Consider the following 115,343-nt stretch of genomic DNA (forward strand, 5'->3'; position numbering starts at 1 on the left):
CGGTCGGGCGGGGACGAGGGCACCGTTGACGACGCCATGGCCGGGTCCTCTCTGCGAACCGTCGAACCATGCCGGATTCAGGGGGATTTGTCCGTGTGCTGACCTGTTTCCGGCGGGCAAGAACGTACCTGCTGTGACGGAGTCACCACGCGCAGTTTGACCACAAAGCGGATATGTCATCCGCGATCTGCCATGAACTGCCATCCTTTGTGGCGGACTTCCGCCGTAGCCGTTGACGCCCCGGCTCGTTGAATCCTGTGGACCGGGAGCCCCCCGACTCCCGACCCGCTCGTCGAACCAGGGATGTGTGTGGTGGAGGCCGGGATGACCTGCTGGAGCAACGATTCTTCACAGCGGCCGGGTACGGACTGCGACGTGGTGACGGTCCCGGCCCGGCAGGGCCTGGAGGCGGTCGACATCCTGCGTCGCGGAGCCGGTGACGCGGTCGGCCCGGTGCTGCACGACGGCGGCGGCACCCTCGGCTTCCTGGTGCCACCGGGCACGGCCGCCGCCTGGGACGTACCCGGCAGCACCTGCACCCGGACCGACGGCCGCGGACTGCGACTGGCCCCCGAGCCGCCGGTGGAGGGCGCCAACTGGCTGCTGCCGCCCGGCGACGCCGACCGGGCGACGGACCCCGCGGTGCTGCGCGAGGCGCTGGGCGAGGCGCAGCGCCTGATCGAGGCCGCGGACAGCTGCAGCTGACGGCGGCCCGCGCCCGCCGGTGACCGCCCGGACCCTTGCGACAATGGGGCCATGGGAAGGTCCAGGAACAGTGCGCGCGGGCAGGGCGGCGGCGCCGAGGCCGTGGTCGAGCAGGTCGACGGCGGGCTCGCCCGGCTGGTCCCGGACCGGGACCGGGCGCGGGCCTGGACCCTGCTGATCGACGAAGCCCCGCAGTCCCACGTCGACCTCGACGACCCGGCTCACCTCTCCTTCGAGTACCAGCGCCGGTTCGGCCACGTCGTCGATCTCGCCGCGCCGCCCGGCAAACCACTGAACGCCGTGCACCTCGGCGGCGGCGCCTGCACCCTCGCCCGCTATGTCGCCGCGACCCGTCCCCGCTCCACCCAGCAGGTCGTGGAACGGGACGCGAAGCTGGTGCAACTGGTGCGGCGGGAACTGCCGTGGGACGCCAGGGCCCGGATCAGGGTGCGTTCGACGGACGCCAGGGAAGGGCTCGCCAAGGTGCCGGACGGCTGGGCCGGCCTCGTCGTCGCCGACGTCTTCAGCGGCGCCCGCACCCCCGCCCACCTGACCTCGACCGAGTTCCTGGACGACGTCCGACGGGCCCTCGCCCCGGGCGGGATCTACGCCGCCAACCTCGCCGACGGGCCCCCGCTCGCCCACCTGCGCGGCCAGATCGCCACCGCCGCCGCCCGGTTCGCCGAACTCGCGCTGATCGCCGACCCCGCGGTCCTGCGCGGCAAGCGCTTCGGCAACGCCGTCCTGGTCGCCTCGGACGCGCCGCTGCCGATCGCCGAACTGACCCGCAGGGCCGCCTCCGACCCGCACCCGGGCCGCGTCCAGCACGGCAGGGAGCTGGTCGACTTCACCGGCGGAGCGACGCCGGTGACGGACCTGGCGGCGGTCGCGTCACCGGCACCGCCCGCCTCCGTCTTCCGGTAGTCACCGGCTCCGGGGCGGGAGACGGCCGGATCCGGCGGCCCGCGTCCGTCTTCCGGCGGGCGTCCGCACGGTCCGTTCTCGATGCGTGCTTTCCGGGTCCGGTCAGTACGTTCCGACGTCCACCCGTGGTGGCCCGTCGTGCCAGGTGCAGAACACCGACACCCGGTCCGCGCCGGAGGCGAACTCCACCCGGATCCACGTCTCCGTCTTCCACACCTGCATCGACCAGCCGGCGCCGGGCGTCGCCGACACCAGGGACGCGGACGTCTCGCCCAGGTCGAACACCGCCCGGCCGCCCCTGGTGTCGTACCCCTTCACCCGGCCGGTCGTGGCCGGTGCGGGGGAAGGCGGGGGAGTGGCGGTCCGGGACGGCTGCGGGGCCGGCTCGCGGGACGTCTCCTCCGGTCCGGGCGACGGCTCCCGCGGCTCCGCCGCATCCTCGGAACGCCCCTCGCCGGGCGGCCGCCGCGTCGAGGACGACACCGGGTACGACCGCTCCCCGGCCGACTCGTCCGCACCGGCCGCGGCGATCGGCAGGGCGCGCGGCGGATCGTAGGCGGTGCCCGTCAGCACCGTGCTGACACCCCACCAGGACAGCGTGACCGCCGCGCCCGTGGCGAGCAGCCAGGCCAGTACGTGTACGAGTCCTCTGCGCATCGTCGGCCCATACTGCCCCACGCGCCCCACGAGTGTCGCGCCCCGGGGAGGCACCCGGAGTTGTCCACAGGCCCGTACCGGGCCCGCCCGCCATGGCGTACGGTGCGGCGCATGGCAAGTGTTCTCGTGGTCGAGGACGACCAGTTCGTACGCTCGGCGCTCATCCGGCAGTTGACCGACGCCTCGCACACCGTGCGCAGTGTGGGCACCGCACTGGAGGCGCTGCGCGAGGTCGCCCACTTCCGCTTCGACGTCGTCGTCCTGGACCTCGGACTGCCCGACCTGGACGGCTCCGAGGCCCTGAAGATGCTGCGCGGGATCACGGACGTCCCGGTCATCGTCGCCACCGCCCGGGACGACGAGACGGAGATCGTGCGGCTGCTCAACGCGGGCGCGGACGACTACCTGACCAAGCCCTTCTCCGTGGAGCACCTCTCCGCCCGGATGGCGGCCGTGCTGCGCCGGGCCCGCGCGGGCGGCGGCGGGGCGGCACCCTCACCGGTGATCCGGGTCGGCGGGCTGACCGTCGACCCGCTGCGCCGCCAGGCCGAACTGGACGGCGCACGCCTGGACCTGACCCGGCGCGAGTTCGACCTGCTCGCCTTCCTCGCCGGCCGGCCCGGCGTGGTCGTCCCCCGCAAGGAACTGCTCGCCGAGGTGTGGCAGCAGTCCTACGGCGACGACCAGACCATCGACGTCCATCTGTCCTGGCTGCGCCGGAAGCTGGGGGAGACCGCCGCGCGGCCCCGCTATCTGCACACCCTGCGCGGCGTCGGCGTGAAGCTGGAGCCGCCCGCCCAGCACCCCGGCACCGCGGTGGAGCCACCGCGATGAGGTGGGCCCTGGTGAAGGTGTCGCTGGCGGTGACCGCGATGGTCGTCGTCGCCTTCGCGGTGCCGCTCGGACTCGTCGTCCGCGAACTGGCCGGCGACCGCGCCTTCTCCAACGCCGAGCGGGTGGCGGCGGCCGTCGCCCCCGCCCTTTCCATCACCACCGACCGCGACCAGCTCGAACGCGTCGTCGCCTCCGTCGGTTCCGACGCCTCGTTGGCCGTGCACCTCCCGGCCGGCGACGGCGGCGAAGCCCTCGACATAGGCCGGCGCCGGGCCACCGCCGAGGACATCGCGGCCGTGCGGAAACTGGGCCGCGTCTCCACGTCTGCCGTCTCCGGCGGTTCGGCGCTGCTCCAGCCGGTCGCGCTCAGCACCGGCGAGATCGCCGTGGTCGAGGTGTTCGTTCCCGAGTCCGAGGTCACCAACGGCGTCGGCACGGCCTGGGCGGTGCTCGCCGCCGTCGGCGTCGCGCTGATCCTCGGCTCCGTCGCGGTCGCCGACCGGCTGGGCGTACGGATGGTGCGGCCCGCGCGGCGGCTGGTGGAGGGGGCGCACGAACTGGGGGAGGGCAAGCTGGGGGCCCGGGTGCCGGAGGAGGGGCCGACCGAACTGCGGCTGGCGGCGGTGGCGTTCAACTCCATGGCCGACCAGGTCGTCCAACTCCTCGCCAACGAGCGCGAGCTGGCCGCCGACCTGTCCCACCGGCTGCGCACCCCGCTGACCGTGCTGCGGCTCAACGCCGCCTCCCTCGGCGACGGCCCGGCCGCCGAGCAGACCCGGGCGGCGGTCGAGCAGTTGGAGCGCGAGGTGGACACCATCATCCGCACCGCGCGGGACGCCAAGCCGCAGACGGCCGCGGCGGGCCCCGGCGCCGGATGCGACGCGGCCGAGGTGGTCCGCGAGCGAATGGCGTTCTGGTCGGCGCTCGCCGAGGACGAGGGCCGCAAGTGGCGGGTGGCCGGCGCCGACCGGCCGGTGCGCATCCCCGTGGCCCGCGCCGACCTGGCCGCCGCCCTGGACGCGCTGCTCGGCAACGTCTTCCGGCACACCGCCGAGGGCACCGCCTTCGCCGTCGATGTGCACAACGGCGACGACGCGGTGATCGTGCTGGTCTCCGACGCCGGCCCCGGCATACCCGACCCCGAGGCGGCGATGGCCCGCGGCCGGGGCTCCGGCAGCGACGGCTCGACCGGGCTCGGCCTGGACATCGTGCGCCGGCTCGCGGAGTCCACCGGCGGGGACGTGCGCATCGGCTCCTCGGTGCTCGGCGGGACCGAGGTGCGGATCTGGATCCAGCTCGACGGCCGCGAGCGCGCACCCCGCCGGCACGGCCACCGGGGCACCGTGCGCCGGCGCGGACCGGCGCGGCTGACGGCCTCCTTTAACCGCCTCCGATCCCTTCCTTAAGCGCACCCTAAGATCCCGAACGCCCTCCCGCATCAAGGCATTTGCCCGTTTACGTCTCGCTAGCGTGCTGCCGCACACCCCCCGCAACCGATGAAGGCAGGCACGCGATGAGTACGCACCGGCGCAGGGTCCGCGGCAGGAACAAGCTGATCGGCGGCGTGGTCGCGGCGGCCGTGGCGGGCGGCGGCGCCTTCCTGTTCACCGGCACCGCCCAGGCGGCCGGTGTCGCCGCCGCGTACACCAGGACCAGTGCGTGGTCGACCGGCTACGCCGCCCAGTACGTGGTGACCAACAACAGCGGCGAGCGCGACGCGGACTGGACACTGGAGTTCGACCTGCCCGAGGGCACCGAACTCGCCTCGCTGTGGAACGCCGAGTCCGGCGTGAGCGGCCGGCACGTCACCGTCCGGCCGGCCGCGTGGGACACCGACGGCCTGGCCGCCGGCGAGTCCGTCACCGTCGGCTTCGTCGTCAAGGGCACGGCCGCCCCGACCGGTTGCGTGGTCGACGGCGCCGCATGCGCCACGGACGGCGGACCCGCCCCCGAACCCAGCGGCCGGCCCACCGACGCCCCCACCCCCACCGCAGCCCCGACCGACCGGCCCACGCCCACCGAGGAGCCCACGGCCACCGCCGAACCCACACCGGGCACCGGCACCGGCACCACGGACGACGCCCGCTTCGCCCCGTACGTCGACACCTCGCTCAGCCCGGCCTTCGACCTGCTCGCGAGCGCCGAGGCGACCGGAGTGAAGCACTACAACCTCGCCTTCGTCACCGACGGCGGCGGCTGCACTCCCACCTGGGGCGGCACCGGCGACCTCGCGTCCAACCCGGTGGCCGGACAGATCGGCGCGCTGCGTGCCGCGGGCGGCGACGTCCGCGTCTCCTTCGGCGGCGCGGCCGGCTCCGAACTCGGCACGACCTGCACCTCCGTGGACGCGCTGGCAGCGGCGTACGAGAAGGTGGTGAACGCCTTCGACCTCACCGAGGTCGACTTCGACGTCGAGGGCGGCGCCCTGCCGAACGCCGCCGCCAACACCCGCCGGGCCCAGGCCATCGCCCAGCTCCAGAAGGCCCACCCGGACCTGGACGTCTCCTTCACCCTCCCGGTGATGCCCGAGGGACTGACCCAGGACGGCGTGAACCTGCTCGCCGACGCCAAGGACAACGGCGTGCGGATCGACGCGGTCAACATCATGGCGATGGACTACGGCCCCGCCTACAGCGACGACATGGGCACCTACGCCGAGCAGGCCGCCACCGCCACCCAGGCGCAGATCAAGGGCGTCCTCGGGCTGAGCGACAGCGAGGCGTGGAAGACCGTCGCCGTCACCCCCATGATCGGCGTCAACGACGTCGTCACCGAGATCTTCACGGTCGACGACGCGACCCAGCTGGTGGACTTCGCCCGGTCCAAGGGCCTCGGCGAGCTGTCGATGTGGTCCGGCACCCGGGACCAGCAGTGCCCCGGCGGCACCAAGCCGTCCGCCGACGCCACCTGCAGCTCGATCCTCCAGGAGAAGTTCGCCTTCTCCAAGGCGTTCGCCGCCTACAACTGACCCGCCCGGCCCCCGGAGAACCGGGCCGGGCACACGAACGGGGCGCGGCGCCTCCCCCCAGGGCGCCGCGCCCCGCCTCCGTGCTCCGTGCCTCCGGGCCCCGCGACCGCGAGCCCCAGGTTCCGCGACCGCGAGCTTCCGGTTCGGTGACCGGCGGCTCCGGTAACCGTGACCGCGAGCCTCCGGTTCGGTGACCGGCGGCTCCGGTTCCGCGACCGGAAGCGTCCGGCCCGCGACCGCGAGCCTCCCGGCCCCGCGACCGGCTGCGACCGTCCGCCTCCGGCCCCGCGACCGGCAGCGACCGTCCGCCTCCGGCTCCGCGACGGGCAGCCGTCGCCTGCGACCGTCCGCCTCCGGCTCCCGGTCCCGGTCCCGGAGCAAGGCCGGTCCCGGTCCCGGTCCCGGTCCCGGTCCCGAAGCCAAAGCCGGTTCCGGAGCCGGTTCCGAAGCCGGAGCCGGTTCCGAAGCCGGAGCCGGTTCCGAAGCCGGAGCCGGTCCCGGAGCCGGACGGATGGTGACCCCGGTCGTCGGTCAGATCCGGTCGTCCAGGGCCGGAAGGGCGCCCGAGCGGGCGGCACGGGCGTACCACAGGGCGCTGGACTTCGGGGTGCGCTGCTGGGTGACGTAGTCGACGTACACCGCGCCGAAGCGCTTCTCGTACCCGTACGCCCACTCGAAGTTGTCCAGCAGCGACCACAGGAAGTAGCCGCGCACGTCGGCGCCGTCGGTGATGGCCCGGCGCACCGCCGAGAGGTGGCCGTGCAGGTAGGCGACGCGCTCCGGGTCGTGCACCGTGCCGTCGGCGTCCGGCTTGTCGTCGTAGGCGGCGCCGTTCTCGGTGATGTAGAGCGGCAGTCCGGGCGCCTCCCGGGTGTAGCGCATGATCAGCTCGTGCAGGCCCGTCGGGTCCACCGACCAGCCCATCTCGGTCTGCTCGCCGGGCGACTGGTGGAAGGCGACGTCGTCCGCGGCGGGCCACGGCGAGTGGTCGCTCGCCCCGTGCCCGTCGGCCCGCGGCCCCTTCGTGGCCGGGTCGGCCGCCGACACCAGGGTGGGCGTGTAGTAGTTGAGGCCGAGCGCGTCCAGCGGCTGGTGGATCAGGTCCAGGTCGCCGTCGAGGACGTAGGACCAGTCGGTGAGCGACGAGGTCGCCTCCAGCAGCGTCTCCGGGTAGGCGCCGTGCAGGATCGGGCCGTGGAAGATGCCGCTGGACAGGTCGTCGATCTTGCGCGCCGCCGCCACGTCCGCCGGATCGCCCGGCGACAGCGGCCGCACGACCGACGAGTTGAGGCTGAGCGCGACCGAGTTGCGGGCCGGCATCACCGAGCGCAGCGCCTTGGCGCCCAGGCCGTGCGCCAGGTTGAGGTGGTGGGCGGCCTTCAGGGAGGCCGCCGGCTCGGTGCGGCCGGGCGCGTGCACGCCGGAGGCGTAGCCCAGGAAGGCGCTGCACCACGGCTCGTTGAGGGTGATCCACTGCTCCACCCGGTCGCCGAGCGCCTCACCGACGATCGCCGCGTACTCCGCGAAGCGGTAGGCGGTGTCGCGCTCCGGCCAGCCGCCCGCGTCCTCCAGCTCCTGCGGCAGGTCCCAGTGGTAGAGGGTGACGGCCGGCTTGATGCCGTGCGCCAGCAGCTCGTCCACCAGCCGGCGGTAGAAGTCCAGGCCGCGCTGCACCGCGGGGCCCCGCCCGGTCGGCTGGACCCGCGACCAGGAGATGGAGAAGCGGTAGGCGCTCAGGCCCAGCTCCGCCATCAGCGCCACGTCCTCGCGGTAGCGGTGGTAGTGGTCGACGGCGATGTCACCGGTGTCGCCGCCGGCCGTCTTGCCGGGCGTGTGGCTGAAGGTGTCCCAGATGGACGGGGTCCGCCCGTCCTCCCGTACCGCCCCCTCGATCTGGTACGCGGAGGTCGCGGCGCCCCAGAGGAAGGCGGGAGGAAAGGTCACCGGGTTCGCCGGCGTTGCGGAGTCAGACATGGAAGCGCTCCCATAGGTGGTCGTGGAGGACCGACGAGTGAAGGAAGTAAAGGGGGAAGAGGGGCCGGGGCGGCGGTGACCCGGCCCCCGGGTGGTGCGGAGGCCGGGCGTCAGCCCTTGACCGCGCCCTGCATGATGCCGCCCACGATCTGCTTGCCGAAGATCGCGAAGACCAGGAGCAGGGGCAGCGTACCCAGCAGGGCGCCCGCCATGATCAGGGACTGGTCCGGGGTGTACCCGCGGCCGAGGCCCGCGACGGCGACCTGCACCGTCGGGTTGCCGGTCTGGGTCAGCACCAGGAACGGCCACAGGAAGTCGTTCCAGGTCTGCACGAACATCAGCATGCCGAGCACGGCCATGGCCGGCCGCGCGGCCGGGAACACCACGTGCCACACCACGCGCCAACTGCTCGCGCCGTCGACCCGGGCGGCCTCGATGATCTCGTCCGGCAGCGCCTGGATCAGGTACTGCCGCATGAAGAACACGCCGAACGCGCTGACCAGCGAGGGGAAGATGACCGCCTGCAGCTGGTCGGTCCAGTCCAGCTTGGCGACCATCATGTACAGCGGGATCACGCTGAGCTGCGGCGGCACCATCATCGTGCCGATCACGATCAGCATCAGCGCGTTGCGGCCCTTGAAGCGCAGCTTGGCGAAGGCGAACCCGGCGATCGTCGAGAGCGTGACGATGGTCACCGCCGAAATGCCCGCCACGATCGTGGTGTTGAGGAACGCCTCACCGAGGTTGGCGTCCTTCCAGGCGATCTCCAGGTTCTTGAACAGGTTGGAGCCGAACCAGAACGGCGGCGGGGTCTGCGCCAGCCGCTGGTTGTCCCGGGATGCGGCGATCGCGGTCCACACCAGCGGGAACAGCGACCCGATGGTGAACAGGACCAGGATCGTGTACGCGATCGGACCGCCGTGCAGCGTGCCGCCGGCCCGGGCGGACTTCGGCAGACGCGAGCGCTTCTGCGCCTTGGCGGGCGGGGTCTCGGGGGGCGTCACAGTCGTCGTCACGGCCACAACTCCTTAACTGCTGGCGCGCAGCCGGCGCGAGATGACGTAGTTGATGATGCCGATGACGATCAGGATCAGGAACATCGTCCAGGCGATCGCCGAGGCGCGGCCCAGGTGCTGGTTCACCCAGCCCTGCTCGTACAGGTACAGGCCGAGCGTCTGGAACTGGTGCTCCGCGCCGCCCGAGGCGCCCTTGTTCGCGTCGAACAGCAGCGGCTCACCGAAGACCTGGCTGGCGCCGATCGTCGAGACCACCGCGGTGAACAGGATCGTCGGACGCAGCGACGGCAGCGTGACGTGGAGGAACTGCTGCCAGCGGCTGGCGCCGTCCAGCGCCGCCGACTCGTACAGGTCCTGCGGGATGGCCTGCATCGCGGCGAGGTAGATCAGCGCGTTGTAGCCGGTCCAGCGCCAGATGATGATCGTCGACACGGCGATCTGCGAGGGCCACTTCTCGCCCTGCCAGTCGACCGGGTCGATCCCGACGAAGTCCAGCGCCCAGTTGATCATGCCGTAGTCGCGGCCGAAGAGCAGCACGAACACCAGGGACGCGGCGGCGATCGAGGTGGCGTACGGCGCGAGCATCGCGACCCGGTAGAAGGTCGAGGCGCGCAGCTTGTAGTTGAGGATGTGGGCGATGCCCATCGCCATCAGCAGCTGCGGGACGGTCGAGATGATGCCGATGGTCAGCGTGTTCTTCGCGGCGTTCCAGAAGAAGTCGTCGTCGAAGATCCGGGTGTAGTTGCGCAGCCCCACCCAGTTCATGTCGGTCGGGGCGGTCAGCTCCACCTGGTGCAGCGAGGCCCAGCCCGTGTAGATCAGCGGGAACAGACCGAAGGCGAGGAACAGCAGGAAGAACGGAGCGACGAACGCGTACGGGCTCCAGCGCATGTCCCGTTGCCAGCGGCGGGACAACCTGGCCCGGCGCCGCTCGTCCTGGTCCTTGGCGGAGCCCCCGGGCGGACGGCCCGGGGCCGCGCCCCCCTTGGAGGGGAGCGCGGCGGTGTCGTGACGGGTGGCCATGCGGGTCACTTGTCCAGGTTGTTGTCGATGGTCTTGGTGGCCGTCTCCCAGGCCTCTGCCGCGGACTTGCCCTTGGTCACCAGGATGACGCCGTTGTCCGTCAGGCCCTGCTGGATGATCTGGTCCTTCGGGCCGATCACCTGGACCGGGATCTGCTTGGCGGCCTCGGAGAAGATCTCACCGATGGGGGCGTCGCCGGTCATCTCGTTCTTGGCGCCGGTCACTTCGGGGCTGTCGTACGCGGCCTGGGAGCTGGGGAAGCTGCCCTGCACCTTGAACAGCTTGGCCTGCTGCTCGGGCGCGGTCAGCCAGGCGACCAGCTTCTGCGCCTCCTCGACGTTCTTGCCGCTCTTCGGCACGCCGAGGAAGCTGCCGCCCCAGTTGCCGGACTTGGGCGCCACGGCCACGTCCCACTTGCCGGCGGCGTCCGGCTGCGACTTGCCCTTGAGGTAGCCGAGCATCCACGGCGGGCAGGCGACGGTGGCGAACTTGTTGTTGGCGATGGTCTGGTCCCAGGCCGGCTGGAACTGGGTCTGCGACTGGACGAGCCCGTCCTTCGCGGCACCGGCGGTCAGGTCGAAGGCGTCCTTGACGGCCGGGTTCGACTTGTAGATCACCTCGCCGGAGGCGTCGTAGAACTTCTGCTTCTCGCTGCTCAGGACGGCGTTGAGCAGACCGCCGGGGGAGTCCATGAAGAAGGTGTCCTTGCCGGCCGCCTTCTTGTACTTCCGGCCGGTCTCGATGAACTTGTTCCAGTCGCCCGCCCACAGCTTGCCGACCTCCTCGCGGTCGGTCGGCAGGCCGGCCTTCTCGAAGAGGTCCTTGCGGTAGCAGATGGCCATCGGGCCGACGTCGGTGCCCAGCCCGATCGTCTGGCCGTCCTTGGTGGTGGCCTGCTGCCACTTCCAGTCCAGCCAGTCGGCCTTGTTCACGCCCTCGACCTTGGACATGTCCGTGAACTTGTCCGCCTGGGTGCCGACGACCTCGGCGATGTTGGCGACCTCGATCGCCTGGACGTCCATCAGGCCGCTGTTGGTGGTGAGGTGGTTGACGAGAGCCGGGTAGTAGTTCTCGTTCCGCTCGACAACGTTCTCGGCGATCTTGATGTCGGGGTTGAGCTTCTCGTACTCGGCGTAGAGGCCGGCTTCCTTGAAGCCCATGGTGCCGAACAGCCCCAGGGTGATCGTGGTCTTGCCCTCGCCCGACGAGGAACCGGACTCGTCGTCGCCGCCGTCGTCGGCACAGCCGGCCAGCAGCCCGGTGCCCAGCGACACCACGGCCGCGATGGCCAGTGCCTTGCGGGCGATGGGCGTCCCCCCGCCCGACCGCTGCCGAGAGAGGGGGAGGGTACGTGCTCGCATTGCGTCCTCCTGTTGCCCTGACGTGCCGACCCCCCGGCCAACGGCGTTGTTGGGCCCGTATCGTGCTCGTTGCGGCTCGGGCGGGGAACGTGCGGGTTGTGTATGTGTCAGGTACTGTGGGAGCGCTCCCACAAGTGATGTGTTGAAGAGTCGCGGGTCCGGGCGAGGGTGTCAAGGGAACAGACGCGGCAAAGTGCGTTCAGTTATCTGCCCGTTAACTGGACGCCGCGGACACCTCTGCGGAAGCCCTCGGTCCACGAGCCGCGCTCCCGGCGGTGGTCACCGCAGCTCGCGAGGCTGTTACATTCCAGGCCAGCGTGACATACGAAGGAAGGCGGGGCCGATGGCAAGCCACGGAGCGCGAGGCCGGAGCGGCGGTCGGCCCACCCTCGAAGAGGTGGCGGCGCGCGCCGGGGTGGGCCGTGGCACGGTCTCCCGGGTGATCAACGGCTCGCCCCGGGTGAGTGACGCGACCCGCGCCGCCGTGGAGGCGGCGGTCGCCGAGCTGGGTTACGTGCCGAACACGGCCGCCCGCGCCCTGGCCGCCAACCGCACGGACGCGATCGCCCTGGTGGTGCCGGAGCCGGAGACACGTTTCTTCGCCGAGCCGTACTTCTCCGACATGCTGCGGGGTGTCGGTGCCGCGCTGTCCGACACGGAGATGCAGCTGCTGCTGATCTTCGCGGGCAGTGACCGGGAGCGGCAGCGGCTGGCCCAGTACCTGGCCGCGCACCGGGTGGACGGGGTGCTGCTGGTCTCGGTGCACGCCGACGATCCGCTGCCGGACATGCTGGCCCAGCTGGAGATCCCCGCGGTGATCAGCGGTCCCCGCTCGGCGGCGGAGACGCTCACCTCGGTGGACTCGGACAACTACGGCGGCGCCCGTCAGGCCGTGGAGCACCTGCTCGGCCGGGGCCGGCGCACGATCGCCCACATCACCGGCCGTCTCGACGTGTACGGCGCCCAGCGGCGCATCGACGGCTACCGGGACGCCCTGCGCGAGGCGGGGCACGCGGTGGACGAACTGCTGGTGGAACCGGGCGACTTCTCCGAGGACGGCGGCCGGCGGGCGATGGAGGCGCTGCTGGCGCGCCGCCCGGACCTGGACGCGGTCTTCGCGGCGTCGGACGTCACGGCGGCCGGTGCCCGGCACGTCCTGCGCGAGGCGGGCCGCCGCATCCCGGACGACGTGGCGCTGGTCGGTTACGACGACTCGGCGATCGCCCGGCACCTGGATCCGCCGTTGACGAGTGTGCGCCAGCCGATCGAGGAGATGGGCCGGGCGATGATCGACCTGCTGCTGGCCGAGGTCGCGGACCGGCGTCCGGCGGTGTCCCGCGAGCTGGAGCCGCCGCGCCGGATGGTGCTGGCGACGGAGCTGGTGGAGCGCGCCTCGTCGTGACGGCGGGCGCGCCGCCCCGGCGGTGCGCGGGCCCACGGGCCTCGGCGGGCGGACCGCTCGGCCGTGCGTGGGCTTCCTCGGTCGGGCGCGGGCGCCCGGAGGTTTCCTCGGCCGGGTGTGAGGCCGTACGTGGATGTGCCCGGGAACGAGTTCAGCCGGTGACCTTGATGCAAGGTCACCGGCTGACTACTGAGGGTGAGTGACGGGACTCGAACCCGCGGCATCCTGGACCACAACCAGGTGCTCTACCAGCTGAGCTACACCCACCATGACCCTGTCGGTTGAGATCAGTGACTTCCCCGACCGGCCGAGAAAAAGTGTACAGGGTCCGCAGGGGTGCTCGCGCACGGCTTTTCGCGGCGCCCCCCGGCGACCCCTTCGCGCCCCTACTGACCGGGCAGGACGTGCTTGGCGGCGATCTTCTTCGCGGTGTCCGAGTCGGGGCCCGGCTGCGGTACGAAGACGGCCTCGCGGTAGTAGCGCAGTTCCGCGATGGACTCGCGGATGTCGGCGAGCGCGCGGTGGTTGCCGTTCTTCTCGGGGCTGTTGAAGTACGCCCTCGGGTACCAGCGGCGGGCCAGCTCCTTGATGCTGGACACGTCGACGATGCGGTAGTGCAGGAAGTTCTCCAGGGCCGGCATGTCCCGCAGCAGGAAGCCGCGGTCGGTGCCGACGGAGTTGCCGCACAGCGGCGCCTTCCCGGGCTCCTTGACGTGCTCACGTACGTACGCGAGGACGCGTTCCTCGGCGTCCCGGAGCGTCGTGCCGTTCTCCAGTTCGGCGAGCAGCCCGGACGCGGTGTGCATCTCGCGCACCACCTCCGGCATCGTCTCCAGCGCCTGCTCCGGCGGGCGGATGACGATGTCCACGCCGTCCCCGAGCACGTTCAGTTCGGAGTCGGTGACGAGGGCGGCCACTTCGATGAGCGCGTCGTCCGACAGCGAGAGGCCGGTCATCTCGCAGTCGATCCACACCATGCGATCGTTCATGTGCCTAACCTTACGGCGCGGGGCGCCGCGCCGGGCCCGGTGGCTTGTTGTGGCACGGGGTGCCCGGTGCGGGCGTACCCGGGAGCCGCCGCCGTGCGGGCTCCCGCTGCGGACCCGGAATGCGCGAGAGGGCCGGAGACGGTGGTCTCCGGCCCTCTCGGCCGTCACGTCACGTCACGTCACGGCGCGCTGCGCTGGCCCGGGACGCCCGAGGCCGTCAGGGACGGGCCCAGGGCGCTGGCCGCCGGGGTGCGGCGGGCCTGGTGCGGCAGCGGGCTGTCCGGGTGCAGGGACGCCGGGACCGGGTGTCCCGCGTGGCCCGTCGGCGGGCCGGGCGGAAGGGTCCCGGGTGTGCTCGGGGCGGCCTCGGTGTCCTGGCTCCGGTCGGACTGCGGGCGCCGTGCGCGGTACGCGGCCCGGTAGGCGGCCGGGGACGATCCCAGCTGGCGCCGGAAGTGGCCGCGCAGCGCGACCGGCGAGCGGAACCCGCAGCGGCCGGCGACCTCGTCCACCGAGTAGTCCGACGTCTCCAGCAGGCGCTGCGCCTGCAGCACCCGCTGTGTGATCAGCCACTGCAGCGGTGCGCTGCCGGTGAGCGAGCGGAAGCGGCGGTCGAACGTACGACGGCTCATGTACGCGCGGGCCGCCAGCGTCTCCACGTCGAACTGTTCGTGGAGGTGCTCCAGCGCCCAGGCGACGACCTCGGCGAGCGGGTCGGCGCCGATCTCCTCCGGTAAAGACCTGTCGAGGTAGCGTTCCTGACCGCCGGACCGGCGCGGCGGGACGACCAGCCGCCGGGCCAGCGCGCCCGCCGCCTCGTTGCCGTGATCGGTGCGCACGATGTGCAGGCACAGATCGATTCCGGCCGCCGTACCCGCCGACGTCAGCACGTCCCCGTCGTCCACGAAGAGTTCGCGCGGGTCGACGTGCACCGACGGATAGCGCTTGGCGAGCGTCGGCGCGTACATCCAGTGGGTGGTCGCCGGCCGGCCGTCCAGCAGCCCGGCCGCCGCGAGGACGAAGGCGCCGGTGCACAGCCCGACGATGCGGGCGCCCTCCTCGTGGGCCCGGCGCAGCGCCTCCAGCGCCTCCTCGGGCGGCGGCGAGGTGATCGACCGCCAGGCCGGCACCACGACGGTGCCCGCCCGGGATATCGCCTCCAGGCCATGTGGCGCGGTGAGTTCCAGGCCGCCTGTGGTCCGCAGCGGACCCTCCTCGCCACCGCACACCAGCAGGCGGTAGCGCGGGACGCCGGCGTCCTGGCGGTCAACCCCGAACACCGACAGCGGAATGGAACTCTCGAAGATGGGACCGCCGCTGAACAGCAGCACCGCGACGATCTCCTTGCGGCGTCGCCCGGAGAGTTTCCGGGCCGCGGTTTCCGGCGCGGCAGTGGAGTCGTGGCTCATACTGCTAAGCCCCCCTCGGTGGTCGCGGCTCCTCGGTTGTGTCGCTCCTGCACGTTTCCCCTCGGTCCTGCACGAGTCCCCCGCCGTAAGACAGTCAAGATCGAATCTACTGTGTCCCGTCGAGCACCGGTGGCCAGTTCGGCACCCGGCACATTGTCGACTTGGCAACTTGGCGTGAAGCATTCGATCACGAAGGGTTGCACTCGTGGGGCGTGCAGGGAAGTGCGCCTTGTCGCAGTGGCCAATCCCCGTAGGGTGCGCAGGGCGCCCCAGGCCCTTTCCGTGCAGGTCGAACGGGGGTTGAGGGGTGGGTGGAACCCCGAATGCACGGGAACCGGAAGTTGGCTGAAAAGATTCGGCCGCGGGCATGGAAACCGGTCAACCGACCGGTGTATCCCCGCCATCGTGCCGCAAGTCCGTCACCACCGTGCCAGGAGTCCCTCCGCCGGCGTGCCGGGAAGCCCGTCGGCGCCGTGCCGGGAGTCGCGTCGCCGTCGCGCCGGGAGTCGCGTCGCGCCTGGGTGTCCGGCGTGCCGGCGCCGGCCCCGCAAGGGCTCCGCGCCCGCCCGGCGGACCGGGTCGCACGCCGGGCCCGGGCGCGCCCCGGCCGTGCGCTCCCGCCGGTGCGGCACCGGGTCCGGCTGTCGGGCGCCGCCTGTGGCGTGGCTCACGGAACTCGACGCGCGACCGGGCCGCCGGTACCGCGGGTGCAGGGCGGACGCCCCGGTGGGGGTCACTCTCCCGGCGACGTGAATCCCGGGCAAACCGCCTGTACAAGGCAGCAACCATTGCGTGACGGGCAGACCCTCGTGCATGCTCCGGGGAACCCGCCAGCCGACAGGTGCGGGATCTGGGCAGAGGAGGCGTGCCGCCGTACCCTTGGGGGTATGGGGTTGGGAAGACCATTCCCGGACACAGCTCCGCCGCACACTGTCGTCCACCGTTCAAAGGATCACCACCCCGAGACAGCCATGGCCGGTCACGAATTCTTCGAACCCGCGGACCGCAAGCGGTCGGTCGCCGATCCCACGGCAGCCGAACCCCTGGCGGCGGAGGAGCCACGCCACGCCTGCGACCCCGCCTTCCGGCATGGTGTCGTCGTCGGCTTCGACGGCTCCACCTCCAGTGAACGGGCCCTCGCGTACGCCATCGGCATGGCGCGCCGCCTCGGCTCGGGCCTGATCATCGTCCATGTCGCCAACCGGCTGCCCACCACCGTGTGGGCGGGCTGCGAGCCACCGGTCTTCGTGGACGTCCCGGACCACCGCACCGAGGTGCTCGGCCTCGAACTGGCCTGTGCGGACTATCTGGCCGAGGTGCCGTGGATCCTCGTCGAGCGCGGCGGTGACATCTGCCACGAACTCGAAGAGGTGGGGCGGGAGTACGAGGCCGATGCGATCGTCGTGGGTTCCACCCACGGTCTCGTGGGGCGGATCTTCGGTTCTGTTGCCGGGCGGCTGGCCAAGCGGGCGCAGCGGCCGGTCGTTGTCATTCCGTAAGTCGAGGACGGGCCCCGTGCGTTGCGTGGCAACGCACGGGGCCCGTTCTGTTTCCGTCGGCCTGTGCGGGGGTTCTGCGGTCTCTCGCGCAGTTCCCCGCGCCCCTGGGCGGTCTACTCGACCGTCACCGACTTGGCGAGGTTGCGGGGCTTGTCGATGTCCCGGCCCAGGGCCAACGCCGTGTGGTAGGCGAGGAGTTGCAGTGGGATGCCCATGAGGATCGGGTCCAGCTCGTCCTCGTTCTTCGGGACGACCACGGTGTGGTCGGCCTTCTCCTGCTCCTGGTGGGCGACGGCCACGATCCGGCCGCTGCGGGCCTTGATCTCCTCCATGGCCGCGCGGTTCTTCTCCAGCAGGTCGTCGTCCGGGACGATGGCGACCGTGGGCATGGCCGGCTCGATCAGGGCCAGCGGGCCGTGCTTGAGCTCGGACGCCGGGTAGGCCTCCGCGTGGATGTAGGAGACCTCCTTCAGCTTCAGGGAGGCCTCGCGGGCCACCGGGTAGCCCCGTACACGGCCGATGAAGAGCATCGAGCGGGCCTCGGCGTACTCCAGGGCCAGCTTCCGGATCTCCTCCTCCTGCTCCATGATCTCGGCGATCTGGTCCGGGAGCCGGCGCAGGCCCTCGATGATCCGCTTGCCGTCGCGCACCGACAGGTCACGCGTGCGGCCCAGGTGCAGGGCGAGCAGGGCGAAGGCGACGCAGGTGTTGGTGAAGCACTTGGTGGACACCACGCACACCTCGGGCCCGGCGTGCACGTAGACGCCGCCGTCCGCCTCGCGGGCGATCGCGGAGCCGACGACGTTCACCACGCCGAGGACGCGAGCGCCCTTGCGCTTCAGCTCCTGCACGGCCGCCAGCACGTCGTACGTCTCACCGGACTGGGAGACGGCGATGTACAGGGTGTCGGGGTCCACGACCGCGTTGCGGTAGCGGAACTCGGAGGCCGGCTCGGCGTCGGCGGGGATGCGGGCCAGCTCCTCGATCATCTGCGCGCCGATCATGCCGGCGTGGTACGAGGTGCCGCAGCCGAGGATCTTCACACGGCGGATCCGGCGCGCCTCGCGGGCGTCCAGGTTGAGGCCGCCCAGGTGCACGGTGGAGAAGCGGTCGTCGATCCGGCCGCGCAGCACGCGGTCCACGGCCTCCGCCTGCTCGTGGATCTCCTTGTGCATGTAGGTGTCGTGGCCGCCCATGTCGTAGGAGGCCGCCTCCCACTCCACGGTGGTCGGCTCGGCGGTCGTCCGGGTGCCCTCGGTGGTGTAGGTGCGGAAGTCGTCGGCCTTGAGGGTGGCCATCTCGCCGTCGTCGAGGGTGACGATCTGCCGCGTGTGGGCGACCAGCGCCGCTATGTCGGAGGCGACGAACATCTCCTTCTCGCCGATGCCGAGGACGACCGGCGAGCCGTTGCGGGCCACCACGATGCGGTCCGGGAAGTCGGCGTGCAGGACGGCGATGCCGTAGGTGCCCTCGATGAGGCGCACGGTCTCGCGGACCTTGTCCTCCAGCTTCTCGGCCCGGGAGCGGGCGATGAGGTGGGTGAGGACCTCGGTGTCCGTCTCGGAGAGGAACACCACCCCGTCCGCCTCCAGCTTGCGGCGCAGGTCGGAGGCGTTGTCGATGATGCCGTTGTGGACGACGGCGACCTTGCCCTCGGCGTCCAGGTGCGGGTGGGCGTTCACGTCGGACGGGGCGCCGTGGGTGGCCCAGCGGGTGTGGGCGATGCCGGTGGTGCCCTTGAAGCGCGCCGGGACCTTGGCCTCCAGGTCACGCACCCGGCCCTTGGCCTTGACCATCTTCAGGCCGGAGGTCTTCGGCGACGTGACGGCGATGCCCGCCGAGTCGTAGCCGCGGTACTCCAGGCGCTGCAGGCCCTCGAGCAGCAGGGGAGCGACCTCGCGCCTGCCGATGTATCCGACGATTCCGCACATATGGGTTGGTTCCTAGCCGTAGGTGATTATCCGTAGACGATGCGCCGCAGTTGCCGGAGCGAGAGCTCGGGCGGGGCGACCGCGCGGTATCTCAGGTCCGCCGCGATCCGTTCGAAGATCGTCGCGTTCACCAGGCCCTGGGCCTGGAGTTCGCGGTGGCGGCGACGGACGTACTCCTCGGTCGTCTCGTCGAAGTAGGCGAGCACGTCCTGGATCACGCGCAGCGCCTCGCCCCGGCTGAGGGGCGTGGACCGCGTCAGATGATCAACAAGTTCGTCGTGCACCCGATGATCCTGGGGTACCGGCGACGGTTTCGCAAGAAACGTGCCCGATTTCGGGCAGAGGACCGAGGGTGGGGGTGGTTTCGTTCCTGTTCGGGCGCCGGGCACGGAAGCCTCACCATCGGCGGTCCATGTGCCGTCCTTCTGGATGATTCGTTCCGCGGGGTGATTGATTCACCGGATCTGCGGGAGAGTGGTCCATACCCATCCGGCTTCCCCCGCGGAGCCAAGGAGTTGAGAAAGGGAGCGCGTGTGAGACGGCAACGACGGCACCACCGAACGACTCCCCGCACCGCCCGGCTGCTCGGGTCCCTGCTGCTGGTGACGGCGGCCGGGGCCTTCACCCTGGGAGCGAGCGCCGCCCCGGGCGCGGCCGCCGCCCCCGTCCCGCTGGACCGGGTGATCCCGGCCCCCGCCTCGGTCGACCCGGGCGGATCCCCGTACCGCATCACCGAGGACACCCGGATCCGGGTCGACGGCTCGCGCGAGGCCCGTCGCGTCGGCGAGTACCTCGCCGAGGTGCTGCGGCCCTCCACCGGCCACCCCCTGCCGGTCACCGAGGACGGCCGCGGCGGCATCCGCCTCCGCCTCGCCGACGGCCCCTACGGAGCGGAGGGCTACCGCCTCGACAGCGGCCGCTCGGGCGTCACCCTCACCGCCGCGAAGCCCGCCGGGCTCTTCCACGGTGTGCAGACCCTGCGCCAACTGCTCCCGGCGGCCGTCGAGAAGGACACCGTGCAGCCCGGCCCCTGGCTGGTGGCCGGCGGCACCATCGAGGACTCCCCGCGCTACGGCTGGCGCGGCGCCATGCTCGACGTGTCCCGGCACTTCTTCTCCGTCGACGAGGTCAAGCGCTACATCGACCAGATCGCCCTGTACAAGCTCAACAAGCTCCACCTGCACCTCAGCGACGACCAGGGCTGGCGCATCGCCGTCGACTCCTGGCCCCGGCTGGCCGCGTACGGCGGCTCCACCGAGGTCGGCGGCGGTCCCGGCGGCCACTACACCAAGGCCGACTACAAGGAGATCGTCCGCTACGCCGCCTCCCGCCACCTGGAGGTCGTCCCGGAGATCGACATGCCGGGCCACACCAACGCGGCCCTCGCCTCCTACGCCGACCTCAACTGCGACGGCGTCGCGCCGCCGCTCTACACCGGCACCGAGGTCGGCTTCAGCTCGCTGTGCGTCGGCAAGGAGATCACGTACGACTTCGTCGACGACGTGGTGCGCGAGCTGGCGGAGATCACTCCCGGCCGCTGGTTCCACATCGGCGGCGACGAGGCGCACTCCACCTCGCACGAGGACTACGTGAAGTTCATGGAGCGGGTGCAGCCGATCGTCGCCGAGTACGGCAAGACGGTCATCGGCTGGCACCAGCTGACCGGCGCCACCCCGGCCAAGGGGGCCCTCGCCCAGTACTGGGGCCTGGACCGCACCAGCGACGCGGAGAAGGAGCAGGTCGCCGAGGCCGCCCGCAACGGCACCGGGCTCGTCCTGTCCCCGGCCGACCGCATCTACCTCGACATGAAGTACGACAAGAACACCCCGCTGGGCCTGGCGTGGGCCGGCCATGTCGAGGTGCAGCGGTCCTACGACTGGGACCCGGGCGCCTATCTGCCGGGCGTGCCCGAGTCCGCGGTGCGCGGCATCGAGGCGCCGCTGTGGACGGAGACCCTGGAGAACTCCGGCCACCTGGAGTACATGGCCTTCCCGAGGCTGCCCGGGGCCGCCGAGCTCGGCTGGTCGCCCGCGGCCACGCACGACTGGGAGGACTACCGGCAGCGGCTCGCCGCGCAGGCACCGCGCTGGGACGCGCTCGGCATCGGCTACTACAGGTCGCCGCAGGTGCCCTGGCCGGCACAGGAGTAGCAGGAGCACACAGGAACGCAGGAACGGAAAACGCCGGCGGGCACCCCGGAGGACCGTACTCCGGGGTGCCCGCCCGTTCTCGGGTCAGAACGCCGCGAGGGGGTTCTTCAGCGTGCCGACCAGCTGGAGCGCGCCGGACGGGTCGGCGAGGTCGACCATCTGCCGGTTGTCGCGCAGCTGGAGCCGGTTGAGGCAGGACAGCGCGAACTCCGGCGCGAACATGTCGTACCGGTCGAACCGGTCGGCGAGTTCGGGCACCGACGCCTGGTACTCGCGGGTGACCTCCGCGACCGTGCGCCAGAAGCCGTCCTCGTCGAGGACGCCCTCCTCGGCCAGGTTGGCGGCGAGGAAGCGGAAGAAGCAGTCGAAGACGTCCGTGAAGATCGACAGCAGCTTCTTGTCCTCGGGGACCTCCACGCGGATGCGGGCCACCTCCGGCGGCAGCACCGCGTCCGGGTCCATCACCGCGATCTCCTCGGCGATGTCCTTGTAGACCGCCCGCCGCACCACGCCGTCCTCCAGCACGAGGATCACGTTCTCGCCGTGCGGCATGTACACCAGGTCGTAGGCGTAGAAGCTGTGCAGCAGCGGGACGTAGTAGGCGCGCAGGTAGTGCCGCAGCCAGTCGGCCGGGGCGAGGCCCGAACGCTCGATCAGCGCGCCCGCGAAGGACCTGCCCTCGTGGTCGACGTGGACCAGGGACGCCATGGTGGCCAGGGACTCGCCGTCCTCCAGGGACGGCACCGGGCTCTCCCGCCACAGCGCGGCCAGCATCTTGCGGTACGGCGAGTAGCGGTCCGTGGCCTGCTCGTACTCCAGGTGCCGGTAGCCGACCGCCGCCCGCTCCCGGATGATCGACAGCCCCGTGGACCGCAGCACCGGGTCGCCGGCGACGAGCTGCGCCAGCCAGTCGTTGATCGCCGGGGTGGCCTCCATGTAGGCGGCCGACAGGCCCCGCATGAAGCCCATGTTGAGGACGGACAGGGCCGTCTTCACGTAGTGCTTCTCCGGGTGGGACCGGTTGAAGAAGGTGCGGATGGACTGCTGCGCCAGGTACTCGTCGTCGCCCTCGCCGAGGCAGACCAGGTGCCGGCGGGCGACCTCGGCGGCGAAGGTGACGGACAGCTTGTTCCACCACTGCCAGGGGTGGACGGGGATCAGCAAGTAGTCGGCGGGGTCGAGGTCCTGCTCGCGCAGGACGCCGTGGAACCGCTCGACGGTCTCCGCGCCCAGCTCCTGCCGGACGAACGACTCGTACTCGATGCCCGCGCCCGCCGTGAACGCGGCCCGCGAGCGGTGCGCGGCCAGCCACACCAGCTTCACCGGGTTCGCCGTCTCCGGCGCGTAGGCGAGGTACTCGTGGACGCCGAAGCCGAGACGGCCGTTGTTGGCGACGAAGCAGGGGTGGCCCTCGGTCATCCCGGTCTCGATCGCCTGGAAACCGGCGTCGACCAGCTCGGCGGCCGTGACCTGCGGTTTGGTGAGCTTGTAGCAGGTGCCGGACAGGGTGGAGGAGATCTCCTCCAGGTACACCGGCAGGATCTCCTCGCTCAGCCCCAGCGACTTCTGCAGCTCGATGAAGAAGTCCAGTGCGGCGAGCGGCAGTTCGGCGTCGTCGCGGTGGCGGGTGATCGAGTCGGCGTCGACCTGCCAGTGGTCGAGCGCGCGGCGTGCCGCGGTGAACGTGTACCGGGTCCGGCCGTCGTCGCTGCGGACGACGTAGCGGCCGTCGCCGGTGGCCTCCGGTGCGACGAGCCGCTCGTGGGCGAACTCGGCGAGTGCCTTGCGGATCAGCAGGCGGTTGGCCCGCGCCCAGCGGTGGGGGGACAGGTGCGCCACGGCGTCGGACAGGGTCATACGGCAACTCCTCGTGCGGCCAGGAACTGTGCGCGGGTGCAGAAGCTGAGCAGCGCGCGCTTCTCCGGCTTGTCGATCTCGCGGACGGCTTCGAAGCCCACGGCCTCGTTGAGCGCGTGCACGGCCTTGTTGGACACGTCGGGCTCGACCACGACCCGCCGGGTGCCCGGGTCGGCGAACAGCTCCTCCATCACGGCGGTGATGACGGCCCGGGTGAAGCCGTGGATCGGCCGGTCGGTGGGGGCGACCAGGAAGTGCATGCCGACGTCGCCGGGCTCGGGCTCGTACAGGCCGACCAGTTCGACGTACCGGGGGTCGTACTTCTCCATCAGGAACGCCGGTTCGCCGTCGTGCAGGCCCAGGTAGGCGTGGTGGTGCTCGTGGGCGGCGATGCGCATGTACTCGCGCTCGACGTCCTGCAGTCTCGCGTCCTGCATCATCCAGAAGGCCGCCTTGGGGTCGGTGACCCAGCGGTGCAGCAGCTCGGCGTCGTGCAGCGGGTCGACGGGGCGGACGGTGAAGGTACCGATGCTCATACGGCGAACTCCTGGAACGCGATGGTCTTCTCGACCGGGTAGTACTCGGTGCCGAGCAGCTCGCGGATGATGGACGCGTTCCGGTACGGCCCCATGCCCAGGTCCGGGCTGGTGATGCTGTGCGTGTGGACACCGGCGTTCTGCAGGAAGACGCCGCGGCCGGTGACGTCGATGGCGTAGTTGCGGCCCACGTCGAAGCGGCCGTGCCCGTCGAAACGGAGCCGTTCGCGGACCGGGTCGAGGAAGGCCGGCGGCTCGTAGTGGTAGCCGGTGGCCAGCACCAGGCCCTCGGTGCGGATCTCGAAGTCCTTGTCCTGCTCGTCCTGGTGGAAGCCGAGCGTGTAGCCGCCGTCCTCGTAGCGCGCGCTGGTCAGGGAGGAGTTGGTGAGCAGCCGGGTCGGCAGCGGGCGGTCGCCGCTTTCGACGTTCTTCTGGTACAGCAGGTCGAAGATCGCGTCGATCAGCTCCGAGTTGATGCCCTTGAACAGGCCCTTCTGCTGCTTCTCCAGCCGGTAGCGGGTCTCCTCGGGCAGCGCGCGGAAGTAGTCGATGTAGTCCGGGGAGGTCATCTCCAGGGTCAGCTTGGTGTACTCCAGCGGGAAGAACCGCGGGGAGCGGGTGACCCAGTTCAGCCGGTAGCCGTGGACGTCGATCTCCGAGAGCAGTTCGTAGTAGATTTCGGCGGCGCTCTGCCCGCTGCCGACGATCGTGATCGACTCCTTCTCCAGCAGCTCCGCCTTGCGGTGCATGTACTGCGCGTTGTGGAACAGGCCGCCGTCCAGCCCGCGGCACGGCTCGGGCACGAACGGGACGGTTCCGGTGCCGAGCACGAGGTGCCGGGCCCGGTACGTCTCACCGGCCGCCGTCGCCACCGCGTACAGCCCCTCGCGCTCGTCGTACGTCACCGCGGTGACCGTCGTGCCGAAGCGGATGCTGCTCAGCTGCTCGGCGGCCCAGCGGCAGTAGTCGTCGTACTCGACGCGCAGCGGGTAGAAGTTCTCGCGTATGTAGAACGAGTACAGCCGGCCCTTCTGCTTCAGGTAGTTCAGGAAGGAGTACGGCGACGTCGGGTCGGCGAGGGTGACCAGGTCCGACATGAACGGCGTCTGGAGGTGGGCGCCGTCGAGGAACATCCCGGCGTGCCACTCGAAGTGCGGCTTCGACTCCAGGAACACGCCGCTGAGTTCGTCGATGGGCTCGGTGAGGCAGGCGAGGCCGAGGTTGAACGGGCCGAGCCCGATGCCCACGAAGTCGTAGGTCTCTTCCGTGGTGTCAGCAAGCGCGGTCAAGGGACTCTCCCAGGTACTGCTCGGCGTGGCCGGCGATCAGATCGAGGACGGCGGAGATGTCGGCCGTCGTGGTCTCGGGGTTCAGCAGGGTGAACTTCAGGTAGTGGCGCCCGGCGACCTTGGTGCCCGCGACGACCGCGTCACCGGAGGCGAACAGCGCCTTGCGGGCGTAGAGGTTGGCCCGGTCGATCTCGGCCGGGTCGGTGACGGAGGCCGGAACGTAGCGGAAGACCAGGGTGGACAGGCTCGGCTCGACCACCACGTCGTAGCGCGGGTCGGCGGCCAGCAGCTTCCAGCCCTCGGCGGCCAGGTCGCACACCTCGTCGAAGAGCTGACCGATGCCGTCGGCGCCCATCACGCGCAGCGTCATCCACAGCTTCAGCGCGTCGAAGCGGCGGGTGGTCTGCAGGGACTTGTCGACCTGGTTGGGGATGCGCTCCTCGACCATGCGGCGCGGGTTGAGGTACTCCGCGTGGTAGGTGGCGTGCCGCAGCGTGGCCGCGTCGCGGACCAGCACGGCGGAGGAACTGACGGGCTGGAAGAAGGACTTGTGGTAGTCGACGGTGACGGAGTCGGCGCGCTCGATGCCGTCGATGCGGTCGCGGTACTTCAGCGAGGCGAGCAGTCCGCAGCCGTAGGCGGCGTCCACGTGCATCCACGCGCCGTAGCGCTGGCACAGTTCGGCGATCTCGGGCAGCGGGTCGATGGAGCCGAAGTCGGTGGTGCCGGCGGTGGCGACGACGGCCATCGGGACCAGGCCCGCCTCGGTGCAGCGTGCCAGCTCGTGGGCGAGGGCGACGGTCTGCAGCCGCTTGTCGTGGTCGACGGGTATCGACACGACGGCGTCCGGTCCGAGACCGAGGAGTTTCGCGGACTTCTTCACGCTGAAGTGGCTGACCTCGGAGGCGAAGACGCGCAGTTTCGTCAGGTCCGCCCGTCCGTCCCGCCCGGGCTTGGCCTCCTCGCGGGCGAGCAGCAGCGCCTGGAGGTTGGACTGGGTGCCGCCGGAGGTGAACACGCCGTCGGCGGCCGGGCCGAGTCCGATGCGCCGGGTCGTCCAGTCGATCAGTTTCCGCTCGATGAGGGTGCCGCCGGCCGACTGGTCCCAGGTGTCCAGGGAGGAGTTGACGGCGGAGAGCACCGCCTCGCCGAGCACCGCCGGGATGACGACGGGGCAGTTGAGGTGGGCGAGGTAGCGGGGGTGGTGGAAGTAGATCGCGTCCCGGAGGTAGACGTCCTCCAGCTCGTCCAGCGCGGCGGTGGTGTCGCCGAGCGGCCGGTCGAGGTCGACGGCGTCGATGAGCGGGGCGAGGGCGTCGACCGTGACGCCGGTGAACGGCCGGTCGGTGGTGGCGAGTTTGGCGGCCACCCGCTCGACTCCTTGGGTCACGGAGCGGCGGTACTGCTCCGCGGTGGTGTCGTTGAGCAGGTGCGAGCGCATGTGGGGGTCCTCCGGTGGGGACGGTCCGGTGCGGGACGCGGGCCCGCGGTGCGTTACTTAGGTTAGCCTAACCTAAGTAACTCTGGTCCCGTCCTGTCCCGGTCGTGACTGTGATCACTCCGGTGCCGGGAGTGAGCGGCGGAAAGCGAACGGCCGTCGGCCTCACGCCTGTTCGCGCAGCTGCTCCTCGGTCATCCCGCGGCGCCAGTAGCCGACGAAGGTGACGCGCCGGCGGTCGATGCCGCGCTCGCCCACGAAGTGCCGCCGCAGCTGCTTCACACAGCCGGACTCGCCCGCGATCCAGACGTACGGCCGCTCGTGCGGCGGGAGTTCGGCGGCGCGGACACTATCCAGGGCCATGGGGGAGCCCTGGACGTGCCCGTCGCCGTCGTCCTCGCCGCCGCGGACGAACCAGGTGACCTCCGCGTCGGCCGCGGTGGCCGGGTCGTGGACGTCCCCGGCCTGCGGCACCTCCAGCCACACCCGGGCGCGGGTGCCGGGCGGCAGGGACTCCAGGACCGCCTCCGCCGCGGGCAGGGCGGTCTCGTCCGCCCACAGCAGGAGCAGATCGGTGTCCTCGGGCGGGCGGAAGCGGATCGCGCGGTTGTCGGCGACCGCGGGACCGAGCAGCAGCACCCGGTCACCCGCGGCGGCCCCGGCGGCCCAGCGGGACGCCGGGCCCGCCTCCGGCGAGGTGCCGGGCCCGATGCCGTGCAGCACGAAGTCGATGTCGACCTCGGTGGTGTCCCCCTCCGCGTCCCTGCGCAGCGACCGCAGCGTGTACGAGCGCATCACCGCCCGCACGTCGTCGGGCAGTTCGCGCCAGCCCTGCCACCAGCTGTCGCCGAGGTGGACCGGCACGGCCGGCTCGCTCTGGCCCGGATGCGGCAGGAACAGCGTCAGCGACTGGTCCAGCCCGTCGGAGCGGAAGGCCTGCAGGTCCGGGCCCGTGAAGGTGACCCGGACCAGCGACGGGCCGAGCCGCCTCGTCGCCTTGACCTGGAGGGAGAAGAAGCGGAACGGGGCGGCTACGGCGGTGGTCACGGCTGCGGCTCCGGAGCGGGGGGCGGGGTCAGCTGACCTTCTTGGCCTTCTCGATGGCCTCGGCGAGGTTCTCCACCAGCGGCACGCACTTGTCGTACGACAGGATCGGCTCGGCGGAACGCGCGATGACCTGGCCGGCCTTGACCGCGGGGAGCTTCTTCCAGGTCGCCTCGGTGATGTCGGCGGGCTGGATGGCCGAGGAGCGGTCGTCCATCATGATGACGTCGGCCCGGTACTTGTCGACGTTCTCCCAGCTGAGGCTCTCGAACCAGCCGCCGCCCTCGGCCTTGGCCTTCTCCGGCGGCTCGACGAAGTTCACGCCGAGGGCCTTGAAGTACTCCAGGTCGATGGAGAGGTTGGTGCCGGAGACGTAGAAGAGCTCCGGGCTCGCCGAGCCGACCATCACCTTGATGTCGGGGTGGGCCTTGGCGGCCTTGCGCAGCCGCTCGGAGGCCTCCTCGAAGCGCTTCTTGGCGTCGGTGGCCCTGGCCGCCTTCATGTCGCCGCCGAGGGACTCGGCCAGCTCCCACATCCGCTGCAGCGGGGCGGTCAGCTGACGGTCGAACACGGAGATGCCGACGCTCGGGGCCAGCTTGGCGATCTTGTCCTTGGACGCCTCGGGGACGTACCAGAGGGTGCCGGCGTCGTCGAACATCGTGGAGATCAGGACGTCGGGCGCGAGGGCCGCGTACTTCTCGACGTTGAACTGGTCCCAGACGTTGCCCAGGACGGTCACCTTGCTGATGTCCATGTCGCCGGCCTGGACGTCGGGCTTGCCGTCCTTGGTCTCGGTCGGCCCGAAGACGCCCTTGACCTGCACGCCGTAGTCGTACAGCGCGGCGGCCACGCCGGTGAACGCGACGATGTTCGCGGGGGTCCTGTCCAGCTTCACGGTGGTGCCGCGGTCGTCCTTGAAGGACCACGGGCCGGACGCGCCGGCCCCCGCCGCGTCCGAGCCGCCGCCGTTCGCGTCCTCGTCCCCGCAGGCGGCGAGAACGGCGCCGAGTCCGAGGGCGCCGCCGGCGGCGAGCAGTCCCCGGCGGGAGAAGCGGGCGGAGTGGGCGTTCGACATGGCTGGGTCTGCTTTCGTGCGTACGGAGCGTGCCTTGGCTGAAACCAGGCTTAGGTTAGCCTAACCTCATGATCTGTCCAGGGGGTGTTCGGTATCCATCTCCTCACGGCCGCCCGGAATGCCCGCCCCGGGCCGTGATGATCGTCACGCGCGCAGACGGACGGCCCGCGTCGCGGTCGACGCGGGCCGTCACGCGGAGGGTCGGACGACGTCAGCCCGCCAGCCCCAACTCCCGTGCGATCAGCATGCGCTGGACCTCGCTCGTGCCCTCGCCGATCTCCAGGATCTTCGAGTCGCGCCACATCCGGGCCACCGGGTACTCGTTCATGAAGCCGTAGCCGCCGTGGATCTGCGTGGCCTCGCGCGCGTTGTCCACCGCGACCGTGGAGGAGTACAGCTTCGCCAGCGCCGCCTCCTTCTTGAACGGCTCACCGGCCACCAGACGGCTCGCCGCGTCCCGCCAGGCCAGCCGGGCCGTGTGCGCCTTCATCTCCATGTCGGCGATCTTGAACTGGATGGCCTGGTTGGCGCCGATCGGACGGCCGAACGCGTGGCGTTCCTTCGCGTACTTCACCGACTCGTCCACACAGCCCTGCGCCAGACCCGTGGCCAGCGCCGCGATGGCGATGCGGCCCTCGTCCAGGATCCGCAGGAACTGCGCGTACCCGCGGCCCTGCTCGCCCAGCAGGTTCGCCGCAGGCACCCGGACGTCCTGGAAGGACAACTCCCGTGTGTCCGAGGCGTTCCAGCCGACCTTCGAGTACGGCGCCGCCACCGTGAAGCCCGGCGTGCCCGACGGCACGATGATCGCCGAGATCAGCGGCCTGCCGTCCGGCTTGCGCCCGGTGACCGCCGTGACCGTCACCAGACCCGTGATGTCGGTGCCCGAGTTGGTGATGAAGCACTTGGTGCCGTTGATCACCCACTCGTTCGTCGACTCGTCCAGCCGGGCCGTCGTACGGGTCGCGCCCGCGTCGCTGCCGCCGTCCGGCTCCGTCAGGCCGAACGCGCCCAGCATCTCGCCCGAGCACAGCCGCGGCAGCCACTGCCGCTTCTGCTCCTCGGTGCCGAACAGGTGCAGCGGCATCGCGCCGAGCGAGACACCGGCCTCCAGGGTGATGGCCACCGACGAGTCCACCCGGGCCAGTTCCTCCAGGGCCACGCCCAGCGCGAAGTAGTCGCCGCCCATGCCGCCGTACTCCTCCGGGAACGGCAGGCCGAACAGCCCCATGCGGCCCATCTCCCGCACGATCTCGTACGGGAACTCGTGCCGCTCGTAGAAGTCGCCGATCTTCGGCGCCACCACGTCGTGTGCGAACTCCTCCACCGTGCGGCGGAGTTCTTCCAGTTCGGGGGAGAGCTTGTGGTCCATGGCGTTCACTGCTCCTGGTGGGAGAGGGCTCGTACGGTGCGGGACGGGCTGGGTCGGCCCAGGTGCGCGGCCATCCAGACGCTCGTGGCGACCAGACGGCCGAGATCGATCCCGGTGTCGATGCCGAGGCCCCGCAGCATCCACACGAGGTCCTCGGTGGCGAGATTGCCGGTGGCGGACTTCGCGTACGGGCAGCCGCCCAGCCCGCCCGCGGAGGCGTCGACGGTGGTGACGCCCTGCTGGAGCGCGGCCAGCGTGTTGGACAGGGCCTGGCCGTAGGTGTCGTGGAAGTGCACGCCCAGCGCGGACACCGGCACGCCTGCCCCGGCGAGCGCGGCCAGCAGCGCGGTCACATGGCCCGGGGTGGCCACGCCGATGGTGTCGCCCAGGCTCAGCTCGTCGCAGCCCATGTCCAGCAGCGCCCGGCACACCCTCACCACCTGCGGGACGGCGACCGCGCCCTCCCACGGGTCGCCGAAGCACATCGACAGATAGCCGCGGACGTGGACGTCCTGCGCCTTCGCCCGCCGTACCACCGGCTCGAACATCGCCAGCGCCTCGTCCACCGTGCGGTTGAGGTTGGCCCTGGCGAAGGACTCCGTGGCACTGGCGAACACCGCCACCCGCCGGGCGCCGAGCGCCAGCGCCCGGTCCAGGCCCCGCTCGTTCGGCACCAGGACCGGCAGCGCCACCGGCAGGTCGGCGACCGCCTGGTACAGGTCCTCGGCGTCCGCCAGCTGCGGCACCCACTTCGGGTGGACGAAGCTCGTCGCCTCGATCGTGGTCAGGCCGGTGCCGGCCAGACGGCGGACGAACTCCGCCTTGACGGCCGTGGGCACGGTCGCCTTCTCGTTCTGCAGCCCGTCCCGCGCCCCGACCTCGTGGATGCGCACCCGCGCGGGCAGCCCGTCGGCCGGTACGGTCATGGGCAGGCCCAGGTCCGTGGTGTTCACGCCGTCTCCTCCTCCACGGGCGCGATGACCGCGAGCACCTGGTCCATGGCGACCGTGGTGCCCGGGGCCACGTCCAGTTCGGTGACCGTGCCGGCGTGCGGGGCGGAGATGACGTGCTCCATCTTCATCGCCTCCACCACGAGCAGGCTCTGACCGGCGCTCACCTCGTCGCCGACGGCGACCTTCACCACCGTCACCGTGCCGGGCATCGGCGCGGTCAGCGAGTCGGCGCCCGCCTGCCCGGCCCGGGTGAGGGACGCGGCGACCGGGTCGTGGTCGCGCACGTGCCAGGCGTCGCCGTCCCGGCCGAGCCAGTCGGCGGCGCGGTGGAAGGTGTGCCGGACACCGTCCAGCGTCACCGACACGCTGTCGTCGGTGACGGTGTGGGTGCCGCGCGGCGTGTGCTCCACCGGGTCGGTGACCCGCAGGTGGAAGACGGCCGGCTTCGGCGTGCCGCCCAGGCGCCAGCCGTCCGGCACCGAGAACGGGTCCGTCCAGCCGTCACCGCGCGGACGCAGCGCGTCCAGGCGTACGGCCGCGGCGGCCTCGTACACCTCCTCGGGCACCTCGGTGGAGACCAGCGAGTCCGCCTCCCGCTCCACCAGCCCGGTGTCCATGTCGCCGCTCACCACCGCCGGATGCGCCAGCAGCCGCCGCAGGAACCCGGCGTTGGTCTGCACGCCCAGCGTCACCGTCTGCGCGAGCGCCGCCCGCAGCTTGCGCAGCGCACTCGCGCGGTCGGGACCGTACGCGATCACCTTGGACAGCATCGGGTCGTACAGGCTGCCGACCTCGGTGCCCTCGCTCAGCCCGGAGTCCGTGCGGATGCCGTCGCCCTCGGGCTCGCGCAGCCTCAGCACCGTGCCGCCGGACGGCAGGAAGCCGCGCGCCGGGTCCTCGGCGCACAGGCGCGCCTCCACCGCGTGACCGGTGAGCGTGATGTCGTCCTGCGCGAACGCCAGCGGCTCGCCCGCCGCCCCCCGCAGCTGCCACTCCACCAGGTCCAGCCCCGTCACCAGTTCGGTGACCGGGTGCTCCACCTGGAGCCGCGTGTTCATCTCCATGAAGTAGTACGACGACGGGTCGGTGCCCGGGACGATGAACTCCACCGTGCCCGCGCCCCGGTAGCCGCAGGAGCGGGCCGCCTGCACCGCCGCCTCGCCCATCGCCGCCCGGGTCGCCTCGTCCAGCAGGACGCTGGGCGCCTCCTCGATGATCTTCTGGTGGCGGCGCTGCAGCGAGCACTCGCGCTCGCCGAGGTGCACCACGTTGCCGTGGCCGTCCGCCAGGACCTGGATCTCGATGTGCCGGGGCCGGTCGATCCACCGCTCCACCAGCAGCGTGTCGTCGCCGAAGGAGGCGCGGGCCTCGCGCCGCGCGGCGGCGATCTCGTCGGCCAGCTTCCCGGCGTCCCGCACCAGGCGCATGCCCTTGCCGCCGCCGCCCGCGGACGGCTTCAGCAGCACCGGCATGCCGATCCCGCGGGCCGCCTCGGCCAGTTGCGCGTCCGTCAGACCGCTGCCGCTGGAACCGGGCACGACCGGGACGCCGGCCGCCTGCACCGTCTCCTTCGCCCGGATCTTGTCGCCCATCAGGGCGATCGCGTCCGCCGGCGGACCGATGAACACCAGCCCCGCCTCGGCGCACGCCCGCGCGAAACCGGCGTTCTCGGCGAGGAAGCCGTACCCGGGGTGGACCGCCTGCGCGCCGGTGCGGGCGGCGGCCCGGAGCAGCCGCTCCACCGACAGGTAACTCTCCGCCGCCGGCGCCGGACCGATCCGTACGGCCGTGTCGGCCTCGCGGACGTGCCGGGCGTCGGCGTCCGCGTCGGAGTACACGGCCACCGAGCGCACGCCCATCGACCGCAGCGTGCGGATGACGCGCACGGCGATCTCGCCCCGGTTGGCCACCAGCACTGTCTCGAACATCTGAGCTGCCATCGTCGTCGGTCCCCTCACATCCGGAAGACGCCGAACTGGGGGTCGCCCAGTGGCGCGTTGGCGCACGCGGTCAGGGCCAGGCCCAGGACCTGCCGGGTCTCCAGCGGGTCGATCACGCCGTCGTCCCACAGGCGGGCCGTCGCGTAGTAGGCGTTCCCCTGGCGCTCGTACTGGGCGCGGACCGGGGCCTTGAAGGCCTCCTCGTCCTCCGCCGGCCACTCCTCGCCGCGCGCCTCCAACTGGTCCCGCTTGACCGTCGCGAGGACCGAGGCGGCCTGCTCGCCGCCCATCACCGAGATCTTGGCGTTGGGCCACATCCACAGGAAGCGCGGTGAGTAGGCCCGCCCGCACATCGAGTAGTTGCCCGCGCCGTACGAACCGCCGACCACCACCGTCAGCTTCGGCACGCGCGTGCAGGCGACCGCCGTGACCATCTTCGCGCCGTGCTTGGCGATGCCGCCCGCCTCGTAGTCCCGGCCCACCATGAAGCCCGAGATGTTCTGCAGGAACACCAGCGGGATGCCGCGCTGGTCGCACAGCTCGATGAAGTGCGCGCCCTTCTGCGCCGACTCGGAGAACAGGATGCCGTTGTTGGCGACGATCCCCACCGGGTGGCCGTGGATCCGCGCGAAGCCGGTCACCAGGGTCTGCCCGAACTCCGCCTTGAACTCGGCGAAGCGGGAGCCGTCCACGACCCGCGCGATGATCTCCCGCACGTCGTAGGGCGTGCGGGAGTCCACCGGCACCGCGCCGTACAGCCCGGCCGGGTCGACCTTCGGCTCCACGGCCGGCTCCACCCGCCACGGCAGGGCGCCGCGCGCGGGCAGCGTGGAGACGATGGTGCGCACGATCCGCAGGGCGTGCGCGTCGTCCTCCGCGAGGTGGTCGGTCACGCCCGACACCCGCGAGTGGACCTCGCCGCCGCCCAGCTCCTCCGCCGTGACCACCTCACCGGTGGCCGCCTTCACCAGCGGCGGACCGCCCAGGAAGATCGTGCCCTGGCCCCGGACGATCACCGCCTCGTCGCTCATCGCCGGGACGTACGCCCCGCCGGCCGTGCACGAGCCGAGCACCGCCGCGATCTGCGGGATGCCCGCGCCGGACATCCGGGCCTGGTTGTAGAAGATCCGCCCGAAGTGGTCCCGGTCCGGGAACACCTCGTCCTGCATCGGCAGGAAGGCACCGCCGGAGTCCACCAGGTAGACGCAGGGCAGGCGGTTGTCGAGGGCCACCTCCTGCGCGCGCAGGTGCTTCTTCACGGTCATCGGGTAGTACGTGCCGCCCTTGACCGTGGCGTCGTTGGCGACGACCACGCACTCCCGGCCGCTCACCCGGCCGATCCCGGCGAGCACGCCGGCCGCCGGCGCCTGCCCCTCGTACATCCCGTCGGCCGCCAGCGGAGCCAGCTCCAGGAAGGGCGAGCCGGGGTCGAGGAGGGCGTCCACCCTCTCGCGCGGGAGCAGCTTCCCGCGCGCGGTGTGCCGCGCCCGCGCCTTCTCGCCGCCGCCGAGGGCGGCCGCGGCCAGCTTGCCGCGCAGCTCCTCCACGAGCGCGCGGTGCGCCTCCTCGTTGGCCCGAAAGGCCTCCGACGCGGGATCTGCCGCGCTGTGAAGCTCCGGTGCCTCATGCATCCTGCGGGTCCCCTCACCTTGTTAATGAGCGTTAACGCATTTCCTCCAGGTTAACGACCGCTAACCTCGCTGTCTAGAATCGTCTCCATGGCCACCAGAACCGACGCCCCCACCCGCCGCGAGCAGATCCTCAAGGAGGCCGCCCGGCTCTTCGCCGAGCGCGGCTTCCACGGCGTCGGGGTCGACGAGATAGGCGCCGCCGTCGGCATCAGCGGCCCCGGGCTCTACCGGCACTTCGCGGGCAAGGACGCGATGCTCGCGGAGCTGCTGGTCGGGATCAGCGACTCGCTGCTGACCGGCGCGAAACGACGCCTGGAGGAGGCCGACGGAGGCGCCCCCGAGGCGGTCCTCGACTCGCTGATCGAGGGGCACATCGACTTCGCGCTCGACGACCGCCCCCTCATCACCCTGCACGACCGGGAGCTGGACCGCCTCCGGGACAGCGACCGCAAGCTGGTCCGCCAGTTGCAGCGGCAGTACGTCGAGCTGTGGGTCGGCGTGGTGCGCGAGCTGTACCCGGAGCTGGCCGAGCCGGCCGCCCGCTCGGCCGTGCACTCGGTGTTCGGGCTGCTCAACTCCACCCCGCACCTGACCCGCCCCGGCTCCCTGCCCGGCCGCGCGGGCACCGCCGAGCTGCTGCACCGGATGGCGCGTGGGGCGTTCGCGGCGGCGGGCACGTCCTGACCGGGCCGTGACCCCGGCGGAGTGACGAGCGTTACGGGCCACCGGCTCTGGACGGCTGTGGATACTCGCCGGTACCTTTGTCTGAGCAAGCGCTTAGACATGCCCATGGTTCCTGGAGGTGGCGGAGTGCGCCGGACGGTTTTCAACGAGGATCACGAGGCGTTCCGGGAGACGATCCGCGCCTTCATCGAGGCCGAGGTCGTCCCCGTCTACGACGAGTGGTTCGCGGCGGGCCAGGCGCCCCGCGACTTCTACTACAAGCTCGGTGAACTGGGCGTCTTCGGCATCAGCGTGCCGGAGGAGTACGGCGGCGCCGGCATGGACACCCACAAGTTCGAGGCCGTCCTCTACGAGGAGACCGCCCGCGCCGGCGTGCAGTTCGGCGGCTCCGGCGTGCACGTGCTGCTCGCGCTGCCCTACATCAAGATGCTCGCCACCGACGAGCAGAAGAAGCGGTACCTGCCGAAGTTCGTCACCGGCGAGGAGATGTGGGCCATCGCGATGACCGAGCCGGGCACCGGCTCCGACCTCGCGGGCATGAAGACCACCGCGAAGCTCAGCGAGGACGGCACGCACTACGTCCTCAACGGCGCCAAGACCTTCATCACCGGCGGCGTCCACGCCGACAAGGTGATCGTCTGCGCCCGCACCGCCGCACCCACGGCCGAGGACCGCCGCCACGGCATATCCCTGTTCGCCGTCGACACCAAGTCCGAGGGCTACTCCGTCGGCCGCAAGCTGGACAAGCTGGGCCTGAAGACCTCCGACACCGCCGAGCTGGCGTTCGTCGACGTCAAGGTCCCCGTCGAGGACCTGCTCGGCGAGGAGAACAAGGGCTTCTACTACCTCGGCCACAACCTGGCCTCCGAGCGCTGGGGCATCGCCTTCGGCGCCTACGCCCAGGCCAAGGCCGCCGTCCGGTTCGCCAAGCAGTACGTGCAGGAGCGCACCGTCTTCGGCAAGCCGGTCGCCCACTTCCAGAACACCAAGTTCGAACTGGCCGCCTGCCAGGCCGAGGTGGACGCCGCCGAGGCAGTCGCCGACCGCGCCACCGAGGCCCTGGACGCCGGCGAGCTCACCCCCGCCGAGGCCGCCTCCGCCAAGCTGTTCTGCACCGAGGTCGCGCACCGCGTCATCGACCGCTGCCTCCAGCTGCACGGCGGCTACGGCTACATGAACGAGTACCCGATCGCCCGCCTGTACGCGGACAACCGGGTCAACCGCATCTACGGCGGCACCAGCGAGATCATGAAGACGATCATCGCGAAGGACATGGGCCTGTAAGCCCCGCGACATCCCTGCCGTATACAACCGACCTCATGAGTCAGGCACTACAGGACCTCCTCGATCTGCTCGACCTGGAGCAGATCGAGGAGGACATCTTCCGCGGCCGGTCCCGTTCCGCCGTCGTCCCGCGCGTCTTCGGCGGGCAGGTCGCGGCGCAGGCGCTGGTCGCCGCCGGGCGCACCGTCCCCGAGGACCGGCCCGCCCACTCCCTGCACGCGTACTTCCTGCGCCCCGGCGACCCGGGCGCGCCGATCGTCTACACCGTCGACCGGATCCGCGACGGACGGTCCTTCACCACCCGCCGCGTGGTCGCCGTCCAGCACGGGAAGCCGATCTTCCACCTCTCGGCGTCCTTCCAGACGTACGAGGAGGGCCTGGACCACCAGGAGCCGATGCCGCCCGCACCGGACCCGGCGGCGCTGCCCACCTCCGAGGAGCGGCTGCGCGGCTACACCCACCTCGACCCCGAGGTCGTGGACCGCTTCCTGGAGGCCCGCGCGGCGGTCGACCTGCGGTACGCCGACGAGCCGCCCTACGGCCGCTTCGGCGAGCCCCGCGAACCCCACTCCCAGGTGTGGTTCCGCACCAACGGCAAGCTCGCCGACGACCCGCTGCTGCACGTCGTCCTCGCCACCTACGTCTCCGACATGACGCTGCTGGACTCGGTCCTCCTCGCGCACGGCCGCGGCGGCTGGGCGGTCGGCGACGTGGTGGGCGCCTCCCTGGACCACGCGATGTGGTTCCACCGCCCGTTCCGCGCCGACGAGTGGCTGCTGTACGACCAGCAGTCCCCGTCGGCCCACGGCGGCCGGGGCCTGGGCCAGGCCCGCATCTACACCCAGGACGGCCGCCTCGCCGTCTCCGTCATCCAGGAGGGCGTGGTCCGCGTCCCGCGCGCCCCGTAGTGAGGCGAGCCTCCCGGAATCGGGAGAAGTGATCTGCGGTGCTCCTGGGCAGTGATCCACCGATGTCCCGTCATCGACAAGGGGGAAACGTGCCCACCACCGCGAAGGACCTGGTCGACGAACTCGTAAAACAGCGCGACGCCCAGCGGAAGAACAAGAGGGCACCGGCGCCCCACCCCGACACCATCGCGTTGCTCCACGCCGATGCCCAGATCGCCCTGGCACGGAGCAACGTGGAGCTTGCCGAGGCCGTACGGGCCTGCACCGAGGCCGCCGACAAGAACAACGGGGCGCTCAAGGATGCCGTAGCCGCCCTGACGGCCAAGGTCGCCGAACTCGCCAAACGCTGACGAGGACGGTTGCGCCCCGGTCGGATCCGGCCGGGGCACAGCCCGGTGCCGACCGGGCGCGAGCATCGATGGTGATCCGGCGGTCTAGCCGAGCCCGGCCTCCGTCAGCAGGTAGGCCGTCATCGGGTCGTAGTGGCGGGGGCTGGTGACGTGGTCGTCGAGGGGCACGGTCACCTGGACGGTGCCCTCGGCCTCGGCGAGGAAGAGGGCCGGGTCGTTGCAGTCGGCGTAGCCGACGGAGTCGACGCCGTGCTGTCCGGCGTAACCGGCCCAGCCGTGGTCGGCGACGACCAGGTCGGGCAGCGGGCGGCCCTCGCGTTCCAGCGCGGTCAGGATCGCCTTCATCGGCTCACCGGAGTGCGTGTGCCACAGCGTCGCGCCGTGCTCCAGCACCGCCACGTCCGCGAACTGCATCACATAGCCCTCGTCCGTGGCGAGCCCGTCCGGGATGACCACGATCTCGCAGCCGGCGGCGCGCAGCGCGGCGGCCGTCGCCCGGTGCACGTCCAGCAGGCCACCGGGGTGGCCGGTGGCGAACAGCACCCGCTGCTGCCCGTCCGCCGCCTTGCGCAGCCGTCCCGCCATGCGTTCCAGACCGGCGACCGTGAGTTCCGGGTCGATGGTGTCCTGCCCGTACCGGTGCTCGGGGTCGTCGTTGACACCGACCCGCTCCGCCATCACCGCGAGCACGTCCTGCTCGTCGGTCCAGCGGTCGCCGAGTTCCAGGCCGAGCCAGTAGTGGCGGTCGCCGTTCGCCAGTTTGCGGTAGTGGGAGAGGTTGTTCTCGCGCGGCGTGGCGACGTCGCCCGCGATGCGCGTGGCGACGAGGTGTTCGACGAGTTCGGCTCGGCTGGGTGTCCCGGATATCGGCATGCCCCCCATTGTGGAGCAGCACCCGGTGCGCGTCCCCGGCGTATCGCCCCCTGGGACGTGCGTCACGTACTCAGCCGGCTCCGTACGGATACTCAGTCGCGGAGCCCCGGTCCTCAGGGGTGGAGGTCCGGTCCTCGGGTGCGGAGGGTCGGTCCTCGTCGGTCCTCGGGTGCGGAGCCGGCTCCTCGGGGGCGGCGCGGGCCTCAGGTGCGGCGCAGCGCGAACCACAGCTCCATCCGCACGTCCGGATCGTCCAGGTCCGCCTCCAGCAGCGCCGCGCACCGCGCGATCCGCTGCCGCACGGTGTTGCGGTGCACCGACAGCGCCACCGCCGTACGGTCCCAGCTGCCGTGCAGGGACAGCCAGGTGCGCAGCGTCTCGGTGAGCGCGGGACCGTCCGCCAACGGCGCGAGGAGCGCCCGCGCGTGGGCGTCCGCGTCGTGCGGCGGAACCAGGTCGGTGAGGGCGGGCCGGGAGCCGTGCCGGACCAGCGGGGTGCGGGTGGCGCGGGCCCGGGCCAGGGCGCGGGCGGCCTGCGTGTCGGCGTCCGGCCACTCGTGCGCCGCGACGGCCGCGCTCACGCCGAGCGTCCAGCCCGGCAGCGCCTCCACCTCCCGACCGCCCGGCACCAGCACCCGTACCGCCTCACCGAACGGGTCCACCAGCGCCGACCCGAGCGCCGCGCCCAGCGCCGACGCGGCCACCGGGTCCGGGGCCGGCCCGTCCGGACGGGCGTGCACCACCCGCCACCGCTCGGCGCCGAGCAGCGGCGCCACCTCCTCGGGCGGCGTCCCCAGCAGCAGCCGTACGAGCGCCGAGGAGCGGGCCGCGCCGGTGCCGCTCTGCTGCTCACCGGTGAGCAGGGACAGCAGGACGGCCGCCACCGAGGTGATGGTGTGGTCTCCCGCCTCCCGCTGCGGCGCGGCGACGGCGAGCACGAAGCCCCGCCCGTGGCCGAGCGCGTGCGCGACCAGCCGGGTGCCGGCGACGGTGTCGCTCGCGGAGGCGGGCCGTCCGGCGCCGGGGCGCACCACGTCCCCCAGGTCGGCCAGCGCCTCCCGGACCTCCGCGCCCGGGTCCGGCCCCGCACCGGCGAGTTCCGTGCCCTCCGGCCCGTACAGCACGGCCCGGCCGCCCAGCCGGCGCGCCAGCTGGCCCAGGACGGAGGGGACCGGGTCGGGGCGGGCGGCGGCGGTGGCCAGGCCCTGCTGGGCCTCCGTGACGCGGCGCAGCTCCGCCAGGCGGGCCTGCGCCATCAGCTGCCACACGGCGCGCGCCACCTTCGAGAACGTGGTCCGCGGCGGCACCTCCAGCAGCGGCAGCCCGTGCATCTCGCACGCCTCGACGAGCGCCGCGGGCACCGTGTCGTGCACCGGTGCCACACCGAAGCCGAGGGCCGCGCCGCCCGCCGCGACGATCCGTGAGACGTACGCGTCGAAGTACCCGGCGCCCGCCCCCTGCGGGATGTGCACGCCCGCCGTCAGCAGCAGCTCACCGCCAAGGAGGTACGGGTACGGGTCCGCCATCTCGGAGGTGTGCGCCCAGTGCACGGCGATGCCCGGGTCGTCGGGTCCCGCGATCCGGCGCAGGCCGAGGTCCGCGCGGGCCAGCAGGGCGTCCAGGGGCACCGGCGGTGTCGGCGGGACCGTGGGGTCCGGCATGGATGTTTCCTCCATCCCGTTCGGCCGGCATGGATGAAACGTACACTTCGCAGTCGCTTTTCGGCCACCTAGTGTCGGGTCGACCGGCGGCCACGGGTACGGGCGGATGTCCCCGTGAGGCGCTGCCGGACGGCACGTTCCCCTGCACGACACGCCACCGACCGTGCGCGAAGGAGGCCCCGCATGGCCGTCGACTACCTGGTCATCGTCGTCTATCTGGCCGGCATGCTGGCCATGGGCTGGTGGGGCATGCGCCGCGCCAAGTCCAAGAGCGAGTTCCTGGTGGCGGGCCGCCGCCTGGGCCCCGCCATGTACTCCGGCACCATGGCCGCCATCGTCCTCGGCGGCGCGTCCACCATCGGCGGCGTCGGTCTCGGCTACCAGTACGGGCTCTCCGGCGCCTGGATGGTGTTCACCATCGGCCTCGGCCTGCTCGCCCTGAGCGTCTTCTTCTCCGCGCGCATCGCCCGCCTGAAGGTGTACACCGTCTCCGAGATGCTCGACCTGCGCTACGGCGGCCGGGCGGGCGTCATCTCCGGTGTCGTCATGTGGGCGTACACGCTGATGCTCGCGGTCACCTCGACCATCGCCTACGCCACGATCTTCGACGTCCTGTTCGACATCAACCGCACCCTGGCGATCGTCCTCGGCGGCTCCATCGTGGTCGCCTACTCCACGCTCGGCGGCATGTGGTCGATCACGCTGACCGACATGGTGCAGTTCGTCGTCAAGACGATCGGTGTGCTGCTCCTGCTGCTGCCCATCGCCGTCGTCAAGGCGGGCGGCTTCGGCGAGATGCGGGCCCAGCTGCCCACCGCCTACTTCGACCCGCTGGGCATCGGCGGCGAGACCATCTTCACCTACGTGCTGATCTACACCTTCGGCATGCTGATCGGGCAGGACATCTGGCAGCGGGTGTTCACCGCGCGCAGCGACCGCACGGCCCGCTGGGGCGGCACCGTCGCCGGTACCTACTGCCTCGCCTACGCCCTGGCCGGCGCCGTCATCGGCACCGCCGCCAAGGTCCTGTACCCGAAGCTCGCGAGTCCCGACGACGCGTTCGCCACCATCGTCAAGGACGAACTGCCCGTCGGGGTCCGCGGACTGGTATTGGCCGCCGCCCTCGCCGCCGTGATGTCGACGTCCTCGGGCGCGCTGATCGCCTGCGCCACCGTCGCCAACAACGACATCTGGTCGCGGCTGCGCGGCATCGTGCGCCCGTCCGGCGGGGAGCACGACGAGGTGAAGGGCAACCGTGCCTTCATCCTGCTCATGGGCCTGGCCGTGATCGGCACCGCCATCGCGCTGAACGACGTCGTGCAGGCGCTGACCGTCGCCTACAACCTGCTGGTCGGCGGTCTGCTCGTGCCGATCCTCGGCGGGCTGCTGTGGCGGCGGGGCACCGCGCAGGGCGCGCTCGCCGCCGTGGCCGTCGGCGGGCTGGCCGTCGTCGGCCTGATGGCGGCCCACGGCATCCTCGCCAACGAGCCCGTCTACTACGGCCTGTCGGCGTCCTTCGCCGCCTACGTCGTGGTGTCCCTGGCGACCCGGCCCACCGACGCGGCCGTCCTGGCCGCCTGGCGCGAACGCCTCGCCGGACGCGCCCCCGCGATCGAATCCCCGTCCGAACAGATTCCCGCTGCCCAGTAGAGTCATCCGGGCAAGCAGTGCATACGCGATGAAGCGTAGGAAAGAAGGCAGTTCCCCATGAGCAGCAACGAGTCGCCCCGCGGCCCCGTCGACTCCTCCCGCGTCCCGCGGTACGCCGGCCCCGCGACCTTCGCCCGGCTGCCCCGCCTGGACGAGGTCGGCCGCGCCGATGTCGCCGTGGTGGGCGTGCCGTTCGACTCGGGTGTCTCCTACCGGCCGGGCGCCCGCTTCGGCGGCAACGCCATCCGGGAGGCGTCCCGGCTGCTGCGCCCCTACAACCCGGCGCAGGACGCCTCGCCGTTCGCCCTGGCGCAGGTCGCGGACGGCGGCGACATCGCCGTCAACCCGTTCAACATCAACGAGGCGGTGGAGACGATCGAGGCGGCCGCCGACGACCTGCTCGGCACCGGCGCCCGCCTGATGACGCTCGGCGGCGACCACACGATCGCGCTGCCGCTGCTGCGGTCGGTCGCCAGGAAGCACGGCCCGGTCGCCCTGCTCCACTTCGACGCCCACCTCGACACGTGGGACACCTACTTCGGCGCCGAGTACACCCATGGCACTCCGTTCCGCCGGGCCGTGGAGGAGGGCATCCTCGACACCTCCGCGCTCTCCCACGTCGGCACCCGCGGCCCGCTGTACGGCAAGCAGGACCTCACCGACGACGAGAAGATGGGCTTCGGCATCGTGACGTCGGCGGACGTGTACCGCCGGGGCGCCGACGAGGTCGCCGACCAGCTGCGGCAGCGCATCGGCGACCGCCCGCTGTACATCTCCATCGACATCGACTGCCTGGACCCGGCCCACGCGCCCGGCACCGGCACGCCCGAGGCCGGCGGCATGACGTCCCGCGAACTGCTGGAGATCCTGCGCGGTCTGGCCTCCTGCAACCTGGTCTCGGCGGACGTCGTGGAGGTGGCTCCCGCGTACGATCACGCCGAGATCACCTCGGTGGCCGCCTCCCACACGGCGTACGAGCTGACCACGATCATGTCCCGTCAGATTGCCGAGGCCCGCGCGAAGTGACCCACGACCACGACCTGGTGCTCCGTCCGACGCCCGCCCAGACGGAGGCCGCGCTGCATCCTCCTCCCGGCCGCAACGGCGGTGACCTGGTCGTGGAGACCCTGGCCGGGCTCGGCGCGACGACCGTCTTCGGCCTGCCCGGCCAGCACGCCCTCGGCATGTTCGACGCGCTGCGCCGCTCGGACCTGCGGTATGTCGGCCTGCGGGTGGAGAACAACGCCGCCTTCGCGGCGGACGCGTACGGCCGGATCACCGGCGAGGCGGCCCCGCTGCTGCTGTCGACGGGGCCCGGCGCGCTGACCTCGCTGGCCGCGTTGCAGGAGGCGGCGGCCGCCTCCGCCCCGGTGCTGGCGATCGGCAGTCAGGTCCCGACGGCCGGCCTGGGCGGCGGCCGCCACGGCTATCTGCACGAACTGCCCGACCAGGCGGCCTCGTTCCGCGGCGTGGTGAAGTCGGTGCACACGGTCCGTACCGCGTCGCAGATCCCGTCGGCGATCGCGGCGGCCTGGAAGTCGGCGCTGACCGTCCCGCACGGCCCCGTGTGGGTGGAGATCCCGCAGGACGTCCTCCTCGCGGAAACGGTGCTTCCGGTGGTGACGGCCATGGACGCCACCCCCGACGAGCTGCCCCCGCGCCCCGAACTCACCGCGCTCGCCGCCCACGTGCTCGCCCACGCCGAACGTCCCGCGATCATCGCGGGCGGCGGCGTGGTCCGCTCGGACGCGTCGGGGAAGCTGAGGCAGCTCGCGGAGCGCGTGCAGGCGCCCGTCGTCACCACGCCGGGCGGCAAGGGCGCCTTCCCGTGGACCCATCCGCTGTCGTTGCAGTCCTGGCTGGAGGACCGCCACACCACCGACTTCCTGGAGGACGCCGACGTCCTGCTGGTCGTCGGCTCCGGCCTCGGCGAACTCTCCTCGAACTACCACACGTTCAAGCCGCGCGGCCGGGTGATCCAGATCGAGGCCGACCTCGGCAAGCTGGAGTCCAACCATCCCGGCATCGGCATTCACGCCGACGCGCGCCTCGCCCTCCAGGCGCTGCTGGAGACGGTCGGGCCCCGCGCGGACGAGTCGGCTCCGCAGCGGGTCCGCGCGCTGCTGGCGAAGGTCGCCGACCGCATCGCCGCCCAGGAACTCACCCTGGAGCAGCAGGTCCTGACGGCCGTCCGGCGTGCTCTGCCGGACGACTCCCCGTCCTTCTGGGACATGACGATCCTGGCCTACTGGGCCTGGTCCGCCTTCGACGCCAAGGGCCCCAACCGCCTGCACTCCGCGCAGGGCGCGGGCGGTCTCGGCTACGGCTTCCCGGCGGCCCTCGGCGCCGCGGCCGCCGACCCGACCCGCCCGGTCCTCGCGGTCTCCGGTGACGGCGGCGCCCTGTACTCCGTCGCGGAGCTGGCCACGGCCCGCCAGTACGGCCTGGACGTCACCTGGCTGATCGTCGACGACGGCGGTTACGGCATCCTCCGCGAGTACATGACCGACGCCTTCGGCGAGCCCACGGCGACGGAGCTGACGCGCCCCGACTACGTGGCGCTGGCCGAGTCGTTCGGGGTCCCGGGCGTCCGTACGACTCCCGAGACCCTGGAGGCCGATCTCGCCCGGGCCCTGTCGGCGCCCGGGCCCCGGGTGGTCGTGCTCCCCGCCGTACTGCGGATGTTCGCGCCGACCCACCTGGGCTGAGGACCACGGGCCCGGTACGTGGCCGGGCCGCCGTCCGCGGTGCGTGACGGAGCCGCCGTCCTCGGTGCGTGGCCGAGTACGGCGGGCCGGGTGGGGCGGGTCAGCAGCCGCCCGGGCCCACTCCGTCGATCCGGCCGCCGAAGTCGCCGAGGTAGCGGGAGCGCCAGTCGCCGTTGAAGACGTTCCGCTTCTCGGTGGGCTGCCAGTTCACGAAGCAGGCCCGGGTGCTCGCGACGAACGAGCCGACGTGGTCGTGCAGGCGGGGCGGCATGTCGCGGTAGCCGCTGCGCGCGGTCCACTCCCAGTAGTCGCCGTCGAAGCCCTCGCCGCTCCAGAAGCACACCGACCCGTCGGGGCAGGACGGGGGCGCGGCCGGCGCGGCGGAGGCGGTGTGGGCCGGCAGCAGGAGCGCGGTCAGGGCGAGGGCGGCGGCGAGGGACCAGGAACGAGTCTTCACGGCACTCTCCATCAAGGCGTCGTGGAGCAATGGGATCGCCCCGGCGGACGTGCCGGGGCGATTCCCATGGTTGTGGCGGTCCGGGGCCGCCCGGACCGGCCCGCCGTCCACACCACCTGATGGAGCGAACCGGAGGCTCGGCGCGGTGTTCGCCGCCGAGGTGCGGGCGCCGCACGCGCGGGGCGTGCGGGCCGTGCCGCCGGTGCGGTGCCCCGGCCGACCGGTTGCCGACGGGGGCCGGCGGGCGCCGTGGATACGGTGGTACGACGCTGCCGGAAGTGACGGAGGAGTCCCGTGTCAGATCTGTCCGTACGCCTCGCCGGCCCTGCCGACCGTCCCGTGGTGGAGCGGCTGTGGCTGATGTTCCGCCATGACATGTCGGAGTTCCAGGGCCTGCTGCCCGACGCCGACGGGACCTTCCGCAGCGATCGGCTCCACTCGGCGTTCACCGAGCCGGGCTGGGCGCCGTACCTCGCCGTGGCGGGTGACAGGCCCGCCGGTTTCGCGTTCGTCCGTGGCCTGGACGGTCCCACCCGCGTGATGAACAGCTTCTTCGTGGCGCGGGGCGCGCGGCGGTCGGGGACCGGGCTGCGTATGGCTCGGGAGGTCGTGGCCAGGCATCCGGGTGCGTGGGACATCGCCTTCCAGGACGCCAACTCCGCCGCGGTGCGCTTCTGGCGTCGCGTCGCCACGACGGTCGCCGGCGAGGCCTGGACCGAGGAACACAGGGCGGTACCGAACCGCCCGGACCTGCCACCCGACGTCTGGATCTCCTTCAACTCCCCTGCCGCTGCACGGGATTGAGCAGATCGCGGAGCGGTTCGGCGAAGGCGCCGTCCAGTGCGTTCGCCCGGACGTCGTCACCCACGGCTTCCGGGCAGCAAGCGGTGGGCCTGGGCGATCCACAGGATCTTCCAGGGCGGTGTCGACGGTTTCCGGAGGACTCAGCGCCAGTCGTCGATCACGTAGGCGTCCGGGTGGCTGTAGCCGGGTTCGTTGGGCCGGTGCATGGTCACGCCTTGCAGCCAGGTACGGAAACCGCGGTCGACCATGCGCCGGTAGGCATCCTGGCGGGCCAGGTTCATACCGGCGTCCAGTTGCCCCAGTCCCTTCTCGGTGGCCAGCTGCTCGCACGCGTCCAGCAGCCGTTCGAACCGGTCCGCGGCGTCCGGGCCGGGGCGTACGGCGCCGAATTTCACGAAGCACACGTCCTCACCGGCCTCCGATCCCGCTCCGCAGTGGCAGACGGCCAGACCGTCGAGGTCGGAGCCGGCGCCCTCGAGGAGGACGGTGTCACCGAGCCCCTGCGCCTGCGCGGCCGTGATCTCGCGCTCCAGGCTCAGGCCCTCGTACACGGCCCCCGTCAGTGCGCGGCACAGGCTCAGCGCGGCGGGCCGCTCGGCGGCGGTCAGCTCGCCGTACAGCACTCGGCCGGGGACCGCGGTACCGACGGCGACCTGCTTCTTCATGATGGCTGTCAGGAATCGGGGCCAGAAACCGTACCGGCGGTAGAGCTCGATGTGCTTGGGACTGTGCGAGAAGGTGAACAGGCCGAGGTGGCGGTTCCCCCAGGTGTCGAAGCAGGCCATGACCGGTTCCATGAGGCGCCTGCCGATGCCCTGGTCCCACAGATCCGGACGTACGGTCAGCGGGCCGAAGAACCCGACGCTGCCCCAGTCGGCGGCGAAGTTCGATCCGACGACCTCGTCCTCGACGGTCGCTGCGAAGGCCGCGCGCGGATCCGCCGCCCAGCGGGTGCGGACGTAGTCTGCGGTCCCGAAGAACGTCCCCGGCTCGGGGGCCCCGAGGAAGGTCCCGAACGCGACCCTGAAGATCTCGTCGGCCCGATCCAGGTCCGGCTCGACCAGCGGGCGGACCGACACCGGGGCGGCGACACTCGTGCGCTTGGCTGCGGACATGATCGCTCTCCTTCCGCCCCCGCTTCCATCGCACCACGAACGCGCGCCACGAGCGAAACGACAGCCCCGGCGGCACCCCGAGGACCGAGCGACCGCCCACCCCGACGACGTGAACCGCTCGGGCACGCGGCGGACGCGTTCGGCGGCCGCCGCGTGGCCGAGGATCGGCTCCGGTTGTCGTTCGCGCGGATGCGTGAGGTGCTGACCGGCGTGTGCCGGATCGCCGGGAGCCGGGGTGTGCGGCCGGCTACCAGATGGACTCGACCCACTCCGGGTGGTCGATGAACGGGTTGCGGTTGTGCTGGTAGGAGTCGTAGATGACCTCGTTGCGGCGCTGCTCGAACGCGCTCGGCGGGTCCTCCTGGTGCCACTGCTTCAGCACCGACAGGCGGCCGTGGTACGGGGAAGTGCCGTTGGTGACGGAGTCGTTGGGCTCCAGGTCCGGCCAGCCGTCGGTGCCCTCGTAGCGGACGGCCATGTACAGGATCATGCGGGCCACGTCACCCTTGACGGCGTCGCGGGGCTCGAAGGAGTCGGAGTCGGTGAGGCTGCCACCGCTGTTGCCGAACGAGCTGCCGCCGTTGTCGAAGTCCTTGTTGCCGCGGATGGAGTTGACCTGGACGTCCTCGGGACGCAGGTGGTGCAGGTCCGTGCCGGGACCGGTGGACGTGCCGAAGTCGCCGTGGGACTTGGCCCACACGTGCTCGCGGTTCCAGTCGCCCGAGTCGCCGCCGTTGAGGGACTTGCTGCGGGAGATGCCCGAGTACAGCAGGATCACGTTGCCGCTGTTGTTCGGATCCTGGTCGGTGACCTTCAGGGCGTCCCAGACGGCCGAGTACGACAGCTTCGTCTGGTCACTGATGATCGTGTGCAGGGAATCCTTCAGCGCCGGGCCGGACTTGCCGAGGGCGTCGGCGTAGTACGTGTCGTCGTACGCGGCGGTCGAGCCGGCGGTGGCCGCCGTGCCGGTGGTGGTCGCGGCACCGGCGGACGACGCGGTCAGCGCGGGAACGGAGAGGCCGACCAGAACGGCCGAGGTCGCCAGGGCGAGGCTCTTCCAGCGGCGGCGTATGGGTGTCACGGGCATGTGGGGACGTCCGATCTACGCGAGTTGATTGAGCAGCCGTTGGCAGAGTGACATGGACATGTATGCACGGGGGTGAAGGAGAGGTGTCGGTCATGTGTCGGTACGTGGTGACGCGCCGTCACCCCTTCGTTCTACGGTGGCGACATGCGTCTGAAGACCCTCCTCGCCGCCACCACCGCGGCCCTCGCCGCCGCCGGCTGCCTCACCGCCGCGGGCCCCGCCACCGCCCAGCCGTACGGGCACGGCACGGACCACGCCTGCTCCGCGTCCGTCTCCATCGACGGCTTCTCCGACGCCCTCGACAAGACGCGGTACGAGGACACCTACGTCGGCAACCTCTCCGCCCTCGCCCGCGACCGGGACGGCGACATCGCCGCCCTCTCCGACCGCTCCGCCCTCTTCCGCCTCGACGCGCGCACCCTGCGCCCCGAGAGCGTCGTCCCGCTCGCCGACGAGAACGGCACCGCACTCGACGCCGAGGGACTCGTCGCCGACCGCGACGGCAGCCACCTCGTCTCCTCCGAGACCGAACCCACCGTGCGCCGCTACTCCCCGGCCGGAAAGATCCTCGACCGCCTCCCGGTACCGGAGGAACTGCGCACCCGAGCCCGGCCCAACGGCACCTTCGAGGGCCTGACCCTGCTGCCCGGCGGCCGCACCCTGCTCGCGTCGATGGAATACCCCCTCACCGGCGACCCCGCCGACCGGATCCGGATGCAGACCTGGCAGCGCACCGCGCACGGCTCCTTCCGGCTCGGCGCCCAGTACACCTACCGCGTCGACCAGGGCCTCGGCGTCAGCGAGGTCACCGCGATCCCCGACGGCCGCCTGCTGGTCCTGGAGCGCGGCTACACCTCCGGCGTCGGCAACACCGTCCGGCTCTACCTCGCCGACCGGCACGGCGACACCTACGGCAAGAAGCTCCTCACCGACCTCGCCGACTGCCCCTCCCTCGGCGCCACCGCCAAGCAGCCCCAGCCCAACCCGCTCCTCGACAACATCGAGGGCATGACGGTCACCGGACGCGACCGCGGCCGGCTGACGGTGCTCCTGGTCAGCGACGACAACGAGAACGCCAACCAGACGACCCGCCTCTACGCCCTGCGCGTACGCCCCTGAGACCCACGCGTACGGCTCCGAATGTTGCGGCGGGATGAAATCCGCCGCCGCCCGCGTTGGTGCCTTCCGGTAGATCAGGACGATCGGAGGGCACCGCGTGACACCGCAACGGGGATGGGCACGGCGACTGGCCGCGTACGCGTGGCGACACCCCAAGGACGTCGTCCTCGCGCTGGGCTCCTCCCTCGGCGGCATGGCCGTCATGGCGCTGGTCCCGCTGATCACCAAGGTGATCATCGACGACGTGATCGGCGACGGGACCAGGGACATGGCCACCTGGGCCGGCCTGCTCATCGCCGCCGCGCTCGCCGTCTACGTCCTCACCTACATCCGCCGCTACTACGGCGGCCGGCTCGCCCTCGACGTCCAGCACGACCTGCGGACCGAGATGTACGCGACGATCACCCGGCTGGACGGCAGACGCCAGGACGAGCTGTCCACCGGGCAGGTCGTCGGCCGCGCCACCAGCGACCTCCAGCTGATCCAGAGCCTGCTCTTCATGCTGCCGATGACCGTCGGCAACCTGCTGCTGTTCCTGATCTCCCTGGTGATCATGGCGTCGCTGTCGCTGCCGCTCACCGTCGTCGCCCTCGCCGTCGCCCCCGCCCTGTGGTGGATCGCCAAACACAGCCGCACCCGGCTGCACCCCTCCACCTGGTACGCGCAGGCGCAGGCCGGCGCCGTCGCCGGAGTGGTCGACGGCGCGATCAGCGGCGTACGCGTGGTGAAGGGCTTCGGACAGGAGGAGCAGGAGACGGCCAAGCTGCGCGAGGTCGGCCGGCGGCTGTTCGCGGGCCGGCTGCGCACGGTGCGGCTGAACTCCCGCTACACCCCGGCGCTCCAGGCCGTGCCCGCCCTCGGGCAGGTGGCGATGCTGGCCCTCGGCGGCTGGCTCGCGGTGCGCGGACACATCACGCTGGGCACGTTCGTCGCGTTCTCCACCTACCTCGCCCAGCTCGTCGGGCCCGTCCGCATGCTCGCGATGGTCCTCACCGTCGGCCAGCAGGCCCGCGCCGGCACCGAACGCGTCCTGGAGCTGATCGACACCGAGCCGTCACTGACCGACGGCACCAAGGAGCTGCCCGCCGACGCCCCGGCGACCGTCGAGTTCGACGACGTCTCCTTCGGCTACGACCCCGACCACCCGGTCCTCGACGGCCTCAGCTTCGAGATCCGGCCCGGTGAGACCCTCGCCGTCGTCGGCGCCTCCGGCTCCGGCAAGTCCACCGTCTCCCTGCTCCTGCCGCGCTTCTACGACGCCACCCGCGGCGCCGTCCTCGTCGGCGGCCACGACGTGCGCGAGCTGACCACCGAGTCCCTGCGGGCCGCGATCGGCCTGGTCCCGGAGGACTCCTTCCTCTTCTCCGACACCGTGCGCAACAACATCGCGTACGGCCGCCCGGACGCCACCGACGAGCAGATCACCGCCGCCGCCCGCGCCGCCCAGGCCGACCGGTTCATCACCGAGCTGCCCGACGGCTACGACACCACCGTCGGCGAGCACGGCCTGACCCTCTCCGGCGGCCAGCGCCAGCGCATCGCCCTGGCCCGCGCGCTCCTCACCGACCCGCGGCTGCTGGTCCTCGACGACGCCACCTCCGCCGTGGACGCCCGCGTCGAGCACGAGATCCACGAGGCGCTGAAGGAGGTCATGCGGGGCCGCACCACCCTGCTGATCGCCCACCGCCGCTCCACCCTGAACCTCGCCGACCGGATCGCCGTCCTCGACGGCGGCCGGCTCGCCGACATCGGCACCCACGACGAACTCCAGCGGCGCTCCGCCCTGTACCGCAGGCTGCTCACCGACCCCGACGAGCTGGGTGCCGTCTCCCCGGGCCACACCCCGCCCGCCGGGCCGCAGGAGGAGGACACCTCCGTCCGCGCGGAACTGGACGCCGAGTTCGACGCCGAACGCGGCGTCACGCCCCGGCTGTGGACCGGCGACCGCGAACCCCGGGACGCCGCCCTGGCCGGCACCCCCGCCACCCCCGAACTCCTCGCCCAGGTCGAGGCGCTGCCCCCGGCCGACGACGTCCCCGACGTCGACGAGGAAGCCGCCGTGCGGCCCGAGGAGTCCTACGGTCTGCGCCGCCTGCTGCGCGGCTTCGGACTGCCCCTCCTCGTCAGCCTCGGCCTCGTCGCCGTCGACGCCGGCATGGGCCTGCTGCTGCCCGTGCTGATCCGGCACGGCATCGACCGGGGCGTCACCGAGGCGGCCATCGGCGCGGTGTGGGCGGCCTCACTGCTGGCCCTGCTCTCCGTGGGCGTCCAGTGGACGGCGCAGATCGGCGAGACCCGGATGACGGGACGCACCGGCGAACGCGTGCTGTACGCGCTGCGGCTGAAGATCTTCGCCCAGCTCCAGCGGCTCGGCCTCGACTACTACGAGCGCGAGCTGACCGGCCGGATCATGACCCGGATGACGACGGACGTCGACGCGCTGTCCACGTTCCTGCAGACGGGCCTGGTCACGGCGTTCGTGTCGGTGGTCACCTTCTTCGGCATCATGGTCGCCCTGCTGGTCATCGACGTGGAGCTGGCCCTGGTCGTCTTCGCGACCCTGCCGCCGCTGATCGTCGCCACGTACTTCTTCCGCCGGGCGAGCGTGAAGGCGTACGAACTGGCCCGCGAACGCGTGTCGGTGGTCAACGCCGACCTGCAGGAGTCGGTGTCCGGGCTGCGGATCGTGCAGGCGTTCCGGCGCGAGCGGGACGGCGGGCGGCGGTTCGCCGGGCGCAGCGCCGACTACCGCAGCGCCCGCATCCGCGGCCAGTGGCTGATCTCGGTGTACTTCCCGTTCGTGCAGTTCCTGTCCTCGGCCGCGGCCGCGGCGGTGCTGATCGTCGGCGGCGCACGGATCGACGACGGCACCCTGACCACCGGCGCGCTGGTGGCGTACCTGCTCTACATCGACCTGTTCTTCGCGCCGGTGCAGCAGCTCTCGCAGGTTTTCGACGGCTACCAGCAGGCGACCGTGTCGCTGGGCCGCATCCAGGAACTGCTGCGCGAACCGGCCTCCACCCGCGCCGCCGCGAAGCCGCTCCCCGTCACCTCCCTGCGCGGCGAGATCGCCTTCCAGGACGTGCACTTCGCGTATGGCCAGGGCCATGGCTCCGCAGACGGCGACGGCGAGGAGGCGCTCGTCGGCATCGACCTCACCGTGCCCGCCGGGCAGACCGTCGCGTTCGTCGGTGAGACCGGCGCCGGGAAGTCCACCCTGGTCAAGCTGGTGGCCCGGTTCTACGACCCCACGGGCGGCAGGGTCACCGTCGACGGCACCGACGTGAAGGACCTCGACCTCACCGCCTACCGGCACCGGCTGGGCGTCGTCCCGCAGGAGGCGTACCTCTTCCCCGGCACCGTCCGCGACGCCATCGCCTACGGCCGGCCCGACGCCACCGACGCCGAGGTCGAGGCGGCGGCCCGCGCCGTCGGCGCGCACGAGATGATCGCCACGCTGGAGGGCGGCTACCTGCACGAGGTCGCCGAGAAGGGCCGCAACCTGTCCGCCGGTCAGCGCCAGCTGATCGCACTGGCCCGCGCCGAACTCGTCGACCCGGACATCCTGCTGCTCGACGAGGCCACGGCCGCACTGGACCTGGCCACCGAGGCCCAGGTCAACCAGGCCACCGACCGGCTCGCCGGCCGCCGTACGACGCTGGTCGTCGCCCACCGGCTGACCACCGCCGCCCGCGCCGACCGGGTCGTCGTCATGGACCACGGCAGGGTCGTGGAGGACGGCACCCACGAGCAACTCCTGCGGCGCGGCGGCGCGTACGCCGCACTGTGGCGCACCTTCGTCGGCGAGGACGTCCCGGCACCCGCCTGAACGGACGCCCGTCGTGCGACGACGGGCGCCCGTTGTGCGCCCCGCGCGCAACCATCCGACATACGTCAGGCGTCCGTACACGCGTACGCCGTTGGGCGCGGCAGGCGCGGTACGGGAGGACGACTGTGGACAGTGGAGCGATACGCCGAAGACTCGCGCTGGGACTCGCGGTGCTGACCGCCTCGGGGCTGCTGGCCGTCGCCGCGCCCGGTGACGCGCACGCGGCCGCCTCCTGCCCCGGACGCAAGGTGCGCACCCTGCCGTTCTCCACCGGGTCGGTGGTCGTCTACAAGCGGGGCGGCTACGTGTGTGCCGTCACCCACGCCAAGCACCCCGGCACCCGGCGGAAGATGTCGGTGAGCGTGCGGGCGCGCGGCGGCCGGCCCGTCGTCGACGAGGGCAACTACCAGCGCTACGCCGGGCCCGTCACCGTGCACGCCGGCCGGCGCTGCGTGTGGGTGAAGGGCAGGGTCGGCGGCGGGTCCGTCAGCTCCGGCTGGATCCTGTGCTGAGCCTCGACCCACCGAGGGTTTTCCCTGTGTCCCCTGGTGCTGCGGGGAGTTGGTCCGCTAGCTTCCGGCGCACATCTGTCTCACAGGGGAGTGCGCATGCGCAAGGCGCTCAGATGGCTGCTGGCGCTCACGGTGCTCATAGGCACACTGAGCACGGCCGGGGCGGCCACCGCCGCCGAGCCGGAGGCCACCGGCACCACTGACATCAAGGAGAGGCTGCTCTCCGTTCCGGGCATGAGCCTGGTCGAGGAGAAGCCGTACACCGGGTACCGCTTCTTCGTCCTGAACTACACCCAGCCGGTCGACCACCGCAGGCCCTCCAAGGGCACGTTCCAGCAGCGGATCACCGTGCTGCACAAGGACACCGCGCGGCCGACCGTCTTCTACACCAGCGGCTACAGCGTCTCCACGACGCCCCGCCGCAGCGAGCCGACGCAGATCGTGGACGGCAACCAGGTCTCCATGGAGTACCGCTTCTTCACGCCGTCGCGTCCCGACCCGGCCGACTGGTCCAAGCTGGACATCTGGCAGGCCGCCAGCGACCAGCACCGCATCTTCACGGCGCTGAAGGACATCTACTCCGAGAACTGGATCTCCACCGGCGGCTCCAAGGGCGGCATGACCGCCACCTACTACGAGCGCTTCTACCCGCGCGACATGGACGGCGTCGTCGCCTACGTCGCTCCCAACGACGTGGTGAACAAGGAGGACTCCGCCTACGACCGCTTCTTCGCGGGTGTCGGCACGAAGGAGTGCCGCGACCGGCTGAACGGGGTGCAGCGCGAGGCGCTGGTGCGCCGCGAGCCGCTGGAGAAGAAGTACCAGGCGTACGCCGCCGAGAACGGCTACACCTTCGACACGATCGGCAGCCTGGACCGGGCGTACGAGGCCGTCGTCCTGGACTACGTGTGGGGCTTCTGGCAGTACAGCACCCTCGCGGACTGCGAGCAGATCCCCGCGGACGCGAAGAACGCCACCGACGAGGAGATCTGGGAGTCCGTCGACACCGTCTCCGGGTTCTCGTTCTACACGGACCAGGGCCTGAGCCCGTACACGCCGTACTACTACCAGGCCGGTACGCAGCTGGGCGCGCCGACCATCCACTTCCCGCACATCGAGAAGCAGTACGTCCGCTACGGCTACCAGCCGCCGCGCAACTTCGTGCCCCGCTCCATCGACATGGAGTTCCAGCCGCGGGCCATGCGGGACGTCGACACCTGGGTGCGCGGCAACGCTCGCCACATGCTGTTCGTGTACGGCGAGAACGACCCGTGGGGCTCCGAGCCGTTCCGGCTCGGCAAGGGCGCGCGTGACTCCTACGTCTTCACCGCGCCCGGCATGAACCACGGCGCGAACGTGGCCGGTCTGGTCGCGCAGGAGAAGGCGTTCGCCACCGCCCGCATCCTCGACTGGGCGGGCGTCGCCCCGAGCGCGGTGCGGGAGAACCCGGCGGCGGCCAAGCCGCTGGCGACGTTCGACGCCAAGCTCGACAAGCGGGGCGTGGAGCGGCAGCGCACGCTGCGCCCGTAAGGCACCGGCGGGGCTACACCGGGCGGGCGCAGCCCACCGGTGCGGTCCCGCCGAGCCGCACGTACAGGGCCGTGGACGCCGGACAGTCGGACCGGTCGTCCACGGCCTTCGTCACCTCGAACTCCGGTGCGTGCCGGCCCGAGCCGTCGCACGCGGTCTCGCGGACCTTGCCGTCGCCCAGGTCGTAGACGCAGTCGCCGACGATGGTGCGCGGCCCGCCCCCGCCGCCCGGGTCACCGGGGTGCGGCGGCTGGAGGTGGCGCATGCAGGCGTAGCCGCGCGGCACCGCCCCGTCGCCGTCCTCGTCGAAGGACGGGCGCTGTTCGCTGATGTGCAGCACGAAGTCCGTGGTCGCCGGGCAGCGCGGCCCGTCGCGGACCGTTCCGTCGTGGCGGGCGACGACCCGGGCCGCCGCCCGTTCACTGGTGCAGGACACCTCGGTGAAGCTGGTGCGGCCGAAGGAACTGCACTCGTCCACCGCGAGGAACACCGCCCCGTACCCGGACGGCCGGGCCGTCGCGGACGACACCGCCGCCCGCCCGCCCACGAGACCGTCCTCCTGCGGCCCGCCCCGGCAGCCGGTGAGCAGCACCGCGCCCGCCGCCGCGAACGCGGCCAGCGCCCCCCACCCACTTCTCCCGTGCATCGTCATCCCCCCGGACACCCCCGTCCAGCGTGACCCGGCGGGCCGGGCCGCGCCAGGCGTACGGGGTGCTTTGCGCACCTTGGCGTGATGCGCAGGGATGGGTGGCGTACGGGCGCTACGCCCGACCGGGGAGCGCGCGCCCGTCCGCGTGCGCGGTGACTAGTAGGTCAGGCCGTGTCCGACGGGGTACAGCACCGCCGTCGGGTCGTCCGCCCGCTGCACCGGCACCGGCAGCGTCCCGCGCGGCTCCGCCCGGCCCGCGATCACCCGGGCCGCCGCGCGCAGTTCGACGTCGGTCCAGGAGTACGCGGCCACGTACGCCGGGACGCCGGGCAGGTGGGCCACGTCGTACGGGTTGCGGATCGCCACCGCCACCACTGGCGTGCCGGTCGCCAGCAGCTGCTCCACGAGCTTCTTCTGCCGGCTGGCCGCCGTGACGTTGTACGTGCCGACGACCACGGCGTCCGCGTCCCGGGCCGCCGCCACCGCCTGCGCGATGACCGTGTCGGACGGCGAGGTGCCGGTGGACAGGGCGGTGGCGGTGAAGCCCAGTTCGGTGAGCGCGCCCGCGAGGACCCCGGTCGGCGGGCCCGTCGTACCGGACGGGGAGGCCGGGTCGGCGCCGACCACGAGCAGCTTGGGCCGGCTGCGGCGGGACAGCGGCAGCAGTCCGCCCTCGTTGACCAGCAGGGTGGTGGTCCGCTCGGCGATCCGGTCGGCCGCGGCCAGGTGCGAGCGGGTGCCGACCGTGCGGTCCACGCCGGCGCGGGAGACGTACGGGTCCTGGAACAGGCCCAGTTTCGCCTTCAGCCGCAGCACCCGCAGGATCGACTCGTCGAGCCGGGACTCGGTCAGCTCGCCGTCGCGCACGGCGTCGAGGACCGCGTTCCAGGCCACGTCCAGGGACGGCGGGTTGAGCAGCTGGTCCACGCCCGCCTTGAGCGCCAGCACCGGCACCCGCTCGTCGCCGTACTTGGTCCGTACGCCCTCCATGCCGAGGGAGTCGGTGACCACGACCCCGTCGTAGCCCAGTTCCTCGCGCAGGATGCCGGTGAGGATCGGGTGGGAGAGGGTCGCCGGGTCCTCGGAGCCGTCGAGGGCGGGCACCATCAGATGGGCCGTCATGATGGAGTCGATGCCGGCCGCCACCGCGGCGCGGAACGGCGGCGCGTCCAGTTCCTCCCACTGCTCACGGCTGTGCGTGATGACGGGGAAACCGGTGTGGCTGTCGACGGCGGTGTCGCCGTGCCCGGGGAAGTGCTTGGCGGTCGCCGCGACGCCCGCGTGCTGGTAGCCGGCGACCTCGGCGGCCACCATCCGCGCCACCGCGTCCGGTTGCGAGCCGAAGGAGCGGACGCCGATGACGGGGTTGGCCGGGTTGACGTTGACGTCGGCGACCGGCGAGTAGTTCTGGCGGATGCCGAGGGCGCGCAGTTCGCTGCCCGCGATCCGGCCGAGGGTGCGGGCGTCGGAGCGGGAGCCGCCCGCGCCGACGGCCATCGCGGCCGGGAACAGCGTCGCGGGCTCGCCGACGCGGGCCACGATGCCGTGCTCCTGGTCGGTGGAGATGAGCACGGGCAGTCCGCGCTCCAGCCCGAGGGACGCCTTCTGGATGCCGTTGGACAGGTCCGCGATCTGGTGCGGGTCGCGGGTGTTGTGCGCCCAGGTGAAGTAGATGATGCCGCCGACCCGGTACTTGGCGAGCAGTTCGGCGGCCGTGCGGACGCCGATCTCCTTGAGGTTGGCGTCGATGTCGGCCTGGTCGGGGTCGGTGGCGGAGTGGCCGTAGACCCGCATCACGAACAGCTGGCCGACCTTCTCCTCCAGCGTCATACGGGAGATGAGGGCGCGGAGCTTTCGGTCGTCGGGGGCGGACGGGCCGGTGGCCGCGTGGACGGCGGGGCCGGCCGCGAGGGCGGTGGTGACGCCCGCTGTCGCGGCGAGGACGGCGCGTCTGGACGGACGTGCGGACTTTCCCGTGCTGCCGGTGCTGCTGTCGGGCACGTGCGCTCCTTTGGAAGGTGATCCGCGGGGACCGGGGATCCGCTGAAGGAAACTGCCAGGACGCCACCAATATCCGGGAAGTTTCTGCCAGTCAAGGGTGCGCGCAGAGGGTGAGGGGCCGTCATCGGCGCAGTTGGAGGGGGCGCGCCGATGACGGCGTGCTGCCGGCCACGGCACGGCGGAGAGGTGGGTCAGCAATCGCAGCCAGCAGCGAGGGCCGACACCGTGCCACGGGGACTCATCCGGCAGCTCGCGGATGGGACGGGCGGAGGCGGGCGCGGGTTCCCCGCCCGGGCCCGGTTTCCCGAAGTCGGGGCCCGGGGGCCGGACGGGGTCAGCGGGGTGCGTGCGCCGACACGGCCGGCCAGTGCTCGCGCAGGGTGCGGACCGTCTCCGCGATCGCCGGGCGGCGGGCCGCGCCGGTCCGCCACAGCGCGTACAGCCGCCGGACGGGAATCGGATCGAGCGGCACCTCCACCACTCCCGCAGGCAGCGGGCCGCGACCCAGCCGGGGGATCAGCGCGATGCCGAGCCCGGCCGCGACCAGGGCGACCAGCGTCGGGTTCTCGTCGGCCTGGTGCACGATCTCCGGCTCGTGCCCGGCCGCGCGCAGGGTGCGCACCAGCCACTCGTGGCAGACCCGGCCCGGCGGCTGGCAGATCCACCGCTCACCGCCCAGCTCCTCCCGCCGCACCGCCGTACGCCCCGCGAACGGATGGCCCTCGGGCACCAGCAGATCGCACAGGTCGTCCCCGACGACCGCCTGATCCACGCCCGCCGGGGCGGGCAGCGGCGCGATGTCCCAGTCGTGCGCCACCACCAGGTCGACCGCGCCCTTGGCCACCAGGTCCACGGACAGGTGCGGGTCGATCTCGGTGAGCCGCGTGTCGAGCGCCGGGTGCCGGCGGGCCAGGTCGGCCAGCACGGGCGGCATCAGCCCGCGCGCCGCCGAGGCGAACGCGGCGATGGTCAGCCGGCCGGCCGGCACGCCGCGCCGCTCCTCCAGCTCGGTCTCCGCCCGCTCCACGATGGCGAGCAGCTCCCGTGCCGCACGCACCAGTTGGTGCGCCTCGTCGGTCAGCCGCACACCCCGCCCCTCCCGCTCCAGCAGCACGGTCCGCGTCTCCCGCTCCAGCTTGGCGATCTGCTGGGAGACGGCGGAGGACGTGTAGCCGAGCGCCACGGCGGCGGCGCCGACGGTGCCGTGGACGGAGACGGCGTGCAGGGCGCGCAGGCGCTGGAGGTCGAGCATGGCGGACGGCTCCCGATCGGTAAGCGGTGCTTCATCCAACCATGCAGGAATCATCGCTGGTGCTGAAGTGTGGTGGGCGGTGATCCTCGACCCATGCGACCTTCCCACCTGTTCCTCGCCGTCCTCGTCGCCGCCGTGTGGGGCGTGAACTTCACCGTCATCGAGATCGGGCTCGGCCACTTCCCGCCGCTGCTCTTCTCCGCCCTGCGGTTCCTGGTGGCGGCGCTGCCCGCGGTGTTCCTCGTGGGGCGGCCCAAGGTGGCGTGGAAGTGGATCCTCGGAGTGGGACTGGCGCTGGGGGTGGCCAAGTTCGGGCTGCTGTTCGTCGGCATGGACGCGGGCATGCCGGGCGGACTGTCCTCCCTGGTGCTGCAGGTCCAGGCCGTGTTCACCGCCCTGTTCGCCTTCGCGCTGCTCGGCGAACGACCCTCCGGCATCCGGCTGGTGGGCATGGCGGTGGCGCTGGCCGGGATCGGCGTGGCGGCGGTCGACGAGGGCACCTCGGGCCCGCTGCTCGGCTTCGCCCTGGTCGTCGCGGCGGCGGCCTGCTGGGGCGTCTCCAACATCCTCACCCGCAAGGCGGCGCCGCCGGACGCCCTGAACTTCATGATCTGGGTGAGCACGGTGCCGGTGCTGCCCCTGCTGGCCCTGTCCCTGCTGCTGGAGGGCCCCTCCCGGGACCTCGACGCGCTGCGCGGCCTCGACTGGCAGGGCGCCGGCGCCCTCCTGTACGTCGCCTGGGTGGCCACCGTGTTCGGCTTCGGCGCCTGGGGGTGGCTGCTGCGCCGCCACCCGGCCTCCACGGTCGCGCCGTTCTCCCTGCTCGTCCCCGTCTTCGGCATGTCGTCGGCCGCACTGTTCCTGGGCGAGTCGGTCACCCCTCTGCGCTGGTGCGCGGCGGCCCTGCTGGTCGGCGGGGTGGCCCTGACCTCGGTCACCTTCCGCCGCCCGGCACCGACCGCCGCGCAGCCGGAGCCCGCCGTCAGCCGGCCGTGACGCGCCTCGACCGGGGCGGGCGGACCTCGGACCGAGGACGGAGGCCCTGACCGCGGGCCCCGGACCGTGGGCCGAGGACCGAGGCGCGGACTGCGGACTGCGGACTGAGGACCGAGGCGCGGACTGCGGACTGAGGGCCGAGGCGCGGACCGAGGACCGAGGACCGGACCGCAGACCGCAGACCGCAGACCGTGGACCGGACACCGGACCTCAGACCGCGGACTACGGACCGCGGACTACGGACCGCGGACTGCGGACTGCGGACCGCAGACCGTGGACCACGGGCCGTCCGAGGGCCGGTCCGAGGGTGTGCCGGGCGGCCGGTTGCGCTGTCGGCCGCTGGGTGCCGCTACTCGGCCGGGCCGGACCGGACGGTCAGACCGTCGCTGTCCGTGAGCCCTGTCGCACCGGTCGTGTCGGGGGTGTCGTCGGCAGTGCTGGCGGCGGTGTTGGCGGCGGTGGCGTCGGCGGTGTCGTCGGCAGTGTTGGCGGTGTCGGCGGCGGTGTCGGCGGAGTGGGCGGTGTCGGTGTGGCCGGGCTGCTGGGCGCGGAGCAGGCGCCGGTAGTGCTCGCTGCCGGCGGCCAGTTGCTCGTGGGTGCCGGTGGCGACGACCCGGCCGCCGTCGAGCACGACGATCAGGTCCGCGGCGCGCACCGTCGACATGCGGTGCGCGATGACCAGCAGCGTGCACTGCGCCGACACCTCGCGGATCGACCGGCGCAGCGCCGCCTCGCCGACCGCGTCCAGATGGGCCGTCGGCTCGTCCAGCAGGAGCAGCCGGGGCCGGGCCAGCAGTGCCCGCGCGATGGCGATGCGCTGACGCTCGCCGCCGGACAGCGCCATGCCGCGCTCCCCGGCGTCGGTGTCCAGGCCGTGGGGCAGCCGGGCCACGAGATCCGTCAGGTGGACCCGTTCCACGACCCGGTCCACCTCCTCGGGCGTCGCGTCCGGCACCGCGTACGTCAGGTTCTCCCGCAGCGTGCCGTACAGCACGGGCGCCTGCTGCTCCACGAGGCCGATCCGGGACCGGTGCGCGGAGCGGCCGGCCGTGCGGATGTCCCGGCCGCCGAACTCGATCCGGCCGCGGTCGGGGTCGTAGAACCGCTCGATGAGCGCGAACACGGTGGACTTCCCGACGCCGGAACTGCCGATCAGGGCGACATGGGCGTGCTCGGGCACCTCGAAGGTCACGCCCCGCAGGACGGGCCGGCCCGCCTCGTAGGCGAACCACACGTCCCGGAACGCCAGCAGCGGCGGCGTCCGCCCGGGCCCGGACCGCGGTGCGGGGCCCGGACCGGTCTCCCGCTCCGCCGGCAGGGCCATGACCTCGGTGACCCTGCGGTACGCGCCGACGCCCTGCTCCATGGTGCTCAGCGACTGGAACACCGAACCGATCGGCCCGACCAGATAGACCATGTACAGCAGGAAGGCGGCCAGGTCCGCCACCGATCCGTCCCGTCCGGCGACCCGCATGCCCCCGATGAGCAGCACCACGACGAACGAGCCCTTGACGGCGAGTTCTACGGCCGGTGCGACCACCGCGTCCAGCCGCGCCATCCGCACGCTCCCCGCGTACGCCGACCGGGCCCGCCCGCCGATGCGTTCCGACTCGCGCTGCTCGGCCCGGTTGGCGCGGACGGTGCGGATGGCGCCCAGCGCGCGCTCCAGATCGGCGGTCATCGCCCCCGTCGCCTGCTGGGTGGCCAGCGAGGCGGCGGAGATGCCTCGCAGCACCGAGCCGACCAGCACCGTGGCGAGGGCCACGACGGCCAGCACGATCAGGAACAGCAGCCAGTCCAGCCAGATCATCAGCGCCACCACGCCGATCAGTCCGATGCCGCCGGTCACCGCGTCCGTGAAGCCCTCGGCGACGAGCAGCCGCAGCGTGGTGCTGTCGCTGCTGACCCGGGAGATGAGGTCACCGACGCGGTGCCGGTCGTACTGGCGCATGGGCAGCCGCAGCAGATGGCGGATCAGACCGAGCCGGATGCCCAGCACGATGCCCTCGCCGGTCCGGGCGAGCGTGTACTGGGCGAAGCCCTGCACCACCGCCTGGGCCAGGAAGAACACGACGAGCAGGGCGACGTCCGGGCCGATCGCCCGCTCGGCCGTGGCCGCCTCGATCACCCGTTTCACCAGCAGCGGCTGGGCCAGACCGAGGGCCGAGGCGCCCAGCATCAGCAGCACCGCGAGGACGATCCGCCGCCGGTGCCCGCGCAGCAGACGCAGCGCGTCGCCGACGCCGACCCGGCCGTCCGCCACGGCCCGGCTGTCCCGGCCGTCCGAGGCGGCCCGGCTGTCCGTGGCGGCCCGGCTGTCCGTGGCGGCCCGGCTGTCGGTGCCGGACCGGCTATCCGAGGCGGCCCGCTGCCCGTTCACGGCCCAGGCCTCGGTCGGCGCGGTCGGCGCTCCCGCCGCACGGCACGGTGAACAGCGGCCGGAAGTAGTCCGGCGGGTACTCCTCGCCCACCGCCACTCCCTCGGCCTCCACCCAGGCGTGGGCCCCGAACGGCGGCAGGCGCCGTGCGCCCACGCACCAGGTGGGCCACTGGCCGTGCAGGCGGCACAGCAGGGCGGTGGCCAGGGACCGCGGCAGGCAGCCCTCCCGGCCCGCGCAGGACAGGCTGACCGCGACCACCGCGTTCCGTGCGGCCCGGGTGCGTGCGACGGTGGCCGGTCGGGCGCCGCGGCTCACCCGGGCCAGCAGGGTACGGATGAGCCGCGGACGCCGGCCGGCCAGTACGCGCGCGACGGCCACCACGAACCGCACCAGGATCCGGTACGGCAGCGGCACCGCACGGGGATCGTGGGCCACGACCTCCGGCGAGCTCATGTCCGCCGCCCGTGCGGGCGGGGCCCGTCGTCGTCCTCCACCAGGCCCGCGGCGCGCAGTTCCCCGACCAGGCTCCGCACGTCGTCCTCCGCGGTCGCGGCGTCCACCGCGTACCGGGTGGTCAGGGCCCGTGCCGCCGCGGGCACCTCCGCGCCGTCCAGCAGGGTCCGGATGACGGCGGCGGCGGTGGGGTTGAGGGTGAAGTACTGGTCGTGGTCCTCGTCCAGCAGGGCGATGCCGTAGTCGGTCTCGGCCGTGAACACACCCGCACGCAGTCTCAGCGTCATGGTCTCTCCCTGGTCCGTCAGGACGGCACGGCGGAGGTCTCGAGCGTCCGCAGCCACACCTCGCAGGCCACGGTCTGGTAGAGCGCGTCGAACTGCAGGGACGGCGGCAGCGGACGTTCGCACACCTCGCGCAGGGTGTGCGCGTCGATCAGGCCCAGCCGGGCCAGCCGGGAGTCCTCGCACAGGGCGAGCAGTCCGGCCCGGTGGTCGCGCAGTCCCGTCTCCACGTCGTAGGAGCCCTCGTCCTTGGTGTGCCGGGCCAGGCTCGCCTCCGGTACGACACCGTGCATCGCCTCGGCGATCAGCGGCTTGTACGCCCAGGGCGTCACCCGGTCCTGTGCCCGCACGGCCATCCCCGCCTCGATCACCCGGTCGTCGTAGTAGGGGGCGGCGATGCCCAGGCCGAACCGTCCGGCCATCTGGGCGAGTTGCCGGACCATGCTGGAGGTGCACCGCATCGCCTCCAGCTCGACGTGCTGTCCGCGGGTCGCCGCCAGCGGCTGTGCGGTGGCGGCGGCGTCCAGGATCACCTCCCGCGCGGCCGTCACCGCGTCCGGGGTGGCCCACGGGGGCATGCGGGGCGGCATGCCCCAGTCCAGGGTGGGGGTGTTCTCCGCGGGCGGTGCGTCGGTGAGCCGGTCCGCGACCCGGGCCAGCCACGTGTCGTAGGTGCTGTTGTCCCGCAGTTGCCGCACCGTCTCCCGGTACGACCACGGCCGCTGCGCGGCGAAGCCGCGCACGCGCTGCCAGGCGACGCCCGGGTGCAGGCGCAGCAGTGTGTGCAGGTGGGCCGGGGAGCCGGCGAGGAGTTCGTCCCCGCCGAAGCCGGTCAGGTGCAGGTGCGAGCCGCGTTCCGCCGCGGCCCGGGGGACGACCAGCCAGCCGGTGCGGTGCACGACGGCCGGGCAGGGTTCGTCGAAGAGGTCGTCCGCGTCCGCCAGCCCGTCGTACACGAGCGGCACGTCGTCGCCCGCGATGACGTGGTGCTCGACGGTGCCCAGCGCGGCCACGGTGCGGCGGGCCCAGTCGGCGTCCGTGCCCATGGGGTCGCGGGCGTCGGCGGTGTAGGCGATCACTCGCGCGGGGCCGTCGGCCGCCAGGCAGCACACGGAGGTGGAGTCCAGTCCGCCCAGGTCGCAGCTGACCAGGTCGCGGCCGTGGACCCGTGCCGCGACGGCGTCCCGCAGCGCGTCCCGCAGGGCCGCGGCGCCCTCGGCCATCGGCAGCACCGGCTCGGGCGGCGTCCACCGGGTCAAGGTCCGGCCGTGTCCCTGCGCGTCGATCACGAGGCAGTGCCCGCCGGGCACGGCATCGACGCCGCGCCACACCGGAAGTGCCGTCACCGGATGCAGTGCGGAGGAATTCAGCAGTCGGAGCGCGAGACGCCGTTCGTCGATTCCGGCGCCGAGCAGGTCGGCCAGGACGTCCGCCCGGTCACCTGCCAGATGCGTGCCGTGGGCGCGGGCGTGGAAAACCGGGCGCAGACCGGTGACACTTCCCTGCACACGGACCTGCCCGCCGGCCGATGCCACGAGGTGGAAACTGCCCGGGAGACGCGTGGCCCAGTGGTCGATGTCGTTGACCGTCCGTGTACGGGCCGCCTCGGCGGTAAGCCGACGCGCCGTCAGGGCGTGGTCGCCGAGGACCGCGATGCGGGTCGTGCCCGCCGCCCCCACGGTCGGCTCCGCCCCGTCCCAGTGGCCGAGCAGCCACGGCCGCCCGGAGGAATGGCTGATCTCCTGTACGGAGCGAGCCCGCAACGCCTCGCCGACGGGGGCCGCCGACGCGTCGTCGGGCAGTACGACGAACCAGCCCACAAGGGCCTCCAGGGGGCCGTGGGATGTCAGTCGTCAGGTCCGGGAGGCGGTGGGAAGGGGACGCGAACCGCCGCCGCCCGGGCACGTTTCCCCGAGGGGAAACAACCGATGGGTCACAGGCTGAACCTCAGCCGGATGAGGCGTTCCGGACCCCTGAACAGGCCGAGGCCGGTGATGCGGAAGGAGCCGACCCGGGTAAGCGTCGGACGCTCGTAAGCGAGCATGTCATTCACCTCCCTTTCTTTTTCTTATCGTGTCAACCTCTCCTCACAGACTAGAACTTGACCCGACGGAATGACAGCTCCGTTATCAATTCAAATATTGACACGCGGACGAGTGGTGTTTGTTCCGGAGCGTGCCTTTCCCGGTTCTCGGATTTCCCGTCCGCTGGTTTCCCGGTTCGAAGCCTCTCCCGGTCCGCAGGCTCTCCCGGTCCGCAGGCTCTCCGGGGTTCTCAGGCTCTCCGGGACCTCAGGGTTCTCCGAATTCTCCGGTTCTCCGGTTCTCCGGTTCTCCGGTGCGGTGCCGTCAGGCCGAATCGTTGAGGAGCCGGGACAGGTGCTCGCGGCCCGGGGCGAGGAGGTCGGGAAGCGGCGCGGCGTCGGCGTACCAGCGCTTCTCGTACTCCCAGCAGAGCCAGCCGTCCCAGCCGTGCCGGGAGAGGATCTCCACGCAGTCGCTCAGCGGCAGCACTCCGGCGCCGAGCGGGAGCGGGGTGGTGTCGTCGGCGGAGGCGATGTCCTTGACCTGGACGTAGCCGAGGTGCGGGGAGAGGGCGGCGAAGCTCTCCGCGGGCTGTTCGCCGCCGAGCCAGGTGTGCATGACGTCCCACAGCGCGCCGACCTGACGGTGGCCGACCAGCCCGAGGACACGCATCGCGTCCGCGCCGGTGCGGTGCGAGTCATGGGTCTCCAGCAGGATGCGCACGCCCAGGTCGGCCGCGTACTCGGCGGCGGTGCCCAGCCGGCGGGCGGCCGTCGCGTCCGCCTCCTCGGGGCTCTGCCCGGTGCCGCCGCCGGGGAAGACCCGCACGAACGGGGCGCCGAGGTCACGGGCCAGGTCGAGCAGGGCGCGGATCTCGGCGATGACCGGCTCGTCCGCGCCGGGGGCGGCGACTCTGGCATATCCGGCGAGGCCCAGGACGTCGACACCGGCCGAGGCGAACGAGGCGGCGGCGTCGGCGCGCTGCGCGGCGGTGAGGCCCGGGTGGACGGGGTCCTCCGGGTGGGCGCGCAGTTCGACGCCGTGATAGCCGTGCGTGCGAGCGAGGGCCAGGACGTCGGTGAGGGGCAGGCCGGGGACACCGAGGGTGGAGAACGCCAGCTTCATGCCAAGGGACCATACCCCCGCACCCCCGGCTCAAGACCCAGGCGCCGGTCCCGGCCGGCCGGGTCGTGACCCAGGAGAAGGCGCGGCCGCCCGGCGGCCGGCGCGGAGCCGTGCCGCCGGGACGCGGTCAGGCCTCGCGGGCGGCCGGACGGTAGACGCACACCTGGGCGCCGGTCTTCGCGGTGGTCGTGGAGACCAGCTCGAACGGCCGCTTCGCACCGTCCGTGGGAAAGACCGACTTGCCGCCGCCGAGCAGCACCGGCATGACGATCAGCTGCAACTCGTCCACCAAGTCCTCGGCCAGCAGGGTCCGTACGAGCGTGGGGCTGCCCATCATCGCCAGGTCGCCGCCCTCGGCCGCGCGCAGCTCACGGATCCGGGCGAGGGCCTCGCCGGCCGGGATCAGGCGGGAGTTGTGCCACGTCAGGTCGGCCTCGCCGAGCGTGCCGGACACGACGTACTTCGGCAGGCTGTTCAACCGGTCCGCGAACGGGTCCCCGGCGCGCTCGGGCCAGGCCCCGGCCATCGACTGCCAGGTCCGCCGCCCGAACAGCAGCGCCTCCGCACCGGCCATCCCCGCGTCGAAGGCGCCGCCGAGGACCTCCGGGTCGAAGTACGGGTGCGACCACCCGCCGTGCGCGAAACCGCCGTCGGTGTCCTCCTCGGGCCCACCCGGCGCCTGGGAAACGCCGTCGAGGCTGATGAACTCGGTGACCACGATCCGCATGACCGCTGCTCCTGACCAACTCGCCGAAAACCTGAACGCCCTGACAGACCGAAACGACCACCGGAACTCATCGGTGCCCCGGGAGGACGCTTCGGATACGCTCTGTACCTACTGGTATGTACAGAGCGGGTGTCGTGAGGCGCCGCGAGCGAAACGGGCGTCCGTGAGGCGCCGCGAGAGACGCAGGCGTCCGTGAGGCGCCGTGAGAGGTACAGGCGTCCGTGAGGCGCCGTGAGAGGTACAGGCGTCCGTGAGGCGCCGTGAGAGGCACAGGCGTCCGTGAGGCGCCGTGAGAGAAGGGACGCGCTATGCCCCTCGTCCGCATCGACGTGCTCGCCCCCGACCCCGCCCGCCTCGACGCGCTCGGGCGCGCGGTGCGCGACGCCCTGGTGGAGGCGCTGGGCGTGCCTCCGGACGACTGCTTCCAGATCCTCACCGGCCACGACGGCACGACCGGCACGCTGCGCTACGGCGACTACCTCGGCGTGCACCGCGACGCCGGCATCGTGTACGTGGCCGTCACCCTGCGGGCCGGCCGTACGACGGAGCAGAAACGGACGCTGTACCGGCGCATCGCGGACCTCGCCCGGGACTACGCCGGGACCGAGCCGCGCAACGTGTTCGTGACGCTCACCGAGAACGGCCCCGCCGACTGGTCACTGGGCAACGGCGAGGCCCAGTACGTCCCTTGAGCCGACACAAGAACCGGACCTCCATCCCGCCAGAGGGAACTGCGCGACCAACCCCCACCCAGCACCCCCGGAGGCGCGGGAGCGGCGCGACCAGCCCCCACTCCCGCACCGAACTGCGCGACCAACCCCGCGCCCCCGCACGGCCCCCACTCCCGCACCCGCACTGCCACCCCACCAGTCCCGCGAGGAACCGCGCGACCGGCCCTCACCGACCCGCACCGGCGAACCCGTGACTACCGCCGCCCCGTTCAGTCCCGTGGCGCCGCCGCGGACCCCCGCACCATCAACTCGCCCCGCACCGACGCGATCCCGCCCGGCGGCGGCTCCTCCCGCCCCATCGCGATGCGCCCGGCCCGCGCCCCCGCCTCCGTCAACGGCAACCGCACCGTCGTCAGCGCGGGCACCGCGTCGATGCTGAACGGCAGGTCGTCGAAGCCGGCCACCGACACGTCCTGCGGGATCCGCAGCCCGGAGTCCCGCAGCGCCGCGCACGCGCCCAGCGCGACGGAGTCGTTCGCGGCGACGACGGCCGTCAACGACGCGTCCCTGCGCAGCAGTTCGAGCGTTGCCTCGTAGCCCGACCGGCGGTCGTAGCGGCCGTGCACGGTCCAGCGCGGGTCCTCCTCGATGCCGTGCGCGGCCAGCGCGGCCCGGTGGCCCTCCAGGCGGTGCCGGGTCGTGGTGCGCTCCTGCGGGCCCGCGATGTAGCCGAGGCGCCGGTGGCCGAGGCCGATGAGGTGCTCGGTGAGTTCCTGGCCGCCGCCGCGGTTGTCGAAGGTCAGCGCGATCGCGCCGGTCTCCGGCGCGGGCGGCCGCCCGCACAGCACCACCCGGGTCCCGGCGTCCGCCAGCTTCCGCAGTTTCGCGTCCATCGCCGCCTTGTGCGGCGCGTCCTCGATCGCCCCGCCGGTCAGCACCACCGCCGCGGCCCGCTGCCGCTGGAGCAGCGTGAGGTAGGTCAGTTCGCGCTCGGGCGAGCCGCCCGTGTTGCACACGACCGCGAGTCTCTCCCCGCCCGCGCGCCCGCCCGGCCCTCCGATCTCCGCCTGGATCGCGCTCGCCATGATCCCGAAGAACGGGTCGGCGATGTCGTTCACCAGGATGCCCACCAGGTCGGAGGTGGCGGCGGCCAGGGCGCTCGCGGGGCCGTTGAGGACGTAGTCCAGCTCGTCGACGGCCTTCAGCACCCGTTCGCGGGTGGACGCGGCCACCGGATAGTTGCCGTTGAGCACGCGCGACACCGTCGCGGGGGAGACCTGCGCGCGCGCCGCCACGTCCGCCAGGGTCACCGTCATCTCTCGTCCTCCGCCTCGCGCGTCCCGCCGTACGCCGCTGTACGCCGTCGTACACACCCACGCCCACACCCGTGGTTCCGAGCAGACCCTACGGCCATCCGCGCGGTTGTTCGCCCCCTCGAACAACTCGGACTCGCCGTGGTCTTGTCCGCACCGCTGTTCAGAGGCTAGCTTCTCTCTACATAGAAAGCGCTTGCTGTCACGCTCACCAGTGGGGCGTATGCGGCGCGCGAACCGCGTACGAAGGGAATGACGTGACACGCAAGACGGTGCGTATCGCCATGAACGGTGTGACCGGGCGCATGGGCTACCGCCAGCACCTCGTCCGCTCCATCCTGGCCCTGCGCGAACAGGGCGGCCTCGACCTCGGTGACGGCACCGTGCTGTGGCCGGAGCCGATCCTGGTCGGCCGCCGCGAGCACGCGCTGAACGCGCTTGCCGAGCGGCACGGCCTGGAGCACGTCTCGACGGACCTGGACGCCGTCCTCGCCGACGACAGCGTCGACATCTACTTCGACGCCCAGGTCACCTCGGCCCGCGAGGAGGCCCTGAAGAAGGCGATCGCGGCGGGCAAGCACATCTACACCGAGAAGCCGACCGCCACCGGCCTCGACGGCGCCCTGGAACTCGCCCGCCTGGCGAACGAGGCCGGCATCAAGCACGGCGTCGTCCAGGACAAGCTGTTCCTGCCCGGACTGCTCAAGCTGAAGCGGCTCATCGACGGCGGCTTCTTCGGCCGAATCCTGTCGGTGCGCGGCGAGTTCGGCTACTGGGTCTTCGAGGGCGACTGGCAGGAGGCCCAGCGTCCCTCCTGGAACTACCGCGCGGAGGACGGCGGCGGCATCGTCGTCGACATGTTCCCGCACTGGGAGTACGTGCTGCACGAGCTGTTCGGCCGGGTGACGTCCGTGCAGGCCCTCATCGCCACCCACATCCCGCAGCGCTGGGACGAGAACGGCAAGCCCTACGACGCCACCGCCGACGACGCCGCCTACGGCATCTTCGAACTCGACGGCGGCGCCGTCGCCCAGATCAACTCCTCCTGGGCCGTGCGCGTCAACCGCGACGAACTGGTGGAGTTCCAGGTGGACGGCACCGAGGGCTCCGCGGTCGCGGGCCTGCGCAACTGCCGCGTCCAGCACCGCTGCGCCACCCCCAAGCCGGTCTGGAACCCGGACATCCCGGCCACCGAGGTCTTCCGCGACCAGTGGCAGGAGGTCCCGGACAACGGCGAGTTCGACAACGGCTTCAAGGCCCAGTGGGAGCTGTTCCTGCGCCACGTCTACGCCGACGCCCCCTACCACTGGGACCTGCTGGCCGGCGCCCGCGGCGTCCAACTCGCCGAACTGGGCCTGAAGTCCTCGGCCGAGGGCCGCCGCCTCGACGTCCCGGAGATCGCGCTGTGACCCTGCACCTGCCCGACGCCAACGGCACGCTGCGGGCCTACGAGCCCCGCACCGAGCCCCTCGCCGTCACCGCCGGAGCCCCCTTCACCTCCCGTACGGTCTTCTCCGCCGCGCACGTCGTCGCCGACCCGTACGCCGACACCACCCCCGACTCGCCCGCCGCCGTCGACTGGGACGCCACCCTCGCCTTCCGCCGCCACCTGTGGTCCCACGGGCTCGGCGTCGCCGAGGCCATGGACACCGCCCAGCGCGGCATGGGCCTGGACTGGGCGGGCGCGGCCGAGCTGATCCGCCGCTCCGCCGCCGAGGCGAAGGCCGTCGGCGGCCGCATCGCCTGCGGCGTCGGCACCGACCAGCTCACCGCCGGCAGCCTCGCCGAGGTGCGCGCCGCCTACGAGGAACAGCTCGCGGTCGTCGAGGAGTCCGGCGCGCAGGCCATCCTGATGGCCTCCCGCGCCCTCGCCGCGACGGCGCAGGGCCCCGAGGACTACCTGGAGGTCTACGGCCACCTGCTGCGCCAGGCCGCCGAGCCGGTGATCCTGCACTGGCTGGGCCCGATGTTCGACCCGGCGCTGGAGGGCTACTGGGGCTCCTCCGACCTCGACGCGGCCACCGACACCTTCCTGGAGGTCATCGCCGCCCACCCCGACAAGGTCGACGGCATCAAGGTCTCCCTGCTGGACGCCCAGCGCGAGATCGACCTGCGCCGCCGCCTCCCGCACGGCGTGCGCTGCTACACCGGCGACGACTTCAACTACCCCGAGCTGATCGCCGGCGACGACCAGGGCTTCAGCCACGCCCTGCTCGGCATCTTCGACCCGCTCGGCCCGCTGGCCGCACAGGCGGTCCGCGTCCTCGACACCGGGAACACGGACGGCTTCCGCGCCCTCCTCGACCCGACCGTCGAACTCTCCCGCCACCTCTTCCGCGCACCGACCCGCTTCTACAAGACGGGCGTGGTGTTCCTCGCCTGGCTGGCCGGCCACCAGAGCCACTTCACCATGGTCGGCGGCCTGCAGTCGGCCCGCTCGCTGCCGCACTTCGCCCGCGCCTACGAACTCGCCGACGGCCTCGGCCTGTTCCCCGACCCCAAGCTGGCCGAGGAACGCATGAGGACGCTGCTGCACCTGTACGGAGTGACCCCGTGACCGACCTCGCGCGCTTCAGCATCAACCAGATGACGGTCAAGCAGCTCGCGCTGCCGGAACTCGTCGACGCCTGCCGGGAACTGGGCGTGCCGGGCGTGGGCCTGTGGCGCGAGCCGGTGCAGGCGTACGGCGTGGAGGCCGCGGCGAAGCTCGTGCGCGACGCGGGCCTGACGGTCACCACGCTGTGCCGGGGCGGCTTCCTCACCGCGATCGACGCCGGTGAGCGGGCCGCCGCCCTGGCCGACAACCGGCGTGCCGTGGACGAGGCGGCCACGCTCGGCACCGACACGCTGGTCCTGGTCTCCGGCGGCCTGCCGGCCGGGTCCAAGGACCTGCGCGGCGCCCGGGAACGCATCGCGGACGCCCTCGCCGAACTCGGCCCCTACGCCGAGGACCACGGGGTGAAACTGGCCATCGAGCCGCTCCACCCGATGTTCGCCTCCGACCGGTGCGTGGTCTCCACCCTCGCCCAGGCCCTCGACATCGCCGAACGCTTCCCCGCCCACCAGGTCGGCGTCACCGTCGACACGTACCACATCTGGTGGGACGACACCGCGCCGGTGCAGATCGCCCGCGCCGGCGCCCAGGGCCGCATCCACACCTTCCAGCTCGCCGACTGGATCACCCCGCTGCCCGAGGGCGTGCTCAACGGCCGCGGCCAGATCGGCGACGGCGCGGTCGACATGCGGGAGTGGAAGCGTTACGTGGAGGCGGCCGGCTACACCGGCGCCATCGAGGTCGAACTGTTCAACGACGCACTGTGGGCCCGCGACGGACGCGAGGTGCTCGCCGAGACGGCCGCGCGGTTCGTGGAGCACGCCGGGTGAGGTCCGCCGCGCGCTGAGGCCCTGGGTACGGGCATCCGGACACGGTGCGGCCGGGCGCACGTACCCGGGGCGCGGAGCGTGCCGTCAGGCTCCCGCACCCGGCGCACCGGCCCGCAGATGTGCCGCCAGACGGCGCAGCTCGACGAGGGCACCGGCGTCCGACCCGTCGCCCAGCGGGTAGTGCAGGGCCGGCTCGGAGGCGGGTCCCAGGGCGACCGGCCGTACCGCGACGGGCGGGCGACGGGCGTGGGTGAGGCCGATGCCCCGCACGTCCCGCGCACCGAGCGTGAAGGCGACCGGGACGGGCGGCGCCTGGAGCACGGGAGCCGTGGTGAGGTCGCGGGCGGCCCGCCGCACCGACGCCAGCATCGTCGTCAGGCCGTGCTCCGCGACGAGACGCTCGGCGAGGGGTTCGATCGCCTCCAGGGGCGGTTCCTCACCCTCCCCGTACCCGAGGGTGAGCGTCACGTCCTGCTCGACGCCGGCGGTGGTCCGCGTGACCCGGATCCACGCCAGCCCGGGCCGGTCGGGGTGTCCTGTCACGATCACATGGGTCGGCTCGGGGGCCCGGTTGCGGGCCAGGCCGGTCAGCCGACGGGGCGACCAGGGCAGGTTGACCGGTTCCGCGGTGCCCCAGCCGGCCGGCGCCGAGCCGGTGAGCGCACGCCAGGCCGTCTCGAGCGCTTCCCCCAGGACGGTGTCCTCGTGCGCGGGGAGCGTCGTACGGAACGCCACGACGAGCTGCCGGTCGCTCGACGGGGACGTCCGGCCGAACGCCTCGGCGACCGAGGCCGTGCCGTCCGCCCCGAGCGCGGGCGTGAACGTCCCGTCCTGCCAGCGCAGCACCGCCCCGGACAGGCCGTCGTAGTAGCCCTGTGCCGGGTCCTGGACGACCCAGCGGTTGGGCACCTGGAGGAGGGTGGCGCGGGCCGGGGCACTGAGCCGGACGTGCGGTGGGGTGACGATCTGCAGGGCACGGCCCGACTCGGAGGTGTCGCGCAGCACCTCGGAGAGCCAGGTGGTCAACGCCAGCACGGGCCGATCGGACAGGACGACGGCCGTGCTGTCGGTGAGGACGTCCACGACCGGCTGCCCGTCGTCCGGCGCGACCGCCGCACGAACGTCCACGACCCCGGTACCCGCCGCCGACTCGGGCCAGGTGCTGCCGCCCAGCAGCAGGGCGAGCCGCCCGCACACCGATCCCGCCAGCCGTTCGGCCTCGGGCACGGCACCGGAGGCCCGGGCCTCGGTCCACCAGAACGGCGCGGGCACCTCCTGCCCGAGCAGCCGTTCGGCCTCCCCGTGGACCTGGACCAGAAGCGGGGCCTCCACGGACACGAGGGGCCTGCCGTCCGGGGCGCACAGCCGCAGCACCGCGCCCGCGGAGTCGGCGGTCACGGCCGCCTCGGGCCCGCCCGCGTACAGGCCGGCCAGCAGGGCCCAGGTGTCCGGCATCTTCGGGGTGAGGGCGATGACGTCCTTGGTCACGACTGTTCCTCCTCGGCTCCGATCAGGGCGGTCTGGACGAGCCGGTGCTGCCGGCCGCGGCGGACCAGGGTGCCGCGGCCGGGTGGCTGCGGGGAGGCGTACAGGCCGGGGAAGAGCTGTCCCTCGGTGCGGTCGCCGGTCATCACCAGGGCGGTGGAGCCCGTCTCGCGCAGGGTGGTCAGCAGCGGCTCGTACAGCGCGCGGGAGGCTCCCGCGGTGCGGCGTGCCAGGACGAAGTGCAGGCCGATGTCCTGCGCGGAGGAGACGTACGGCAGGAAGGGCGCGAGGGGCTGCTGTCCGGCGGTGGTGAGGATGTCGTAGTCGTCGACGAGGATGACGATCCGCGGGCCCCGGAAAGCGGGCTCGCCGGTCTCGGGCGCGTCCGGGTCGGCGGTCTCCGGCATCCTCTTCTGCAGTTCGGCGGCGATGCCCGTGGACAGGGCGGCGGCGAGCGCGGCGTTGTGGGCGTAGCCGCCCCGGTACGGCTCCGGGACGACGCCGCGCAGGCCGCGGCGCGGGTCGAAGACGCCGAAGACCAGCTCGTCGTCGGAGTACCGCTCGACGAGCCCGGCGACGATCAGCTTCAGCAGGTTCGTCTTGCCGCACTCGTTGTCGCCGAGGACCAGCAGGTGCTGGTCGCCGCCGAAGAGGTCGAGCAGCACGGGCGCCAGGGCGTCCTGGTCGAGGCCGAGGGGTATCCGCCGCGGTTCGGCGGCCGGCGAGGGCAGCCGGGTCGCCGGCAGCCGGGCCGGCAGTACCCGCACCGGGGCGGCGGGTTCGCCGTGCCAGGTGGCGCTGACGGTCCGGGCCGCCTCGTCCAGCGCCGGGCCCAGGTCGCCGGTCGTGGGCGAGCCGTCGATACGGGGCAGGGCGGCCTGCGCGAACAGCTTGCCGTCGGTGAGCACCCGGCCGGGCACGTCCGGCGAGAGGGTCTCGGAGAGCTTGCGGTCGACGGAGGAGTCGGCGGGGTCGTTCAGGCGCAGCTCGACGCGGGTGCCGAAGAGCGACTGGGTGGCGATGCGGACGTCGTTCCAGCGCAGCATGCCCGCCACCACGTGGATGCCGTAGCCGCCGCCCCGCTTCAGCAGGTCGGCGACCGGCTCGTCCAGGTCGGCGAAGTCGTCGCGCAGCGCGCCGAAGCCGTCGATCACGAGGACGACGTCGGTGGAGCCGAGCTGCGGCAGCCGACCCTGGGCGCGGAGACCGCGGAGCTGGTCGACGGAGTCGATGCCGTGCTCGCGGAAGACCGTCTCGCGTTCGTCGAGCATGGCGCGCACCTCGGCCACCGTACGGGCCGCGCGCTCACGGTCGGCCCGTCCGGCGATCCCGCCGACGTGCGGCAGGGCGGCCGTCGCCGACAGGCCGCCACCGACCAGGTCCAGGCCGTACACGGCGACGTCGCGGGGCGTGTGGGTGACCGCCAGGGACAGCACGAGGGTCCGCAGCAGGGTGGTCTTGCCGGACTGGGGGCCGCCGATCACGGCCACGTGACCGCCGGCCGTGGTCAGGTCCAGCACCCACTGGCCCTGCCACTGACGGGCCGGGTCGTCGAGCACGCCGAGCGGCACCCGCATCCCGCCGGTGGCGCGCGCCAGGTGCAGTCCGCGCTCGGAGACCCGGACCGGTCCGGCGGCGGCGTCCAGGGTGACGGCGTCGGGCAGCGGGGGCAGCCATATACGGCGCACGGCGGGGGCGGCGCCGGCGAGCCGGTCGACCATGAGGGACAGGACGCTGGGGCCGGTCTCCCGCCGGGTGGCGGCGGGTTCCTCCGCCGGCTCCTCGGTCCGCCCCGCGGTGTTGTACGCCGGGTAGGGCAGGGCGAGCGGCTCCTCGCCCCGCTGCTCGCGAGCCACCGGGCCGCGGTGTGCGCCGGAGACGTACCCGGCCTTGAACCGTTCGTAGGTGGAGGTGTCGACCTTGAGGTAGCCGAATCCGGGCAGGGGCGGCAGATGGAAGGCGTCGGTGGTGTCGAGGACGGTGCGGGACTCGTCGGCCGAGAAGGTCCGCAGGCCCAGCCGGTACGACAGGTAGGTGTCCAGGCCCTTGAGCTTGCCGCCCTCGATGCGCTGGCTGGACAGCAGCAGGTGGACGCCGATGGAGCGGCCGATGCGGCCGATGGACAGGAACAGGTCGATGAAGTCCGGCTTCGCGGTGAGGAGTTCACCGAACTCGTCGATGACGACGAACAGGTGCGGAAGCGGTTCGAGGTCCGGCCTCCGCGTCGCGCGCAGCACGGCGTAGTGACCGATGTCGGCGACGTTGCCGGCGTCCTTCAGGACCTGCTGGCGGCGCTTGACCTCGCCGGCGAGGCTGGTGTGGACGCGTTCGACGAGCCCGGCCCGGTTCTCCAGGTTGGTGATCATCCCGGCGGTGTGGGGGAGTTCGGTGAAGGGGGCGAACGTGGCGCCGCCCTTGTAGTCGACCAGGACGAGCGCCAGGTCCTCGGGGGAGTGGGTGGTGACCAGGGCGAGGACGAGGGTGCGCAGCAGTTCGCTCTTGCCCGATCCGGTCGCGCCCACGCACAGTCCGTGCGGGCCCATGCCGAGCTGCGAGGACTCCTTCAGGTCCAGCAGGACCGGATCGTGGCGGTCCGTCAGCCCGATGGGTACGCGGAGGAAGTCGCGTTCGCCGCGCGGTTTCCACAGGGCGGTCAGGTCCAGGTCGGCGGGGTCGGTGATGCCGAGGAGCGCGGGGAAGTCGACCGGCCCGGTGACGGGGCTGCCCTCGGCGGCGGCGGACTCCGGCGACAGTCGCAGCGGGGCCAGCAGCCGGGCCATGCCCTCCGCCCCGGCCGCGGTGACCGGGTCGACGGTGCCCTCGGCGGCGGTGACCGGTGCGGTGGCGTCCTCGGTGGCGGAGCCGCGAAGGTCCTCGACGACCACCCGCTCGCCGTGGACGGTGATGCGCACGCCCACCTCGTCCGGCTCGTGGACCTGCTCCTCGAGGAGGTGCAGCACGGTGACGCCCATGTCCGGCAGGCCGACCGCCGAGTCCGGGCGCGGGAGTTCCGCGGCCGGCTCGCCGTGGGCGTCGACGACCACCAGCAGCCGGCCCGCCAGCCGCAGTGCGTTCCGGTCGGCGAGCCCGCGCCGTACCTCCGCCGCGTACGCGGACTGCCGGCCCAGCTCGTGCCGGAGCAGCCCGGCCAGCTGTACGAGATCGGGCGCGATGCGACGGGCGGCCACCGGACCGTCGTGCGCCTGCGGATCCAGCACGTGCGGCAGCCACTTCGCCCACTCCCACTCGGCCAGCCGTTCGCCGGGCACGGCCAGGGCGAGCGCGACGTCGTCGGGAGCGTGCGTCACCGCCGTCTGCACCAGCAGGGCCCGGGCGACCCGCAGGACGTCCTCCCGGTCGCCGACGACGCTGACGTTCCCGGCGCGGTCCAACGGCACGGTCAAGGGCATGTCGGCGGCCGTGGCGAACCGGCGCTGCAGGGCGCGGGCCTCGTTGAGCATGAACGGGTCCGGCGGCGTCAGCACCCCGCCGGCGCCGCTCTGCTGGATCACCGGCTCCTGCACCGGTACGTCACCGAGACCGACCCGCACCCGCAGGAAGTCGGCGTCCCGGCGCCGCCGCTCCCACAGCCGGGCCGGGTCCCGCACCAGGTCGTACAACGCCTCCGGCGCCGGGTTCAGCTCACGCTCGGCGTCCCGGCGCCGCCGCTCCGCGGCGCCGAGTTCCTCCCGCAGTTCCTCCAGGTACTCCAGGTAGCGCTCACGTTGGGTGCGCCGGGTGCGCTGCGCCTTGCCGCGCTGCGACAGGAACAGCGCCACCGCGCCCAGCAGCGCGAAGACCAGCACGATCGCGCCCACCACCGCGAACCGGCTGTTGCGGATCACGGTCATCATGACCACGGAGCCCATGACACCGGCCATCGGCAGCAGGGCGGTGGCCGCGTTGCCGGCCTTCCCCTCGGGCAGGTTGGGCGGCGCTTCGACCGTACGGGGCCGGGCGGGTTCCGGGGGGCGGGTGCTGCGGGCGGGCCGGTGGACGATTCTCAGGGTCACGGGCGGGCTACTCCGGAGCGGGTCGTGACGGAGGAGGGGCGGGACGGGCAGTGGCGGAGGGGCGGGGGATGGCGGAGGGACTGGCGGTGGCGGAGGGGCGGGCACGGGCCGGTGCGCACCGGCCGGATGCTCATCGCACCCTCACCGCGCGCCCCATCACCTCGGCGGCCAGCCGCAGGACGGCCTGCTGGGTGGCGTGCGACAGGAGGTCGGTGCGGATGGGGCCGCCGCCGGCCAGATGACGGTCGTACGGCACGGCGACGACGGTGACGCCGGCCTCCTTGAGATGCCCCGCGGCCGTCTTGCCGTCGAGGAGCGTGTCGGGGGTGTTCGACACCAGTGCCACGACCGTCGTGGCCAGCGCGGAATGCGGCAACCGCGCCAGCCAGTCCAGCACCTGACGGGTCGCGCCGACTCCTTCCGCGGTGGTCGGCGCGACCACCACCCGGGCGTGCGCGGTGTCCATGGCCGTACGGGCCACCTCGCCGGGCAGCGTCTCGCAGTCGGCCACGGTCACGGCGAAGTAGCGGCGCAACGCCAGCGTCACCTTGCGGTACGACGTCATGTCGAGCGGCGGACCGACCTGTCCCCGGCCGGCGGGCAGCAGCCAGCCGCCGTCCGACACCGGGACCAGGTAGCCGGTGACGTCCGTCAGTTGCATGGAGGGGTGGAGGATCGGCGCGAGATCGGCGCACGTCCAGCGCACGGCCTCCGCGCCCATGCGCACCGGCAGGGTGCCCAGAGCGGTGTCCGCCTCCAGGGTCAGCACCGGGTCGTGCCGGTAGTGGTTGAGGGTGCGCCCGAGCAACGCGGAGACGGTGGACTTGCCGACGCCGCCACGGATGGAGGTGACGGCCACCACCCGGCCCGTGGTGACGGGCTGCTGCAACTCGCGGGCGATCCGGGTCTGTTCGGCGACGTCCTGGTTGACGGACGAGGTGAGCTTACGCAGGGCCCTCCCCGTGCGCCGGGTCACGGAGTCGCCGTGCAGCGGACGGCCCAGGGCGAGGAGGAGACGGGGATCGAGGGTGGGGGAGGACTCGGGGGCGGGGGAGGCGGGGAGGCGGGGGTCGCGGACGGGGACGGAGGGCGTCGCGGGCCGCTCCGGCTCCGGCCCGGCGGCGGCCGGGGTGCCGGACAGGCGGGCCGGGGACGCGGGGCCGTCCGGAGCGCGGGGCGCGGACGAAGGCACCGGACCGGGGACCTGCGGGCCGGGCACGTCGTCGGCGCCCGCCTCCGGCGCCGTGGCCTCTTCCGGCGCCGTGGCCTCTTCCGGCGCCGTGGCCTCTTCCGGCGCCGTGGCCGGGGGCCGTGCGGGCGCGGGGTGAACGAGCCGCAGCGTGGGCTCGCCGGGCCGGGCCGAGGCCGGCCCTCTGCCGTCACCGGCACCGGTCTCCGAAGGGCTGCTTCCCCCGGCGCCGCCCAGCTCCCGCAGCACGTTCCGCTGCCAGTCGCCGCCTGCCGACGGCTGCTCGCGCCTCTGCTCCCCCTGCGTCATGCGGCCGTGCCTCCTAGGCGAAGGTGTCGAGCAGTCGTCCGTACACACCGAACACGCCGACGAGCAGCGGGAGCAGCGCGATGACCCCCACCGATTCGAGCAGGTCACCGACTCGCCGCAACCGGACCCGCACATGCTCGGCCGGCTGCACGGCGAGCACGACGAGCGGCAGGACCGCGAGCACGACCAGGACGGCCAGCGGGGCCGCGGCCGAGGACCGCTCCGCCCACACCGTCAACAACCGTACGACGACGCCCGCCGCAGCGGCGAGCAGCACCACCACTTCGGCGACCAGCGGAAACGCCCGGGCCCGCAGGCCCAGCACCACCGCGACGAGCGCGGCCAGCGGCACCGTCCACACGGAGGGGTCCCGCAGCGCCAGTACGGCGGCCGCGGCGGCCGATCCGGCCAGGGTGATCGTGGCGAGCACCAGCCCGCGGTGCGCGGCGGTCAGGGCCGTGGACACCCGGTGACGGCTGACGGAAACCCCGCCGGCCCGGCGGTCGTCGAGCCCCGAGAGCCCGGACGCCATCAGCGCGAGCCGCGGCAGCACCCCGAGCACCACCACACAGACGACGCCGAGAACCGCCCCGACCCGCGCCTGCTGCTCCACCGTCCCGGCGCCGGACTGCAGGGCGACGACGGCCTCCCAGCCGACGGCGGTCGCGGCCACGGCACCGGCGCCCACGACCCCGCCCCGCCCCAGCGGCGTGAACAGCCCGAGCAGTGCGAGGACCAGCACGCCCACGGCGGCCACCCCGGCGAGCCGCAGGGCACCCGCCGACGACCCGCCGACGACATCGACGAGGCTCCACACGCCCAGCACTCCGAGCGCGCCACCGGCACACAGGAGGGTGGCGGCGAGCCCGTACCTGCGCACCCGCCCCAGGACCGCACCGGCGACCACTGCCGCACCGGCGGCGACGAGAAGCGCGGCGGCGACCACCGAGTCGTCGTACCGCGCACGCGCGAACAGAGCGGCGACGACCACCCAGGCCACGCTCGCGGCACCCGACGTGACGCGCCGCGCGGCCGGCCCCCACACCCATGCCCGATGACCGAGGTCCTCCGCCACCTCGTCGGTGACGTCGTGCACGACGGGAGCGGGCGGGGCGTCCTCGGCACGGACGAGACGCAGCACAGCGCCGTCGCGGACGCCAGCCGTCTCCAGTGTGCTGTCGTGATCGAGCGCGGAGCCGTCCACCGTGACGAGCTGACGCGAGGCGGGCCGCCCCTCCGCACGGTCGTCCAGCAACCGCATGATCTCGGGCAGCAGCAGCCCGACCGGCTCCCGCGCCGGGAGCACGAGGTCGACGCGGCGCCGCTCACCGACGAGCGTGACCCGGCTCAACACCACCGGCCCACTGGCCGTGTTCCTGCTCAAGGCCCCCGTAGACATCACGTTCGCGAACCTATCACCGGCTTGTAGGACTATTTGAGGGAGTGGAAACGCCGGGAGAGTACGGGCTGTCCTGCCCGATCAGCCGGTGGGACACGAACGACCACCCGACACACCCCGCGCACAGCACGGCCGCGATCACCATGCCGGCGAGCACCTTCCCCATCCGCTCGTCCGCGGCCCGCCGTTGCCGCCGTGCCCCGAACAACAGGGCGTCCCGCAACCGCCGTCGCCGCACGGAAACGGACTCCAGGAGCTGGCTGTCGTAGTCCTGGGCGGTCATGCCGCTCGCTCACCTCGTGTCACGTAGGGAACTCTCCCAGCCAGCTGCGCTTGAGCAGGTGCTCGGGCAGATACTCCGACTCGACCTCGATGGGCCGTCCGGCGTCATGGGCGAGGCAGGTGATGGCGAGGATCGCGAGAGGGATGTCGCCGTCACCGGATTCCTCCCGCTCCTCGTTCGCCGTCCAGTACTCCTTGTGCAGCTCGAGCGCCTGGACCAGGGCCTCGTTGAACTGATCCGCGTCCTGGCCGACGAAGCGGTAGAACAGATTGATCGGCGGATACAGGACCTTGAGCATCGTCTCTCGGTCGAGGAACCGCAGCCGGTCCGGGTCGGTCGCCTCGAACGCGGCGACGAGCTTGTCCCCGAGTCCCGGCCGCTCCAGCCAGTACGTCTGGAGGACGTCGACCCAGTGGTAGATGTACTCCTCGAAGACGGCGCCGGAGGCCCGCAGCGTCTCGACCGGCACCTGGCACAGCTGGGTCATCCGCGCCTGGTCCCGGCAGACGACGGCCAGCCAGAAAGCGTCCAGCCAGGTGCCCGCGTCGACGAAGTGCGTGATCCCCACGGCGGGGATCGTCCGTACCTCGTGGCCGATCATGCACTCGACGGTGGAGCCCTCGGGAGCGGTCGCCGAGGCGAACAGTGCGGACCCGACCTGCATCGCCATGACCCAGGCTTCCCACGTCTCCAGCTTGTCGGCGGTGGGATCGTCCAGCGTCTGAAGGCTGGCGCTGGACACAGCACTGCTGAAGGTCAGGCCGAAGCTCTGCGGGTATTGCTCAAGACGCTCGACGCGACGGAGGGTTCTCTCGTTGATCTCTTGCCGGAGCTCGTCTGGATTCGGGTGACTACCTTTCAGGGGAGGGCGGGGAATGCGTGTATGCATGAACAAATTTCTCATTTCGTGAGATCGAACTGCTTCATTTGGTACCCAGCATAATTAGGCCCGTTGAAATCAGCCTTGACCAGGACGTAGTCCACCTTGCCCTCGTCCAGCGCGTCTCGGAGGTCTTCGGCCAAGGTCCGCTCGGCGCGAGCCGCTTCAACGTCCCCACTCTTCGTGCGTCGCTCGGCCCTCTTCTCCATTTCCTTGAGAATGGTTTCGAAGTACTCCTTCGTCCCCTGTGTCACCAACCGCCCGCTGTGACCCTTGCGCACGCCGAGAGCGGCCGTCGTGGACCCCTTCGCCTCGACGACGACATACCGACCGTCCGTCGTCCGGTACACCTGGTCGAACCGATTGTTCCCGAGGGCCCCGTCGTCCAGGCGCACCGCACCGGGATAGTGCTCCGGTACTGCATGGCGTTCGGCGGCGTGCTCGCCGAGCAGTTCGCTCTGCCGGTTCGCGTCGCCGTGAAGCGGTGAGTGTGTCTTGTCGGCGAGATCCCTTGCGGCGGCCAGCTCGTCCGTGGGGTTGGCGGCGTAGGCCTTCTCCGCGGCCTTCAGGGCGTCCTCCGCCGCGTTGTCGGCCTTGACGGCCGCGTCCCGCTTGGCGGCCTGCTCGTTCAGGTGCCTCAGGGTCTCGTCGGAGAGGTCCGCAGCTTTGCCCTTGATGGGATCCGGGCGCACATATTCCTCCTTGATCGCCGGAGGCATGTCACTCGCCGCGATCCACTTGGGCGGCGCGAGCGGGTTGCGCGTGAGCTGGGGTACGGCCTGGCCGTAACCGCCCTCGGCAGTGGTGGAGCGCCGGTATCCGTTCTCGCGGTAATGCTCCTTGAACCACTCGGGGTCGTTGTTGGCCCGCTCGACCTGCCGGCGCATGATCTCGCGTTCGACATCCAGAGGAGCGCGACTTCCGGACGGTGATCCGCCCGAGCCGTTGCCGCCCCCGTGACCGCCGCCGGTTCCGGCGTGCTGGGCGGGAATCCCACCGTTGTCGGTGCCACCGCTCCCCGCGTGCCCGTCGCCGCCCGCCGCATGCCCTCCGCCGTCACGTGCGGGCGCCGTGTCCGTGCCGCGCGCCCCGGCGTGCTCGCCGACGTGAGCGGTCGGTGCCGTGTTCCCGCCTGCCCGGCCCGTCGCGTCGCCGCCGACGTGGGCCGCCGTGCTCCCGGCCGCGTGTGCGCCTGCCCGGTCGCCCGCCCCGACGAGCACACCCTCTTCGTGCGGCAGGCTCCGCTCCAGCAACTCCCGGTCCGCCGCCGACAGTTCCACCTTCGCCGGAGCCGCCGTGCCGTCCGCGCGGACGACCGAGCCGTCGTCCAGGTTCAGCCGGGTTCCGTCCGGCCACTCCACCACGTTGTCGCGGACGACCGGCATGTCGTCGGCGACCCGCACCACACTGCCGTCGGGCTGGACGCGTCTCGTTCCGGCGAGGATGTCGTCGTAGGCGCCCGCGTGGACGCCCCGCAGGCCGGCGAACAGGTCGGTGACCTTGACCGTGCCGAACTTCGCGGCCTTGCCGAGGTACGTCATGGGATCGACGAGCCGGGCCGTCTTGCCGAGCGCGCCGACCGTGCGGGCCACCGAGCCGCCCTTCGCCGCCGCTCCGGCGCCTCCCGTGAAGACGGTCGTCAGGACGTTGAAAGTGACCGCGCCGCCCGCCCGTGCCGGGTTCTCGCCCCACTGGTCCCAGGCAACCAGCGCCTTGCCCGCCTCCTTGACCGTATTGCGGGAGTCGCGCAGATAGGAGGGCAGCTTGTCCTCGGGCATCTGCCAGTACGCCACGCCGACCACGGGCACCGCGGTGATGAGCACGCCGGTCGCGAGCTTGCCGAGCCCCTTCCACGCCTCGCCCGCCGCGTCCCAGCCGTCCACGCCGACGAGGGTGCCGAGGCCCCGGATCGTGCCCCACACCCCGTCGACGACGAAGCCCTTGCCGAACTCCATGACCTGGTGGCCCAGCCAGTCGAGCCCGTGCCGCTCCTTCTCCACGGTTTTGCCCCAGGGCAGTTCCTCGGACTGGTTCAGGAGGTCGGCGGTGAAGCCGTAGGTGCTGGTGCCGCGCTTCAGCAGGCGCTTCTGGGCGCCGTCCTCGATGATCAGCGTCGAGCCGCCCACCAGCGCGGTGATCTTGTTGTGGCAGGTGATCTCCGCCTGCCAGAAGGCCGCCGTGGTGGCGTTGACGTCGTGCACCAGGTCGTTGTTGAGCTGGACGTTGTCGTCGTCCTCGCGCCAGTCCTCGTCCCCCGCGATCTGCTGCCGGAAGGTTTCCGCGCGACGCTTGAGGCTCTTCAGCCTGGCCACGAGCGGCTGGATCTCCGTCTCGTACGAGCTGAGGGCCGCCGCCACCTTCTCCAGATCGTCGGCGAACTCGTCGGCCTTGGCCGCCACCGGCGCCGTCGTGGCGAACAACTGCTCCGCCTCCGGGGCCGTGTAGCACGCCGACAGCCCCTGGAAGCGGGTGTGCACGTCCGACCCCGACTGGCGGAAGACGAGCGCCTGCCCCGTCAGGAGCATGTGGTCGATGCCCAGTTGCTCCAGATCACCGGTGAACTGCGGGATGTTCTGCGGATCGATGAGGTCCGCGCTCACTGGCCCCCCTGTCCGCCCGCGCCCGGCAGGTCGATCTTCGGTTCCTTCAGTGCGTTCGCCTGGGCCTGCGCGGCCATGTCCAGGTCACCCTTGACGTACGCGTTGGTCGCCGTGGCCGCCCCGTCGAGCGAGTTCGACGTGCGCACCGCGACGTACATCAGCTTCTCCTGGTAGGCGGTGAAGAACTCGCCCAGCGCCGCCGCGACCGGGCCCTGGACCCCGCTCTTCTCCACGCCACCCTGCTGGATCGTGCCGGCGGACTTCGCCGCGCTCGGCATGGTCTTCTGCAGGGCCTTCCCGGTGTCCGAGAGGCCCTCGGCCGCCTTCGCCGTCTGTGTGAGCACGTGCTGCACGCCCGACGGCGAGATGTCCCACCCCGTCATTGGAATCCCCGTACTCCCGTGTGCCGTCGTCCCGCCGACGCGCCCGCGTCAGCCGATGTTGTCGACCGCCGCCCGCGCCTTCGCCATCGTCGACTGGGCCGTTCCGTCGTTGTCCTCGAGAGTCGTGCGCACGAGTTGGATGATGCTGCGCACCTCGTTGGCCGCGCGGTTCCAGCGCAGCTCCTTGCCGTGGTACTCCTCGGAGACTCCGTCGGCCTGGAAGTCGGCCATGGCGGCCTTCACTGCCTTGTCGCGGTCGGCCAGCACGCGCTCCAACTGCCCGACGATTCCCTGCAAGCCGCCCTGCACCTCGCTCGACGCGCCGGTGTCGTAGGAGCGGCGGTCCAGATTCTGGCCCATCGTCAAACCCCCTGTGGTTGTCGCCTCTGCCCCGGTGGGCGGCCTATCGTGCGCCGAAGCGGGCCGCGTCGAAGTTGGCCGCGCCCATGTTCTTCTGGGCGTTGTCGTGCTGCTCGGTCTCACCGGTGGTGAACGCGGTGTCCATACCGCCCTGGCCTTCGAGGATCGCGCCGAGCGACTCGTTCAGCGCCGCGGTGATCTCGTCCGCACGCGTCTTGAAGGAGTCGAAGGCGACCTTCCCGGAACCGTTGAACTTGCCCTCCAACGGCTCGGCCGCCTGGATGAGCATGCGGATCAGCGTGCCCAGGTCGGTGCTCGAACCGAACGTGTTCTTCCCCAGATCCGACAGGGTCGTCGACCCCATGTCGAACTTCACGTGTGTCACCCCCGTGCGTCACGTACGCATCACAGAACCGTTCACAGAACCGTTCGAACATGCTGTCGCGCAACGCGCCACGGACGCAACGGCGTTGATCACAATGTGACGCGATCCGGACACACCGGGGACAGTGTCGATGCTCGTGCACGTCAGCGCGAGGTGCTCGCCGGGACGGCCGCGCGGTTCGTGGAGCACGCCGGATAGGCATCGCGGTGCACGGCCCCCCTGAGCGATGGAGGGCCGGTGCACGCAGCGCGGGCCCGGTACGGGGCGCAGTCCGTACGGGCCCGGCGCGGAGCGCAAGCGGTGCGGTGCCGATCGGACGCCGACGTTCGCCGGCACCGCACGGTGCTTCCCCCCTGCTCCCCGCAGTGCGCGGCCCCCACCGCGCACGGCAACCAGCATGCGGCCCAGGGACGATTGAATCCTTGACCATCCGTGCAGGGATCTTGTCGATTCCGGCAGGACGGGAAACGGCCCCTACGGGTCGGTGTGCTGGTGGCGGTGGTCCGTCGGTGTCATCCCGTACACGCGGCGGAAGACACGGCTGAAGGTGGCCGGGTCGGTGAAGCCCCACCGTGCCGCGATCCAGTGCACGGCGCGGCCCCGCAGTCTCGGGTCGGCGAGGTCGCGGCGGCAGCGCTCCAGCCGGCGGTGCCGGATCCAGGCGGCCGGCGCCTCGCCCTCCGCCGCGAACAACTGGTGCAGATGGCGCACCGAGATGCCGTGGGCCGCCGCGACCGTCGCCGGGGACAGCGACGGATCGCCGAGGTTCTGGTCGATGAAGTCCCGGATCCTGGTGTGCAGGGCCCGCCGGCGGGACTCCGGGGGCAGCGCGTCCTCCGAGTCCGCGCAGCCGCCGAGCACGGAGGCGATCAGATCCGTCGTCACCGACGCCAGCGCGGGCGCGTCCGCCTCCGTGAACTCCTCGGCGCGCCGGGCGACATCGGCCAGCCAGCGGTACAGCGCCCCGCCCATGCCGTGGTCGACCGGGACGGGCGTGGCCAGCAGCCGCCGCACCACGCCCGGCGGCAGCGGCAGCCGGGCCCGCGGCATGCTGACGATCACCGTGGTCGACCGCTCGGACGTCCGGTTGATGCGGGCCTCGTAGGGCAGGCTGGTGTCGGCCATGACGAGCTGCCCGACCCGGAACGCCGTCTGCCTGCCTTCCTGCGCCATACCGCCGTCGCCGTCGAGCTGGCAGTTGATCTGCAAGGCCTCCGGGTCGAAGCGCCGGATGGTGCGCGGGGTGCGCACGGTGTCCAGGTGCGGCAGTCTCAGCTCGGCGATCTGCACGTCCCCGAGGGGCAGCACCCGCATCACGGCGTCGAAGTCGTCACTGCGCGCACTGCGCAGCAGGTTGGGCACATGCGTTCGGGTGGCCACGTCCTGCCAGAGGTCCCACCGCTCGACGGGCTCCACGACATCGGTCCGGAACTCCTGCACCAGCATCCTTACGCCCCCAACGCGTACCGGACGGCTGCATCCTGCCCGGAACATCGTAGGGAAGGGGCGCCGCAAAAATCTCGGAGAGAGCGTGCAACCGTCCCCGCGTCTCGCGGGTCGTACTCGGCGTCAGGACCTCTGGGTGGGGACCCGGGGGGGGAGTTGAGGGGTTCTGACGGGGGAGGGAATCGAGGGGGCCCGGTCGACGGACCGGGCCCCCTCGACGTGCGCACCGCCGGCCGACGGGCCCTCGATCCCGTACGGCCGGCTCGATGCCGTACGGTCGGCTCGATGCCGTACGGCCGGCGCCTCAGAAGAACACGCCGCAGCGCAGCAGCACGTTCGCGTACGGTCGTGCCTCACCGGTGCGCACGACCAGCCGCGCGCCGGCGCTCAGCTCCTTCAGCCGCTCGTGCGGCACCAGTTCGAGCCCCGGGAAGCGTTCCGCCAGCAGTGCGGCCGCCGCCGGATTGGCCTCCCGCACCTCGCTCGCCGCCGTCGCACCCTCGACCACCAGCTCCGCCAGCAGCCCGTCGACGACCTCGGCGAAGGACGGCACCCCGGCCCGGAACGCCAGGTCCACCACGCGCGGCCCGTCCGGTATCGGCATCCCGGCGTCGCACACCAGCACCCCGTCGCCGTGCCCGAGTTCGGCCAGCGCCCCGGCGAGGTGCCGGTTCAGTATCCCGTGCCTCTTCACCGGCCGCCGCCCTCCGCACCCGCCCCGGACGCGGCGTTCGCACCCGTCCCGGACGCGGCGGCCTCGCCGGCACCCGCGCCGGGCAGGGCCGCGACCTCCGCCGCCGTCGGGAACGACACCTGTGCGCCCTGCCGGGTGACGGTCGCCGCGCCGACCCGGGCCGCGTACGCCGCCGCCTCGGCAAGCGGCTCGCCCGCGCCCAGCCGCCAGGCCAGCGCGGCCGTGAACGCGTCACCCGCGCCGGTGGTGTCCACCGCGCGCACCGCGACGGACGGAACCCGCGTCACCCCGTCCGAGGACGCCACCAGCGCGCCCTCGCCGCCCAGCGTCACCACCACCGAGCGCGGGCCCTTCGCCAGCAGCAGCCGCGCCCAGTCCTCCGGCTCGTCGCTCACCGCGGCACCGTCACCGAGGACGACCTTCGCCTCGTGCTCGTTGACGATCAGCGGGTCGCAGGCCGCCAGTACCTGCGCGGGCAGCGGGCGCGGCGGGGACGGGTTCAGTACGAACCGGCTGCCCGGCGCCAGGTTGCGCACCACTTCCTCCACCGTCTCCAACGGGATCTCCAGCTGCGCGGAGACCACCCGGGAGGCGTGGAAGAGACTCGCCGCCGCCCGCACGTCCGCCGGCGTCAGCCGCCCGTTGGCGCCCGGTGACACCACGATGCTGTTGTCGCCGGACGGGTCCACCGTGATCAGCGCGACCCCGGTCGGCGCGCCGCCCACCAGCACGCCCACCGTGTCCACACCGGCCGCCCGCTGCGAGTCCAGCAGCAGCCGCCCGTGACCGTCGTCGCCGACCCGGGCCAGCAACGCCGTACGGGCACCGAGCCGGGCGGCCGCGACCGCCTGGTTCGCGCCCTTGCCGCCCGGGTGGACGGCCAGGTCCGAGCCGAGCACCGTCTCCCCGGCGCCCGGCCGGCGCTCGACCCCGATCACCAGGTCGGCGTTGGCGGATCCCACGACCAGGAGGTCGTAGTCGTTCATGAAGTGGCTCCCCACATGGTCGTGCGGGGGGGGGGGGGGGGTTCCCCTGCCCCCCCCGCCCCGGGTCCTTCTCGCCGGTGTCAGCCGCCGAAGCCGGCCACGTTCTCCTTCGTGACCACCTTCACCGGCACCTTCACCGTCTCGCTGACCTTCTTGCCCTCGGCCGCGCGCAGCGCGTTGTCCACCGCGATCCTGCCGAGTTCCCTCGGCTGCTGCGCGACGGACGCGTACAGCGTGCCCGCCTCGACCGCCTTGAGCCCGTCCGGCGTGCCGTCGAACCCGACGACCTGCACCGACTTCCCGGCCTTCGCGCCGAGCGCCTTGACCGCGCCGAGCGCCATCTCGTCGTTCTCGGCGAACACGCCGTCGATGTCCGGGTGGGCCTGGAGCAGGTTCGTCATCACGTCGAGGCCCTTGGTGCGGTCGAAGTCCGCGGGCTGCTTGGCGACGACCTCGATGCCCGGGTAGTCCTTCAGGCCCTCGGCGAAGCCCGCGCCGCGCTCCCGGCTGGCGGAGGTTCCGGCCTGCCCCTGGAGGATCACGATGGTGCCCTTGCCGCCCAGCTTCTCGGCGAGCGCCTTCGCGCCCTGCCGGCCGCCGGCGACGTTGTCGGAGGCGACCAGCGCGTCCGTCTCGGCCTTGTTGACGCCCCGGTCGACGGCTACGACAGGAATGTCCGCGGTGTTGGCGGAGCGCACCGACGGGCCGGCCGCGTCCGAGTCCACCGGGTTGACGACGATCGCGCCGAGGCCGCCGCTGGTGAAGTTCTGCAGCTGGTTGGCCTGCTGGGAGGCGTCGTTCTGCGCGTCGGTGACCGTCAGGTCGACGCCGCGCCGCTTCGCCTCCGCCTCGGCGCCGGCCCGGATCTGCACGAAGAACGGGTTGTTCAGCGTCGACAGGGACAGCCCGATCCGCTGGTTCTTCGCCGTCGAACCGCCATTGTGCAGGAACGACATGGCGCCGACGACCGCCGCCGCGACCACCGCGGCCAGGACGTACGTCGCCGCCTGCTTCCCGCGGTTCCCGCCGCCGGAGGCACCGGCCGCCACCGGCGTGGCGCCCGCCTTGCGGCGCAGCGTGTCGAAGAGCACCGCCAGCGCGATCACGACACCGATGACGACCTGCTGCCAGAACGCCGACACCGACAGCAGGTTGAGGCCGTTGCGCAGCACCGCCAGGATCAGCGCGCCGATCAGGGTGCCCGACGCCTTGCCGGTGCCGCCCGCCAGCGAGGCGCCGCCGATGACGACGGCGGCGATCGCGTCCAGCTCGTAGCCCTGCGCGGCCTGCGGCTGCGCGGAGGACAGCCGGGCGGCGAGCACGATGCCCGCGGCGGCGGCGAACAGGCCGGACAGCGCGTAGATGACGAGCTTCTGCCGCTTCACCCGCAGCCCGGACAGCCGGGCCGCCTCCTCGTTGCCGCCGATCGCGTACATGGAGCGGCCGATGTACGTCCGGCCCAGCACGAACGCCGTGAGCAGCCCCATCACGACCATCACCAGCACCGGCACCGGCAGCCAGCCGCCGAGCGTGTCACCGAGGTGCGAGACGGAGTCCGGGAAGGCGATCGGGGAGCCCTGCGAGATCACCAGGGACAGTCCGCGCGCCACCGACAGCATGGCCAGCGTCGCGATGAACGACGGCAGTTTCCCGTACGACACGAGGAAGCCGTTGACCAGGCCGCAGACGATGCCGGTGACGACGGCGAGGAGCACCGCGAGCACCACCGGGACGCCCTGCGAGGTGGCGCTCCAGGCCAGCACGGTCGCCGACAGCGCGGCGACCGAGCCGACCGACAGGTCGATGCCCGCGGAGACGATCACGAAGGTGACGCCGAAGGCGAGGATCGCGGTCACGGCCGCCTGGACGCCGACGTTGAGCAGGTTGTCGGCGGTGAGGAAGTCTCCGGACAGCGCCGACATGGCGATGACCAGGACGATGAGCGCGGTCAGCGCCCCGTTGTCGAGGAGCAGGCGGCGCAGGCCGCCCGAGGCGCCACCCGCGCCCGTCGGGCTCTTGAGCGTGTCAGCGGCCACGGGGGGCCTCCTTACCGGTGGTGTCGTCGGTGTCGTTGCTGTCGTCTGTGGTGTGCGTGGTGTGCGTGGTGTCCATGGTGTGCGTGCCGGTCGGGGTGCCGACGGCGAGCGCCATCACGGCGTCCTGCGTGGCCCGTTCGGCGGGCAGTTCACCGGCGATCCGGCCCTGCGCCATCACCAGCACCCGGTCGCTCATGCCGAGCACCTCGGGCAGGTCGCTGGAGATCATCAGGACGGCGGCGCCCTGCGCGGTCAGCTCGTTGACGAGCTGGTAGATCTCGACCTTGGCGCCCACGTCGATGCCGCGCGTCGGCTCGTCGAGGATGAGCACCCGGGTGTTCGCCAGCAGCCACTTGCCGATGACGACCTTCTGCTGGTTGCCGCCGGACAGGGTCCGCACATGCTGCCCGAGGCCCGCCATCCGCACGCCGAGCTGTTCGGCGATCCGCGCGGCCGCCGCGTGCTGCCCCTTGAGGTCGACGAGGCCGGCGCGGGTGGCGGACCGCAGGGTGACCAGCCCGAGGTTCTCCGCGACGGAGGCGTCGAGGACCAGGCCCTGCCCCTTGCGGTCCTCGGGTACGAGCCCGAGCCCGGCCGCCATGGCCGCCCCCACGTCATGGCCGGGCAGCACGGTGCCGTCGACGGTCACGGCGCCCTTGTCGTACGGGTCGGCGCCGAACACCGCGCGGGCCACCTCGGTGCGTCCGGCACCGACCAGCCCGGCGATGCCGACGACCTCACCGGCGCGCACCTCGAAGCTCACGTCGTGGAAGACGCCGTCGCGGGTGAGCCCTTCGACGCGCAGCAGGGCCGCGCCGGTCCCGGGACGCTCACGCGGGTACTGCTGCTCGATGGACCGGCCCACCATGAGCCGCACCAGCTCGTCCTCGGGTGTGGACGCCGGGACCTGCCCGACGCTCCTGCCGTCCCGGATGACGGTGACGCGGTCGCCGAGGGCGGCGATCTCCTCCAGGTGGTGGGTGATGAAGACGACGCCGACGCCGTCCTCGCGCAGCCGCCGCACGATGGCGAACAGCTTCTCGACCTCCTCGGAGGTCAGCACGGCGGTCGGCTCGTCCATGATGAGCACCCGCGCGTCCAGGCTGAGCGCCTTGGCGATCTCCACCATCTGCAGCCGCGCCACGCCGAGTTCACGCACCCGCGCGCGGGGCGACACGTTCACGCCGACCCGCTTCAGCAGCACCTCGGCGTCCGCCTCCATCCGCTTCCGGTCGATCATGCCGAAGCGGCGCGGCTGCCGCCCCAGGAAGATGTTCTCGGCGACGGTCAGGTCGGGGACGAGGTTGAACTCCTGGTAGATGGTGGCGATTCCGAGCCGCTCGGAGTCCTGCGCGTCCTGGATGCGCACCTCCCGGCCACCGGCCAGGATCCGGCCCGCGTCGGGCGTGTGGGCGCCGGAGAGCATCTTGATCAGCGTGCTCTTGCCGGCGCCGTTCTCGCCGAGGAGCACGTGCACCTCGCCGCGGCGCAGGTCGAAGTCGACGCCGTCGAGGGCGACCACGCCCGGGAAGGTCTTGCGGATGCCCTCGATGCGCAGCAACTCGTCCGGGTTGCTCACGACGTACTCCTTCGTACGGGGGACGGGGACGGTGCCGGCTCGCCGCACGAGCGGCGCACCACGAGCCGGGCGGGAAGGGTGACGGACTCGCCGGGCCGGCCCTCGATGCGGTCGACCAGCGCGCGTACGGCGGCCCGGCCGAGCGCGCCCGTGGGCTGCGCGATCGCGGTGACCGGCGGGTCGGTGTGCACGAACCAGGGGATGTCGTCGAACGCGGCCAGCGCGATGTCGTCGGGCACCCGCAGCCCGCGGGCGCGGAGGGCGTCCAGCGCGCCGAGCGCCATCAGGTTGTCGGCGGCGAAGACGACCTCGGGCGGCTCGGCCAGGTCGAGGAAGCCCTCGGTGACCCGGCGCCCGCTGTCGGCCTGGAAGTCGCCCTGCCCGATGTAGGCGTCGGGCACTTCCAGGCCGTGCGCGCGCAGCGCCGCGCGGAAGGCGTCGACGCGTTCGCGGCCGGTGGTGGTCGCCGCCGGGCCCGCGATGATGGCGAGCCGGCGGTGCCCGAGCCGGTACAGGTGCGCCACCAGGTCCCGTACGGCCGTCTGCCCGTCCGAGCGGACCACCGGCACGTCCACGCCGGGGATCCACCGGTCGACGAACACCATCGGCGTGCCCGCGCGGGCGGCGTCCAGCATGCGCGGGGAGCCGCCGTCGGTGGGGGAGAGGAGCAGCCCGTCGATACGGCGGTCCAGCAGCGTCGTCACATGGTGGTCCTGGAGTTCGGGCCGCTCGTCGGCGTTGCCGATGATCACGCTGTAGCCGAGCGCGCGGGCCTCCTCCTCGACGGAGCGGGCCAGTTCGGTGAAGTACGGGTTCATCACGTCGCTGATGACCAGGCCGAGGGTGCGGGTCTGGTCGGTGCGCAGCGACCGGGCGACGGCGTTGGGGCGGTAGCCCAGGGCCTCGACGGCGGCCAGTACGCGCCGGCGGGCGGCCGGGCTGACCGAGGGGTGGCCGTTGAGGGCGCGCGACACCGTGGCGACGGACAGGCCCGCCTCGGCAGCGACGTCCTTGATGCTCGCCATCGCCGCTCCACCTCCTTGTGGAATCGATTACACGGAGGATTGGAAACGATTACACGAGGCGGGCGCAAGGGGGTTTCGAGTGGCCGATATTGAATCGTGACCGGTGGGGCCGGAGTGGCCGTGGGCCGGCGGGGTGGACGCCGGGGCCGCCCGTGCCCCGCCCGGCGCCCGCACCCCGTCCAGCGGCCCGCACCCACTGTCACTCCCCGCCGGTACCGTCGGATCATGACCAACACGTCGGCACCCTCCACCGGCGAACGCCGGCTCGCCGTGCTCGAGGGCGTCCTGGAGCGGATCACGTACGCCAACGAGGAGAACGGCTACACGGTCGCCCGCGTCGACACCGGCAGAGGTGCCGGCGATCTCCTCACGGTCGTCGGCGCGCTGCTCGGCGCCCAGGTGGGCGAGTCCCTGCGCATGGAGGGTCGCTGGGGTTCGCACCCGCAGTACGGCAAGCAGTTCCACGTGGAGAACTACACGACCGTCCTGCCGGCCACCGTGCAGGGCATCCGCCGCTACCTCGGATCCGGCCTGGTCAAAGGCATCGGCCCGGTCTTCGCCGACCGCATCACCCAGCACTTCGGGCTGGACACGCTCCAGATCATCGAGGAGGAGCCGAAGCGGCTGATCGAGGTCCCCGGACTCGGCCCCAAGCGGACGAAGAAGATCGCCGACGCCTGGGAGGAACAGAAGGCGATCAAGGAGGTCATGCTGTTCCTCCAGACCGTCGAGGTGTCGACCTCCATCGCGGTCCGCATCTACAAGAAGTACGGCGACGCCTCCATCTCCGTGGTGAAGAACCAGCCCTACCGGCTGGCCGCCGACGTGTGGGGCATCGGCTTCCTCACCGCCGACAAGATCGCCCAGTCCGTCGGCATCCCGCACGACAGCCCGGAACGCGTCAAGGCCGGCCTGCAGTACGCGCTGTCACAGGCCACCGACCAGGGGCACTGCTACCTCCCCGAGGAGAAGCTGATCGCCGACGCGGTGAAACTGCTCCAGGTCGACACCGGCCTGGTCATCGAGTGCCTCGCCGAACTCGCCGCCGAGCCGGAGGAGGGCGAGGACCCCGGAGTCGTACGGGAAAAGGTCCCCGACCCGGAGGGCGGCGACCCCGTCACCGCCGTCTACCTCGTCCCCTTCCACCGCGCCGAAACCGCCCTCGCCGCCCAACTGCTGCGCCTCCTGCGCACCGACCAGGACCGGATGCCGGCCTTCCGGGACGTGGTCTGGGACAAGGCGCTCGGCTGGCTGAAGCAGCGCACGGGCACGGACCTCGCGCCCGAGCAGGAAGCGGCCGTCAAACTGGCGCTGACCGAGAAGGTCGCCGTCCTCACCGGCGGACCCGGATGCGGCAAGTCCTTCACGGTCCGCTCGATCGTGGAACTCGCCCGCGCCAAGAAGGCCAAGGTCGTCCTCGCCGCGCCGACCGGACGTGCCGCCAAGCGCCTCGCCGAGCTGACCGGCGCCGAGGCGTCCACCGTGCACCGGCTGCTCGAACTGAAACCCGGCGGTGACGCCGCCTACGACCGGGACCGCCCGCTGGACGCCGACCTGGTCGTGGTGGACGAGGCGTCCATGCTGGACCTGCTCCTCGCGAACAAGCTGGTCAAAGCCGTACCGCCGGGCGCCCACCTGCTCTTCGTCGGCGACGTCGACCAGCTGCCCAGCGTCGGCGCGGGCGAGGTGCTCAGGGACCTGCTGGCCGACGGCAGCCCCGTGCCCGCCGTCCGCCTCACCCGGGTGTTCCGGCAGGCCCAGCAGTCCGGCGTCGTCACCAACGCCCACCGCATCAACGCCGGACAGCATCCCGTCACCGACGGCATGAAGGACTTCTTCCTGTTCGTCGAGGACGACACCGAGGAAGCCGGCCGGCTCACCGTGGACGTGGCGGCCCGGCGCATCCCGGCCAAGTTCGGCCTCGACCCGCGCCGTGACGTACAGGTCCTGGCACCCATGCACCGCGGCCCGGCCGGCGCGGGCACCCTGAACGGACTGCTCCAGCAGGCCGTCACCCCGGGCAGGCCCGACCTCGCGGAAAAGCGATTCGGCGGCCGCGTCTTCCGTGTCGGCGACAAGGTGACCCAGATCCGCAACAACTACGACAAGGGGGAGAACGGGGTCTTCAACGGCACCGTGGGCGTGGTCACCTCCCTCGACCCCGTCGACCAGCGGCTCACCGTGCTGACCGACGAGGACGAGGAAGTGACGTACGACTTCGACGAACTGGACGAACTGGCGCACGCCTACGCCGTGACCATCCACCGCTCCCAGGGCAGCGAATACCCGGCGGTCGTCATCCCCGTGACCACCGGCGCCTGGATGATGCTCCAGCGCAACCTCCTCTACACGGCGGTCACCCGGGCCAAGCGGCTGGTCGTCCTCGTCGGCTCCCGCAAGGCCATCGGACAGGCGGTGCGCACCGTCTCGGCCGGCCGCCGCTGCACGGCCCTGGACTTCCGCCTCGCCGGATCCCGCCTCTCCACGGCCCCGGCCGCACGGTGAGGCGCCCGTCACCCAAAAATGATCGATCAAATGAGTCGTGAAGGTCACAGAGCCCTTCCGGATGGGGAACACAGGGGGCAGGATGGGCTAGTTGACGGCACTGAGTGCCGCCAATAGGCCCGATGGGCGACCCCGAGTGCACTCACCTGAGCCGAGTGGGGGATGGTAGAGACAGTCAGGGCACCTCGAAGATGAGGCACAACGTCGGTGAGGGAAGACGTGAGCGACAACTCTGTAGTACTGCGGTACGACGGCAGCGAGTACACCTACCCGGTGATCGACAGCACCGTCGGCGACAAGGGCTTCGACATCGGAAAGCTCCGCGCCCAGACCGGTCTGGTGACGCTGGACAGCGGCTACGGCAACACCGCCGCCTATAAATCCGCGATCACCTATCTCGACGGCGAGGCCGGCATCCTCCGGTACCGCGGCTACCCGATCGAGCAGCTGGCCGAGCGCTCCACCTTCCTGGAGGTCGCCTACCTGCTGATCAACGGCGAGCTGCCGACCGTCGACCAGCTGGCCGGGTTCAAGGACGAGATCACGCAGCACACCCTGCTACACGAGGACGTCAAGAACTTCTACAAGGGCTTCCCGCGCGACGCGCACCCGATGGCCATGCTGTCGTCGGTGGTCTCCGCGCTGTCGACGTTCTACCAGGACAGCCACAACCCGTTCGACGAGCGGCAGCGCAACCTCTCCACGATCCGGCTGCTCGCCAAGCTCCCGACGATCGCGGCCTACGCGTACAAGAAGTCGATCGGCCACCCGTTCGTCTACCCGCGCAACGACCTCGGCTACGTCGAGAACTTCCTGCGCATGACGTTCTCCGTCCCGGCGCAGGAGTACGAGCTCGACCCGGTCGTCGTCTCCGCGCTGGACAAGCTGCTCATCCTGCACGCCGACCACGAGCAGAACTGCTCGACCTCCACGGTCCGCCTGGTCGGCTCCTCGCAGGCGAACATGTTCGCCTCGATCTCCGCCGGCATCAACGCCCTGTGGGGCCCGCTGCACGGCGGCGCCAACCAGTCCGTGCTGGAGATGCTGGAAGGCATCCGCGACTCCGGCGGCGACGTCGACTCCTTCATCCGCAAGGTGAAGAACAAGGAGGACGGCGTCCGCCTGATGGGCTTCGGCCACCGGGTCTACAAGAACTTCGACCCGCGCGCCAAGATCATCAAGGCTGCCGCGCACGACGTGCTGTCCGCCCTCGGCAAGTCCGACGAGCTGCTGGACATCGCGCTGAAGCTGGAGGAGCACGCGCTCTCCGACGACTACTTCGTCTCGCGCAGCCTCTACCCGAACGTCGACTTCTACACCGGCCTGATCTACCGGGCCATGGGCTTCCCGACCGAGATGTTCACGGTCCTGTTCGCCCTCGGCCGGCTGCCGGGCTGGATCGCCCAGTGGCACGAGATGATCAAGGAGCCGGGCTCCCGCATCGGCCGCCCGCGCCAGATCTACACGGGCATCGTCGAGCGCGACTTCGTCCCGGTCGAGGAGCGCTGACGGCCGCTCCGAGCCGCGACACCGGGCCCCGTACGCGCAGGTCGTGTACGGGGCCTTCCGGATGTCCAGCCGTTGTGACGGCGGCTGAGTCCCGACTGACGGCAACGGAAAAGGCGCCCTGGCGCCGGTCCCCCCACGGGCCGACGAGCCAGGGCGCCTTCCCATGTCCCGGTGCGGATTCCCCCCACGGGATCCGGCCGGGCGCTTGTGAGGACAGCGCCTGAATCGCTGTAGGGCGCGGACGGAACTCCGCCGCACCCGTCGGTATGCGATCTGCCGGGACAGCGCACGTTCGGGAGGGCCGCTCAAAGCTTCCCGCTGGTACGTGCCCCGGCAACGCAATCTCTGGGAAAAGTCCCCCAAGACATCTCCCAGATGTCAGGAAGCGCCCCCCAAGACGCTGCCCGACATCGCCAACTTAGACCTTCGAACCCCTTCGATGGTTACGTTCGGATCACTGTGATCTGCGTCTCTTGCATATGACCCTTTGGTGCGCAAGAGCCCGCAAACCTCTCAACGGGACTCAAGCGTAAGGATGATGCGCGAGCCTTGTGAAGAGCTTATGTGAGTGGCGTACCGGACTCCAGGGGTACGCCCCAACTCCACGCCAACTCGAGACCTCAGCGAAACGCCCGCAGCCGCAGGCTGTTCGTCACCACGAACACCGATGAGAAGGCCATCGCCGCACCGGCGATCATCGGGTTCAGCAGGCCCGCCGCGGCCAGCGGCAGCGCGGCGACGTTGTAGCCGAAGGCCCACACCAGGTTGCCCTTGATCGTGGCGAGGGTCCTGCGGGACAGCCGGATCGCGTCCGCCGCCACCCGCAGATCGCCGCGCACCAGCGTCAGGTCGCCGGCCTCGATCGCCGCGTCCGTGCCGGTGCCCATGGCGAGACCCAGATCAGCGACGGCCAGCGCGGCCGCGTCGTTGACGCCGTCGCCGACCATGGCGACGCTGCGCCCCTCGGCCTGGAGCCGCCGTACGACGTCGGCCTTGTCCTCGGGCAGCACCTCGGCGATCACCTTCTCGATGCCCACGGTCCGCGCGACCGCCTCGGCCACGGTCCGGTTGTCGCCGGTCAGCAGCACCGGGGTGAGCCCCAGGGCGCGCAGCCCGCGCACCGCCTCGGCGCTGGTCTCCTTCACCGCGTCGGCGACGGCCAGCACACCGTGCGCCGTCCCGTCCCAGCCCGCCACGACGGCCGTGTGCCCGGCGCGTTCGGCCTCCTCCTTGGCGCGGGCCAGCTCCGGCGGCAGCTCCTCGAAGAGCCGCCCGACGGCCACCTCGTGCCCGTCCACGCGTCCGCGCACGCCCCGGCCGGGAACGTTCTCGAAGTGCTCGGCGAGCGGCAGCGTCCCGGCGCGTTCCTCGGCGCCCGCGGCGACCGCCCGGGCCACCGGGTGCTCGGAGGCGTGCTCCAGGGCGCCCGCGAGCCGCAGCAGCTGCCGCTCGTCGGTGCCCTCGGCGACGTGCACCGCCTGGAGGGTCATCCGTCCGGTGGTGACGGTGCCGGTCTTGTCGAGGACGACGGTGTCGACGCGGCGCGTGGACTCCAGGACCTCGGGGCCCTTGATGAGGATGCCGAGCTGCGCGCCGCGGCCGGTGCCGACCATCAGCGCGGTCGGGGTGGCCAGGCCGAGGGCGCAGGGGCAGGCGATGATCAGTACGGCGACGGCCGCGGTGAACGCGGCGACGGTGTCGCCCGTCGAGCCGAGCCACATCCCGAAGGTGCCGACCGCGATCAGCAGCACCACGGGGACGAAGACCGCGGAGATGCGGTCGGCCAGCCGCTGCACCTGCGCCTTGCCGTTCTGCGCGTCCTCCACCAGCTTCGCCATGCGGGCGAGCTGCGTGTCGGCGCCGACCCGGGTGGCCTCGACGACCAGCCGGCCGCCCGCGTTGACGGTGGCGCCGGTGACGGCGTCGCCGACACCGACGTCCACCGGCACGGACTCGCCGGTCAGCATGGAGGCGTCCACGGCGGAGGAGCCCTCCACCACCGTGCCGTCGGTGGCGATCTTCTCCCCGGGCCGTACGACGAACCGGTCGCCCACGGCCAGCTGATCCGCCGGGATGCGCACCTCGCGCCCGCCCACCCGTCTCCCGCCACCGCCCTCGGCCGAGAGCGCTTCGCGCTCGCCCTCCTCGTACCGCAGGACGGTGACGTCCTTGGCGCCCAGTTCCATCAGCGCCCGCAGGGCCGCTCCCGCGCGGCGCTTGGAGCGGGCCTCCAGATAGCGGCCGAGCAGGATGAACGCGGTGACGCCGGCGGCGACCTCCAGGTAGATGGTGGAGGCGCCGTCGGTCCGCGAGACGGTGAGTTCGAAGGGATGCCGCATGCCGGGCATGCCCGCGTCGCCCAGGAACAGCGCCCACACCGACCAGCCGAACGCGGCGAGGGTGCCGACGGAGACCAGGGTGTCCATGGTGGCCGCGCCGTGCCGCAGATTGGTCCAGGCGGCCCGGTGGAAGGGCGCGGCGCCCCACACCACGACGGGCGCGGCGAGGGTGAGCGAGAGCCACTGCCAGTTGTCGAACTGCAGCGGCGGGACCATCGCGAGGAGGACGACCGGGAGGGCGAGGAGCACGGAGACGGACAGGCGCCGGCGCAGCGCGGCCAGTTCCGGGTCGGTCTCCGTCGCGGCGGGCGTCTCCTCGCGCGGAGGTGCGGGCTCCTCGGCGGTGTAGCCGGTGCGGACGACGGTGTCGATCAGGTCGGCGACCTCGACGCCCGGCGGGTAGGTGATCCGGGCCTTCTCGGTGGCGTAGTTCACCGTGGCGGTGACGCCGTCCATGCGGTTGAGCTTCTTCTCGACGCGGGCCGCGCAGGAGGCGCAGGTCATCCCGCCGATGAGCAGCTCGACCTCCGAGGCCGCCGGCTCGGCGGAGGTCGGTGCCTCGGCGGTGGTGGTGCTGGTCATGTCCGTAACTCCAGGGGCGTCCGGGCTGCGGGTGGGCGGGTGGCGTGCCGGGCCGCGGGGGACGGGTGGCCGCTGCGGCCCGGTTCACGCGCGTGCGGTGGCTCAGGCGGTGCCGGTCAGCTCGAAGCCGGCCTCGTCGACGGCGGCGCGGACGGCGGCCTCGTCCAGCGGGGCCGCGGAGACCACGGTCACCTCGCCGGACGACGCGACCGCCGTCACCGAGCTGACACCGGGGAGCTGCGAGATCTCGGCGGAGACGGAGCCCTCGCAGTGGCCGCAGCTCATCCCGCTCACCTTGTAGACGGTGGTGACGGAGCCCTGGGTGTCGGTCTGGGAGGTCATGTGGTTACTCCTCGTCGGGACGTGTCGGTGTGCAGGTGGGTCGTGCGGGGCCCGAGGGACCCTCCACACTACGAAGACTATACCCCTAGGGGGTATAAATCCACGACGGGTGCGCGGGGAGCGGGAGGAGTGCGGGAGGAGGGCGCTCGAGACCGGGGCCGGGCCCGGGGATAGCGTTTCGCCGGAGGCGATGACCACGGAAGGCGGTGCCCGCGATGCGTGCGGTGGTGTTCGAGCGGTACGGGGAACCGGCCGAGGTGCGCGAGGTCACGGACCCGGAGCCCGCGCCGCACGGAGTCGTGGTCCGTGTCGAGGCCACCGGCCTGTGCCGCAGCGACTGGCACGGCTGGCAGGGCCACGACCCCGACATCGCGCTCCCGCACGTCCCGGGGCACGAACTCGCCGGGGTCGTCGAGGCGGTCGGCGACCGGGTCACCGGGTGGCGGGCCGGGGACCGGGTCACCGTCCCGTTCGTCTGCGCCTGCGGCCGCTGCCCCGCCTGCGCGGCCGGTGACCAGCAGGTGTGCGAGCGCCAGACCCAGCCCGGCTTCACCCACTGGGGCTCCTTCGCCCAGTACGTGGCGCTGGACCACGCGGACGTGAACCTGGTCGCCGTCCCCGAGGAGATGTCCTTCGCGACGGCCGCCTCGCTCGGCTGCCGGTTCGCCACGGCCTACCGCGCGGTGGTGCAGCAGGGCCGGGTGGCGGCGGGGGAGTGGGTCGCGGTGCACGGCTGCGGCGGCGTGGGCCTGTCCGCGGTGATGATCGCGGCGGCCTCGGGCGCCCGGGTCGTCGCCGTCGACGTGTCGCCGCGGGCCCTGGAACTGGCGCGCGCGTTCGGCGCGGCGGAGTGCGTGGACGCGGCGGCCGCACCGGACACGGCCGGGGCGGTCCGCGACCTCACCGGCGGCGGCGCCCACCTGTCCCTGGACGCCCTCGGTTCACCCGCCACCTGCGCCGCCTCCGTCAACGGGCTGCGCCGCCGCGGCCGTCACGTCCAGGTCGGCCTGCTGCCCTCCGAGACCGGCACCACCCCGGTCCCCATGGCCCGCGCCATCGCCCTGGAGCTGGAGATCCTCGGCAGCCACGGCATGGCCGCGTACACCTACCCGCCGATGCTGGAACTGGTCCGCGCGGGCGTGCTCCGTCCCGACCTGCTGGTGACCTCCACCATCGGTCTGGACGCGGTGCCGTCCGCCCTCGCGGCCATGGGCACGGCCGCGGGGGCGGGCGTGACGGTCATCGAGCCCTGGAGCTGAGCCCGCGCGTCACCCGGCGGTCAGCCGTTGCCCCGGCCGCGGTTTCCCGGGCGGGCGGCCACCCAGGCCCGGACGGTGTCGGCGTACCAGTACGGCTTGCCGCCCTCCACGTGGTCGGGCGGCGGCAGCAGGCCGTGCTTGCGGTACGAACGCACGGTGTCCGGCTGCACCTTGATGTGTGCCGCGATGTCCTTGTAGGACCACAGTCGTCGGTCGGTCATGGAGTGCACCTCCCCGCGCGCACCGCGGCGGCGGCCGGGGCGGCCGTCAGGGGGAGCCGGGGTGCCGCGCTGGCGATCGCCAGGAGTCGTGCCCGGTGAACGACGCCGGCCGGCGGCGGGTCAGGGGCTGTCCGCCGGGTGTGACGGAAGGTCCGCGCACGCGTGACGGTTGTGACAGTACGCGGGCATTTGTGACAGGAGTGACGCACGGCCGCGCACCGGCTCACCGGCGCGGCGCATTGACCCGCCCGTCCCGGTCCGTCACGGATCCTCGGAAGCCGCCGATCAGGTTCTCGTCCGAATGTCCGGACAAAACATTGACAGGGCTTCCCGTGCGGGGCTAGAAACCGGGGAGAGGCGCACAGCGCCGCCAGCCGTACGCGTCGTACGAAGGGACCGTGATGGCCTACGACCTGATCACCATGGGGCGGATCGGAGTGGACCTCTATCCGCTCCAGACGGGCGTACCGCTGCCGCAGGTCACGTCGTTCGGCAAGTTCCTCGGCGGCTCCGCCACCAACGTCGCGGTGGCCGCGGCCCGCCTCGGACGCCGGACCGCGGTGATCACCCGCACCGGTGACGACCCCTTCGGCACCTATCTGCACGAGGCCCTGCGCGGCTTCGGCGTCGACGACCGCTGGGTCACCGCCGTCCCGGGCCTGCCCACTCCGGTCACCTTCTGCGAGGTCTTCCCGCCGGACGACTTCCCGCTGTACTTCTACCGCCGGCCGAAGGCCCCCGACCTGGAGATCGACGCCCACGACCTCGACCTGGACGCCATCGGCGAGGCGAGCGTCTTCTGGGTCACCGGCACCGGACTGAGCGAGGAGCCCAGCCGCACCGCGACCCTCGCCGCGCTGGCCCACCGCGCCAAATGCGGCACCACGGTCTTCGACCTCGACTGGCGCCCCATGTTCTGGACCGACCCCGACGCGGCCAGGCCGTTCTACCGCGAGGCGCTGCGCCACACCACGGTCGCCGTCGGCAACCTGGACGAGGTCGAGGTCGCCACCGGCGAGCGCGACCCGCACACCGCCGCCCGCGCCCTGCTCGCCGCCGGTGTCGAGACCGCGGTCGTCAAGCAGGGGCCGAAGGGCGTGCTGGCCGTGGACCGCGAGGGCCGGTCGGCGCAGGTTCCGCCGCTGCCGGTGAACGTGCTCAACGGGCTCGGTGCCGGTGACGCCTTCGGCGGTTCCCTGTGCCACGGTCTGCTGGCCGGCTGGGACCTGGAGAAGACGATGCGGTACGCCAACGCCGCCGGCGCCATCGTCGCCTCCCGCCTGGAGTGCTCCTCCGCGATGCCCACCCCGGACGAGATCGACGCCGCGCTCGCCGCGGGGGCCGTGACATGAGCGTCCGCGCGGCGCCGCGGTGAGGACGCCCGCGATGACCCGTACGCGCCGCACCGCGCCCGCCGCCGGCGCCGCACCGCACGTCCACCGGGGCGCCCCCGCCGGGCCCCCGCCACCGAACGCCTCCGGCGCGGGAGACCGCTTCGCTTTGGCAGGAGCGAAGTGCGAGCGACGACTCCCCGCCCGCCTCGGCCCCGCGCCGGAGGTTTCGCCGCTGCCCCGTGCGGCCACGCGGAGACCGGCGGGGTCCCATGTGTCCACTCGGGGACCGAAACGGCCGACATTGTGTCGGGCCCGTCCGACGGCCCGGTCCTGGTGTGATGTGTCCGTGGCCGCCGCCGCGGCGCACCCGCCCGCGGCCGGCGCGCAGGAGCTGTACGAACGGCACGTCTCCACCCGACGCCGCCATCTGTGAAGGAGTTCTCGGTCATGACGAAGATCGTCAACCACTGGATCGGCGGCAAGACCGCCGAAGGCGCCTCGGGAACCTACGGGCCGGTGACGAACCCGGCGACCGGCGAGGTCACCACCAAGGTCGCGTTCGCCTCCGTGGAGGAGGTGGACGCCGCGGTCGCCGTCGCCAAGGAGGCGTTCCTGAGCTGGGGCCAGTCCTCGCTGGCCACCCGCACCTCGATCCTGTTCAGGTTCCGTGCGCTGCTCGACGCGCACCGCGACGAGATCGCCGAGCTGATCACCGCCGAGCACGGCAAGGTGCACTCCGACGCGCTCGGCGAGGTGGCGCGCGGCCTGGAGATCGTCGACCTGGCCTGCGGGATCAGCGTGCAGCTGAAGGGCGAGCTGTCCACGCAGGTCGCCAGCCGCGTCGACGTGGCGTCCATCCGTCAGCCGCTGGGCGTCGTCGCCGGCATCACGCCGTTCAACTTCCCGGCGATGGTGCCGATGTGGATGTTCCCGCTGGCCATCGCCTGCGGCAACACGTTCGTGCTGAAGCCGTCCGAGAAGGACCCGTCGGCCTCGGTCCGTCTCGCCGAGCTGCTGGCCGAGGCCGGGCTGCCGGACGGCGTGTTCAACGTCGTGCACGGCGACAAGGTGGCCGTCGACCGCCTGCTGGAGCACCCCGACGTCAAGGCCGTCTCCTTCGTCGGCTCCACCCCGATCGCCCGCTACATCCACACCACCGCCTCCGCCAACGGCAAGCGCGTCCAGGCCCTCGGCGGCGCCAAGAACCACATGCTGGTCCTGCCCGACGCCGACCTCGACGCGGCGGCCGACGCCGCCGTCTCCGCGGCCTACGGCTCGGCGGGCGAGCGCTGCATGGCGATCTCCGCGGTGGTCGCCGTCGGCGCGATCGGCGACGAGCTGGTGGAGAAGATCCGCGAGCGCGCCGAGAAGATCAAGATCGGTCCGGGTGACGACCCGACGTCCGAGATGGGCCCGCTGATCACCAAGGCCCACCGCGACAAGGTCGCCTCCTACGTGGCCGGCGCGGCGGACGAGGGCGCCGAGGTCGTCCTGGACGGCACCGGCTACACCGTCGACGGCCACGAGGACGGCCACTGGATCGGCATTTCGCTCCTCGACAGGGTGCCGACGTCGGCCAAGGCCTACCAGGACGAGATCTTCGGCCCCGTCCTGTGCGTCCTGCGCACCGAGACGTACGAGGAGGCCCTGGAGATCGTCAACTCCTCGCCGTTCGGCAACGGCACCGCGATCTTCACCCGGGACGGCGGCGCGGCCCGCCGCTTCCAGCTGGAGGTCGAGGCCGGCATGGTCGGCGTGAACGTCCCGATCCCGGTCCCCGTCGGCTACCACAGCTTCGGCGGCTGGAAGGACTCCCTCTTCGGCGACCACCACATCTACGGCAACGACGGCACGCACTTCTACACCCGCGGCAAGGTCGTCACCACCCGCTGGCCCGACCCGGCCGACGCCCCCACCGGTGTCGACCTGGGCTTCCCGCGCAACCACTGAGCCGCCCGCCCGGGGCAGCTCCGGGGCCGTCCGTCATGCGGACGGCCCCATTTTTTTGCGCCCGCGCCCTGCGGTTCCCGCACGTGCCGGATCGGCGGTACTGACGGGCCTGTTACTGCCGTAAACGACACTCCAAGACGGCTCTTCCTACTGATTCCGCAGTCAAACACCCATTGACGCCTCGGTTTTCGTCGGTGTTCGATGCTGCGCAATCCCTGCGCCATCTGCTGCACGAGTCGATCGGATACCGCCGTATGACCGACACGCTCCGCCCTGCCGAGACCGCCGTCACCGACGCGGCCCCGGACAGCCCCCAGAAGCTCAAGCGCTCCATCGGGGTCGTCGGCGGCACCCTGCTCACCCTCTCGTGCGTCACCCCCGCGTCCACCCTGTTCGTGGTCGTCCCCGACCTGTTCGGCTCGCTCGGCACCGCCACCGCCCTCACCATCGCCATCGGCTCGCTGCTCTGCGTGGCGGTGGCGTTCTGCTACTCCGAACTCGGCACCCTGATCCCCAGCGCCGGCGGCGAGTACGCGATGGTCTCCACGCTCGCCGGACGGCTCGCTGGCTGGCTGGTGTTCGTACTGTCCCTGCTGGTGGTGATGATCGTCCCGCCGGTGATCGCGATGGGCACCGCCGACTACCTCGAACCGGTGCTGCACCTCGACGCCTCGACCGCCGGCGCCGCCGTGATGCTGCTGGCCACCCTGGCCGGCCTGCTCGACCTGCGCGCCAACGCCTGGATCACCGGCGTCTTCCTGGTCCTGGAGGTCATCGCGGCGGCCGTGGTGGCGGTGCTGGGCTTCGCCCACGCCGAGCGCGGCCCGGGCAGCCTCGCCGCCATGGAGGTCGCCGGCGCCGACGGCCGCCCGGACACCGTGACCGCCCTGCTGGTCGTCTCCGGCCTCGCCATCGCCCTGTTCATCACCCAGGGCTTCTCCACGGCCGTCTACCTTTCCGAGGAACTGGAGAACCCGCGTCGCACCGTCGCCCGCACCGTGCTGGCCACCCTCGCCATCTCCACCGTGATCATCCTGGTGCCGGTCGTCGCCATCACCCTGGGCGCCTCCGACCTCGCCGAACTGACCGGCGGCGACATCGGCTCGATGGTCACCGCCTGGTCCAACTCCGCCGTCGGCACTTTCGTCAGCCTCTGCGTGGCCCTCGCCATCATCAACGCCGGCATCGTCATGGTGATCCAGAACTCGCGCGTCCTGTTCGCCTCCGCCCGCGACAAGGCCTGGCCCGAGCCGGTCAACACCGTCTTCTCCAAGCTCGGCCGCTTCGGCTCCCCCTGGGTCGCCACCCTCGCCGTCGGCGTCCCCGGCGCCGCCCTGTGCTACGTCAACCTCGACACCCTGTACGGCGTGACCGGCGTCTCCGTCACCGGCATGTACCTGCTCGTCGCCGTCGCCGCGCTGCTCTCCCGGCGCGGCGCCCACCGCCACACCCGCGCCTGGCGCATGCCGCTGTGGCCCGCCGTACCCGCCCTGCTGATCGTCGTCCTCGGCTACATCCTGACCCAGCAGGAGTCCGTCCACCTCCTGTGGACCGGCGGCATCACCGCCGCCGCCACCCTCTACTGGGCCCTCTACCTCCGCCCGCGCCGCACCACCCGCTGGCTCGTGACGCTGCCGGAGGACGCCCGGTCGTGAGCGTCCCACCGGGCGGACGCCACGTCACGGGACGGAGGTTCCGCCAGGGACCGGACGCAACCGCTCCGGAGGTACGGTCCACTCCCGGCCGCCGCCCACCGGACGCACGAAGGCGGTCGGGCGTGGACGCTGGTCGCCCTGCCACGGCGGCACGTACGCGGTGACGTCCTGAAGGACGCCCACACGCCCGGACTCGGGGTCCTCGACCAGCGTGCCGCGCGGAATGTCCTCCGTGCCGCGCGGCGCGGCGAGCCAGTTCCCGTCCGCCTCCCGCCCGCTCACCGCAGCCCCTCCCGGTGCCTGCTCCAGAGGTTGCGTTCGCGGAGCCGCTCGCTCATCTCCCGCGAGCGGGGACGGTCGTCCGCCGCACACGGGTCCCGGTCCTCCACCTCGTGCGCCAGGCCGTGCCGCAAGGACGCCAACACCCGCAGCATCAACCGCCGTTCCTCGGCCGTGAGCGGTTCCCTCTCCTCGTTCACCGGGCCGTCCCGGCGTCCCGCAGAACAGCCGCCAGCCTGCGTGCGGTCTCCAGGTTGCACCGCCCGAGGTCGATGAGCGGCACCGCATGACACGCCGCGACCGTCGGAACGTCCAGCCCCAGCGACGGCAGCAGGACCCCGACGCCGGACATCGCCACCGCCAACTCCTCCCGCACGGCCTCCGCCTGCCGAATTCCGTCCATCACCACTTCGAGTTCCTCATCCGTCATCTGCCTGCTCCAGCGATCCGTCACGTGCTGCACTCGAAGCGTCACGCCGAGCAGGCGACATGACCAGGGCCGACGCGTTGCCGTCCCGCACGGCAGCGGACGCGGTACGACGGTGGAGGGGAAGGACCGATGGACGGACAGCCGGCACGGCAGGACACCGAGGACTCCGCGCGCAGCGCACTCGGCAGCACCCTGCGCTACCTCCGCGAGAAGGCGGGCAAGTCCCTGAGCCAACTCGCCGAGGACACCAACTACGACAAGAGCTACCTGTACCGCCTGGAAGCCGGCGAACGCATCTCCAAGCGCCCGGTCATGGAGGACCTCGACACGTACTACGAAACCGGCGACCTGCTGGTGCGTCTGTGGAAACTGGCGCGGATGGAGGTGTTCAAGGACCAGTACAAGGCGTTCATGCGGCTCGAGTCCACGGCCACGGTGATGCACATGTACACGCCGGTCATCCCAGGATTGCTCCAGACCGAGGGGTTCGCACGCGTGCTGTTGTCCCTCTGGCCGACACAGATCGACGAGGAGGAACTGGAGGAGCAAGTCGTTGCCCGAATGGGGCGGCAGGAACTGCTGCACCGCAAACCCCGGCCGACCGTCCGGGCGATCATCGATGAGGCCGCACTACGCCGTGCGCCGGCAGATGCCAAGGTTTGGGAAGAACAATTGACCCACCTCATCTTCTCGGCAGCACAACCATCGATCACGGTCCAGGTGCTGCCGTTCAGCGTGGGAGTGCAGCCAGTTCCCGACGGAGCGCTCTCGTTGTTGTGGCAGCCGGACGGAAGCGCCGTCGCCTACCTGGAAGGCAGTGCATCGGGCGAACTGCTCGAAGAACCGGACGACTTCCTCAAGTACCGCTTGGCCTACGATCGGATCCGAGACATGGCGCTGACGCCGCTGGAATCGGTGACGTTCATCGAGCGCATCCTGGAGGAATACCGATCATGAATCGCACTCCCGATCTCAGCACCCTGAGGTGGCGCAAGTCCAGCTACAGCGATGGAGGACAGAACAACTGCGTCGAGGTCGCCGAAGGCCTCCCCGGTGTTGTCCCCGTCCGCGACAGCAAGACCCCGCACGGCCCCGTCCTCCGCTTCCCCGCCACCGCCTGGACGGCGTTCCTCCGCGACGTCAAGGACCAGTAGACGCACGGTCTGACTTGCCGTGGCTGGATCCCACTTGCCCCGTTGCCCGCACCATGGCTGCCCCGGAAGATGGTCTTGGGCCCTTCTGTCCGTGACGAGGGCGGAGAGAAGGCGAACGCGGTGCCGGTCTTGGGGACCGGTGGATCGGGGGGCATGGCGTGTCGACGGGCGTTGACTCGGTCGTGAGTGGTGCCGGATGAGACACCGGATGCAGGTGCTGCTCCAGATCATGCTGGTGCTGACTGCCTCCTTACTCGGCATCACCACCAACTACGCCACGAGTACGGACGATGCGCCGTGGGCGCTGCAGATGATCCAGCGGTTCTCGGTCCCGGCGATCGGGCTGCTGGTGGTGGCCATGGTGGTCGGACAGGTCGTGGTGTACCGGCTGGAGAACCCCGCGCCACCGCAGGTCGACTGGCCACGTGACCGGGTGCCGTACCCGGGGCTGGACGCGTACGACGAGGACGAGGCGGCCGTCTACTTCGGCCGGGAGGCGCAGGCTGCCGAGCTGACGCGCAGGTTGCACGCCACCGCGACGCGACCCGCCGACCGCTTCCTCCTGCTGGCCGGAGCGTCCGGCAGCGGCAAGTCCTCACTGGTGCGGGCCGGGGTGTTGCCCCGGCTCAGGGAGCGCCGGTGGACCGTTGTTCCGCCCTTTTCACCCGGACCGAATCCGCTGGGCGCCCTGGCCGCGGCCCTCGCGGCGGCTTCCGGAGAACGGGAAAGCGCCGGCCTCGTGCTGCGGCGGCTGCGCCAGGGGCCGGACGCCCTGCGGGCGGAGCTGGCTCGGCTGCGCGGCGGCCGGTTCCGGCGGACACTCCTGGTCGTCGACCAGTTCGAGGAGCTCGTCACCCTCGGGGGCGAGCGGGAACGAGCCCACTTCCTCGACTTGCTGCGCACCTGCCTGGAGCAGGACCCTTCGGTCCGGGTGCTGGCCACGCTCCGCGTGGACCTCCTGGGCAGGCTCCTCGGCAGCGCTCACGCCGATCTCTTCCAACACCCCGTGGCGATCGGCACCCTGGGCAGGGCTCAGCTCGCCGAAGTGGTGGCGGCACCCGGGGCTCTGGTGGGCCTCTCGTTCGCCCCCGGCGTGGTCGACACCATCGTGAACGAGACGGGCACCGACGATGCCCTTCCGCTGCTCGCCTACCTCCTCCAGGAGCTGTACTTCGCGTCCGGCCCCGGGGGAACGGTCACCGAGGAGCTGTACCAGCGGCTCGGCGGCGTACCGGGCGCACTGGCACGGCAGGCCGATGTCACCGTGGCCGGCCTCGGCACGGGCGACACCGTCGACTTCGTCCTGCGCGTGCTGCTGAAGTTCGTCACCGTGGAGGGGCAGGAGGTCGCCCGCCGCCACGTGCCGCTGTCGGACCTCACCGAACGCGAGCGGCACGTGGTGGACGCGTTCATCGACGCCCGGCTGCTGCGGTCCGACGTACGCGAGGACGCGGTCACCGGCCAGGAACCGTATGCGCAGGTGACCCACGAGGCCCTGTTCCGGCAGTGGGCGCCGCTGCGTCAGGAGGTGGAGGCCCGGGCCGAACGGCTCCGGGAGCGCGCGGAGCTGGAGCGGTGGGCCGAGGACTGGGAGCGATCCGGGCGCAGCGTCGACTACCTCCTCACCGGCGAACGGCTCACCGTGGCCCGGCGCTGGCTCGAGGCCCTGGACGAGGCCGGACAGACGTCGGCGCCCGCGCGGGCGCTGGTGGAGGCTTCGCAGCGCCGGGACCTCGCCTTCCTGAGCCGCGTCTCCGACAGCATCGGCCGGCAGGTCCTCAGCAGTGCGGAGACCGAACCCGAGCGAGCCCTGCTGCTGTCGCTGGCCGCACTCGGCGAGTGCACGCCGACACCCTCGGCGCGTCGGGGCCTGATGGCCGCGCTGGCCGCCAGCCACCCGCGCACCCGCCTCGACGGACACACCGACACGGTCCGTGACATCGCCTGGTCGCCTGACGGGAGACTGCTCGCAACGGCGTCCCGGGACGGTACGGCCCGCGTCTACGACGCCCGGTCGGGACGGCCCCTGCTCGTCCTGCCGTCCGACGGCGCGATGGTCGAGTCCGTTGCCTGGTCACCCGACTCGGCACAGGTGGCCACTGCCGGCCGGGACCATGTCGTACGGATCTGGGACGCCGCTTCCGGCGAGCCCGTACGGCTGCTCACCGGAGCCGGCGACATCGGCAGGCAGGTGGCCTGGTCGCCCGACGGGCTGCACGTCGCCGCCACGTTCAAGGACCGAGTGGTCCGCGTCTGGGAGGCCCGGACGGGCCGGCTCGTGCACGAACTGCGCGGACACGGCGACGACGTATGGGGTGTTGCCTGGTCACCGGACAGCGACCTCCTCGCTTCCGCCTCCCACGACCAGACGGTGATCGTGTGGGACCGCACGACAGGAACGGCCACCACCACCCTGACCGGGCACACGGACTTCGTCGAAGGCATCGCCTGGTCCCCGGACGGGCGTCGCATCGCGTCCGGCTCCGGTGACCACACCGCACGCGTCTGGGACGCGGCGACGGGCGAGCTCCGACTGCTGTTGCGCGGACACACCGACTACGTATGGAACCTCGCATGGTCGCCGGACGGCCGGATGCTGGCCTCCGCCTCCTCCGACCGGACCGTACGGATCGTCAACGCCGAGGACGCGAAAGTCCTGGCCGTTCTGCGCGGACACACCGACACCGTGTGGGGAGTGACCTGGTCGCCCACCGGCACTCAGCTCGCCACCGGCTCGACCGACGGCACAGGCATGGTGTGGGACCTGCGTCCGCGCGGCGCCGAGGCCACCGTCTTCGACGGGCACGACGGTCCGGTGAACGAGGCCGCGTGGTCCGGCGACGAGTGCCGTGTCACCACCGCGTCCGACGACGGCAGCGTGCGGATCTGGGACGCGGCGACGGGCGCTTCCGCCGGACCCGTGATCGGAGTCGGGGACCGCGTGTGGAGTGTGGCCTGCTCGCCGCACGGGGACCGGCTCGCGCTCAGTACCAACGGCGGACTGTTCCGGGTCGTGGACGGGAACGGCCGCACACTTTTCGAGCAGTGCGGGGAGGTCGTCGAGGGATGCGCGTGGTCCCCGGACGGCCGGCGCATCGCAACCGGCGGGCACGACGGTGCCGTCCGCGTCCTGTCGGCGCACGACGGCACCGAGTTGATGAAGCTCACGGAACACCAGGACTGGGTGGGTCGCGTGGCCTGGTCACCGAGCGGACGGCTGCTCGCCAGCTGTTCCGACGACCGGACCTGCCGGCTGTGGGACACCAGCGACAGCCGACAGCTCACTGTCCTGCGCGGACACGACAACTATGTCGAGGACGCGGCCTGGTCCCCGGACGAGGCACGTGTCGCCACGGCCTCGGGTGACTGGACGGCTGCCGTGTGGGACGCGGCCACCGGGCGCCGCATTGACGTTCTGAGAGGACATGAGGGGCGGGTCCGTGCCGTCGCCTGGTCGCCCGACGGCAGATACGTCGCCACGGGAGCCGACGACCGCACCGTACGGGTGTGGTCCGCGGCCACGTTCGAGGAAGTCGCTGTCGTCGGTGTCCACCAGGACAAGGTGACCTCGGTGGCGTGGTCCCGCGACAGCGCACGCCTGCTGACCGGCTCCGCCGACGGAACGGCACGCGTCTGGCCCGCGGAGCCGGACTACGACCGGCTGGAGGCGGTCGCGCGGGCAAGGGTCTTCCGCACGCTCACGGAGGAGGAACGACGGCACCACATGCTGCCGCTCGACCACCCGTGATCAGTAGACCTGCTCGATCGTGCGGTCGTCGGTGTGAAGGAGGTAGTCGTCCGGGTTCAGGTTCATCGCCTTGCGCTCGGGCGACGACCAGTACAGCGCGTTGCGCTCCTGGAACGTCTCGGGACCGTCGTAGGAGATCAGCCATACGAACTGGTTGCGCTCCCGCTCCACCCAGGCCCCGCCGATGGTGAAGCCGAGCTTCAGCCGGAGCGGCACGATCTCCTGCCGCCAGCGGTCGACCCACTCGTCGAGCATGCCGTCCCGAACCGTGTACGTGCGCAACTGCGTGGTCATGGGCATCGCGGACATCCTCCTGGCGTTCGGTCGTCGTGACACAGCCTAGGGAGACCAGCGGCCGTCGTAGGGGCGTTCTCCAGGACGATTCCCTTTGCCGAACCGGAACCAGTTCCGACACGGCCTGAGGACGGTGTCGTACCGCGGGCGCGGTATGTCGTGGGCCTCGTGTACGACGCCGGGAGGTGCCCCGGTTCCGTCTCCGGTCGACATCTTCCCGACAGGTTCGCCCCGTACCGTTGACGCATGGATCTTCGACTGCCCGGACCGCGGTGGCTGCGGCGGCCGCGACGGGCCCTCGCCGCCGCGGCCGCCGTCGTCGTGCTCGCCGGTGCCGGTACCTGGAGCGCCGTCGCCTCGGACGACGTGCCCGCGGTCCACCGCGCCGACCGGGTCGTGGCCGTGGGTGACGGGGTGCGCATCGACACGTCGTACTTCAGCGCGGGCCCGGACGGCCGCCGGCCCGCCGTGCTGCTCGGGCACGGCTTCGGCGGCAGCAAGGACGACGTGCGGCAGCAGGCCGAGGACCTCGCCCGCGACGGGTACGCGGTGCTGACGTGGTCCGCGCGCGGCTTCGGGGAGTCGACCGGGAAGATCGGGCTGAACGATCCCGAGGGCGAGGTCGCCGACGTCTCCCGGCTGATCGACTGGCTGGCGCAGCGGCCCGAGGTCGAACTCGACGAGGACGGCGACCCGCGGGTCGGCATGGCCGGCGGTTCGTACGGCGGCGCCATCGCCCTGCTCACCGCGGGGCACGACGACCGGGTCGACGCGATCGCCCCGGCCATCACCTACTTCGACCTCGCCGACGCCCTGTTCCCCGGCGGCGTGTTCAAGAAGCTGTGGGCCGGCATCTTCGTCAACTCCGGCGGCGGCTGCGCGAACTTCGAGCCCGCGCTGTGCCGGATGTACGAGCGGGTCGCCGAGTCCGGCGTCCCGGACGCCGAGGCGCGCGAACTGCTCGAGGAGCGCTCGCCGTCCGCCGTCGCGGACCGCATCGACGTGCCCACGCTGCTGGTGCAGGGCCAGTCCGACTCGCTCTTCCCGCTCGGCCAGGCCGACGCCGCCGCCAAGGCGATCCGGGCCAACGGCGCCCCGGTCGACGTCGACTGGATCGCCGGCGGGCACGACGGCGGCGACCTGGAGAGCGACCGCGTGCAGCAGCGCGTGGGCGCCTGGTTCGACCGGTACCTGAAGGGCGACGAGAGCGCCGACACCGGCCCCGCGTTCCGCGTCACCCGCACCGGCGGCGTCGACTCCACCGACGGCCAGGCGCTGCTGCGCGGCGCGAGCGCCGACACCTACCCGGGCCTGGCGAGCGGCGGCCGGTCCTTCCCGCTCACCGGACGCGAGCAGAGCTTCGCCAACCCGGCCGGCGCCAACCCGCCCGCCGTCTCCGCCCTGCCCGGCCTCGGCGGCTCCGGCGGACTCGCCCAGCTGTCCTCGCTCGGCGTCGGCGTCTCCCTGGACTTCCCCGGCCAGTACGCCCGCTTCGAGTCCGCCCCGGTCGCCCGTGACCTGCGCATCACCGGATCGCCGACGGTCACCGTGCACGTCGCCTCGACCAGCGAGGACGCCGTCCTGTTCGGCAAGGTGTACGACGTCGGCCCGGACGGCCGGCAGCAGGTGCTGCCCTCGCAGCTCGTCGCCCCGGTCCGCGTCGAGGACGCCGCATCCGGCAAGGACGTCACGCTCACGCTGCCGGCCGTCGACCACGAGGTGCAGCAGGGCCACCGTCTGCGTCTCGTCCTCGCCTCCACCGACCTCGGCTACGCCTCCCCGGCCGCCCCGGCGACGTACACCGTCTCCCTGAAGAGCGACCTCACCGTGCCCACCGCGCCCGGCGTCGACACGGCCGCGGCCCCGCTGCCCGCCTGGGTGGTGTGGCTGCCGGCCGCCGGTGCCGCGGTCGCCGTGCTCCTGCTGCTGACCGGCCGCCGCCGCACCACCGCCCCGGCCCCCGACCCCGAACTGGCCGGTGTCCCGCTGCAGATCACCGGCCTGAGCAAGCGCTACGCCCGCTCCTCGGACCGGTACGCCGTGCGGGACCTGTCCTTCCGCGTCGAGCGGGGCCAGGTGCTCGGACTCCTCGGACCCAACGGCGCCGGCAAGACCACCACCCTGCGCATGCTGATGGGCCTCATCGGGCCGGACGGCGGCGAGATCCGCGTGTTCGGCCACGCCATCCGCCCCGGCGCCCCCGTGCTGTCCCGCGTCGGTGCCTTCGTCGAGGGCGCGGGCTTCCTGCCGCACCTGTCCGGCCGGGAGAACCTGGAGCTGTACTGGAAGGCCACCGGCCGCCCGGCCGAGGACGCCCACCTGGACGAGGCACTGGAGATCGCCGGCCTCGGCGACGCCCTCGCCCGCGCGGTCCGCACCTACTCCCAGGGCATGCGCCAGCGCCTCGCCATCGCCCAGGCCATGCTGGGCCTGCCGGACCTGCTGATCCTCGACGAACCGACCAACGGCCTCGACCCGCCGCAGATCCGCGAGATGCGCGAGGTGATGATCCGGTACGCGGCCGCCGGACGCACCGTGATCGTCTCCAGCCATCTGCTGTCGGAGGTCGAGCAGTCCTGCACGCACCTCGTCGTCATGGACCGCGGGCAACTCGTCCAGGCAGGCCCGGTGCACGAGATCGTCGGCTCCGGCGACACCCTGCTCGTCGGCACCGACACGCCCGTGGACGAGCCGGTCGCCGAGAAGATCGCCGCGCTGCCGGGCGTCGCCTCGGCGGTCCGCACCGACGAAGGGCTGCTGGTGCGGCTGGACGCCGACGGCAGCGCTCCGCGGCTGGTCGCCGAACTGGTCCGGCTGGAGGTGCCCGTGGCGTCGGTCGGCCCGCACCGCCGCCTCGAAGACGCCTTCCTCACCCTGATCGG

The 115,343-nt window shown here is 72.2% G+C and carries 93 protein-coding genes, 1 tRNA gene and 1 pseudogene (1 of these 95 running past the window's edge); 36 read left to right on the plus strand and 59 right to left on the minus strand.

The window, feature by feature from the left end; translation table 11 throughout:
- Window positions 1-324: 324 nt before the first annotated feature.
- Entirely contained in the window at window positions 325-705 is a 381-nt protein-coding gene (locus FGW31_RS21965; RefSeq protein ID WP_142195188.1) for a hypothetical protein, read from the plus strand.
- A 51-nt stretch (window positions 706-756) separates the two neighbouring features.
- Window positions 757-1,629: a spermidine synthase gene (locus tag FGW31_RS21970; RefSeq protein WP_142195189.1), complete on the plus strand. Its 873-nt coding sequence runs from the start codon at window positions 757-759 to the stop codon at window positions 1,627-1,629.
- 102 nt (window positions 1,630-1,731) lie between these two features.
- Here FGW31_RS21970 and FGW31_RS21975 read toward each other — a convergent pair whose 3' ends face one another.
- Window positions 1,732-2,286 (minus strand): hypothetical protein, encoded by a 555-nt coding sequence (locus FGW31_RS21975; RefSeq protein WP_142195190.1) that lies wholly within the window; start codon window positions 2,284-2,286, stop codon window positions 1,732-1,734.
- A 111-nt stretch (window positions 2,287-2,397) separates the two neighbouring features.
- On the opposite strand from FGW31_RS21975, the gene FGW31_RS21980 reads away from it, so the two are divergent.
- The 3 genes from FGW31_RS21980 (at window position 2,398) to FGW31_RS21990 (ending at window position 6,088) form a co-directional block, all read left to right on the plus strand.
- Window positions 2,398-3,120 carry a response regulator transcription factor gene (locus FGW31_RS21980; protein ID WP_182674756.1) on the plus strand — a complete coding sequence of 241 codons (723 nt, stop codon included), beginning with the start codon at window positions 2,398-2,400 and terminating at the stop codon, window positions 3,118-3,120.
- A complete protein-coding gene (locus tag FGW31_RS21985) occupies window positions 3,117-4,526 on the plus strand; it encodes a sensor histidine kinase (protein WP_142195191.1) in 1,410 nt (469 codons plus the stop codon). Before FGW31_RS21980 ends, FGW31_RS21985 begins: the two co-directional genes overlap by 4 nt.
- Before the next feature lie 107 nt (window positions 4,527-4,633).
- The gene (locus FGW31_RS21990; RefSeq protein ID WP_142195192.1) at window positions 4,634-6,088 is read left to right on the plus strand and encodes a cellulose binding domain-containing protein; all 1,455 of its coding nucleotides are present in this window, start codon (window positions 4,634-4,636) and stop codon (window positions 6,086-6,088) included.
- A 531-nt stretch (window positions 6,089-6,619) separates the two neighbouring features.
- On the opposite strand, the gene FGW31_RS21995 is transcribed toward FGW31_RS21990, so the two are convergent.
- The 4 genes from FGW31_RS21995 to FGW31_RS22010 form a co-directional block, all read right to left on the minus strand.
- Window positions 6,620-8,062, minus strand: coding sequence for a GH1 family beta-glucosidase (locus tag FGW31_RS21995; RefSeq protein WP_142195193.1), 1,443 nt, complete (start codon window positions 8,060-8,062; stop codon window positions 6,620-6,622).
- A 110-nt stretch (window positions 8,063-8,172) separates the two neighbouring features.
- On the minus strand, window positions 8,173-9,078 hold the full coding sequence (locus tag FGW31_RS22000) for a carbohydrate ABC transporter permease (protein WP_142195194.1): 906 nt from the start codon (window positions 9,076-9,078) through the stop codon (window positions 8,173-8,175).
- A gap of 12 nt (window positions 9,079-9,090) precedes the next feature.
- Window positions 9,091-10,101 (minus strand): carbohydrate ABC transporter permease, encoded by a 1,011-nt coding sequence (locus FGW31_RS22005; protein ID WP_142195195.1) that lies wholly within the window; start codon window positions 10,099-10,101, stop codon window positions 9,091-9,093.
- 5 nt (window positions 10,102-10,106) lie between these two features.
- Entirely contained in the window at window positions 10,107-11,462 is a 1,356-nt protein-coding gene (locus tag FGW31_RS22010; RefSeq protein WP_142195196.1) for an ABC transporter substrate-binding protein, read from the minus strand.
- A gap of 343 nt (window positions 11,463-11,805) precedes the next feature.
- Between FGW31_RS22010 and FGW31_RS22015 the strand changes: the two genes are divergently transcribed.
- Entirely contained in the window at window positions 11,806-12,864 is a 1,059-nt protein-coding gene (locus tag FGW31_RS22015) for a LacI family DNA-binding transcriptional regulator (RefSeq protein WP_142195197.1), read from the plus strand.
- A gap of 194 nt (window positions 12,865-13,058) precedes the next feature.
- Here the strand turns inward: FGW31_RS22015 and FGW31_RS22020 are convergent.
- The 3 genes from FGW31_RS22020 to FGW31_RS22030 all read right to left on the minus strand — a co-directional run bounded on the left by FGW31_RS22020 (window position 13,059) and on the right by FGW31_RS22030 (window position 15,262).
- Window positions 13,059-13,131 (minus strand) — tRNA-His (locus FGW31_RS22020).
- A 119-nt stretch (window positions 13,132-13,250) separates the two neighbouring features.
- Window positions 13,251-13,853: an oligoribonuclease gene (gene orn, locus FGW31_RS22025; protein ID WP_142195198.1), complete on the minus strand. Its 603-nt coding sequence runs from the start codon at window positions 13,851-13,853 to the stop codon at window positions 13,251-13,253.
- Between the two features lie 179 nt (window positions 13,854-14,032).
- A complete protein-coding gene (locus FGW31_RS22030) occupies window positions 14,033-15,262 on the minus strand; it encodes a helix-turn-helix domain-containing protein (RefSeq protein ID WP_142195199.1) in 1,230 nt (409 codons plus the stop codon).
- Window positions 15,263-16,233: 971 nt separating this feature from the next.
- Here FGW31_RS22030 and FGW31_RS22035 point away from each other — a divergent pair.
- Window positions 16,234-16,761: a universal stress protein gene (locus FGW31_RS22035; protein WP_142195200.1), complete on the plus strand. Its 528-nt coding sequence runs from the start codon at window positions 16,234-16,236 to the stop codon at window positions 16,759-16,761.
- 113 nt (window positions 16,762-16,874) lie between these two features.
- On the opposite strand, the gene glmS is transcribed toward FGW31_RS22035, so the two are convergent.
- Window positions 16,875-18,692, minus strand: a complete 1,818-nt coding sequence (gene glmS, locus FGW31_RS22040) for a glutamine--fructose-6-phosphate transaminase (isomerizing) (protein WP_142195201.1) — start codon at window positions 18,690-18,692, stop codon at window positions 16,875-16,877.
- Window positions 18,693-18,718: 26 nt separating this feature from the next.
- Window positions 18,719-18,976 carry a hypothetical protein gene (locus tag FGW31_RS22045; protein ID WP_142195202.1) on the minus strand — a complete coding sequence of 86 codons (258 nt, stop codon included), beginning with the start codon at window positions 18,974-18,976 and terminating at the stop codon, window positions 18,719-18,721.
- 249 nt (window positions 18,977-19,225) lie between these two features.
- Here FGW31_RS22045 and FGW31_RS22050 point away from each other — a divergent pair, with 249 nt between their 5' ends.
- On the plus strand, window positions 19,226-20,842 hold the full coding sequence (locus FGW31_RS22050; protein ID WP_142195203.1) for a beta-N-acetylhexosaminidase: 1,617 nt from the start codon (window positions 19,226-19,228) through the stop codon (window positions 20,840-20,842).
- 84 nt (window positions 20,843-20,926) lie between these two features.
- Here FGW31_RS22050 and FGW31_RS22055 read toward each other — a convergent pair whose 3' ends face one another.
- The 10 genes from FGW31_RS22055 to FGW31_RS22100 form a co-directional block, all read right to left on the minus strand.
- A complete protein-coding gene (locus tag FGW31_RS22055; RefSeq protein ID WP_142195204.1) occupies window positions 20,927-22,699 on the minus strand; it encodes an IucA/IucC family protein in 1,773 nt (590 codons plus the stop codon).
- Entirely contained in the window at window positions 22,696-23,235 is a 540-nt protein-coding gene (locus FGW31_RS22060; protein WP_142195205.1) for a GNAT family N-acetyltransferase, read from the minus strand. The genes FGW31_RS22055 and FGW31_RS22060 overlap by 4 nt, the downstream gene beginning before the upstream one ends.
- Window positions 23,232-24,524 carry a lysine N(6)-hydroxylase/L-ornithine N(5)-oxygenase family protein gene (locus FGW31_RS22065; RefSeq protein WP_142195206.1) on the minus strand — a complete coding sequence of 431 codons (1,293 nt, stop codon included), beginning with the start codon at window positions 24,522-24,524 and terminating at the stop codon, window positions 23,232-23,234. Before FGW31_RS22065 ends, FGW31_RS22060 begins: the two co-directional genes overlap by 4 nt.
- The gene (gene desA / locus FGW31_RS22070; protein WP_142195207.1) at window positions 24,508-25,965 is read right to left on the minus strand and encodes a lysine decarboxylase DesA; all 1,458 of its coding nucleotides are present in this window, start codon (window positions 25,963-25,965) and stop codon (window positions 24,508-24,510) included. Before desA ends, FGW31_RS22065 begins: the two co-directional genes overlap by 17 nt.
- Before the next feature lie 162 nt (window positions 25,966-26,127).
- Window positions 26,128-27,009, minus strand: a complete 882-nt coding sequence (locus FGW31_RS22075) for a siderophore-interacting protein (protein ID WP_142195208.1) — start codon at window positions 27,007-27,009, stop codon at window positions 26,128-26,130.
- A 28-nt stretch (window positions 27,010-27,037) separates the two neighbouring features.
- Window positions 27,038-28,081 carry an ABC transporter substrate-binding protein gene (locus tag FGW31_RS22080; protein ID WP_142195209.1) on the minus strand — a complete coding sequence of 348 codons (1,044 nt, stop codon included), beginning with the start codon at window positions 28,079-28,081 and terminating at the stop codon, window positions 27,038-27,040.
- Between the two features lie 211 nt (window positions 28,082-28,292).
- Entirely contained in the window at window positions 28,293-29,453 is a 1,161-nt protein-coding gene (locus tag FGW31_RS22085) for an acyl-CoA dehydrogenase family protein (RefSeq protein WP_142195210.1), read from the minus strand.
- Between the two features lie 5 nt (window positions 29,454-29,458).
- Window positions 29,459-30,379, minus strand: a complete 921-nt coding sequence (locus FGW31_RS22090; protein WP_220510938.1) for a hydroxymethylglutaryl-CoA lyase — start codon at window positions 30,377-30,379, stop codon at window positions 29,459-29,461.
- A 23-nt stretch (window positions 30,380-30,402) separates the two neighbouring features.
- Window positions 30,403-32,334, minus strand: coding sequence for an acetyl/propionyl/methylcrotonyl-CoA carboxylase subunit alpha (locus tag FGW31_RS22095; RefSeq protein WP_142195310.1), 1,932 nt, complete (start codon window positions 32,332-32,334; stop codon window positions 30,403-30,405).
- 26 nt (window positions 32,335-32,360) lie between these two features.
- Window positions 32,361-33,977 carry a carboxyl transferase domain-containing protein gene (locus FGW31_RS22100; RefSeq protein ID WP_142195212.1) on the minus strand — a complete coding sequence of 539 codons (1,617 nt, stop codon included), beginning with the start codon at window positions 33,975-33,977 and terminating at the stop codon, window positions 32,361-32,363.
- A gap of 87 nt (window positions 33,978-34,064) precedes the next feature.
- On the opposite strand from FGW31_RS22100, the gene FGW31_RS22105 reads away from it, so the two are divergent.
- From FGW31_RS22105 to FGW31_RS22120, 4 genes are all read left to right on the plus strand, one after another.
- Window positions 34,065-34,661: an SACE_7040 family transcriptional regulator gene (locus FGW31_RS22105; protein WP_142195213.1), complete on the plus strand. Its 597-nt coding sequence runs from the start codon at window positions 34,065-34,067 to the stop codon at window positions 34,659-34,661.
- Between the two features lie 126 nt (window positions 34,662-34,787).
- Window positions 34,788-35,945, plus strand: a complete 1,158-nt coding sequence (locus FGW31_RS22110; RefSeq protein ID WP_142195214.1) for an acyl-CoA dehydrogenase family protein — start codon at window positions 34,788-34,790, stop codon at window positions 35,943-35,945.
- A 35-nt stretch (window positions 35,946-35,980) separates the two neighbouring features.
- Window positions 35,981-36,853 carry an acyl-CoA thioesterase II gene (tesB, locus tag FGW31_RS22115; protein WP_142195215.1) on the plus strand — a complete coding sequence of 291 codons (873 nt, stop codon included), beginning with the start codon at window positions 35,981-35,983 and terminating at the stop codon, window positions 36,851-36,853.
- An 89-nt stretch (window positions 36,854-36,942) separates the two neighbouring features.
- Window positions 36,943-37,203 carry a hypothetical protein gene (locus FGW31_RS22120; protein ID WP_142195216.1) on the plus strand — a complete coding sequence of 87 codons (261 nt, stop codon included), beginning with the start codon at window positions 36,943-36,945 and terminating at the stop codon, window positions 37,201-37,203.
- A gap of 84 nt (window positions 37,204-37,287) precedes the next feature.
- Here the strand turns inward: FGW31_RS22120 and FGW31_RS22125 are convergent, their stop codons facing one another.
- Both FGW31_RS22125 and FGW31_RS22130 read right to left on the minus strand, forming a co-directional pair.
- On the minus strand, window positions 37,288-38,076 hold the full coding sequence (locus FGW31_RS22125) for a phosphatase (RefSeq protein WP_142195217.1): 789 nt from the start codon (window positions 38,074-38,076) through the stop codon (window positions 37,288-37,290).
- Between the two features lie 203 nt (window positions 38,077-38,279).
- Complete coding sequence (locus FGW31_RS22130) at window positions 38,280-39,737, minus strand: helix-turn-helix domain-containing protein (RefSeq protein WP_182674754.1); 1,458 nt, start codon at window positions 39,735-39,737, stop codon at window positions 38,280-38,282.
- Window positions 39,738-39,920: 183 nt separating this feature from the next.
- Between FGW31_RS22130 and FGW31_RS22135 the strand changes: the two genes are divergently transcribed.
- From FGW31_RS22135 to FGW31_RS22145, 3 genes are read left to right on the plus strand one after another with little or no spacing between them, the layout of a single operon-like run.
- On the plus strand, window positions 39,921-41,387 hold the full coding sequence (locus FGW31_RS22135; RefSeq protein ID WP_142195219.1) for a sodium:solute symporter family protein: 1,467 nt from the start codon (window positions 39,921-39,923) through the stop codon (window positions 41,385-41,387).
- Window positions 41,388-41,444: 57 nt separating this feature from the next.
- Window positions 41,445-42,413 carry an agmatinase gene (speB, locus tag FGW31_RS22140; RefSeq protein ID WP_142195220.1) on the plus strand — a complete coding sequence of 323 codons (969 nt, stop codon included), beginning with the start codon at window positions 41,445-41,447 and terminating at the stop codon, window positions 42,411-42,413.
- Window positions 42,410-44,095 (plus strand): thiamine pyrophosphate-binding protein, encoded by a 1,686-nt coding sequence (locus FGW31_RS22145; protein ID WP_142195221.1) that lies wholly within the window; start codon window positions 42,410-42,412, stop codon window positions 44,093-44,095. The genes speB and FGW31_RS22145 overlap by 4 nt, the downstream gene beginning before the upstream one ends.
- A gap of 100 nt (window positions 44,096-44,195) precedes the next feature.
- On the opposite strand, the gene FGW31_RS22150 is transcribed toward FGW31_RS22145, so the two are convergent.
- Window positions 44,196-44,552 (minus strand): peptidase inhibitor family I36 protein, encoded by a 357-nt coding sequence (locus FGW31_RS22150; protein WP_233452547.1) that lies wholly within the window; start codon window positions 44,550-44,552, stop codon window positions 44,196-44,198.
- 294 nt (window positions 44,553-44,846) lie between these two features.
- Between FGW31_RS22150 and FGW31_RS22155 the strand changes: the two genes are divergently transcribed.
- On the plus strand, window positions 44,847-45,356 hold the full coding sequence (locus FGW31_RS22155) for a GNAT family N-acetyltransferase (RefSeq protein ID WP_182674753.1): 510 nt from the start codon (window positions 44,847-44,849) through the stop codon (window positions 45,354-45,356).
- Between the two features lie 140 nt (window positions 45,357-45,496).
- Here the strand turns inward: FGW31_RS22155 and FGW31_RS22160 are convergent, their stop codons facing one another.
- Both FGW31_RS22160 and FGW31_RS22165 read right to left on the minus strand, forming a co-directional pair.
- Complete coding sequence (locus FGW31_RS22160) at window positions 45,497-46,471, minus strand: GNAT family N-acetyltransferase (RefSeq protein ID WP_182674750.1); 975 nt, start codon at window positions 46,469-46,471, stop codon at window positions 45,497-45,499.
- A gap of 247 nt (window positions 46,472-46,718) precedes the next feature.
- Entirely contained in the window at window positions 46,719-47,558 is an 840-nt protein-coding gene (locus FGW31_RS22165) for an endonuclease I family protein (protein ID WP_182674748.1), read from the minus strand.
- A 144-nt stretch (window positions 47,559-47,702) separates the two neighbouring features.
- Here FGW31_RS22165 and FGW31_RS22170 point away from each other — a divergent pair, with 144 nt between their 5' ends.
- The 4 genes from FGW31_RS22170 to FGW31_RS22185 all read left to right on the plus strand — a co-directional run bounded on the left by FGW31_RS22170 (window position 47,703) and on the right by FGW31_RS22185 (window position 54,548).
- On the plus strand, window positions 47,703-48,677 hold the full coding sequence (locus tag FGW31_RS22170) for an esterase-like activity of phytase family protein (RefSeq protein ID WP_142195223.1): 975 nt from the start codon (window positions 47,703-47,705) through the stop codon (window positions 48,675-48,677).
- Window positions 48,678-48,774: 97 nt separating this feature from the next.
- Window positions 48,775-52,506 carry an ABC transporter ATP-binding protein gene (locus tag FGW31_RS22175; RefSeq protein WP_182674746.1) on the plus strand — a complete coding sequence of 1,244 codons (3,732 nt, stop codon included), beginning with the start codon at window positions 48,775-48,777 and terminating at the stop codon, window positions 52,504-52,506.
- Between the two features lie 125 nt (window positions 52,507-52,631).
- The gene (locus FGW31_RS22180; protein ID WP_142195225.1) at window positions 52,632-53,018 is read left to right on the plus strand and encodes a hypothetical protein; all 387 of its coding nucleotides are present in this window, start codon (window positions 52,632-52,634) and stop codon (window positions 53,016-53,018) included.
- Window positions 53,019-53,114: 96 nt separating this feature from the next.
- Complete coding sequence (locus FGW31_RS22185; RefSeq protein WP_142195226.1) at window positions 53,115-54,548, plus strand: S28 family serine protease; 1,434 nt, start codon at window positions 53,115-53,117, stop codon at window positions 54,546-54,548.
- 13 nt (window positions 54,549-54,561) lie between these two features.
- On the opposite strand, the gene FGW31_RS22190 is transcribed toward FGW31_RS22185, so the two are convergent.
- The 3 genes from FGW31_RS22190 to FGW31_RS22200 form a co-directional block, all read right to left on the minus strand.
- On the minus strand, window positions 54,562-55,194 hold the full coding sequence (locus FGW31_RS22190) for a hypothetical protein (RefSeq protein WP_142195314.1): 633 nt from the start codon (window positions 55,192-55,194) through the stop codon (window positions 54,562-54,564).
- A 159-nt stretch (window positions 55,195-55,353) separates the two neighbouring features.
- Complete coding sequence (locus tag FGW31_RS22195; protein WP_142195227.1) at window positions 55,354-57,198, minus strand: glycoside hydrolase family 3 protein; 1,845 nt, start codon at window positions 57,196-57,198, stop codon at window positions 55,354-55,356.
- Window positions 57,199-57,532: 334 nt separating this feature from the next.
- Window positions 57,533-58,450, minus strand: coding sequence for a LysR family transcriptional regulator (locus FGW31_RS22200; protein WP_142195228.1), 918 nt, complete (start codon window positions 58,448-58,450; stop codon window positions 57,533-57,535).
- A gap of 93 nt (window positions 58,451-58,543) precedes the next feature.
- On the opposite strand from FGW31_RS22200, the gene FGW31_RS22205 reads away from it, so the two are divergent.
- Window positions 58,544-59,446, plus strand: coding sequence for an EamA family transporter (locus FGW31_RS22205; RefSeq protein WP_142195229.1), 903 nt, complete (start codon window positions 58,544-58,546; stop codon window positions 59,444-59,446).
- A gap of 349 nt (window positions 59,447-59,795) precedes the next feature.
- Here the strand turns inward: FGW31_RS22205 and FGW31_RS22210 are convergent, their stop codons facing one another.
- The 7 genes from FGW31_RS22210 to FGW31_RS22245 form a co-directional block, all read right to left on the minus strand.
- Complete coding sequence (locus FGW31_RS22210; protein WP_373303413.1) at window positions 59,796-61,709, minus strand: ABC transporter ATP-binding protein; 1,914 nt, start codon at window positions 61,707-61,709, stop codon at window positions 59,796-59,798.
- An 88-nt stretch (window positions 61,710-61,797) separates the two neighbouring features.
- A complete protein-coding gene (locus FGW31_RS22215) occupies window positions 61,798-62,280 on the minus strand; it encodes a lasso peptide biosynthesis B2 protein (protein ID WP_142195230.1) in 483 nt (160 codons plus the stop codon).
- On the minus strand, window positions 62,277-62,567 hold the full coding sequence (locus FGW31_RS22220) for a lasso peptide biosynthesis PqqD family chaperone (protein ID WP_142195231.1): 291 nt from the start codon (window positions 62,565-62,567) through the stop codon (window positions 62,277-62,279). Before FGW31_RS22220 ends, FGW31_RS22215 begins: the two co-directional genes overlap by 4 nt.
- 17 nt (window positions 62,568-62,584) lie before the next feature.
- Window positions 62,585-64,384 (minus strand): lasso peptide isopeptide bond-forming cyclase, encoded by a 1,800-nt coding sequence (locus FGW31_RS22225; protein ID WP_308432272.1) that lies wholly within the window; start codon window positions 64,382-64,384, stop codon window positions 62,585-62,587.
- Window positions 64,385-64,497: 113 nt separating this feature from the next.
- Window positions 64,498-64,608 carry a keywimysin-related RiPP gene (locus FGW31_RS22230; protein WP_142195233.1) on the minus strand — a complete coding sequence of 37 codons (111 nt, stop codon included), beginning with the start codon at window positions 64,606-64,608 and terminating at the stop codon, window positions 64,498-64,500.
- Window positions 64,609-64,912: 304 nt separating this feature from the next.
- On the minus strand, window positions 64,913-65,713 hold the full coding sequence (locus tag FGW31_RS22235) for a sugar phosphate isomerase/epimerase family protein (RefSeq protein ID WP_142195234.1): 801 nt from the start codon (window positions 65,711-65,713) through the stop codon (window positions 64,913-64,915).
- 127 nt (window positions 65,714-65,840) lie between these two features.
- Window positions 65,841-66,440, minus strand: coding sequence for a dihydrofolate reductase family protein (locus tag FGW31_RS22245; RefSeq protein ID WP_142195235.1), 600 nt, complete (start codon window positions 66,438-66,440; stop codon window positions 65,841-65,843).
- A gap of 308 nt (window positions 66,441-66,748) precedes the next feature.
- Between FGW31_RS22245 and FGW31_RS22250 the strand changes: the two genes are divergently transcribed.
- A complete protein-coding gene (locus tag FGW31_RS22250; RefSeq protein WP_142195236.1) occupies window positions 66,749-67,132 on the plus strand; it encodes a tautomerase family protein in 384 nt (127 codons plus the stop codon).
- A 248-nt stretch (window positions 67,133-67,380) separates the two neighbouring features.
- Here FGW31_RS22250 and FGW31_RS22255 read toward each other — a convergent pair whose 3' ends face one another.
- The gene (locus FGW31_RS22255) at window positions 67,381-68,427 is read right to left on the minus strand and encodes a LacI family DNA-binding transcriptional regulator (RefSeq protein WP_142195237.1); all 1,047 of its coding nucleotides are present in this window, start codon (window positions 68,425-68,427) and stop codon (window positions 67,381-67,383) included.
- Between the two features lie 254 nt (window positions 68,428-68,681).
- Between FGW31_RS22255 and FGW31_RS22260 the strand changes: the two genes are divergently transcribed.
- From FGW31_RS22260 to FGW31_RS22270, 3 genes are read left to right on the plus strand one after another with little or no spacing between them, the layout of a single operon-like run.
- The gene (locus FGW31_RS22260; RefSeq protein ID WP_182674740.1) at window positions 68,682-69,833 is read left to right on the plus strand and encodes a Gfo/Idh/MocA family protein; all 1,152 of its coding nucleotides are present in this window, start codon (window positions 68,682-68,684) and stop codon (window positions 69,831-69,833) included.
- The gene (locus FGW31_RS22265; RefSeq protein ID WP_142195238.1) at window positions 69,830-70,981 is read left to right on the plus strand and encodes a dihydrodipicolinate synthase family protein; all 1,152 of its coding nucleotides are present in this window, start codon (window positions 69,830-69,832) and stop codon (window positions 70,979-70,981) included. The genes FGW31_RS22260 and FGW31_RS22265 overlap by 4 nt, the downstream gene beginning before the upstream one ends.
- Window positions 70,978-71,808, plus strand: a complete 831-nt coding sequence (locus tag FGW31_RS22270) for a sugar phosphate isomerase/epimerase family protein (RefSeq protein ID WP_182674738.1) — start codon at window positions 70,978-70,980, stop codon at window positions 71,806-71,808. Before FGW31_RS22265 ends, FGW31_RS22270 begins: the two co-directional genes overlap by 4 nt.
- An 84-nt stretch (window positions 71,809-71,892) precedes the next feature.
- On the opposite strand, the gene FGW31_RS22275 is transcribed toward FGW31_RS22270, so the two are convergent.
- The 16 genes from FGW31_RS22275 to FGW31_RS22355 form a co-directional block, all read right to left on the minus strand.
- Window positions 71,893-73,296, minus strand: a complete 1,404-nt coding sequence (locus FGW31_RS22275; RefSeq protein ID WP_142195239.1) for a DUF6177 family protein — start codon at window positions 73,294-73,296, stop codon at window positions 71,893-71,895.
- Window positions 73,293-77,306 carry a type VII secretion protein EccCa gene (gene eccCa, locus FGW31_RS22280; protein WP_142195240.1) on the minus strand — a complete coding sequence of 1,338 codons (4,014 nt, stop codon included), beginning with the start codon at window positions 77,304-77,306 and terminating at the stop codon, window positions 73,293-73,295. The genes FGW31_RS22275 and eccCa overlap by 4 nt, the downstream gene beginning before the upstream one ends.
- A gap of 130 nt (window positions 77,307-77,436) precedes the next feature.
- On the minus strand, window positions 77,437-78,804 hold the full coding sequence (locus FGW31_RS22290) for a hypothetical protein (protein ID WP_142195241.1): 1,368 nt from the start codon (window positions 78,802-78,804) through the stop codon (window positions 77,437-77,439).
- Window positions 78,805-78,817: 13 nt separating this feature from the next.
- Window positions 78,818-80,188 carry a type VII secretion integral membrane protein EccD gene (eccD, locus tag FGW31_RS22295; RefSeq protein WP_373303404.1) on the minus strand — a complete coding sequence of 457 codons (1,371 nt, stop codon included), beginning with the start codon at window positions 80,186-80,188 and terminating at the stop codon, window positions 78,818-78,820.
- Window positions 80,189-80,219: 31 nt separating this feature from the next.
- Complete coding sequence (locus FGW31_RS22300; RefSeq protein ID WP_142195243.1) at window positions 80,220-80,486, minus strand: hypothetical protein; 267 nt, start codon at window positions 80,484-80,486, stop codon at window positions 80,220-80,222.
- A 19-nt stretch (window positions 80,487-80,505) separates the two neighbouring features.
- Window positions 80,506-81,228, minus strand: a complete 723-nt coding sequence (locus FGW31_RS22305) for an immunity 49 family protein (protein WP_233452550.1) — start codon at window positions 81,226-81,228, stop codon at window positions 80,506-80,508.
- Window positions 81,229-81,386: 158 nt separating this feature from the next.
- Entirely contained in the window at window positions 81,387-83,966 is a 2,580-nt protein-coding gene (locus tag FGW31_RS22310; RefSeq protein ID WP_142195245.1) for a hypothetical protein, read from the minus strand.
- The gene (locus FGW31_RS22315; protein ID WP_142195246.1) at window positions 83,963-84,349 is read right to left on the minus strand and encodes a DUF6507 family protein; all 387 of its coding nucleotides are present in this window, start codon (window positions 84,347-84,349) and stop codon (window positions 83,963-83,965) included. The genes FGW31_RS22310 and FGW31_RS22315 overlap by 4 nt, the downstream gene beginning before the upstream one ends.
- Before the next feature lie 48 nt (window positions 84,350-84,397).
- Complete coding sequence (locus FGW31_RS22320; protein WP_142195247.1) at window positions 84,398-84,709, minus strand: pore-forming ESAT-6 family protein; 312 nt, start codon at window positions 84,707-84,709, stop codon at window positions 84,398-84,400.
- A 43-nt stretch (window positions 84,710-84,752) separates the two neighbouring features.
- On the minus strand, window positions 84,753-85,085 hold the full coding sequence (locus tag FGW31_RS22325; protein WP_142195248.1) for a hypothetical protein: 333 nt from the start codon (window positions 85,083-85,085) through the stop codon (window positions 84,753-84,755).
- 483 nt (window positions 85,086-85,568) lie between these two features.
- On the minus strand, window positions 85,569-86,540 hold the full coding sequence (locus tag FGW31_RS22330) for an AraC-like ligand-binding domain-containing protein (protein ID WP_142195249.1): 972 nt from the start codon (window positions 86,538-86,540) through the stop codon (window positions 85,569-85,571).
- Window positions 86,541-86,844: 304 nt separating this feature from the next.
- A complete protein-coding gene (rbsD, locus tag FGW31_RS22335) occupies window positions 86,845-87,234 on the minus strand; it encodes a D-ribose pyranase (protein WP_142195250.1) in 390 nt (129 codons plus the stop codon).
- Complete coding sequence (locus tag FGW31_RS22340; RefSeq protein ID WP_142195251.1) at window positions 87,231-88,220, minus strand: ribokinase; 990 nt, start codon at window positions 88,218-88,220, stop codon at window positions 87,231-87,233. The genes rbsD and FGW31_RS22340 overlap by 4 nt, the downstream gene beginning before the upstream one ends.
- Window positions 88,221-88,300: 80 nt before the next feature.
- Window positions 88,301-90,256, minus strand: coding sequence for an ABC transporter permease/substrate-binding protein (locus FGW31_RS22345; protein ID WP_142195252.1), 1,956 nt, complete (start codon window positions 90,254-90,256; stop codon window positions 88,301-88,303).
- A complete protein-coding gene (locus FGW31_RS22350) occupies window positions 90,246-91,835 on the minus strand; it encodes a sugar ABC transporter ATP-binding protein (protein WP_142195253.1) in 1,590 nt (529 codons plus the stop codon). The genes FGW31_RS22345 and FGW31_RS22350 overlap by 11 nt, the downstream gene beginning before the upstream one ends.
- Window positions 91,832-92,860: a LacI family DNA-binding transcriptional regulator gene (locus FGW31_RS22355; RefSeq protein WP_142195254.1), complete on the minus strand. Its 1,029-nt coding sequence runs from the start codon at window positions 92,858-92,860 to the stop codon at window positions 91,832-91,834. Before FGW31_RS22355 ends, FGW31_RS22350 begins: the two co-directional genes overlap by 4 nt.
- Before the next feature lie 225 nt (window positions 92,861-93,085).
- Between FGW31_RS22355 and recD2 the strand changes: the two genes are divergently transcribed.
- Together recD2 and FGW31_RS22365 are read left to right on the plus strand one after the other, a co-directional pair.
- Window positions 93,086-95,365, plus strand: coding sequence for an SF1B family DNA helicase RecD2 (gene recD2, locus FGW31_RS22360; RefSeq protein ID WP_142195255.1), 2,280 nt, complete (start codon window positions 93,086-93,088; stop codon window positions 95,363-95,365).
- A 219-nt stretch (window positions 95,366-95,584) separates the two neighbouring features.
- Window positions 95,585-96,874 carry a citrate synthase gene (locus FGW31_RS22365; RefSeq protein WP_142195256.1) on the plus strand — a complete coding sequence of 430 codons (1,290 nt, stop codon included), beginning with the start codon at window positions 95,585-95,587 and terminating at the stop codon, window positions 96,872-96,874.
- A 620-nt stretch (window positions 96,875-97,494) separates the two neighbouring features.
- Here FGW31_RS22365 and FGW31_RS22370 read toward each other — a convergent pair.
- Together FGW31_RS22370 and FGW31_RS22375 are read right to left on the minus strand one after the other, a co-directional pair.
- Complete coding sequence (locus tag FGW31_RS22370) at window positions 97,495-99,795, minus strand: heavy metal translocating P-type ATPase (RefSeq protein WP_142195257.1); 2,301 nt, start codon at window positions 99,793-99,795, stop codon at window positions 97,495-97,497.
- 102 nt (window positions 99,796-99,897) lie between these two features.
- Window positions 99,898-100,137 (minus strand): heavy-metal-associated domain-containing protein, encoded by a 240-nt coding sequence (locus tag FGW31_RS22375; protein ID WP_142195258.1) that lies wholly within the window; start codon window positions 100,135-100,137, stop codon window positions 99,898-99,900.
- Between the two features lie 215 nt (window positions 100,138-100,352).
- On the opposite strand from FGW31_RS22375, the gene FGW31_RS22380 reads away from it, so the two are divergent.
- A complete protein-coding gene (locus tag FGW31_RS22380) occupies window positions 100,353-101,396 on the plus strand; it encodes a zinc-dependent alcohol dehydrogenase family protein (RefSeq protein ID WP_142195318.1) in 1,044 nt (347 codons plus the stop codon).
- A gap of 20 nt (window positions 101,397-101,416) precedes the next feature.
- Here the strand turns inward: FGW31_RS22380 and FGW31_RS22385 are convergent, their stop codons facing one another.
- Complete coding sequence (locus FGW31_RS22385; protein ID WP_142195259.1) at window positions 101,417-101,617, minus strand: helix-turn-helix transcriptional regulator; 201 nt, start codon at window positions 101,615-101,617, stop codon at window positions 101,417-101,419.
- 401 nt (window positions 101,618-102,018) lie between these two features.
- Between FGW31_RS22385 and iolC the strand changes: the two genes are divergently transcribed.
- The 4 genes and pseudogenes from iolC to FGW31_RS22405 all read left to right on the plus strand — a co-directional run bounded on the left by iolC (window position 102,019) and on the right by FGW31_RS22405 (window position 106,556).
- Window positions 102,019-102,969, plus strand: coding sequence for a 5-dehydro-2-deoxygluconokinase (gene iolC, locus FGW31_RS22390; RefSeq protein ID WP_142195319.1), 951 nt, complete (start codon window positions 102,019-102,021; stop codon window positions 102,967-102,969).
- Between the two features lie 121 nt (window positions 102,970-103,090).
- Window positions 103,091-103,177, plus strand: a pseudogene (locus FGW31_RS22395) (5-deoxy-glucuronate isomerase); the annotation flags it as partial.
- A 221-nt stretch (window positions 103,178-103,398) separates the two neighbouring features.
- Window positions 103,399-104,901: a CoA-acylating methylmalonate-semialdehyde dehydrogenase gene (gene mmsA, locus FGW31_RS22400; protein ID WP_142195260.1), complete on the plus strand. Its 1,503-nt coding sequence runs from the start codon at window positions 103,399-103,401 to the stop codon at window positions 104,899-104,901.
- A 254-nt stretch (window positions 104,902-105,155) separates the two neighbouring features.
- A complete protein-coding gene (locus FGW31_RS22405) occupies window positions 105,156-106,556 on the plus strand; it encodes an APC family permease (RefSeq protein WP_142195261.1) in 1,401 nt (466 codons plus the stop codon).
- Between the two features lie 24 nt (window positions 106,557-106,580).
- On the opposite strand, the gene FGW31_RS22410 is transcribed toward FGW31_RS22405, so the two are convergent.
- Genes FGW31_RS22410 through FGW31_RS22420 form a run of 3 tightly spaced genes read right to left on the minus strand, consistent with a single transcriptional unit; the run spans window position 106,581 to window position 107,265 of the window.
- Window positions 106,581-106,838, minus strand: a complete 258-nt coding sequence (locus FGW31_RS22410; protein ID WP_142195262.1) for a hypothetical protein — start codon at window positions 106,836-106,838, stop codon at window positions 106,581-106,583.
- Window positions 106,835-107,035 (minus strand): hypothetical protein, encoded by a 201-nt coding sequence (locus FGW31_RS22415; protein ID WP_142195263.1) that lies wholly within the window; start codon window positions 107,033-107,035, stop codon window positions 106,835-106,837. The genes FGW31_RS22410 and FGW31_RS22415 overlap by 4 nt, the downstream gene beginning before the upstream one ends.
- Entirely contained in the window at window positions 107,032-107,265 is a 234-nt protein-coding gene (locus FGW31_RS22420; protein ID WP_142195264.1) for a hypothetical protein, read from the minus strand. The genes FGW31_RS22415 and FGW31_RS22420 overlap by 4 nt, the downstream gene beginning before the upstream one ends.
- 129 nt (window positions 107,266-107,394) lie before the next feature.
- On the opposite strand from FGW31_RS22420, the gene FGW31_RS22425 reads away from it, so the two are divergent.
- The 3 genes from FGW31_RS22425 to FGW31_RS22435 all read left to right on the plus strand — a co-directional run bounded on the left by FGW31_RS22425 (window position 107,395) and on the right by FGW31_RS22435 (window position 112,167).
- Window positions 107,395-108,222: a helix-turn-helix domain-containing protein gene (locus tag FGW31_RS22425; protein ID WP_142195265.1), complete on the plus strand. Its 828-nt coding sequence runs from the start codon at window positions 107,395-107,397 to the stop codon at window positions 108,220-108,222.
- On the plus strand, window positions 108,219-108,419 hold the full coding sequence (locus tag FGW31_RS22430; protein WP_142195266.1) for a DUF397 domain-containing protein: 201 nt from the start codon (window positions 108,219-108,221) through the stop codon (window positions 108,417-108,419). Before FGW31_RS22425 ends, FGW31_RS22430 begins: the two co-directional genes overlap by 4 nt.
- 196 nt (window positions 108,420-108,615) lie before the next feature.
- The gene (locus FGW31_RS22435; protein ID WP_233452551.1) at window positions 108,616-112,167 is read left to right on the plus strand and encodes an nSTAND1 domain-containing NTPase; all 3,552 of its coding nucleotides are present in this window, start codon (window positions 108,616-108,618) and stop codon (window positions 112,165-112,167) included.
- Here the strand turns inward: FGW31_RS22435 and FGW31_RS22440 are convergent, their stop codons facing one another.
- A complete protein-coding gene (locus tag FGW31_RS22440) occupies window positions 112,168-112,467 on the minus strand; it encodes an NIPSNAP family protein (RefSeq protein ID WP_142195267.1) in 300 nt (99 codons plus the stop codon).
- 240 nt (window positions 112,468-112,707) lie between these two features.
- On the opposite strand from FGW31_RS22440, the gene FGW31_RS22445 reads away from it, so the two are divergent.
- A protein-coding gene (locus tag FGW31_RS22445) for an alpha/beta fold hydrolase (RefSeq protein ID WP_142195268.1) crosses the window boundary here: on the plus strand, window positions 112,708-115,343 show its 5' portion. 13 nt of this gene lie beyond the right edge of the window; 2,636 of the gene's 2,649 nt are visible here — the first part of the coding sequence; the start codon lies at window positions 112,708-112,710; the stop codon falls past the right edge of the window.

It is taken from the genome of Streptomyces calvus (genome assembly GCF_006782915.1).
Classification (GTDB): domain Bacteria; phylum Actinomycetota; class Actinomycetes; order Streptomycetales; family Streptomycetaceae; genus Streptomyces; species Streptomyces calvus.

What these genes read in the sequence shown, in the direction of transcription:
- FGW31_RS21965 (WP_142195188.1), top strand. Translation starts at nt 325, where the DNA reads ATGACCTGCTGGAGCAACGATTCTTCACAGCGGCCGGGTACGGACTGC.
- FGW31_RS21970 (WP_142195189.1), top strand. Translation starts at nt 757, where the DNA reads ATGGGAAGGTCCAGGAACAGTGCGCGCGGGCAGGGCGGCGGCGCCGAG.
- FGW31_RS21975 (WP_142195190.1), bottom strand. Translation starts at nt 2,286, where the DNA reads ATGCGCAGAGGACTCGTACACGTACTGGCCTGGCTGCTCGCCACGGGC.
- FGW31_RS21980 (WP_182674756.1), top strand. Translation starts at nt 2,398, where the DNA reads ATGGCAAGTGTTCTCGTGGTCGAGGACGACCAGTTCGTACGCTCGGCG.
- FGW31_RS21985 (WP_142195191.1), top strand. Translation starts at nt 3,117, where the DNA reads ATGAGGTGGGCCCTGGTGAAGGTGTCGCTGGCGGTGACCGCGATGGTC.
- FGW31_RS21990 (WP_142195192.1), top strand. Translation starts at nt 4,634, where the DNA reads ATGAGTACGCACCGGCGCAGGGTCCGCGGCAGGAACAAGCTGATCGGC.
- FGW31_RS21995 (WP_142195193.1), bottom strand. Translation starts at nt 8,062, where the DNA reads ATGTCTGACTCCGCAACGCCGGCGAACCCGGTGACCTTTCCTCCCGCC.
- FGW31_RS22005 (WP_142195195.1), bottom strand. Translation starts at nt 10,101, where the DNA reads ATGGCCACCCGTCACGACACCGCCGCGCTCCCCTCCAAGGGGGGCGCG.
- FGW31_RS22010 (WP_142195196.1), bottom strand. Translation starts at nt 11,462, where the DNA reads ATGCGAGCACGTACCCTCCCCCTCTCTCGGCAGCGGTCGGGCGGGGGG.
- FGW31_RS22015 (WP_142195197.1), top strand. Translation starts at nt 11,806, where the DNA reads ATGGCAAGCCACGGAGCGCGAGGCCGGAGCGGCGGTCGGCCCACCCTC.
- orn (WP_142195198.1), bottom strand. Translation starts at nt 13,853, where the DNA reads ATGAACGATCGCATGGTGTGGATCGACTGCGAGATGACCGGCCTCTCG.
- FGW31_RS22030 (WP_142195199.1), bottom strand. Translation starts at nt 15,262, where the DNA reads ATGAGCCACGACTCCACTGCCGCGCCGGAAACCGCGGCCCGGAAACTC.
- FGW31_RS22035 (WP_142195200.1), top strand. Translation starts at nt 16,234, where the DNA reads ATGGCCGGTCACGAATTCTTCGAACCCGCGGACCGCAAGCGGTCGGTC.
- glmS (WP_142195201.1), bottom strand. Translation starts at nt 18,692, where the DNA reads ATGTGCGGAATCGTCGGATACATCGGCAGGCGCGAGGTCGCTCCCCTG.
- FGW31_RS22055 (WP_142195204.1), bottom strand. Translation starts at nt 22,699, where the DNA reads ATGACCCTGTCCGACGCCGTGGCGCACCTGTCCCCCCACCGCTGGGCG.
- FGW31_RS22060 (WP_142195205.1), bottom strand. Translation starts at nt 23,235, where the DNA reads ATGAGCATCGGTACCTTCACCGTCCGCCCCGTCGACCCGCTGCACGAC.
- desA (WP_142195207.1), bottom strand. Translation starts at nt 25,965, where the DNA reads ATGCGCTCGCACCTGCTCAACGACACCACCGCGGAGCAGTACCGCCGC.
- FGW31_RS22080 (WP_142195209.1), bottom strand. Translation starts at nt 28,081, where the DNA reads ATGTCGAACGCCCACTCCGCCCGCTTCTCCCGCCGGGGACTGCTCGCC.
- FGW31_RS22085 (WP_142195210.1), bottom strand. Translation starts at nt 29,453, where the DNA reads ATGGACCACAAGCTCTCCCCCGAACTGGAAGAACTCCGCCGCACGGTG.
- FGW31_RS22090 (WP_220510938.1), bottom strand. Translation starts at nt 30,379, where the DNA reads ATGACCGTACCGGCCGACGGGCTGCCCGCGCGGGTGCGCATCCACGAG.
- FGW31_RS22095 (WP_142195310.1), bottom strand. Translation starts at nt 32,334, where the DNA reads ATGTTCGAGACAGTGCTGGTGGCCAACCGGGGCGAGATCGCCGTGCGC.
- FGW31_RS22100 (WP_142195212.1), bottom strand. Translation starts at nt 33,977, where the DNA reads ATGCATGAGGCACCGGAGCTTCACAGCGCGGCAGATCCCGCGTCGGAG.
- FGW31_RS22105 (WP_142195213.1), top strand. Translation starts at nt 34,065, where the DNA reads ATGGCCACCAGAACCGACGCCCCCACCCGCCGCGAGCAGATCCTCAAG.
- tesB (WP_142195215.1), top strand. Translation starts at nt 35,981, where the DNA reads ATGAGTCAGGCACTACAGGACCTCCTCGATCTGCTCGACCTGGAGCAG.
- FGW31_RS22125 (WP_142195217.1), bottom strand. Translation starts at nt 38,076, where the DNA reads ATGCCGATATCCGGGACACCCAGCCGAGCCGAACTCGTCGAACACCTC.
- FGW31_RS22130 (WP_182674754.1), bottom strand. Translation starts at nt 39,737, where the DNA reads ATGCCGGACCCCACGGTCCCGCCGACACCGCCGGTGCCCCTGGACGCC.
- FGW31_RS22135 (WP_142195219.1), top strand. Translation starts at nt 39,921, where the DNA reads ATGGCCGTCGACTACCTGGTCATCGTCGTCTATCTGGCCGGCATGCTG.
- speB (WP_142195220.1), top strand. Translation starts at nt 41,445, where the DNA reads ATGAGCAGCAACGAGTCGCCCCGCGGCCCCGTCGACTCCTCCCGCGTC.
- FGW31_RS22160 (WP_182674750.1), bottom strand. Translation starts at nt 46,471, where the DNA reads ATGTCCGCAGCCAAGCGCACGAGTGTCGCCGCCCCGGTGTCGGTCCGC.
- FGW31_RS22165 (WP_182674748.1), bottom strand. Translation starts at nt 47,558, where the DNA reads ATGCCCGTGACACCCATACGCCGCCGCTGGAAGAGCCTCGCCCTGGCG.
- FGW31_RS22170 (WP_142195223.1), top strand. Translation starts at nt 47,703, where the DNA reads ATGCGTCTGAAGACCCTCCTCGCCGCCACCACCGCGGCCCTCGCCGCC.
- FGW31_RS22185 (WP_142195226.1), top strand. Translation starts at nt 53,115, where the DNA reads ATGCGCAAGGCGCTCAGATGGCTGCTGGCGCTCACGGTGCTCATAGGC.
- FGW31_RS22190 (WP_142195314.1), bottom strand. Translation starts at nt 55,194, where the DNA reads ATGCACGGGAGAAGTGGGTGGGGGGCGCTGGCCGCGTTCGCGGCGGCG.
- FGW31_RS22200 (WP_142195228.1), bottom strand. Translation starts at nt 58,450, where the DNA reads ATGCTCGACCTCCAGCGCCTGCGCGCCCTGCACGCCGTCTCCGTCCAC.
- FGW31_RS22205 (WP_142195229.1), top strand. Translation starts at nt 58,544, where the DNA reads ATGCGACCTTCCCACCTGTTCCTCGCCGTCCTCGTCGCCGCCGTGTGG.
- FGW31_RS22215 (WP_142195230.1), bottom strand. Translation starts at nt 62,280, where the DNA reads ATGAGCTCGCCGGAGGTCGTGGCCCACGATCCCCGTGCGGTGCCGCTG.
- FGW31_RS22220 (WP_142195231.1), bottom strand. Translation starts at nt 62,567, where the DNA reads ATGACGCTGAGACTGCGTGCGGGTGTGTTCACGGCCGAGACCGACTAC.
- FGW31_RS22230 (WP_142195233.1), bottom strand. Translation starts at nt 64,608, where the DNA reads ATGCTCGCTTACGAGCGTCCGACGCTTACCCGGGTCGGCTCCTTCCGC.
- FGW31_RS22235 (WP_142195234.1), bottom strand. Translation starts at nt 65,713, where the DNA reads ATGAAGCTGGCGTTCTCCACCCTCGGTGTCCCCGGCCTGCCCCTCACC.
- FGW31_RS22245 (WP_142195235.1), bottom strand. Translation starts at nt 66,440, where the DNA reads ATGCGGATCGTGGTCACCGAGTTCATCAGCCTCGACGGCGTTTCCCAG.
- FGW31_RS22250 (WP_142195236.1), top strand. Translation starts at nt 66,749, where the DNA reads ATGCCCCTCGTCCGCATCGACGTGCTCGCCCCCGACCCCGCCCGCCTC.
- FGW31_RS22255 (WP_142195237.1), bottom strand. Translation starts at nt 68,427, where the DNA reads ATGACGGTGACCCTGGCGGACGTGGCGGCGCGCGCGCAGGTCTCCCCC.
- FGW31_RS22290 (WP_142195241.1), bottom strand. Translation starts at nt 78,804, where the DNA reads ATGACGCAGGGGGAGCAGAGGCGCGAGCAGCCGTCGGCAGGCGGCGAC.
- FGW31_RS22300 (WP_142195243.1), bottom strand. Translation starts at nt 80,486, where the DNA reads ATGACCGCCCAGGACTACGACAGCCAGCTCCTGGAGTCCGTTTCCGTG.
- FGW31_RS22315 (WP_142195246.1), bottom strand. Translation starts at nt 84,349, where the DNA reads ATGACGGGGTGGGACATCTCGCCGTCGGGCGTGCAGCACGTGCTCACA.
- FGW31_RS22320 (WP_142195247.1), bottom strand. Translation starts at nt 84,709, where the DNA reads ATGGGCCAGAATCTGGACCGCCGCTCCTACGACACCGGCGCGTCGAGC.
- FGW31_RS22330 (WP_142195249.1), bottom strand. Translation starts at nt 86,540, where the DNA reads ATGCTGGTGCAGGAGTTCCGGACCGATGTCGTGGAGCCCGTCGAGCGG.
- FGW31_RS22340 (WP_142195251.1), bottom strand. Translation starts at nt 88,220, where the DNA reads ATGAACGACTACGACCTCCTGGTCGTGGGATCCGCCAACGCCGACCTG.
- FGW31_RS22355 (WP_142195254.1), bottom strand. Translation starts at nt 92,860, where the DNA reads ATGGCGAGCATCAAGGACGTCGCTGCCGAGGCGGGCCTGTCCGTCGCC.
- recD2 (WP_142195255.1), top strand. Translation starts at nt 93,086, where the DNA reads ATGACCAACACGTCGGCACCCTCCACCGGCGAACGCCGGCTCGCCGTG.
- FGW31_RS22370 (WP_142195257.1), bottom strand. Translation starts at nt 99,795, where the DNA reads ATGACCAGCACCACCACCGCCGAGGCACCGACCTCCGCCGAGCCGGCG.
- FGW31_RS22375 (WP_142195258.1), bottom strand. Translation starts at nt 100,137, where the DNA reads ATGACCTCCCAGACCGACACCCAGGGCTCCGTCACCACCGTCTACAAG.
- FGW31_RS22380 (WP_142195318.1), top strand. Translation starts at nt 100,353, where the DNA reads ATGCGTGCGGTGGTGTTCGAGCGGTACGGGGAACCGGCCGAGGTGCGC.
- FGW31_RS22385 (WP_142195259.1), bottom strand. Translation starts at nt 101,617, where the DNA reads ATGACCGACCGACGACTGTGGTCCTACAAGGACATCGCGGCACACATC.
- iolC (WP_142195319.1), top strand. Translation starts at nt 102,019, where the DNA reads ATGGCCTACGACCTGATCACCATGGGGCGGATCGGAGTGGACCTCTAT.
- mmsA (WP_142195260.1), top strand. Translation starts at nt 103,399, where the DNA reads ATGACGAAGATCGTCAACCACTGGATCGGCGGCAAGACCGCCGAAGGC.
- FGW31_RS22405 (WP_142195261.1), top strand. Translation starts at nt 105,156, where the DNA reads ATGACCGACACGCTCCGCCCTGCCGAGACCGCCGTCACCGACGCGGCC.
- FGW31_RS22420 (WP_142195264.1), bottom strand. Translation starts at nt 107,265, where the DNA reads ATGACGGATGAGGAACTCGAAGTGGTGATGGACGGAATTCGGCAGGCG.
- FGW31_RS22425 (WP_142195265.1), top strand. Translation starts at nt 107,395, where the DNA reads ATGGACGGACAGCCGGCACGGCAGGACACCGAGGACTCCGCGCGCAGC.
- FGW31_RS22430 (WP_142195266.1), top strand. Translation starts at nt 108,219, where the DNA reads ATGAATCGCACTCCCGATCTCAGCACCCTGAGGTGGCGCAAGTCCAGC.
- FGW31_RS22435 (WP_233452551.1), top strand. Translation starts at nt 108,616, where the DNA reads ATGAGACACCGGATGCAGGTGCTGCTCCAGATCATGCTGGTGCTGACT.
- FGW31_RS22440 (WP_142195267.1), bottom strand. Translation starts at nt 112,467, where the DNA reads ATGCCCATGACCACGCAGTTGCGCACGTACACGGTTCGGGACGGCATG.